115 protein-coding genes, 3 tRNA genes and 2 pseudogenes (1 of these 120 only partly in view) are annotated in these 111,837 nt (G+C 70.0%); 55 read left to right on the forward strand and 65 right to left on the reverse strand.

The features are described 5' to 3' along the window. Positions 1-263: 263 nt before the first annotated feature. From BM085_RS15205 to BM085_RS15225, 5 genes are all read left to right on the forward strand, one after another. Positions 264-1,103 (forward strand): helix-turn-helix domain-containing protein, encoded by an 840-nt coding sequence (locus BM085_RS15205; RefSeq protein WP_218158722.1) that lies wholly within the window; start codon positions 264-266, stop codon positions 1,101-1,103. Between the two features lie 97 nt (positions 1,104-1,200). Next, positions 1,201-1,608, forward strand: coding sequence for an ATP-binding protein (locus tag BM085_RS15210; protein WP_093887647.1), 408 nt, complete (start codon positions 1,201-1,203; stop codon positions 1,606-1,608). Between the two features lie 17 nt (positions 1,609-1,625). Further along, positions 1,626-1,874 carry a hypothetical protein gene (locus BM085_RS15215; protein WP_093887648.1) on the forward strand — a complete coding sequence of 83 codons (249 nt, stop codon included), beginning with the start codon at positions 1,626-1,628 and terminating at the stop codon, positions 1,872-1,874. A 146-nt stretch (positions 1,875-2,020) separates the two neighbouring features. Then, positions 2,021-2,860 (forward strand): sigma factor-like helix-turn-helix DNA-binding protein, encoded by an 840-nt coding sequence (locus tag BM085_RS15220; protein WP_093887649.1) that lies wholly within the window; start codon positions 2,021-2,023, stop codon positions 2,858-2,860. A gap of 5 nt (positions 2,861-2,865) precedes the next feature. Next, positions 2,866-3,684 carry a protein phosphatase 2C domain-containing protein gene (locus BM085_RS15225; protein ID WP_093887650.1) on the forward strand — a complete coding sequence of 273 codons (819 nt, stop codon included), beginning with the start codon at positions 2,866-2,868 and terminating at the stop codon, positions 3,682-3,684. Between the two features lie 3 nt (positions 3,685-3,687). On the opposite strand, the gene BM085_RS15230 is transcribed toward BM085_RS15225, so the two are convergent. After that, positions 3,688-4,389 (reverse strand): hypothetical protein, encoded by a 702-nt coding sequence (locus BM085_RS15230; protein ID WP_143120927.1) that lies wholly within the window; start codon positions 4,387-4,389, stop codon positions 3,688-3,690. A 293-nt stretch (positions 4,390-4,682) separates the two neighbouring features. On the opposite strand from BM085_RS15230, the gene BM085_RS45915 reads away from it, so the two are divergent. Further along, positions 4,683-4,949 (forward strand): hypothetical protein, encoded by a 267-nt coding sequence (locus BM085_RS45915; protein ID WP_245789336.1) that lies wholly within the window; start codon positions 4,683-4,685, stop codon positions 4,947-4,949. 123 nt (positions 4,950-5,072) lie between these two features. After that, on the forward strand, positions 5,073-5,435 hold the full coding sequence (locus BM085_RS15240) for a site-specific integrase (protein WP_281249847.1): 363 nt from the start codon (positions 5,073-5,075) through the stop codon (positions 5,433-5,435). Between the two features lie 71 nt (positions 5,436-5,506). Here the strand turns inward: BM085_RS15240 and BM085_RS15245 are convergent, their stop codons facing one another. The 3 genes from BM085_RS15245 to BM085_RS15255 all read right to left on the reverse strand — a co-directional run bounded on the left by BM085_RS15245 (position 5,507) and on the right by BM085_RS15255 (position 9,090). Next, positions 5,507-6,052 (reverse strand): hypothetical protein, encoded by a 546-nt coding sequence (locus tag BM085_RS15245; protein WP_093887652.1) that lies wholly within the window; start codon positions 6,050-6,052, stop codon positions 5,507-5,509. Between the two features lie 126 nt (positions 6,053-6,178). Continuing rightward, positions 6,179-6,267, reverse strand: a tRNA-Ser gene (locus BM085_RS15250). Positions 6,268-6,387: 120 nt separating this feature from the next. Beyond that, a complete protein-coding gene (locus BM085_RS15255) occupies positions 6,388-9,090 on the reverse strand; it encodes a nucleotide-binding protein (protein ID WP_245789337.1) in 2,703 nt (900 codons plus the stop codon). Between the two features lie 115 nt (positions 9,091-9,205). Between BM085_RS15255 and BM085_RS15260 the strand changes: the two genes are divergently transcribed. Both BM085_RS15260 and BM085_RS15265 read left to right on the forward strand, forming a co-directional pair. Further along, the gene (locus BM085_RS15260; protein WP_093887653.1) at positions 9,206-10,162 is read left to right on the forward strand and encodes an NAD(P)H-quinone oxidoreductase; all 957 of its coding nucleotides are present in this window, start codon (positions 9,206-9,208) and stop codon (positions 10,160-10,162) included. 5 nt (positions 10,163-10,167) lie between these two features. After that, positions 10,168-10,677, forward strand: a complete 510-nt coding sequence (locus BM085_RS15265; protein ID WP_086573149.1) for a bacterial proteasome activator family protein — start codon at positions 10,168-10,170, stop codon at positions 10,675-10,677. Here the strand turns inward: BM085_RS15265 and BM085_RS15270 are convergent. Beyond that, a complete protein-coding gene (locus tag BM085_RS15270) occupies positions 10,668-11,465 on the reverse strand; it encodes an HAD family hydrolase (RefSeq protein WP_093887654.1) in 798 nt (265 codons plus the stop codon). The genes BM085_RS15265 and BM085_RS15270 overlap by 10 nt on opposite strands. A 238-nt stretch (positions 11,466-11,703) precedes the next feature. Between BM085_RS15270 and BM085_RS15275 the strand changes: the two genes are divergently transcribed. Next, positions 11,704-11,907: a cold-shock protein gene (locus tag BM085_RS15275; RefSeq protein ID WP_012886943.1), complete on the forward strand. Its 204-nt coding sequence runs from the start codon at positions 11,704-11,706 to the stop codon at positions 11,905-11,907. Here BM085_RS15275 and BM085_RS46810 read toward each other — a convergent pair. Then, a pseudogene (locus tag BM085_RS46810) lies at positions 11,858-12,265 on the reverse strand (FAD-dependent monooxygenase); the annotation flags it as partial. The gene BM085_RS15275 and the pseudogene BM085_RS46810 sit on opposite strands and share 50 nt — an antisense overlap. Before the next feature lie 98 nt (positions 12,266-12,363). On the opposite strand from BM085_RS46810, the gene BM085_RS43015 reads away from it, so the two are divergent. Together BM085_RS43015 and BM085_RS43020 are read left to right on the forward strand one after the other, a co-directional pair. Continuing rightward, a complete protein-coding gene (locus tag BM085_RS43015) occupies positions 12,364-13,020 on the forward strand; it encodes a hypothetical protein (protein ID WP_143120928.1) in 657 nt (218 codons plus the stop codon). Between the two features lie 25 nt (positions 13,021-13,045). Continuing rightward, on the forward strand, positions 13,046-13,405 hold the full coding sequence (locus BM085_RS43020; RefSeq protein WP_143120929.1) for a hypothetical protein: 360 nt from the start codon (positions 13,046-13,048) through the stop codon (positions 13,403-13,405). A 50-nt stretch (positions 13,406-13,455) separates the two neighbouring features. On the opposite strand, the gene serS is transcribed toward BM085_RS43020, so the two are convergent. From serS to BM085_RS15305, 3 genes are all read right to left on the reverse strand, one after another. After that, the gene (serS, locus tag BM085_RS15295; RefSeq protein ID WP_093887658.1) at positions 13,456-14,718 is read right to left on the reverse strand and encodes a serine--tRNA ligase; all 1,263 of its coding nucleotides are present in this window, start codon (positions 14,716-14,718) and stop codon (positions 13,456-13,458) included. Positions 14,719-14,846: 128 nt separating this feature from the next. Further along, positions 14,847-15,767: a prephenate dehydratase gene (gene pheA, locus BM085_RS15300; RefSeq protein ID WP_093887659.1), complete on the reverse strand. Its 921-nt coding sequence runs from the start codon at positions 15,765-15,767 to the stop codon at positions 14,847-14,849. A gap of 213 nt (positions 15,768-15,980) precedes the next feature. Continuing rightward, positions 15,981-17,297: a glycosyltransferase 87 family protein gene (locus BM085_RS15305; RefSeq protein ID WP_093887660.1), complete on the reverse strand. Its 1,317-nt coding sequence runs from the start codon at positions 17,295-17,297 to the stop codon at positions 15,981-15,983. 67 nt (positions 17,298-17,364) lie between these two features. Between BM085_RS15305 and BM085_RS15310 the strand changes: the two genes are divergently transcribed. Continuing rightward, positions 17,365-19,572, forward strand: coding sequence for a hypothetical protein (locus BM085_RS15310; protein WP_093887661.1), 2,208 nt, complete (start codon positions 17,365-17,367; stop codon positions 19,570-19,572). Here the strand turns inward: BM085_RS15310 and mptB are convergent. The 3 genes from mptB to BM085_RS15330 all read right to left on the reverse strand — a co-directional run bounded on the left by mptB (position 19,454) and on the right by BM085_RS15330 (position 22,002). Further along, on the reverse strand, positions 19,454-20,863 hold the full coding sequence (gene mptB, locus BM085_RS43025) for a polyprenol phosphomannose-dependent alpha 1,6 mannosyltransferase MptB (protein ID WP_245789338.1): 1,410 nt from the start codon (positions 20,861-20,863) through the stop codon (positions 19,454-19,456). The two genes, BM085_RS15310 and mptB, sit on opposite strands and share 119 nt — an antisense overlap. Positions 20,864-20,971: 108 nt before the next feature. Further along, entirely contained in the window at positions 20,972-21,652 is a 681-nt protein-coding gene (locus BM085_RS15325; protein WP_093887664.1) for a glycosyltransferase family 2 protein, read from the reverse strand. After that, entirely contained in the window at positions 21,649-22,002 is a 354-nt protein-coding gene (locus BM085_RS15330; RefSeq protein WP_012886935.1) for an STAS domain-containing protein, read from the reverse strand. The genes BM085_RS15325 and BM085_RS15330 overlap by 4 nt, the downstream gene beginning before the upstream one ends. Before the next feature lie 284 nt (positions 22,003-22,286). On the opposite strand from BM085_RS15330, the gene BM085_RS15335 reads away from it, so the two are divergent. Further along, positions 22,287-22,856: a hypothetical protein gene (locus BM085_RS15335; protein WP_093887665.1), complete on the forward strand. Its 570-nt coding sequence runs from the start codon at positions 22,287-22,289 to the stop codon at positions 22,854-22,856. Positions 22,857-22,950: 94 nt separating this feature from the next. Here BM085_RS15335 and BM085_RS15340 read toward each other — a convergent pair whose 3' ends face one another. After that, complete coding sequence (locus tag BM085_RS15340) at positions 22,951-24,078, reverse strand: sensor histidine kinase (RefSeq protein ID WP_093887666.1); 1,128 nt, start codon at positions 24,076-24,078, stop codon at positions 22,951-22,953. Further along, complete coding sequence (locus tag BM085_RS15345; protein ID WP_093887667.1) at positions 24,075-24,770, reverse strand: response regulator transcription factor; 696 nt, start codon at positions 24,768-24,770, stop codon at positions 24,075-24,077. Before BM085_RS15345 ends, BM085_RS15340 begins: the two co-directional genes overlap by 4 nt. 134 nt (positions 24,771-24,904) lie before the next feature. Here BM085_RS15345 and BM085_RS44410 point away from each other — a divergent pair, with 134 nt between their 5' ends. Beyond that, on the forward strand, positions 24,905-25,072 hold the full coding sequence (locus BM085_RS44410; RefSeq protein ID WP_177245114.1) for a hypothetical protein: 168 nt from the start codon (positions 24,905-24,907) through the stop codon (positions 25,070-25,072). Positions 25,073-25,227: 155 nt separating this feature from the next. Here BM085_RS44410 and BM085_RS15350 read toward each other — a convergent pair whose 3' ends face one another. Together BM085_RS15350 and BM085_RS15355 are read right to left on the reverse strand one after the other, a co-directional pair. After that, on the reverse strand, positions 25,228-25,683 hold the full coding sequence (locus BM085_RS15350; protein ID WP_093887668.1) for an ATP-binding protein: 456 nt from the start codon (positions 25,681-25,683) through the stop codon (positions 25,228-25,230). Positions 25,684-25,839: 156 nt separating this feature from the next. Further along, positions 25,840-27,762 (reverse strand): PAS domain-containing sensor histidine kinase, encoded by a 1,923-nt coding sequence (locus BM085_RS15355; protein WP_093887669.1) that lies wholly within the window; start codon positions 27,760-27,762, stop codon positions 25,840-25,842. 74 nt (positions 27,763-27,836) lie between these two features. Here BM085_RS15355 and BM085_RS15360 point away from each other — a divergent pair, with 74 nt between their 5' ends. Then, a complete protein-coding gene (locus BM085_RS15360) occupies positions 27,837-28,421 on the forward strand; it encodes a methylated-DNA--[protein]-cysteine S-methyltransferase (RefSeq protein ID WP_086573780.1) in 585 nt (194 codons plus the stop codon). Between the two features lie 131 nt (positions 28,422-28,552). Here the strand turns inward: BM085_RS15360 and BM085_RS15365 are convergent, their stop codons facing one another. The 4 genes from BM085_RS15365 to BM085_RS15380 form a co-directional block, all read right to left on the reverse strand. Continuing rightward, positions 28,553-29,899 (reverse strand): purine-cytosine permease family protein, encoded by a 1,347-nt coding sequence (locus tag BM085_RS15365; RefSeq protein ID WP_093887670.1) that lies wholly within the window; start codon positions 29,897-29,899, stop codon positions 28,553-28,555. A gap of 175 nt (positions 29,900-30,074) precedes the next feature. Further along, positions 30,075-30,407 carry a rhodanese-like domain-containing protein gene (locus BM085_RS15370; RefSeq protein WP_093887671.1) on the reverse strand — a complete coding sequence of 111 codons (333 nt, stop codon included), beginning with the start codon at positions 30,405-30,407 and terminating at the stop codon, positions 30,075-30,077. A 102-nt stretch (positions 30,408-30,509) separates the two neighbouring features. Next, positions 30,510-31,115 (reverse strand): TenA family protein, encoded by a 606-nt coding sequence (locus tag BM085_RS15375; protein WP_093887672.1) that lies wholly within the window; start codon positions 31,113-31,115, stop codon positions 30,510-30,512. A gap of 15 nt (positions 31,116-31,130) precedes the next feature. After that, entirely contained in the window at positions 31,131-31,709 is a 579-nt protein-coding gene (locus tag BM085_RS15380; RefSeq protein WP_093887673.1) for a DM13 domain-containing protein, read from the reverse strand. 109 nt (positions 31,710-31,818) lie between these two features. Here BM085_RS15380 and BM085_RS15385 point away from each other — a divergent pair, with 109 nt between their 5' ends. Next, positions 31,819-32,478, forward strand: a complete 660-nt coding sequence (locus BM085_RS15385) for a GOLPH3/VPS74 family protein (RefSeq protein WP_093887674.1) — start codon at positions 31,819-31,821, stop codon at positions 32,476-32,478. 174 nt (positions 32,479-32,652) lie between these two features. Here BM085_RS15385 and BM085_RS15390 read toward each other — a convergent pair whose 3' ends face one another. Then, on the reverse strand, positions 32,653-33,624 hold the full coding sequence (locus tag BM085_RS15390) for an LCP family protein (protein WP_245789339.1): 972 nt from the start codon (positions 33,622-33,624) through the stop codon (positions 32,653-32,655). Positions 33,625-34,225: 601 nt separating this feature from the next. On the opposite strand from BM085_RS15390, the gene BM085_RS15395 reads away from it, so the two are divergent. Together BM085_RS15395 and BM085_RS15400 are read left to right on the forward strand one after the other, a co-directional pair. After that, a complete protein-coding gene (locus BM085_RS15395) occupies positions 34,226-35,671 on the forward strand; it encodes a hemolysin family protein (RefSeq protein ID WP_093887676.1) in 1,446 nt (481 codons plus the stop codon). Next, positions 35,668-36,702, forward strand: a complete 1,035-nt coding sequence (locus BM085_RS15400) for a hemolysin family protein (protein ID WP_093887677.1) — start codon at positions 35,668-35,670, stop codon at positions 36,700-36,702. The genes BM085_RS15395 and BM085_RS15400 overlap by 4 nt, the downstream gene beginning before the upstream one ends. A gap of 367 nt (positions 36,703-37,069) precedes the next feature. On the opposite strand, the gene BM085_RS15405 is transcribed toward BM085_RS15400, so the two are convergent. Further along, positions 37,070-37,152: transfer RNA gene (locus tag BM085_RS15405), tRNA-Leu, on the reverse strand. A gap of 156 nt (positions 37,153-37,308) precedes the next feature. Here BM085_RS15405 and BM085_RS15410 point away from each other — a divergent pair. From BM085_RS15410 to pknB, 7 genes are all read left to right on the forward strand, one after another. After that, positions 37,309-38,049, forward strand: coding sequence for an FHA domain-containing protein (locus BM085_RS15410; protein WP_086573803.1), 741 nt, complete (start codon positions 37,309-37,311; stop codon positions 38,047-38,049). Positions 38,050-38,066: 17 nt separating this feature from the next. Further along, a complete protein-coding gene (locus BM085_RS15415; RefSeq protein ID WP_093887678.1) occupies positions 38,067-38,540 on the forward strand; it encodes an FHA domain-containing protein FhaB/FipA in 474 nt (157 codons plus the stop codon). Next, a complete protein-coding gene (locus BM085_RS15420) occupies positions 38,537-39,862 on the forward strand; it encodes a Stp1/IreP family PP2C-type Ser/Thr phosphatase (RefSeq protein ID WP_093887679.1) in 1,326 nt (441 codons plus the stop codon). Before BM085_RS15415 ends, BM085_RS15420 begins: the two co-directional genes overlap by 4 nt. A 4-nt stretch (positions 39,863-39,866) precedes the next feature. Beyond that, the gene (locus tag BM085_RS15425) at positions 39,867-41,255 is read left to right on the forward strand and encodes an FtsW/RodA/SpoVE family cell cycle protein (RefSeq protein ID WP_093887680.1); all 1,389 of its coding nucleotides are present in this window, start codon (positions 39,867-39,869) and stop codon (positions 41,253-41,255) included. Next, the gene (locus tag BM085_RS15430; protein WP_093887681.1) at positions 41,252-42,709 is read left to right on the forward strand and encodes a peptidoglycan D,D-transpeptidase FtsI family protein; all 1,458 of its coding nucleotides are present in this window, start codon (positions 41,252-41,254) and stop codon (positions 42,707-42,709) included. Before BM085_RS15425 ends, BM085_RS15430 begins: the two co-directional genes overlap by 4 nt. Then, positions 42,706-44,145 carry a serine/threonine-protein kinase gene (locus tag BM085_RS15435; RefSeq protein ID WP_093887682.1) on the forward strand — a complete coding sequence of 480 codons (1,440 nt, stop codon included), beginning with the start codon at positions 42,706-42,708 and terminating at the stop codon, positions 44,143-44,145. The genes BM085_RS15430 and BM085_RS15435 overlap by 4 nt, the downstream gene beginning before the upstream one ends. A gap of 82 nt (positions 44,146-44,227) precedes the next feature. Further along, a complete protein-coding gene (gene pknB, locus BM085_RS15440; protein ID WP_093887683.1) occupies positions 44,228-46,087 on the forward strand; it encodes a Stk1 family PASTA domain-containing Ser/Thr kinase in 1,860 nt (619 codons plus the stop codon). Between the two features lie 343 nt (positions 46,088-46,430). Here pknB and BM085_RS15445 read toward each other — a convergent pair whose 3' ends face one another. The 3 genes from BM085_RS15445 to BM085_RS15455 are packed head-to-tail and all read right to left on the reverse strand — an operon-like array spanning position 46,431 to position 47,792. Further along, entirely contained in the window at positions 46,431-47,003 is a 573-nt protein-coding gene (locus BM085_RS15445) for an anthranilate synthase component II (RefSeq protein ID WP_093887684.1), read from the reverse strand. Continuing rightward, on the reverse strand, positions 47,003-47,158 hold the full coding sequence (locus tag BM085_RS44415; RefSeq protein ID WP_012886910.1) for a hypothetical protein: 156 nt from the start codon (positions 47,156-47,158) through the stop codon (positions 47,003-47,005). The genes BM085_RS15445 and BM085_RS44415 overlap by 1 nt, the downstream gene beginning before the upstream one ends. A gap of 10 nt (positions 47,159-47,168) precedes the next feature. Continuing rightward, on the reverse strand, positions 47,169-47,792 hold the full coding sequence (locus BM085_RS15455) for a class E sortase (RefSeq protein WP_093887685.1): 624 nt from the start codon (positions 47,790-47,792) through the stop codon (positions 47,169-47,171). A gap of 210 nt (positions 47,793-48,002) precedes the next feature. On the opposite strand from BM085_RS15455, the gene BM085_RS15460 reads away from it, so the two are divergent. Next, positions 48,003-48,248, forward strand: coding sequence for a cell division protein CrgA (locus BM085_RS15460; protein WP_093887686.1), 246 nt, complete (start codon positions 48,003-48,005; stop codon positions 48,246-48,248). 49 nt (positions 48,249-48,297) lie between these two features. Here the strand turns inward: BM085_RS15460 and BM085_RS15465 are convergent, their stop codons facing one another. Next, positions 48,298-49,095, reverse strand: a complete 798-nt coding sequence (locus BM085_RS15465) for a rhomboid family intramembrane serine protease (RefSeq protein WP_245789340.1) — start codon at positions 49,093-49,095, stop codon at positions 48,298-48,300. Between the two features lie 231 nt (positions 49,096-49,326). Next, positions 49,327-49,863 carry a peptidylprolyl isomerase gene (locus BM085_RS15470; RefSeq protein WP_012886907.1) on the reverse strand — a complete coding sequence of 179 codons (537 nt, stop codon included), beginning with the start codon at positions 49,861-49,863 and terminating at the stop codon, positions 49,327-49,329. Between the two features lie 286 nt (positions 49,864-50,149). Here BM085_RS15470 and BM085_RS15475 point away from each other — a divergent pair, with 286 nt between their 5' ends. Beyond that, positions 50,150-50,635, forward strand: coding sequence for a hypothetical protein (locus BM085_RS15475; RefSeq protein ID WP_143120931.1), 486 nt, complete (start codon positions 50,150-50,152; stop codon positions 50,633-50,635). 359 nt (positions 50,636-50,994) lie between these two features. Here BM085_RS15475 and BM085_RS44420 read toward each other — a convergent pair whose 3' ends face one another. Continuing rightward, on the reverse strand, positions 50,995-51,648 hold the full coding sequence (locus tag BM085_RS44420; protein ID WP_093887689.1) for a hypothetical protein: 654 nt from the start codon (positions 51,646-51,648) through the stop codon (positions 50,995-50,997). Positions 51,649-51,772: 124 nt separating this feature from the next. Between BM085_RS44420 and BM085_RS15485 the strand changes: the two genes are divergently transcribed. Both BM085_RS15485 and BM085_RS15490 read left to right on the forward strand, forming a co-directional pair. After that, positions 51,773-52,441 (forward strand): response regulator transcription factor, encoded by a 669-nt coding sequence (locus BM085_RS15485; RefSeq protein WP_093887867.1) that lies wholly within the window; start codon positions 51,773-51,775, stop codon positions 52,439-52,441. A 1-nt stretch (position 52,442) separates the two neighbouring features. Beyond that, the gene (locus BM085_RS15490; RefSeq protein ID WP_093887690.1) at positions 52,443-53,852 is read left to right on the forward strand and encodes a sensor histidine kinase; all 1,410 of its coding nucleotides are present in this window, start codon (positions 52,443-52,445) and stop codon (positions 53,850-53,852) included. A 130-nt stretch (positions 53,853-53,982) separates the two neighbouring features. Here the strand turns inward: BM085_RS15490 and BM085_RS15495 are convergent, their stop codons facing one another. The 5 genes from BM085_RS15495 to BM085_RS15510 all read right to left on the reverse strand — a co-directional run bounded on the left by BM085_RS15495 (position 53,983) and on the right by BM085_RS15510 (position 57,730). Next, positions 53,983-54,945 (reverse strand): GNAT family N-acetyltransferase, encoded by a 963-nt coding sequence (locus BM085_RS15495; RefSeq protein ID WP_143120934.1) that lies wholly within the window; start codon positions 54,943-54,945, stop codon positions 53,983-53,985. 100 nt (positions 54,946-55,045) lie between these two features. Then, the gene (locus BM085_RS44425) at positions 55,046-55,222 is read right to left on the reverse strand and encodes a hypothetical protein (protein ID WP_177245116.1); all 177 of its coding nucleotides are present in this window, start codon (positions 55,220-55,222) and stop codon (positions 55,046-55,048) included. 105 nt (positions 55,223-55,327) lie between these two features. Then, complete coding sequence (locus BM085_RS15500) at positions 55,328-56,548, reverse strand: hypothetical protein (protein ID WP_093887692.1); 1,221 nt, start codon at positions 56,546-56,548, stop codon at positions 55,328-55,330. Further along, a complete protein-coding gene (locus BM085_RS15505; RefSeq protein WP_093887868.1) occupies positions 56,545-57,057 on the reverse strand; it encodes a SigE family RNA polymerase sigma factor in 513 nt (170 codons plus the stop codon). The genes BM085_RS15500 and BM085_RS15505 overlap by 4 nt, the downstream gene beginning before the upstream one ends. 136 nt (positions 57,058-57,193) lie before the next feature. Then, positions 57,194-57,730, reverse strand: a complete 537-nt coding sequence (locus tag BM085_RS15510) for a DUF6609 family protein (RefSeq protein WP_093887693.1) — start codon at positions 57,728-57,730, stop codon at positions 57,194-57,196. 232 nt (positions 57,731-57,962) lie between these two features. On the opposite strand from BM085_RS15510, the gene BM085_RS15515 reads away from it, so the two are divergent. Both BM085_RS15515 and BM085_RS15520 read left to right on the forward strand, forming a co-directional pair. Beyond that, a complete protein-coding gene (locus BM085_RS15515; protein WP_031161738.1) occupies positions 57,963-58,310 on the forward strand; it encodes a VOC family protein in 348 nt (115 codons plus the stop codon). 139 nt (positions 58,311-58,449) lie between these two features. Then, positions 58,450-60,630 carry a sensor histidine kinase gene (locus BM085_RS15520; protein WP_218158723.1) on the forward strand — a complete coding sequence of 727 codons (2,181 nt, stop codon included), beginning with the start codon at positions 58,450-58,452 and terminating at the stop codon, positions 60,628-60,630. A gap of 160 nt (positions 60,631-60,790) precedes the next feature. Here BM085_RS15520 and BM085_RS15525 read toward each other — a convergent pair whose 3' ends face one another. Next, on the reverse strand, positions 60,791-61,399 hold the full coding sequence (locus tag BM085_RS15525) for a response regulator (RefSeq protein WP_093887870.1): 609 nt from the start codon (positions 61,397-61,399) through the stop codon (positions 60,791-60,793). Positions 61,400-61,496: 97 nt separating this feature from the next. Between BM085_RS15525 and BM085_RS15530 the strand changes: the two genes are divergently transcribed. Then, the gene (locus tag BM085_RS15530; RefSeq protein WP_177245117.1) at positions 61,497-62,228 is read left to right on the forward strand and encodes an ABC transporter ATP-binding protein; all 732 of its coding nucleotides are present in this window, start codon (positions 61,497-61,499) and stop codon (positions 62,226-62,228) included. Then, positions 62,228-64,651 (forward strand): FtsX-like permease family protein, encoded by a 2,424-nt coding sequence (locus BM085_RS15535; RefSeq protein WP_177245131.1) that lies wholly within the window; start codon positions 62,228-62,230, stop codon positions 64,649-64,651. Before BM085_RS15530 ends, BM085_RS15535 begins: the two co-directional genes overlap by 1 nt. Before the next feature lie 187 nt (positions 64,652-64,838). Here the strand turns inward: BM085_RS15535 and BM085_RS15540 are convergent, their stop codons facing one another. Both BM085_RS15540 and BM085_RS15545 read right to left on the reverse strand, forming a co-directional pair. Then, on the reverse strand, positions 64,839-65,786 hold the full coding sequence (locus tag BM085_RS15540) for a CU044_5270 family protein (protein ID WP_093887695.1): 948 nt from the start codon (positions 65,784-65,786) through the stop codon (positions 64,839-64,841). Continuing rightward, positions 65,783-66,406 carry an RNA polymerase sigma factor gene (locus tag BM085_RS15545; protein WP_093887696.1) on the reverse strand — a complete coding sequence of 208 codons (624 nt, stop codon included), beginning with the start codon at positions 66,404-66,406 and terminating at the stop codon, positions 65,783-65,785. Before BM085_RS15545 ends, BM085_RS15540 begins: the two co-directional genes overlap by 4 nt. A gap of 323 nt (positions 66,407-66,729) precedes the next feature. Between BM085_RS15545 and BM085_RS15550 the strand changes: the two genes are divergently transcribed. Beyond that, entirely contained in the window at positions 66,730-67,455 is a 726-nt protein-coding gene (locus tag BM085_RS15550; RefSeq protein WP_093887697.1) for a helix-turn-helix domain-containing protein, read from the forward strand. A gap of 84 nt (positions 67,456-67,539) precedes the next feature. Here BM085_RS15550 and BM085_RS15555 read toward each other — a convergent pair whose 3' ends face one another. From BM085_RS15555 to BM085_RS15570, 4 genes are all read right to left on the reverse strand, one after another. Next, on the reverse strand, positions 67,540-67,962 hold the full coding sequence (locus BM085_RS15555; protein ID WP_093887698.1) for a hypothetical protein: 423 nt from the start codon (positions 67,960-67,962) through the stop codon (positions 67,540-67,542). A gap of 291 nt (positions 67,963-68,253) precedes the next feature. After that, positions 68,254-69,105: a DUF72 domain-containing protein gene (locus BM085_RS15560; RefSeq protein ID WP_093887699.1), complete on the reverse strand. Its 852-nt coding sequence runs from the start codon at positions 69,103-69,105 to the stop codon at positions 68,254-68,256. A 139-nt stretch (positions 69,106-69,244) separates the two neighbouring features. Further along, entirely contained in the window at positions 69,245-69,892 is a 648-nt protein-coding gene (locus BM085_RS15565) for a response regulator (RefSeq protein WP_245789341.1), read from the reverse strand. Between the two features lie 290 nt (positions 69,893-70,182). Beyond that, the gene (locus BM085_RS15570) at positions 70,183-70,902 is read right to left on the reverse strand and encodes a DUF6461 domain-containing protein (protein WP_093887700.1); all 720 of its coding nucleotides are present in this window, start codon (positions 70,900-70,902) and stop codon (positions 70,183-70,185) included. A 167-nt stretch (positions 70,903-71,069) separates the two neighbouring features. Here BM085_RS15570 and BM085_RS44430 point away from each other — a divergent pair, with 167 nt between their 5' ends. Beyond that, on the forward strand, positions 71,070-71,210 hold the full coding sequence (locus tag BM085_RS44430; protein ID WP_177245118.1) for a hypothetical protein: 141 nt from the start codon (positions 71,070-71,072) through the stop codon (positions 71,208-71,210). Between the two features lie 4 nt (positions 71,211-71,214). Here the strand turns inward: BM085_RS44430 and BM085_RS15575 are convergent, their stop codons facing one another. Continuing rightward, positions 71,215-71,826 carry a DUF6461 domain-containing protein gene (locus BM085_RS15575; RefSeq protein WP_093887701.1) on the reverse strand — a complete coding sequence of 204 codons (612 nt, stop codon included), beginning with the start codon at positions 71,824-71,826 and terminating at the stop codon, positions 71,215-71,217. A 628-nt stretch (positions 71,827-72,454) separates the two neighbouring features. On the opposite strand from BM085_RS15575, the gene BM085_RS15580 reads away from it, so the two are divergent. Both BM085_RS15580 and BM085_RS43040 read left to right on the forward strand, forming a co-directional pair. Continuing rightward, positions 72,455-72,775: a hypothetical protein gene (locus BM085_RS15580; RefSeq protein ID WP_093887702.1), complete on the forward strand. Its 321-nt coding sequence runs from the start codon at positions 72,455-72,457 to the stop codon at positions 72,773-72,775. 538 nt (positions 72,776-73,313) lie between these two features. Further along, complete coding sequence (locus tag BM085_RS43040) at positions 73,314-73,817, forward strand: hypothetical protein (protein ID WP_143120935.1); 504 nt, start codon at positions 73,314-73,316, stop codon at positions 73,815-73,817. 231 nt (positions 73,818-74,048) lie between these two features. Here the strand turns inward: BM085_RS43040 and BM085_RS15590 are convergent, their stop codons facing one another. From BM085_RS15590 to BM085_RS15600, 4 genes are read right to left on the reverse strand one after another with little or no spacing between them, the layout of a single operon-like run. After that, complete coding sequence (locus BM085_RS15590; protein WP_093887704.1) at positions 74,049-74,915, reverse strand: ABC transporter permease; 867 nt, start codon at positions 74,913-74,915, stop codon at positions 74,049-74,051. After that, positions 74,912-75,574, reverse strand: a complete 663-nt coding sequence (locus BM085_RS43045; protein WP_143120936.1) for an ABC transporter ATP-binding protein — start codon at positions 75,572-75,574, stop codon at positions 74,912-74,914. Before BM085_RS43045 ends, BM085_RS15590 begins: the two co-directional genes overlap by 4 nt. Continuing rightward, positions 75,571-76,101 carry an efflux RND transporter periplasmic adaptor subunit gene (locus BM085_RS43050; protein ID WP_143120937.1) on the reverse strand — a complete coding sequence of 177 codons (531 nt, stop codon included), beginning with the start codon at positions 76,099-76,101 and terminating at the stop codon, positions 75,571-75,573. Before BM085_RS43050 ends, BM085_RS43045 begins: the two co-directional genes overlap by 4 nt. Before the next feature lie 24 nt (positions 76,102-76,125). Further along, the gene (locus BM085_RS15600) at positions 76,126-76,767 is read right to left on the reverse strand and encodes a peptidoglycan-binding domain-containing protein (RefSeq protein ID WP_093887705.1); all 642 of its coding nucleotides are present in this window, start codon (positions 76,765-76,767) and stop codon (positions 76,126-76,128) included. A 140-nt stretch (positions 76,768-76,907) separates the two neighbouring features. Here BM085_RS15600 and BM085_RS15605 point away from each other — a divergent pair, with 140 nt between their 5' ends. The 4 genes from BM085_RS15605 (at position 76,908) to BM085_RS15615 (ending at position 79,182) form a co-directional block, all read left to right on the forward strand. Further along, positions 76,908-77,564, forward strand: coding sequence for a response regulator transcription factor (locus BM085_RS15605; protein ID WP_093887706.1), 657 nt, complete (start codon positions 76,908-76,910; stop codon positions 77,562-77,564). After that, positions 77,561-78,739, forward strand: coding sequence for a sensor histidine kinase (locus BM085_RS15610; RefSeq protein ID WP_093887707.1), 1,179 nt, complete (start codon positions 77,561-77,563; stop codon positions 78,737-78,739). Before BM085_RS15605 ends, BM085_RS15610 begins: the two co-directional genes overlap by 4 nt. A gap of 110 nt (positions 78,740-78,849) precedes the next feature. Further along, on the forward strand, positions 78,850-78,990 hold the full coding sequence (locus BM085_RS44435; protein WP_177245119.1) for a hypothetical protein: 141 nt from the start codon (positions 78,850-78,852) through the stop codon (positions 78,988-78,990). Positions 78,991-79,002: 12 nt separating this feature from the next. Beyond that, the gene (locus BM085_RS15615; RefSeq protein ID WP_093887708.1) at positions 79,003-79,182 is read left to right on the forward strand and encodes a hypothetical protein; all 180 of its coding nucleotides are present in this window, start codon (positions 79,003-79,005) and stop codon (positions 79,180-79,182) included. On the opposite strand, the gene BM085_RS15620 is transcribed toward BM085_RS15615, so the two are convergent. The 3 genes from BM085_RS15620 to BM085_RS15630 are packed head-to-tail and all read right to left on the reverse strand — an operon-like array spanning position 79,163 to position 82,052. Continuing rightward, positions 79,163-79,804, reverse strand: coding sequence for a response regulator transcription factor (locus BM085_RS15620; RefSeq protein ID WP_093887709.1), 642 nt, complete (start codon positions 79,802-79,804; stop codon positions 79,163-79,165). The two genes, BM085_RS15615 and BM085_RS15620, sit on opposite strands and share 20 nt — an antisense overlap. Then, positions 79,801-81,066, reverse strand: a complete 1,266-nt coding sequence (locus BM085_RS15625) for a sensor histidine kinase (RefSeq protein WP_143120938.1) — start codon at positions 81,064-81,066, stop codon at positions 79,801-79,803. The genes BM085_RS15620 and BM085_RS15625 overlap by 4 nt, the downstream gene beginning before the upstream one ends. Before the next feature lie 8 nt (positions 81,067-81,074). Continuing rightward, the gene (locus tag BM085_RS15630; RefSeq protein WP_093887711.1) at positions 81,075-82,052 is read right to left on the reverse strand and encodes a hypothetical protein; all 978 of its coding nucleotides are present in this window, start codon (positions 82,050-82,052) and stop codon (positions 81,075-81,077) included. Between the two features lie 296 nt (positions 82,053-82,348). Here BM085_RS15630 and BM085_RS15635 point away from each other — a divergent pair. Both BM085_RS15635 and BM085_RS15645 read left to right on the forward strand, forming a co-directional pair. Beyond that, positions 82,349-82,654: pseudogene (locus tag BM085_RS15635) on the forward strand (transposase); the annotation flags it as partial. Between the two features lie 905 nt (positions 82,655-83,559). Beyond that, a complete protein-coding gene (locus BM085_RS15645; protein ID WP_245789342.1) occupies positions 83,560-84,081 on the forward strand; it encodes a DoxX family protein in 522 nt (173 codons plus the stop codon). Positions 84,082-84,287: 206 nt separating this feature from the next. Here BM085_RS15645 and BM085_RS15650 read toward each other — a convergent pair whose 3' ends face one another. The 7 genes from BM085_RS15650 to BM085_RS15680 all read right to left on the reverse strand — a co-directional run bounded on the left by BM085_RS15650 (position 84,288) and on the right by BM085_RS15680 (position 91,516). After that, positions 84,288-85,160, reverse strand: a complete 873-nt coding sequence (locus BM085_RS15650) for a D-alanyl-D-alanine carboxypeptidase family protein (protein WP_093887713.1) — start codon at positions 85,158-85,160, stop codon at positions 84,288-84,290. A gap of 70 nt (positions 85,161-85,230) precedes the next feature. Beyond that, entirely contained in the window at positions 85,231-86,475 is a 1,245-nt protein-coding gene (locus BM085_RS15655) for a sensor histidine kinase (protein ID WP_093887714.1), read from the reverse strand. Next, a complete protein-coding gene (cseB, locus tag BM085_RS15660) occupies positions 86,472-87,161 on the reverse strand; it encodes a two-component system response regulator CseB (protein ID WP_093887715.1) in 690 nt (229 codons plus the stop codon). The genes BM085_RS15655 and cseB overlap by 4 nt, the downstream gene beginning before the upstream one ends. 15 nt (positions 87,162-87,176) lie before the next feature. Continuing rightward, positions 87,177-88,352 carry an ABC transporter permease gene (locus BM085_RS15665; RefSeq protein WP_093887716.1) on the reverse strand — a complete coding sequence of 392 codons (1,176 nt, stop codon included), beginning with the start codon at positions 88,350-88,352 and terminating at the stop codon, positions 87,177-87,179. 2 nt (positions 88,353-88,354) lie between these two features. Then, complete coding sequence (locus tag BM085_RS15670) at positions 88,355-89,029, reverse strand: ABC transporter ATP-binding protein (protein WP_093887717.1); 675 nt, start codon at positions 89,027-89,029, stop codon at positions 88,355-88,357. Next, entirely contained in the window at positions 89,022-90,731 is a 1,710-nt protein-coding gene (locus BM085_RS15675; RefSeq protein ID WP_245789343.1) for a peptidoglycan-binding protein, read from the reverse strand. Before BM085_RS15675 ends, BM085_RS15670 begins: the two co-directional genes overlap by 8 nt. Then, on the reverse strand, positions 90,731-91,516 hold the full coding sequence (locus tag BM085_RS15680) for a hypothetical protein (protein WP_093887719.1): 786 nt from the start codon (positions 91,514-91,516) through the stop codon (positions 90,731-90,733). The genes BM085_RS15675 and BM085_RS15680 overlap by 1 nt, the downstream gene beginning before the upstream one ends. Positions 91,517-91,668: 152 nt before the next feature. On the opposite strand from BM085_RS15680, the gene BM085_RS15685 reads away from it, so the two are divergent. Further along, a complete protein-coding gene (locus BM085_RS15685; RefSeq protein WP_093887720.1) occupies positions 91,669-91,881 on the forward strand; it encodes a hypothetical protein in 213 nt (70 codons plus the stop codon). 272 nt (positions 91,882-92,153) lie between these two features. On the opposite strand, the gene BM085_RS15690 is transcribed toward BM085_RS15685, so the two are convergent. Beyond that, a tRNA-Ala gene (locus BM085_RS15690) sits at positions 92,154-92,226 on the reverse strand. A 269-nt stretch (positions 92,227-92,495) separates the two neighbouring features. On the opposite strand from BM085_RS15690, the gene BM085_RS43055 reads away from it, so the two are divergent. Further along, on the forward strand, positions 92,496-93,251 hold the full coding sequence (locus BM085_RS43055) for a thermonuclease family protein (protein WP_143120939.1): 756 nt from the start codon (positions 92,496-92,498) through the stop codon (positions 93,249-93,251). A 344-nt stretch (positions 93,252-93,595) separates the two neighbouring features. Here the strand turns inward: BM085_RS43055 and BM085_RS15705 are convergent, their stop codons facing one another. From BM085_RS15705 to BM085_RS15720, 5 genes are all read right to left on the reverse strand, one after another. Beyond that, positions 93,596-95,836, reverse strand: a complete 2,241-nt coding sequence (locus BM085_RS15705; protein ID WP_093887721.1) for a family 2 encapsulin nanocompartment cargo protein terpene cyclase — start codon at positions 95,834-95,836, stop codon at positions 93,596-93,598. 404 nt (positions 95,837-96,240) lie between these two features. After that, the gene (locus tag BM085_RS15710) at positions 96,241-96,981 is read right to left on the reverse strand and encodes an HAD-IA family hydrolase (RefSeq protein ID WP_093887722.1); all 741 of its coding nucleotides are present in this window, start codon (positions 96,979-96,981) and stop codon (positions 96,241-96,243) included. A 29-nt stretch (positions 96,982-97,010) separates the two neighbouring features. Beyond that, on the reverse strand, positions 97,011-97,130 hold the full coding sequence (locus BM085_RS45245; RefSeq protein WP_211264163.1) for a DLW-39 family protein: 120 nt from the start codon (positions 97,128-97,130) through the stop codon (positions 97,011-97,013). A 153-nt stretch (positions 97,131-97,283) separates the two neighbouring features. Then, positions 97,284-97,694, reverse strand: coding sequence for a VOC family protein (locus BM085_RS15715; RefSeq protein WP_093887723.1), 411 nt, complete (start codon positions 97,692-97,694; stop codon positions 97,284-97,286). Between the two features lie 150 nt (positions 97,695-97,844). After that, the gene (locus tag BM085_RS15720) at positions 97,845-98,129 is read right to left on the reverse strand and encodes a GNAT family N-acetyltransferase (protein WP_093887724.1); all 285 of its coding nucleotides are present in this window, start codon (positions 98,127-98,129) and stop codon (positions 97,845-97,847) included. A gap of 715 nt (positions 98,130-98,844) precedes the next feature. On the opposite strand from BM085_RS15720, the gene BM085_RS15725 reads away from it, so the two are divergent. From BM085_RS15725 to BM085_RS15735, 3 genes are all read left to right on the forward strand, one after another. Continuing rightward, positions 98,845-99,216 (forward strand): STAS domain-containing protein, encoded by a 372-nt coding sequence (locus tag BM085_RS15725; protein ID WP_093887725.1) that lies wholly within the window; start codon positions 98,845-98,847, stop codon positions 99,214-99,216. Between the two features lie 330 nt (positions 99,217-99,546). Next, positions 99,547-99,945: an ATP-binding protein gene (locus BM085_RS15730; RefSeq protein ID WP_093887726.1), complete on the forward strand. Its 399-nt coding sequence runs from the start codon at positions 99,547-99,549 to the stop codon at positions 99,943-99,945. Positions 99,946-100,051: 106 nt separating this feature from the next. Further along, positions 100,052-100,462: a GNAT family N-acetyltransferase gene (locus tag BM085_RS15735; RefSeq protein WP_093887727.1), complete on the forward strand. Its 411-nt coding sequence runs from the start codon at positions 100,052-100,054 to the stop codon at positions 100,460-100,462. Positions 100,463-100,503: 41 nt separating this feature from the next. On the opposite strand, the gene BM085_RS15740 is transcribed toward BM085_RS15735, so the two are convergent. Continuing rightward, entirely contained in the window at positions 100,504-100,977 is a 474-nt protein-coding gene (locus BM085_RS15740) for an NUDIX domain-containing protein (protein ID WP_093887728.1), read from the reverse strand. Between the two features lie 174 nt (positions 100,978-101,151). Here BM085_RS15740 and BM085_RS15745 point away from each other — a divergent pair, with 174 nt between their 5' ends. Then, entirely contained in the window at positions 101,152-102,243 is a 1,092-nt protein-coding gene (locus tag BM085_RS15745; RefSeq protein WP_093887729.1) for a polysaccharide deacetylase family protein, read from the forward strand. A 26-nt stretch (positions 102,244-102,269) separates the two neighbouring features. Here the strand turns inward: BM085_RS15745 and BM085_RS15750 are convergent, their stop codons facing one another. Then, positions 102,270-103,526, reverse strand: a complete 1,257-nt coding sequence (locus tag BM085_RS15750; protein ID WP_093887730.1) for an MFS transporter — start codon at positions 103,524-103,526, stop codon at positions 102,270-102,272. A 449-nt stretch (positions 103,527-103,975) separates the two neighbouring features. Between BM085_RS15750 and BM085_RS15755 the strand changes: the two genes are divergently transcribed. From BM085_RS15755 to BM085_RS15775, 5 genes are all read left to right on the forward strand, one after another. Then, positions 103,976-104,992, forward strand: a complete 1,017-nt coding sequence (locus BM085_RS15755) for an alpha/beta fold hydrolase (RefSeq protein ID WP_093887875.1) — start codon at positions 103,976-103,978, stop codon at positions 104,990-104,992. A gap of 132 nt (positions 104,993-105,124) precedes the next feature. Beyond that, positions 105,125-105,880 carry a class I SAM-dependent methyltransferase gene (locus tag BM085_RS15760; protein ID WP_093887731.1) on the forward strand — a complete coding sequence of 252 codons (756 nt, stop codon included), beginning with the start codon at positions 105,125-105,127 and terminating at the stop codon, positions 105,878-105,880. 185 nt (positions 105,881-106,065) lie between these two features. Further along, positions 106,066-106,551 (forward strand): DUF6153 family protein, encoded by a 486-nt coding sequence (locus BM085_RS15765; protein ID WP_093887732.1) that lies wholly within the window; start codon positions 106,066-106,068, stop codon positions 106,549-106,551. Positions 106,552-106,635: 84 nt separating this feature from the next. Continuing rightward, positions 106,636-107,262, forward strand: a complete 627-nt coding sequence (locus tag BM085_RS15770) for a DUF305 domain-containing protein (protein ID WP_093887733.1) — start codon at positions 106,636-106,638, stop codon at positions 107,260-107,262. Positions 107,263-107,480: 218 nt separating this feature from the next. After that, positions 107,481-108,005: a DUF4396 domain-containing protein gene (locus tag BM085_RS15775; RefSeq protein WP_093887734.1), complete on the forward strand. Its 525-nt coding sequence runs from the start codon at positions 107,481-107,483 to the stop codon at positions 108,003-108,005. Positions 108,006-108,013: 8 nt separating this feature from the next. On the opposite strand, the gene BM085_RS15780 is transcribed toward BM085_RS15775, so the two are convergent. Both BM085_RS15780 and BM085_RS15785 read right to left on the reverse strand, forming a co-directional pair. Beyond that, positions 108,014-110,845 carry a DUF5682 family protein gene (locus BM085_RS15780; protein WP_093887735.1) on the reverse strand — a complete coding sequence of 944 codons (2,832 nt, stop codon included), beginning with the start codon at positions 110,843-110,845 and terminating at the stop codon, positions 108,014-108,016. Next, positions 110,842-111,837 carry the 3' portion of an ATP-binding protein gene (locus tag BM085_RS15785; protein WP_031158397.1) on the reverse strand. The gene runs 120 nt beyond the window's last position, so the window shows 996 of its 1,116 coding nt (coding positions 121-1,116); the start codon falls outside the window, past its right edge; it ends in the stop codon at positions 110,842-110,844. Before BM085_RS15785 ends, BM085_RS15780 begins: the two co-directional genes overlap by 4 nt.

A 111,837-nucleotide genomic window follows, 5' to 3' on the forward strand; every position in this document is an offset into this window, starting at 1 on the left:
TGATCATATGCATGCCCAGGAAGCGGAGCGGCGGCGGGCCGGTGGTCGGCGAGAGCATCGGTTACGGCGGGCGTGTGGATCGGTGGACGGCCCGGGTCGCCGCCGGCCGGGACCGGCGCCCACGCCGCACGCCCGGACGGCGGGCGGCAGAGGGCCGGGTACGGCGGCGCGCCGCGCCGCCGCTTGATTACCCATAAGAACAATTCGGCAGTGATCTGGGATGGGCTGCGCTCGATGTGTGAGCGGCTGGTAGAACGCTGGGTGTGGAGGATCGACGGGATCGCCTGCGGGCGCTGGGTGAGTTGCTGCGGCGGCTGCGTAAGGACGCCGGGCTGACCGGTAAGGATCTGGCGCTGCGGGCTGGGGTGGCTCAGCCGACGATCTCTCGGATCGAGACCGGGCAGCTTCTTCCGGTACCGGAGACGGTTGATCGGCTCGTCGAAGCGCTGGACCTGGACGAGGCGGGCCGTGGGGAGTTGGACGCTCTGCTCGTACGCCTGCGCGATGAGGTCTCCCGCCTCAAGGGCGGGCTGGCCGGCCGGGAGGCGGCCAATGCGGCCCGGCTCCGTTCGGCTCGTCGGGTGGTGTCGTTTCAATCGGCAATGATCCCGGCGCTGTTGCAGACGGCAGAGTATGCCCGGCTCGCCTTGGCCTTCGGCAGGGATGTCGACGAGGACGATGCGGCCAAAGCTGCGGCGGTCCGGGTGGAGGCGCAGGCCGTCCTGTTCGAGTCGGGGCGTGAGTTCTCGTTCGTGCTGACGGAGGGGGCGGTCCGGACGTGGCCGGGGTCGCCGGCGTTGATGCGGGCGCAGCTTGATCGGCTGGTTCAGGTCTCGACGCTTTCGCATGTGGGACTCGGGGTGGTGCCGTGGTCGACAGAGACGCCGGGGTTCCCGTTGCACGGGTTCACGCTCTACGACGGGTCGGTGAGCGTGGTGGAGTGCCTGACCGGTGACCTCACGCTGAGCGAGCCGGGGGAGCTGGCCGCGCATGGGGAGACCTTCGAGGCGTTCGCGGCGGCTGCCATATATGGCGAGGGACTGCGGGATCTTCTGGGGCAGATCGGTGCCGACTATGAGGAGTTGGCCACCCGCCTGAGCTAAGTGACGTATTTATGCGTCGAATAGCTTGAGTGTCTTCTAAGGTCACTCATACGCTGATGGCATGCATGTATAGTCCCCTAGACATCGGAGTTCCCCCATGTCGCCGTCACGCATCTCCCGCACCTTCCTCGGCTCCCCTGCCTCGATCACCGAAGCCCGCCGGTTCATCACCGTGTTTCTCCGCAACTGGCCATGCGTGGAAGACGCCGAGCTCATTGTCAGCGAACTGGCCACGAACGCGGTCCGCCACTCCGACAGCGGCCGATTCGGGGGCCGCTTCACCGTCTCCATCGAGGCAGACAGAAGTCGGCTGTGGCTCAGCGTCCTGGACGAGGGCGGTCCCCGGTCCCCTCGGGTGCTCCCGCCTCTGGCAAGCGGAGAGAACGGGCGGGGATTGGTGCTGGTCAACGAACTGGCGGCGGCCTGGGGAATCACCGGCGACGACAGAGGCCGCATCGTCTGGGCCGTTCTGGAGGCGCTTCCCGAAGCGGCGACACGTCGGTGAGCTGCATAGCCCCTCACGTGGCACCGCTCCAGGCGACCCATGAACGGCTGACATGGCTGAAACCGCGCGACGACGACCGATACCGACTGGTCGGCTGGACCTGCGACTGCCGGGCGGTCGTCTACGAGCTACGCAGCTCGGGCGGGGCCTTCTTCGTCCACCGGATCGTCCAGGGCAGGCCACGCACCATCCCCGAGACCGGCCGGACCCGCGCGGCCGAAGCCCACAAGCTGTGGCTGGCCATACTGCTGGGCCAGGCGCGATGACGAGAGGCGTACCGCGACGACGCTCGGCGATCCGCGCAGTTCACCCGAAAACCGGCGAACCACTCACACCCATACCGTCAAGGGGGATAGACGACATTTCGTCTAGGGGTCTAGACTCGGTTGAGCACCACCGAGGGAGAACCACCGTGCCATCGAGTGACCTTGAGCGGATCGCCGCCATCGACAACCCGTACCTGTTGATCCGGGCCGCCACCGAACGGCTCAGCGCCGCGCAACAGGAGGTCACCGAGCTGTCCCGGATGCGGCGACGCGTCATCCAGGAGCTGCACGCCCAAGGCATCTCCTACGCGCAGATCGCCGAACAGGCCGGCCTGTCGCGCGGGCGCATCCACCAGATCAAGCACACCGGCCCCGCCCCCGAGGGCGCGTTCCTCGGCACCGGCACGATCACCCTGGCCACCCCGCTCAAGCGCGAGGCCAACAACGCCCGGCCCGTGGTCGCCATGGAAGACGTCACCGCCGCCAAGCGCCTGGAAGACCTGGCTCGCGGCTTCGACCTGGCGCTCAACCTCGAACACGTCCCGCTCGGCGGCGAGATCGACCTGAACCGGCCCAATCTCATCGTGATCTGCGGGCCGAAGCTGTCGCCGGTCATGGGCGCGCTGTATGAATCCGATCCGGTTCTGGAGTGGGTCAAGGACGGTGCGTGGACCCTGCGGGACCGCCGCACAGGGGACAGCTACCGCTCGGGCGAGGACTCCGACCCGGCGCGCCCGGTCGACTACGCCTACCTCGGGCGACTGGCCCGGCCGGACGGCAACGGCAACCTCCTGGTCTTCACCGGCATCCACCCCCAAGGCACCCTCGGCGTGGTCGATCTGCTCACCTCCGAGATCGCCACTCTGTGGGGGCAGGTCGGTGAAAACCGCTTCTCCACCGTGGTGGGGGTGGAATACGACCCGGCGACCGGGGAACCGGTCAGAGCGGAACTGGCCAGCCCGCTCTACCGGCACGAGGAGACCTGACCCCGATGCGCGTCACCTTCGCCACCGAAGCGGCCCCCGGCCGCCCGAATGAGGACTTCGTCGGCGCCACGCCGGACGCGATCGTCCTGCTCGACGGCGCCGGTACCCCGCCCGGCTCGGAATCCGGCTGCGTTCACGGTGTCGCCTGGTACGCACGCTCCCTCGGCTCGACCCTCCTGGCCGGCCTGGCCCAGGACGGCAAGCCACTGACCGAGATCCTGGCCGAGGGCATCAAGGCCGTGGCCTCCCTGCACGACTTCGTCTGCGACCTGACCCATCCCGGCTCGCCCTCGGCCACCGTGGTCATGCTCCGCCGTACGGCCGACGCCCTCGACTTCCTCGTCCTGGCCGACTCCGTCCTCATCCTCGACGTGATCGGCACGGCGGAGCCGATGGTCATCTGCGACGACCGGGAGGCCCAAGTCGGCGCGGCCCACCGGACAGCCATGGACGCGCTCGCCTCCGGCAGCCCCGGGCATGTCTCGGCCCATCGGGCGTACGTGGAGACCCTGCGCGATCACCGCAACCGCGACGGCGGGTTCTGGGTCGCCGCCGTCGACCCCCTCGCCGCCGAACAGGCCCTCATCGGAACGGTCCCCGCCGACCGCGTACGCGCCGCCGCGCTGCTCAGCGACGGAGCCTCCCGCCTCGTCGACCGCTTCGCCCTGGCCACCTGGCGGCAGGCCCTCGACCTGCTCGACGACTCCGGCCCGGAGGAACTGATCCACCGAGTTCGCGAGGCCGAGCACAGCGATCCGGACGGCTCCCGGTGGCCACGGGGCAAGGTGTTCGACGATGCCACGGCCGCCTATTGCCGCTTCTGACCCCTACTCCACCCACCACCAGCCGCCTCCGAGGTCACGGACCGGGCTGCCTATATCGCCGGCAGCGGTCTGAATGATCGTTTGAGAATCCGGCGGGCCCGATAGATGGGCGATCCCTACACCGGTTTCTGCGCGCCAAGCATCCTCGAACACAGGGAGGTAGAGCACATCTCCCTGTCGCCGGACCTGCCCGTCTATCGACAGATATTCCATCCACCAGGGAACGACGAGTGGCTCACGATTGTCATAGGCGGCGGCAAGTGCGGCGAACTCGTCTCGATGGAGCCAGAACTGACTGTCCACGTAGGCGGCTTTCCAGTCAGTCGTCCAGATGACAGCGCCAATGACCACCGCGATCACTAGTGCGGTGAAGGCTCGGGTGTAGGCCTTGAGCGAGAGATATGCCATCACCGCGGTGAAGGACCACAGAACGGCCCACAGCCAGAACACTGCCAGGACAAGTCCGTTGAGCCGCCAGATCATCCTGAACAGCGGTATCCACAGGTAGGAGGCGGCTGTCAGCAGGAGCCATCCGAGCGACGCCATGAAGAGCGTCGATCTGGACCATCGAGCGGTTTTCATCGCGGAAGACATGGGCGCAGCATCGTGGAGCAGCGAAGCCACCGCCAGGCTCTCCAGGAGAGTTTCACACCTTTTGCACGCTTTCTTCACAATATTTAGCGGCTTCCGTGAATCGTCGATCACGGAAAATTCCTGCCATGCGTTTACCCCCCTAGACGGTTGGGGCGGACTTCGACTATCTTCACCTGCATAGTCCCCTAGACATTTGCCTCTGCGGATCGGCCGTAGCTGTCTAGGGGGGCGGACGAAAGGTAGAACCCCTGGCCATCCCGATCGGCTTCGAGCAGGTCTTCCCGCACGGCTGCTACATCGTCGACGAGATCGAGCAGGTCAAGGACTTCGACGCCTCGACCAACGGCCGCACCGTTTACGCCAAGGACAAGACCACCGGCGAACCCGTGTGACAGGTCGCGGTCATGGACGCCGATCCCACCGTCAAGGCCGGACAGAAGACCGTCTCCGTCAAGATCCTGTCCCCCGTCCAGCCGATCCCCCCGGCGCCACTGCCGGGCCTGCCGTTCATCCCGGTCGAGTTCGACGCCACGACCGTCACCGCCTACGTCGGCCAGAACACCTTCCGCCTGGCCTGGTCCATCCGAGCACGGGCGATGCGCGCTCCCCGCACCGCTGCCGTTCCCGCTCCGGCCAAGAACACCGTCACCGCTGGAAAGGAAGCCGCCTGATGGCACGCCGTAGAACCCGCGGCGATCCGAGAGGTGGACCAACAGCGGGGCGGCTCACGACGATCGGGGCCTGAGCACCGGGCAGAGGACGAGTACCGTCCCGTTCCGGTTCCGCCTGAGCCGGTGGCCATCCTCCGGGAGCACATCCAAGAGTTCGGCGTCCATGAGGACGGCCGGCTGTTCCGTAGCTCGCGCGGTAGCGTGATCTCCATCGGGACCTACTGCGAGGCGTGGAAGGCGGCGCGGACCTTCACCCTGACTCCCGAACAGCAGGTCTCACCTCTGGCGGCCCGGCCGTACGACCTGCGGCACGCGGCGGTGTCCCTCTGGCTGAATGCCGGGGTGGCGGCTCCCGATGCGGCCGAGCGCGCGGGACACGGGATGGACGTGCTGCTCAAGGTCTACGCCAAGTGCATCGACGGCGGCGTGGCGATCGCCAACCGCGGAATTGAGGACGCACTGGCTGCGTGGCCATCCACATCATGAAGGGGCCTCGGGAACACCGGGGCCTCTTCGCTGTGGCCTCGACACGGCCCCAGGCGTCTGATTCCTCCGCGTCAGCCGGCCTCCGCGCCCCAGCCTTCCCTGAGTTTGGCCAGCAGCAGTCTCACATCGGAACGATGTCTTCCGCCCCCGGACGGATCATCAGCGACGCGGTGGAGCATGTCCTTGGCATCGCGGACATGCCTCGTGATTCCTTCGATGAGAACGACAGACCCGGTCGACGGGTCCTCGTAGGTCTCGAACCCCGGTTCGGGGTGGAAGCATCCCCACCAGTCCATCAGCGCGTTCAGTGCCTCCTGCCGGGCCGGTCCTGGTCGTTCCTCGATCGCCTTCAGAAGCACACTCGTCGCGAGAACGGCGGCCGGGTAAAGAGTCCCGGCGTGGTCGTTCGTGACCGCGTACCGGAGATCGGCCAGTGCGCGGGCGGCCTGCCGAGCGTCTGCAGACCGGGTCAGCGCCTTCACCGCCGCTCGGGCGGCCTCCGGGAGGTACCAGGTCGGTCCCGGTATCCGGTCCCAGTCCATATGCTCCACGGCTCTCCTCCCGATTCTCAGGGCAGGATTCTCGCGCATGACCTGGGAGAACGCCTCAAGATCCATCCCGCATATATCCCGCGAGCACCGGCTCAGGCCGCTCACAGTGGCGTACGGCTGCGCGGGCCGGAAACGGCCAACGGCGCCCTACCGAGGGGAAACCCCTGGTCAGACGCCGTTTCGCAAGGTGAGCGGAGAGCGTGGGATTCGAACCCACGAGGAGCCGCAAAGCCCCTAGCGGTTTTCAAGACCGCCGCCATCGTCCACTAGGCGAGCTCTCCTGGTGACACGCTTCGAAGAACGTGTCAGATTGCACCTTAGCCTCTCACCGCCCGAGGCGTGCACGGGACTCGGCAGGCGCCTGGTCTCCGCCTGGAGACGGGGCGCCTGCCGTACCGGATTCAGAGTTGTGTGGCGGCGAAGCCGTCACCCACCGAGGCCGCCAGGCGGAGGTAGGACTCGCGGGTGGTTGCCTGCAGCCTCTCCAGGTCGATCTCCGCGCCCTCTTCGAGATGGGGGTCGTAGGGGATGCGGATCACGGCACGGCACCGGGCCGCGAAGTGGGCCTCCAGGCGGTCGAGGTCCACGGTGGACTTCGAACGGGGACGGACGCTGCACAGCACCACCGTGGCGGAGCGGACCAGCTCCTCGTAGTGGTGGGCCTCCAGCCAGTCCAGGGTGGCCGAGGCGGCGCGGGCGCCGTCCACGGACGGGGAGCTGACCAGGACGAGTTGGTCGGCCAAGCCGAGGACGCCGGACATGGCCGAGTGGAGCAGGCCGGTGCCGCAGTCGGTGATACAGATCGAGTAGAAGTTCTCCAGGACCTGGGCCACCGACTGGTAGTCGGATGAGCTGAAGGCTTCCGACACCGACGGGTCGCGGTCGGAGGCGAGGATCTCCAGGCGGGACGGGGCCTGCGAGGTGAAGGCCCGGATGTCGACATAGCGCTTGATCTGCTGGCGCTCGTTGAGCAGGTCGCGGACGGTGGCGGAGGTTTCGAGTTCGAGCTTGTCCGACAGGGTGCCGCGGTCGGGGTTGGCGTCGACCGCGATGACCCGGTCACCGCGGACCTGGGCGAGGGTGGCGCCGAGGCCGACCGTGGTGGTGGTCTTTCCGACACCGCCCTTGAGGCTCAGCACGGCGACCCGATGGTGACCCGTGGCGACGGGTGTGCGGGCACGGGCGACCAGTTCGCGGCGGCGGCGGACCTCGGGGGACTCACCAGGCTTGATCAAACCTGCTGACGCCTTGTAGATCAGCTTCCGCCAGCCGCCGGCGGGCCCGTTGCGGCGGCCCCTGAGCAGCGATTCGGGATCGAGGCTGTCGGCCGACGGCCTGGGGACGCCCGGCACCTGCTGCCGGGAGGGAGCGCTGAAGGCGGGCGGGGGGACCGACTGGCGGCGGCGTGCCTGGTACGGCTCCCGCGCCGGCCCGGCCGTCTCCCTGCCCGATGCGGAAGGCGTGTCCCGATCCGAGCCGAAGGGCCTGTCCCGCTCGGGCGTGAAGGCCACCTCCCGCTCGGACGCGAAGGCCGTGTCCCGACCGGAGGCGAAGGGCCTGTCCTGGTCGGTGGTGAACGGCGTCTCCCGCTCGGACGCGAAGGCCGTGTCCCGACCGGACGCCGGAGGCGTGTCCCGGTCCGAGCCGAAGGGCTTGTCCCGATCGGGTGTGAAGGCGGTGCCACGGCCCGAGACCGGGGGCGTGTCCCGGCCGGGTGTGGAGGCCGTCTCCCCTTCGGGTGCGAAAGCCGTCTCCCTGGCCGACGGGGAAGGCGTGTCCCGGTCCGAGCCGAAGGGCCTGTCCCAGTCACGTGCGAAGCCCGAGAAGCCGGAGGAGTCCGAGCCGAACGTGCCGGGGGCCCGCTCCGGCGGCGTGGCCTGGTTCGGGCGGTCGGCGCCGAAGGACTCGGGCACCCGGAACGGCTCGGCGGCCTCGGGATCGGAGCGTTCCGGAGCCGGCCGGAGGAAATCGCCGCCGGTGAACGGCTCGGCCTTGAAGGCTGACCGATCGCGGTCCTGCTCGACATCGGCCTTGAAGGCCGGCCAGTCGCGGTCCTGCTCGACATCGGCCTTGAAGGCCGGCCAGTCGCGCTCCTGCTCGACATCAATCTTGAAGGCCGACCGGTCACGGTCCTGCTCGACGGCGGCAGAGGCGGACCGATCATCGTACGACTCGGCGTCCGAGGGGGAATCACCCTGTTCGGAGCCGGAAGCGGGCCGGTCCTCGTGCTGCTCCACACCGCCGGAGCGGGAATCGTCTCGATCGGCGCCGCCGGAACCGGACCGGTCGTCGCGCTGCTCGGCCCCGCCGGAGCCGGACCGGTCGTCGCGCTGCTCGGCGCCGCCGGAGCCGGACGCGTCAGGGTCAGAACCGGCGTCCGGCAGCGTGAACCGGTCACGGTCGGCACCGCCGAAGGCGAACGCGTCACGCCCGGCCCCGGCGTTCGGCAGCGTGAAACCGTCGCGGTCGGAGCCCGCGCCGCCGAAGGCGAACCCCTCGGGTTCCGGGGCCGGAGGCTTGAACGGTTCGAGGGTGGGACCGGCGGGCTCGGCGGTGCGGAACGTGAAGGACTCCGGCTCCTCCGCGCGGCGGGGCTGCTCGAACAGGCCGCGGGACGGCTCCTGCCGGGACTCGGTCTCGGCGTGCGGCGCGCGGATCTCGGGACCGGTGAACTCGCCCGTGGTGTGGCCGCCCTCGCCCTGCTCCTGGCGGGGCAGGGGCTTGAGAGGGGCCAGGAATCCGTCGTTGTCCTGGCTCGGGGGCGCCGTGACGGAGGGCAGGGTGAAGGCTCTCAGCGTGTCGCCCGCCTCCATCCAGTCGGCCGCGTCGGCTTCCTCGTCCGGCGGGTCCGTCATGGTCACGGGTGCGCCCGCGGGGTCGTACGCCGAGTCGACGGCCGTGCGGAACAGCGGCGACGAGGCCACGTCGGGCTCCGACGGCACCGAACTCCACGGGTCCTTCGGGTACGGCGAGATGGCGGCGTCGTCCACCGCGTCCATCGCGGTGCTCTTCACCGCGACGGGAGGCGCCTCCTCCTGCTCCTTGATAGCGTCGAGCCAGGCGAGCTGCTCCTCGAGAGACTCCTCACGATCGTGTCTCGCCACCGTGTTCCCCCTCGGGATGGGCATAAAAGGGCAGCAAACACATAGCAGGTTAACGCCCTGTGTTCTCGTCAACGCGGGCAACCACCAAGTTGAGCCCACCAGATACTTTGGTCACATGCACGCCATCGTGATCGATAAACCTGGTGGACCTGAAGTGCTGACCTGGCGGGAGGTCTCCGAACCCCGCCCCGGACCGGGCGACGTCCTCATCGACGTGGCCGCCTCGGCGGTCAACCGGGCCGACGTGATGCAGAGGCAGGGGCTGTACGACCCGCCTCCGGGCGCGCCGCCGTACCCGGGGCTGGAGTGCTCCGGCGTGGTCGCCGAGGTGGGCTCGGACGTCGAGGACTTCAAGCCGGGCGACCGGGTGTGCGCGCTGCTCGCCGGAGGCGGCTACGCGGAACGGGTCGCGGTGCCCTGGCAGCAGGTCATGCGCGTGCCCGAGCGCGTGGACCTGGTCGAGGCGGCCGCTCTGCCCGAGGTGGCGTGCACGGTCTGGTCCAACGTGTTCATGACCGCGCGCCTGAGGAAGGGCGAGACGCTTCTCGTTCACGGCGGCGCCAGCGGGATCGGCACGCTGGCCGTACAGCTCGCCAAGGCGTTCGGCTCGCACGTGGTCGTCACCGCCGGGTCCGCCGAGAAGATCGCCCGCTGTGTGGAGCTCGGCGCCGACGAGGGGATCAACTACCGCGAGGAGGACTTCGCGGAGAGGGTCCGGGCCGATGTGATCCTCGACATCGTCGGCGGGAGATACCTGCCCGGGAACGTGAAGGCCCTCAAGACCGGCGGCCGCCTGGTCGTGATCGGGATGCAGGGCGGCTCGAAGGGCGAGCTGGACCTGGGTGCGCTCCTCGTCAAACGGGCCTCCGTGCACGGCACCACGCTACGCTCGCGCCCGGTCGACGAGAAGGGGGTCATCGTGCGCGGTGTCGTCGAAAACGTCTGGCCCCTGGTCGAGGCGGGGGCGATCCGGCCGGTGATCCACGCCCGGGTGCCGATGAGCGACGCCGCCGAGGCTCACAAGATCCTGGAGTCCGGAGACCACGTCGGGAAAATCCTGCTAGTAAGTTGAGTGCTATGAACGCTGAGGAGAGCACTCCGCACATAGTGGTCATGGGCCCCCAGGGGGTCCAGACCGAGGAGGACGGCGAGGGACGGTCGATCACCGAGCTGGTCGAGCAGCCCGCCAAGGTGATGCGGATCGGCAGCATGATCCGCCAGCTCCTCGAAGAAGTCCGGGCGGCCCCGCTGGACGAGGCCAGCCGCAAGCGGCTCAAGGAGATCCACCAGAGCTCCATCAAGGAGCTCGAAGACGGTCTGGCGCCCGAGCTGGTCGACGAGCTGGAGCGCCTGTCGCTGCCGTTCACCGAGGACGACAACGGCACCCCGCCGAGCGAGGCGGAGCTCCGGGTCGCCCACGCGCAGCTGGTCGGCTGGCTTGAGGGCCTGTTCCACGGGATACAGACCACGCTCTTCGCCCAGCAGATGGCGGCCCGCGCCCAGCTGGAGAACATGCGCAAGGCGCTGCCCAGTGGCATCTCCCTTCCGCAGGAGGGCCACCAGGGCAGCTCGGGTCCCTACCTGTAGAGGTCCTCAAGGATTCTGGCGACCCCGTCGTCGTTGTTGGCCGCGGTCACGTGATCGACCGCGGCCAGCACCTCGGCGTGGGCGTTGGCGACCGCGTAGGAAGTGCCCGCCCACCGCAGCATCGGCAGGTCGTTGGGCATGTCTCCAAAGGCGATCACGTCGGCTGACGTGATCTCGTGTCCTTCGGCGAGCGCTGCCAGCGCCGAGGCCTTCGTCACCCCCTGGGCGCTCATCTCGATCAGGGCGCGGCCGCTGGAGTGGGTGGGCGTGACCAGGTCGCCGACCAGCTCGCAGACCGTCTCCTGAAGGGCGTCGGGGTCCATCCGGGGGTGCAGGGCCAGGAGTTTGGCACACGGCCGCGAGGTGAGCGTGGACGTCCCGACGCGGAGTCCGGCGACCGCCTTGCCATCCCAACGACCGAGACGGAAGTCCGATTCGTGGGCGAATCCACCTTCGTATTCCACTGAGAACGCCAGCTCCGGCACCTTTGCGCGGAGCCGTCTCACGACCTCTTCAAGCACATCTGCGGCGATGAGGTGTGATTTGACGATCTGCTCGGTGTGCAGGTCGTAGACAAGGGCGCCGTTGGCGCATATGGCCAGCCCTCTATGACGTACGGCTCCCGCGACCGCGTGCATCCACCGGGGCGGCCGTCCGGTCACGAAGACCAGCGTGGCCCCGGCTCTCTCCACACGGGCGAAAGCGGCGGCAGTACGGGGGGAGACGGTTCCGTCCGAGCGCAGAGCGGTGCCGTCGAGGTCGGTGGCGACGAGCCGGGGGCTTCCCATAACAGGTTCCAGTCTGCACTGTGATCCTCGGGGCGCCAGCCCCGGGGATCCGTCTACGAGGAATCTTCCTCATGGCGGGAACACGAGTGCGCCAGATAGTGTTAGATGTGATGGCGTTGTATTAGCTGAATCCCGTTGTGAAAACCAGTTTGACTGAACCACCCCGGGGCTTGCTGTACGACACATGGGGTTCACGAGGTGTGAATCCCAAAGTTTCAAATCCTGAGGGAGAGCTTTAATGGCTCAGGGAACCGTCAAGTGGTTCAACGCTGAAAAGGGCTTCGGCTTCATCGCACCGGACGGCGGTGCACCGGATGTGTTCGTGCACTTCTCCGAGATCCAGGGCAATGGCTACCGTAGCCTCGAAGACGGCCAGCGGGTCGAATTCGAGATCACGCAGGGCCAGAAGGGCCCGCAGGCCTCGCAGGTCCGCGCCGTCTGACGCATAGACCTCTGGTTAGCGAGGAAGGCGGGGTTCGCTTAACGCGAACCCCGCCTTCTTCGCTTTCCGGCAGACCGCCCCCGTCCCGATAAACCACCCCTTTCTCGACAGACAACCCCATTTCGGGCGTAGGCGGCGGTTCACGGTGGCTGGCCGGGTTGCGCGCCCGACGGAGGCGAAGGCGACGACCCGCTCCGCGACGGGGCGGCGGGCCGCACCGCATGCCTCCAGAGCGCCCTGAACGCCCCTCAGGACGGCGAGGGGCCTCGCCAGGGCTCCCCTGGCCAACATCCATTCCCTGACCGTCTACGGGGCTGTGGACGTGCGCCGCGTCGCCCGCCACTACCACCCGTCCCGCGCGATACTCGCGGGGTGACCGTCACCGGTCACGGCACAGCCTGATCACGGAATCCGTGCCGCCCGAACCATGCCCCACCACGATGCATCTATCGCGATATGAGGCATCCGTACGGCTCTGTTCTGGCCAGGATCGGCCACCCGCCCATCCCGGCCGGGCCCGCCCACCCGCCCGCCCTGGCCTGGCTCGGTCACCCCGTGACCGTGGTCGCCACCATCGTGCTGCTGATCAACGACCACGTGCTCAAGGCCCTGTGGCCCGGCCTGGTCACCGGCAAGCTGAGCGACGTCGCGGGCCTGCTCGTGGCCCCGCCCCTGCTCGCACTCGTCCGCGTGCCCGCCCTCGGCGCGACGATCGCCACGGGAACCGGCTTCGTCCTGGTCAAGACCACGGCGACGGGCGCGGCCCTCGCCTCCCAGGCCTGGACCCTGTTCGCGGGCCCCTCCCGGGTGCTGGCCGACCCGACCGACCTGGTCGCCCTGCCCGCGCTGGGCCTCGCATGGCTGGTCTCGCGCCGCTGCCGGGCCGATCACGCCGGACGGCCACGTGGTGGTGGCGGCCAACGGCAACGACGGCATCGCCGTACGGGACGCCCGGGGGGCCTGGCGGCGACTCGGCTTCTCGGACGAGGGTTTCTCCGCGGACACGGCGATCCCGCTCCGCTCGCCGGACATCGATCTGACGACGGAGTACCTCGTCGGCCTCTTCGCCGGCCTGCTCGCTCTCATGGCCGGCCTGTCCGCGGCACGCCGTAACAGACCACAGGTCAGCGCCCTGTCCGTGACCGCGTACGTCCTCGCGCTGATCGGGTTCGCGGTCAGCGTCTCCTACCGCTCCAGCCTCGTCGCCCCGCTGCTGATCCTGTTCGCTCTCGCCTGCGCCCTCACCGCGGTGGTCCTCACGGTGGCCGCGGCAGTCCGGGCGCGGGTATCCGTCCGGGCCGCGCTCACGCTGGCCGCCATCGTCGCCTGCACGTCGTCCTCGATCTGTTGGATCTTCTCCGGCTGGGTGTCGGGCACCCCTGACGACTACTCGACGGCGGTGCTTTCGGCCTGGCTCGCCGGCGGCGCCGGGGTGGCCGCGTCCGTCATGGTCGGCTGGACGGACGGGAGGAACGCCCCCGGCGGCCCCGCCGCGTGAAAGGCGCAGGCCCCCACCGGACTCCGGTGGGGGCCTGCGCCGCGGGGCGCCTACTTGACGGGTTCGAGGACGTCGAGCCCGACGTAGGGGCGCAGGGCCTTGGGGACCACGACGGAGCCGTCGGCCTGCTGGTGGTTCTCCAGGATGGCCACGATCCAGCGGGTGGTGGCCAGGGTGCCGTTCAGCGTGGCCGCGTGCTGGGGCTTGCCGTCCTTGTCGCGGTAGCGCACGGCCAGGCGGCGGGCCTGGAAGTCGGTGCAGTTGGAGGTCGAGGTGAGCTCGCGGTAGCGGCCCTGGGTGGGAACCCACGCCTCGCAGTCGAACTTCCGCGCCGCGCTCGTACCCAGGTCGCCCGCGGCGGTGTCGATGACGCGGTAGGGCACCTCGATCTTGGCGAGCATCTCCTTCTCCCAGGAGAGCAGGCGCTGGTGCTCCTCGCTCGCGTCCTCGGGGCGGCAGTAGGAGAACATCTCGATCTTGTCGAACTGGTGGACGCGGATGATGCCCCGGGTGTCCTTGCCGTAGGAGCCGGCCTCGCGGCGGAAGCACGAGGACCATCCGGCGTAACGGTGGGGCAGCGCGGCGCCGTCGAGGATCTCGTCGGCGTGGTAGGCCGCCATGGGCACCTCGCTGGTGCCGACCAGGAACAGGTCCTCATCGGCCAGGTGGTAGACCTCGCTCGCGTGGGCGCCGAGGAAGCCGGTGCCCTGCATCGTCTCGGGCTTGACCAGAACCGGCGGGATCATCGGGACGAAGCCCGCCTCGATCGCCTGCTGCATGGCCATGTTGAGCAGCCCGAGCTGGAGCCGGGCGCCGACGCCCTTGAGGAAGAAGAACCGCGAGCCGGAGACCTTCGCGCCGCGCTCCATGTCGATCGCGCCGAGCAGCTCGCCGAGCTCCAGGTGGTCCTTGGGCTCGAAGTCGAAGGTCGGCTTCTCGCCGATCTCCTCCAGCACCACGTAGTCGTCCTCGCCGCCCGCCGGAGCCCCCTCCTCAACGAGGTTGGGGATCGTGTAGAGCAGGGTGTCGAGCTCCCCGGCCAGCTTCTCGGCCTCGGCCTCGGCCGACTTGACCTGCGCCGCGAGATCCTTGGCCCGGTCGAGGAGGGCGGTCTTCTCCTCCCCGGAGGCGCGGGAGACCGACTTTCCGATGCTCTTCTGCTCGGCGCGCAGCGTCTCGAACCGGCTCAGCGCGCCGCGCCGGCGGCTGTCGAGGTCGAGCAGCGTTTCGACGACGGAGTCGTCCTCACCGCGGGCACGCTGCGACGCCCGTAGCCGGTCGGGATCCTCACGAAGGGTACGCAGGTCAATCACAGATCAAGGCTACCGATGCGAGGCTTGAGCTCGCGCCCATATTCCGCTCCGGCCGGAGTGCCCGCGGGCCGAGGACCTGTGACACGCCCGCCGGAGCCCCTGCCGCGCCACCGCGGGGACCCGCCCGATCAGACCTGGCCGGTGCGGATCCTGGAGAGCCAGCCCGTGGCCTCGGTGAAGTCGCCGTTGGCCGTACCGCGCTTGACCTGCGGCGACAGGCCGTCGGCGCGCGGGTAGCTGCCGAGGAAGCGCACGTCGGCGCAGATCCGGTGGAGACCGGAGACCGCCTCGCCGACCCTGGCGTCCGCCACGTGGCCCTCGAAGTCGAAGTGGAAGAAATAACGGCCGATCCCGTCGCCGGTGGGCCGCGACTCGATGCGGGTCAGGTTGACCCCGCGCACGGAGAACTCGGTGAGCATCTCCAGCAGCGCGCCCGGGTGGTCGTCGGTGAGGAAGGCGACCAGGGTGGTGCGGTCGGAGCCGGTGGGCTCGGGCAGCGGACCGGGGCGGGACACGCGGACGAAGCGGGTCACGGTGTCGGAGCGGTCGCCGATGCCGGTGGCCAGCTCGACCAGCCCGTAGTGCTCGCCGGCGATGCGCGCGGCAACGGCGGCGTCGTACGGCGAGCCGGGGAGGGCGACCTCCTGGGCGGCCGCCGCGGTCGACGGGGCCGCGACCACCACGGCGTCGGGCAGCTCGCGGGCGATGAAGGCGCGGCACTGGGTGATGGCCGCCGGATGGGTGAAGACCCGCTTGATGCGGCCGATCCGGGTGCCGGGCCGTGCCAGGAGCGAGAACTCGACGGGGAGCAGCAGCTCGGCGGTGATGAGCAGCGGCTCTCCCCAGGCGAACTCGTCCAGGGTCGTGGTGATGGCGCCTTCGAGCGAGTTCTCCAGGGGCACGACGGCGCCGTCGGCCTCACCCCGCCGGGCGGCGTCCAGCGCCGCGCTGACGTTCGCGCGCGGCAGGCGCTCGGCTTGCGGTGCCAGGATCCGCAGGGCCTCTTCGGTGAAGGTGCCCTCCGGTCCCAGATAGGCGAGTTTGGGCATGACACCAGGCTATCCGGCGCCCATCCGAAAGTGCGCGTAAAGTCGCGCACTCGCGCAGCTCACCTCCGCCCGCACACGGCTCACCTCAGCCCGCACACAGCTCACCTCAGCCCGCACGCGGCCCGCCCACGCTCGCACGCGGCCCGCCCGCACACCTCGACCCCTACGACGACCCTCATGGTAACAACCACGTCACCCAGAGTAATCACCAAGTCAGGGGAGTGTCCGGAAAACCTCTCGCCGCCTCGGCAGCCACACCCCGAGCAGCCAGACCAGCGCCAGCGCGCCCAGCCCGAACCCGTTCTGGACGATCTTGCCCAGCACCGGGCTGAGCACCGGGATCTCCGCCGCCTTGATCGTCACTCCCCACCAGGGGATCGGCACCACGTAGTAGAGCCAGACACCGGCCGCCACCCGGACCCGCACCGGGTCGCGCCCGTCGCCGGCCAGCGCGCCGAGGACCACGACCACCCAGGCCAGGTGGTGGATCCAGGCCACCGGCGACAGCAGCACGGCCATCAGGCCGACCAGCGCGACCCCGGTCACCGCGTGCCCGTCGAGCAGCGCCCTGCGCGCGTGGCGGAAGCCGTACCAGGCGACCACCGCGACCAGCGCCAGCCAGAGCAGGCTGGTCAGCCAGTCGGGCAGGTAGAGCCGGATGAGCATGCCGCGCATCGACTGGTTGGTGGTCGCCGCGTTGGCGCCGAGCCGTTCGGGGTCGAGCAGCGCGTGGAACCAGAACTCGGCGGCGTCGGCGGGTATCACCAGGAAGGGCAGCAGGGTGAGCAGCGCGGCGGTGAAGGCGGCCATGAAGAAGGTCCTGCGCTGCTCCTGCCGCGCGCCCGGGCCGAAGCCGGTGATGAGCAGGTAGATCAGGAACACGCCGGGGGTGAGCTTGACGGCGGTGGCCAGGCCGATCAGCATGCCGCGCGGCCACACGGGGCGCCGGGCCACGCAGTCGGCCAGGCAGAGCGCGACCAGCAGGATGTCCACCTGGCCGAAGCGGACCTGGTCCCTGATCGGCATCAGGTAGGTGCAGGCGATCATCAGGAGCGCGAAGGCCATCGGGAGGCCGGCACCGCCCGCCCGGCCCGGCGCGTCCCGGTCCCGCGCCGCCCTCCGGCCCGGCACCGCGCGGCCCAGCACCTCGCGGTACGGCACGGCGTGGCCCAGCAGGGCGCGGAAGCCGTACCCGACGCTGACCGCCAGCGTCACAAAGACGAGGGCCGTCCACGCCCACTGCGCCGCGGGCCACGACATCGCGGCCAGCGGGGTGGCCAGCAGCGCCGCGATCGGCGGGTAGGTGAACGGCAGCAGTTGCGGCGCGGGCGTCACGAACTCGTAGACCGGCCGCCCCTCCAGGATCGCCTGACCACCGGTACGGTACACATCCAGGTCGACCAGGCGCTGGTCGTCGACGTTGCCGAGCCACTGGATCACCAGCGGGGCCACCGCCACCACGATGAGCAGCAGTGCGAGCGGCCACCCCCACAGGGGCCGCTCCGTCGTGGTCGCCTCGCCAGTCGTCACGACCAGGCAGGTTACCGTGGGCCTGAAGGAAAGCGGCCGCCAGCAGGCACGGATACGGGGGAACCGGATGGGCTCAGCACACGAGGACAGGTCACGGCGGGCCCGCCACCGGGCGGTCTGCGTGCTCCTGGCCGCCGTGCTCCTGGCCCTCTCCTACGCCGGTACGGCCGCCGCCTCGGCCCGGTCGCTCCCCGCCAGGGTCGTGGTGGTCGGGGTGCCGGGGCTGCAGTGGAGCGACCTGGACCGGGGCCGGACGCCGAACCTGTGGAAGCTCGTCGAGGGGGGCGGGGCCGCGTCGCTGTCCACCCGGGCGGTGCCGCTGCCCGATCGGGGCGTCACCTGCGAGGTCGCGGGCTGGCTGACCGTCTCCGCCGGGCAGCGGGCGGGAGCTCCCGGGACGGACTGCGCGCCGCCCGCGCCGCCGCTTCCGGCGTCGGACGGCGGGGCGAGCGTGCCTGACTGGCCCGGGTTGGTGACCTACAACACCGAGGAGACCTCCTACAAGCCCGCGCTGGGGCTGCTCGGCCAGCTCGTGGCGGACGCCGGGGGGAAGGTGGCGGCGGCCGGGCCGGGGGCCGCACTCAGCGCCGCCGACAGGTCCGGAAAAGTCGGGAAATATGCGGCGACCATCGACGGGCTCGGCGACCTGGCGCCGTACCGGCTGGTCGTGGTGGAGGCCGCCGATCTCGCGCGGGCCGGGACGGGCCGCGACGGCGGCCCGTCCCCGGCGGGCGGGCAGGACAGGCAGACCGCGGTGGCGGGCGCCGACCGCCGGGTGGGCGCGGTCCTCGACCGGCTCCCGCCGGAGACCACGGTCCTGCTCGGCGGCCTGTCCGACACCTCGGCGGCCCCCCACCTGCACGTGGCCGTCGCCCAGGGCCCGTCCCCCGACGGGGGGCCGTACCCGCACGGCTACCTGACCACCACCTCCACCCGGCAGGACGGGCTGGTCACCAACACCGACCTGACCGCCACCGTGATCGCCCTGCTCGGCCTGGAGACCCCGAACGGCGTCGTGGGCCACGCCTGGCGGAGTGCCGGGCCGAGTGGGGAGCCGGCCGCCGCCATGGTGCGCGACCTCGCCGGCGAGGACCTCGCCAGCCAGGTGCTGCGCAAGGTGCGGGGGCCGTTCTTCACGGTGTTCGTGGCGGTGCAGATCCTGTTCTACCTGCTGGCGGCGGTCGCGATCCGGCGGGGCTGGGGCGGTTCCCGGGCGCTGACGGCCACCCGGGCCGTCGCGGTGGTCAGCGGCGCGATCGCGATCGCGACCTTCCTGGCCCAGCTCGTGCCCTGGTGGAGCCTGCCCGCCCCGATGGCCGCGGTGATCCTGACCATCACCGGCATCGCCTGCGCGATCGCCGGGATCGCCTTCGCCGGGCCGTGGCGGGCGCATGTGCTCGGCCCGCTGACCGTGGTCGCCGGGATCACCTCGCTGGCCCTGCTGGCCGACGTGATGACCGGCTCCAGGCTCCAGGTGAACGCGGTCACCGGCTACGAGCCCGTCACCGGCGGGCGCTTCTACGGCTTCAGCAACATCGCCTTCGCCGTCTACTCCGCCGGGACGATCCTGGCCCTGGCCGGGATCGCCCAGTGGCTGATCTCCCGGGGACGGCGCACGCTCGCGCTGGCGGTCTGCGCGGCCTACGGGCTGTTCGCGGTGTTCGCCGACGGCTGGCCGGCGTGGGGCGCCGACTTCGGCGGGGTTCCGGCGTTCCTGGTCGGGGTGGCCGTCTTCCTGATCCTGCTGTCCGGCAGCCGGGTCTCACCGGTCAAGCTCGGCCTGATCGGCCTGGCCGGCGTCCTGCTCATCGGGGTGATCGCGGTGGCCGACTGGCTCAAGCCCGCCACGCAACGCACCCACCTGGGCTCCTTCGTCCAGCAGGTGCTGGACGGCGAGGCCTGGACCGTCATCGGACGCAAGCTCGGCGCGATGGTCGGGGTCACGGTCGGCAACTGGTCGCTGACCCTGCTGTCGCTGGTCGCGCTGGCGTTCCTCTTCCTGGTGCTGGACCGGCCGTCCCGGTGGGGCGCCTCCGCCCTGGGCCGGGCCTACCTGCTCGCGCCCGCGCTGCGCGCCGGACTGATCGGCGCGCTGGCCTGCGCGCTGATCGGGTTCCTGATGAACGACTCGGGCATCGCGATCCCCGCGATGGCGCTCACGGTCGCGGTGCCGCTGACGCTGGCCGCCTGCGTGCGCGCGCTCCAGCTCTCGCCGCCCAGCACGCCAGAACGAGCGTCAGCGCCAGCAGGGACCACGGCACCACCCGCTCTCTGACGACGGTCCTCAGCCAGAGCAGGTCCTCGGGCCGCATGGCCTCCCTGGCCGGCAGATACCCCAGGGAGAGGATCACCACCCTGGCCACCATGAAGCTCTCCAGCGCGGGCCAGGAGACCATGGCCAGCAGCGCGAAGGCCAGCCCGTCGTACCAGGGCAGCGCGTACGGCGCGGCGAACAGCCAGGCGGCCACCATCACCGCGGCGATCACCGGAGCCGTGTCCCGGGGCGCCGCCCGCAGCATCAGCCAGGCCAGGACCGCCAGCAGGAGCAGTGAACCGGCCTGGATCCAGGCCGAGTACGCGCCGGGCCCGAACGCCTCCTGGAGCCCGGTCTTGACGAGGTGCCACGGCGTGCCGAACGAGACCTTCCTGCTGGCCGCGCCGACCTGGTCGAGGACGTGCGGCCCGGCGAGGCCGTAGATCACCAGCACGGTGGCCGTGGCGGTGCCCGCCACGACGGCGAGCCTGCCGGGCGAGCGGCGCAGCTCCCAGGCCGGGCCCAGCGCGACCAGCCCGGCGTTGAGCTTGACCCCGATCCCCACCCCGAGCAGCAGCCCGGACCCCGCGCCACCGGCCATGAACGCCGCGACCATGCAGGCGACGGCCAGGGTGTCCACGTGCATCCCGGCGGCCAGGTGGTAGACCATCAGCGGGTTGACCGCCCACAGGAGCGCCGCCCGCCGCTGCAGGTCCGCGTCGCCCCTGGTGAACCGGTGCAGCAGCAGCGCGGTCGCGATGAACGCCGCCGCGTTGAACGCCGCCATCACGAACACCGTCAGCCGCACCGAGTCACCCCCGGCGAAACTCGCCAGCGCCTGTACGGCGGTCGCCACCGGGCCGTAGACGCTCGTCACGCCGGTCCACTCCTCCACCGCGCCGGTGACGGGATCGCCGGGCAGCATGGCGGGGGTGACGGCGTAAGGATCCCGGCCGAGCGTGACCAGGCGGCCGTAGGCCGCGTAGTTGAGGTGGTCGGCCGAGCCCGACGGCGGCAGGAGGGCCGCCACCGCGGCGGCCACGCAGCCGGCCACCAGCAGCAGGCGCGGATCCGGCCCCCACCGGGACCGCAGGGCGACGGCGAGCCCGAGCCCGCCCAGCACGATCGCCGCCGCGGCCATGGCGATCACCAGATGGCCGTCGGGGCGCAGGTCCAGGGAGTAGGGCGGCTGCCAGGAGGGGCCGGGCAGCCGGGGCACCATGGCCGAGGGGCCCAGCAGCCCGATCAGGAGCGTCAGCGTGACCGACAGCCCGACGGCCGCGAACGCGACGGCGCCGAGCCCCCGCGGCACGCCGGATACGGGAACCCGCCTCTCATCGACAACCAACGGAACCCGAGTCACCCGCAAATTCCAGCACATCCGGCGCAGTGCCCGGCGCGGCGCGGCCGACAGGAGCGCCTACCGGCGGGCCAGCAGGGCCCGGGCGACGTCACGGAACTGCCTGGCCCGGTGGAGCTGGGCCTTCCAGTCGGTGCCGGTGGCCCGGTGGGACATCTCCACCTCGACCTCCCGCACGCGAAACCCCCTGCGGAGCAGGTCGATCGTGAGAGCGGTCTCCACGCCGAAGCCGTGGGCCAGGGGCCTGGCCGCCTCGAACGCGGCTCTGGTCAGACAGCGCTGGCCGTTGAGCGGCTGGGCGGGCGTCCATCCGGTGGCGCGTTCGATGCCCTCGCGTGCGAGCCTCACCACGAGCCCGTGACCGCCCAGCTTCACGCGGGTGACGAACACGGCGATGGTCATGTCCGCCTCACCTGCCATGACCGGTTTGATCAGGGGCGCGGCCGCGTGCGCGCTCTCGCCCAGGTCGGCGTCGAGGAACAGCAGATGCCGAGGCTCCTCGCCGTCGAACAGGCGCACGGCCTCGGCGCCGCTCTCCATGGCGGCGGCCTTGCCCCGGTTACGGCTGTGCCGCACGACACGGGCCCCGGCGGCCTTGGCCACCCGGCCCGTCTGGTCCGTCGATCCGTCGTCCACGACCATGACGAGATCCACACCGGAGAGCGCCAGGGCCGCGGCCACGGTGGCGCCTATCCGGTCGGCCTCATCCTTGGCGGGGATGATCACCGCTGTTCCGGTCATCCCTTGGGTTCGGCGGTCAGCAGCTTCCCGGGCACCGCCTCGTGCACGGTGAACACCGAGTCGAGACCGGTGACCTGGAGAATCTTGCGTACGGCGGGCCGCGGTGCCGCCAGCTCCAGGGTGCCGCCGCGCTCTTTCAGACGCTTGAGCGCGGACAGTAGCACGTTCATACCGGTGGAGTCACAGAACTCCACCCCGGACATGTCGATGACCACGTAGGTGGTCGGGCTCTCCTGGAGCAGCCGAGTGAACTCGGACTGCAGACCAGGAGCGGTATATAGGTCGATTTCGCCGACAATGGTCATGACGGTGTGCCCGGCATGAGATCGAGTTGAGACTTTTAGCTCCACAGCGGGCACACTAGCGGCGCGAAGGCCGCTGGTCACGTTCTCTCGCCCAACCCGAGTCGTCGGCCCTTTGTCCCCCGTTTCGCCCTCACGGAAACCGTGAGTGCGCGAAACTTGACACTGTGCAACACCGGCTCAGCCGGAAAGGGGGGAGACCCGGAATCTCCCGACCGTCCCTGCGCTACGTCAGTGGCGGCCGTTGAGTAGAAACGGGCTCGAACGCATCAATGAACACCGACCTTCCTGAGGATCCCCAACGGCAGCGACTCCGGGAGCACCTGGAGTCAATGATCACCCGCACCGAGAAGGCCACCTCGTGGCACGATGCGGCCAACTCCCTGCGCAGTCTGGTGAACCGTGAGGGCTACGTCCCGATCAGAACCCGCCTGGCGACCGAGGACCTCGACTTCCTCGAAGGAGCGCGCGAGGAGCTGCTCGGCTTCGCCGCACTCGGGGTCAGGCTTCTCGACCTGCACCAGCCCCGCGACGCGGGCGGCATCACCAGCGACGCGGCGCACCCGATCCTGCGCTGCCGCAGCTGCATGTGGCGGTGGCCGTGCCCGACCTTCCGCGCCATGTCCGAGTCCTTCGGCAGTCCCAGGACCCCCACCTCCTGCCAGCACGTCGAGCCCGATGACGGCGAGAACGACGAGGACGCCCAGGTGACCCTCGTCGTCCCCGGCCGCGCCGAGAGTCCCGGCCAGCCGGAGAGCCCCGGCCGCGCGAAGAAACCCGGCCGAGCCGGAAAGGGCGGCCGGGTCGAAGAAGCCGACCGGCCCGGAGAGGCCGGTCGGGCCGAGGAGGAGATCCGGGTGCTGACGACCCCCCGCAGGGCCGTGGGAGACATGACCGTCTGATCTCGTGCGGGCCTCCCTCCGGCCTGCGAGGAGAACACCCCTCCCGGGAGTCCCGCGGGTCCCGGGAGGGCGCCGCACGGCCGCGCCCCGCTCCTCAGCCGGACAGCGGGAGGCGGATCTCGAAGCGGCAGCCGGGCCCGGTGTTGACGACGTCGATGACCCCCTGGTGCGCCTCGACGATGCCGCGGGCGATCGCCAGGCCGAGCCCGGCCCCCGCACCGTCCGCGCTGGGAGTCCGGGCCGCCTCGCCGCGGAAGGCCACGTCGAACACGCGGGGCAGGTCGTCCGCCGGGATGCCGCCGCAGCAGTCGGCGACCTGCAGGCAGGCCAGGCCGTCCTCCACCAGCGCGCGCACCCGGACCGTGCCGTCGCCCGGGGTGTGCCTGATCGCGTTGACCACCAGGTTGCGCAGGGCCCGGGACAGCTCTCCGGCGTCGGCCTGGACCGGGACCGCCTGGTCGACCTGGCCCGCCAGCCGTACTCCCTTGGCCCGGGCCAGCGGCTCCACTCCGGCCAGAGCGTCGGCGACCAGGTCGCTGAGGCCGATCCGCTGCCGGGACAGGCGCAGCGCCCCCGCGTGGATCCTGGAGAGCTCGAACAGGTCGCCCACCATGCCCGACAGCCGTTCCACCTCCAGGCGGATCTGCGTGTGATAGCGGCGCACGGTCTCCGGGTCGGCGACCACGCCGTCCTCCAGGGCCTCGGCCATGGCCCGCATGCCGGCCAGCGGGGTGCGCAGGTCGTGGCTGACCCAGGCGACGAGCTCGCGGCGGGCGCTCTCCAGGGCGCGTTCGCGTTCGTGGCCCAGACGGAGGCGCTCATATGCCTCCTCCAGGGTCCTGGCGATGGTGTCGAGCTCGGCGGGGAGACCAGGGGGCGGGGTGAACTCGCCCGAGGACGGGACGGCGCGCACGGCCGCGACGAGCTTGCGGCTGGCCGCCACGACGCGGCGGGCGAGCACCGTCGCGACCCCCAGCCCGACCAGGCCACCGACCGCGACCACGCTGAGCACGATGTCCCTGGGCGTGCCCTCGATGATCATTTTCAGGGTGACGGCGACCACGCCCCCCACCGTGGCCAGGACGGTCACCACGGCGACCACCGCGAGCATCACCCCGATCGACCGCTCCCGCAGCAGCCGCATCGCGCCGAGCCCCGCCAGCGCGACCAGCAGGCCGAGCCCCGCCGTGACGGCGACGATGAGCAGGATCTCGGGGATCACGGCTGCGTCAGGGGTTCGTAGCGGTAGCCGACGCCCCAGACCGTGACGATGCGCCGGGGGGCGGTCGGGTCCGGCTCGATCTTCTCGCGGAGGCGGCGGACGTGGACGGTCACCGTGGAGGAGTCGCCGAAGGACCAGCCCCAGACCTGGTCGAGCAGGGCGGAGCGGCTGAAGGCCTGGCGGGGGTTGCGCATGAGATGGGCCAGGAGGTCGAACTCACGGGCGGTCAGCGTGATCCGGTCGTCGCCGAGCCGTACCTCGTGGGCGCCGACGTCGACCACGAGGGTGTCGTCCCTGAGCACGCCGGTTCCGGCGGGCACCGAGGCGCCGCGCGCCCGCCGCAGCACGGACTGGACGCGCAGGGCCAGCTCCCGGGGGCTGAACGGTTTGGTGACGTAGTCGTCGGCGCCGGTCTCCAGACCGACGACCCGGTCGATCTCCTCTCCCAGGGCGGTCAGCATGATCACCGGAACCGGCCAGCGCTCCCTGAGCTTCTTGCAGACCTGGAGCCCGTCCATCTTCGGCAGCATGAGGTCGAGCACCAGCAGGTCCGGCGGGTTGGACAGCGCGCGCCTGAGCGCTTCGGCGCCGTCTCCGACGCACTCGACCACGTGGCCGTCGCGTTCCAGGTAGCGGGCCACGACCTCGGCCACCGTCGGGTCGTCGTCGACCACCAGAATCCGCGCGCTCATGTTTCCCACGGTAGGCCCGGCGGTGGCCGATCCCTATGCGCGTCACCACTCCGTAAGCACTGGACCACTCCGTAAGCACTGGATCGTTATGGTTCCCCCTCCCGCCGGGCCGGTCCCGGACGTACGGTGGGATCATGAGTCGTACCGTCATGACAGTCCTGGGCGTCGTCCTCGCGCTCTACGTCGTGTTCGGGCTCGTGCTGCCCGCCCTGTTCGGACTGTTCAAGTTCCTGATCGTGCTGGCGCTGGTGGCCTTCGTGGTCGTCGCCGTGGTCACGGTCGCAGGCAAGTTCGCCAAGTGAGCGTGCCGCTCGCCCTCCAGACGCTGCCTGTCTGGAGGTTCGACGGCGGCGGGGCCGTGTCGGCGCCCGCGTAGAGCACCGCTGTATCGCGCGGCGCCCGCCATGAGGTGATCGGGACCTTGCCCCGCTTCACCGGGAGTGAAGCGGGACAGGACCTATCCGCATTCCCGCAGGGCGATTTCGGGGATGGAAACCTGACCGTTACCGTTACTCACAGTGCTGACAGTTGTCACCACAGCCCAGACAGTGGTGATCTCACCGTCGTGTCTGACCCCCCACTTCGCGGCCAGATACTCGACGATGCCGAGGCCCCTGCCCCCCAGAGAGGAGAGCGTGGGCCGACCGGCCCTTGGCTCGGTGGCGGCTCCTCCGTCACTCACCGCGACCTCGACATGTCCGTCAGTCCAGCGCCACGCCACCCTGATCTGACCGGACGGTAAAGGATGTGCGTGCCGGAGCGCGTTGCTCAGCAGCTCGCTCACCACGAGGACCGCATCATCTATCGCGGTCTCGTAGACCCCCCATTCCTGCAGGTCAGAGCAGAGGCGTTGGCGTGCGACAGCGACGCTGGACGGTGCATACGGCAACAACACGACGCTCGACGCACTCACCTCCCCGTATCCCTGTTCCCCCTGAGGAACACACCCCAGTACGACCGAAATGCCCCGTTAGATGGTCTTAGAAACCGAGCGCCAATTACAGCTTGTGCACATTCGACAATAGATCAGCTCATCCGTTACCGGGTCGTTACCGCAGCGGCGTGTCACTTAGGTAAGGGCGCCTGGCGTGTCGGCAATGCGCAGGGCCAGCCGCATGCGGGTGCCGCCCCCCGGGCGGGGGTGCGCCGACACCTCGGCTCCCTGGGCCTGGGCCAGGCTGCGCACGATGTAGAGACCGAGGCCGACCCCGCCGAACCGGCGGCGGTCGCCGCTGTCTCCCTGGACGAAGCGTTCGAAGACGCGCTCCCTGCTGGCCGGGTCGATGCCCACGCCCTCGTCGTCCACGACCACCACCACCCGCTCGCCGGCCGCCCAGGCCTCGACCCTGATGAGCCCGCCGTCCGGCGAATACTTGAACGCGTTCTCCAGGAGCTGGCCGAGCATGATGTCGGTGGCGAGCGCGTCGCCGGAGACCGAGGGCAGATCCTCGGGGATGCTCACCTCGACCCGGTGCAGGTCCGACAGGACCGGCAGGCCCAGCGTGGCGGCCCGGAGCAGCTCGCCGAGGTCGAACCCCTCGATCCTGAGGGTGAGCTCACCCGCCCCGGCGCGGGAGCCCAGCAGCAGGTGGTCCATGAGCTGGCCGAGGGAGCGCGCCCGCTCGGCGATGGTGTGCACGGCCGCGCGCCGCTCGGCGTCGGTCATGTTGTCCCAGCGCGAGTCGAGCGTGCCGGCGAAGCCGCGGACCACCGTGATCGGGGTGCGCAGCTCATGACTGGTGGTGGCGAGGAAGAGATCCTTGGCCTCCTCCAGCTCCTTGGCCCGGGTGATGTCGCGGAAGTCGACCACGATCTCGCCCGTCTCCACGATCTCGGCGCAGAGCACGTCCAGCCAGGCGCCCGAGGGCAGCTGAAGGGTGAGCTTGTCGCCCGGCTCGGGCAGCTGGAACGGCGGCGGCCCGCCGATCACCTCGGCCGCGTGGAAGCCCGTCAGCTCGGTGGCGGCCGGGTTCCACTGGATGACCCGGCCCGCGCCGTCGAGGACCGCGATGCCGTCGGCGCTGGCGTCGAACACGGCCCGCTCGTGGGCGCGCTGCCGTACGGCCTCCTGGTAGGCCATGGCGTTGGCGACGGCGATCCCGGCGTGCCCGGCGAGCAGTTCGAGCAGCTCCAGCTCCACATGGCCGGCCTTGCGCTTGGCGAACAGGGCGTACAGCGCGCCGTACGGCCGGCCGCCCACCGCGGCGACGCCCAGCGCGATGGTGTGCAGACCGGGGAGCTGCGACCAGATCAGCTCGTCCAGCCGGGCCTGGTCGCCGGTCTCCAGCATCACGGTCCTGCCGGTGCGCAGGAGCTTGCCGACCAGGCTCGTGCGGAGGTCCGCGGTGGAGTCGCGCAGCGAGTCGGGGAGCCGGTGGCTGGCCACGAGGCGGACCCGGTCGCCCTCGATGAGCACGAACCCGCCCGCGTCGGCCCCCGTCAGCTCGGCGAGGCTGGCCGCGATCCGGTCGAGCACGGCGGGCAGCTCCCGCTCCGCGTTGATGTCCGCGACCACGTCGGTGAGCCTGCGGACGAGCTGCGCCCGGCGGGCCACCCGGTCGTGGGCGGTCTCGTCGTCCTGGGCCAGGTGGTAGACGCTGACGTAGCCGAGCAGGACCCCCGCCTCGGAGCGCAGCGCGCTGGTGTCCACCCGGACGTCGATCAGGCTGCCGTCCCGGCGGAACCGCTTGGTCCGCAGCGAGACCTGGCCGCCGGTGCGGACCCGTTCCAGGACCGCGTTGTGCTCGGCCGTCAGCTCCTCGGGGACCAGCGGGGCCCGGCGGCCGAGCAGCTCCCCGGCGGGCCAGCCGAACAGCCGCTCGGCGGCGGGATTCCACGTCAGGACCGCCTGATCCCGGTCGAGGGCGACGATCGCGTTGGGCGCGCCGGCGATGACCGCACGGCCGATGCCGTCGTCACTGGCGGCCCTGTTGTCACCCACGCATCCATAGTGCCGCTTCAACCAGCCTGATCTTGGCACTTTCGTCCGCATGTGCTGACACTCGTTGGGGTGATCCGTCCGATACGCTGCGGTCACCACACACCTGGATACGAAAGGGTGGGGCCATGTCATCCGGTGACATCGACGCACTGCTACGGGTGACCTCGCCCGACTACATAGGGAAAACCCATCCCGACATCGCGTTCGGCACCTTGGACGGCCCGGTGGGGCGGCTCATCCTGGCGGTGACCAACCGCGGCGTCGTGGCGTGCAGCTACGAGGACGAGAACGTCGTCTTCGAGCGCGTCAGCCGGGAGATCGGATCGTTCATCGGGCCGGACCCACGGCGGCTCGACCCGGTCCGCAGGGAGCTGGACGCCTACTTCTCCGGGCGGCTGCGCGCCTTCACCATCACGGCGGACCTGCGGCTGGCGACCTCTTTCGCCAGGACCGTGCTGCAGATGATGATCGCCGTGCCGTACGGAACGGTGACCACCTACCGCGAGATCGCCGAGCGGATCGGCAGGCCGCGGGCGCTGCGCGCGGTCGGCAACGCGCTGGGGAGCAACCCCGTCTGCGTGGTCGTGCCCTGCCACCGGGTGGTCGAGAGCGAGGCCGTCCTCGGCGGTTACGCGGGGGGCGCGACCGCCAAGGAGCGACTGCTGCGTGTCGAGGGAGCCAACGGGAGCCGCTCGCCCGGGGGCTCGTAGGCCGCGTTCACGAGGACTCCGCACGCCCGCGGCCGGCCCGGCCGCGGCTCACCCGGCCGTGACCGACACGTCCGCGGCCGACCGGGCCGTGCCTCACCCTGCCGTGGCCGGTGCGGCCGTGGCGCGCCGGATCACCTGCGGCGGCGGAGCGCGCCGAGGCCGAGGGTGATCAGGCCCGCGACCAGGAACGCGCCGACCGCCGAGCTCATCCACGGCTGCGGGGTGAAGCCGACGGCCTGCCGGATTCCGTTCCAGATCGCCGCCCACCACGACACCGCCGAGGGCGCGGCGAGCAGCCACCAGGTGACGAAGCCGAGCACCCACGGGATCACCATGAGCCAGCGGGAGGGCGCGTTCTCGGAGGTGTCCCAGTCCCTGCCGCGGCCGAGCAGGAAGTAGTCGACCGCCAGCACGCCGAGCATCGGCACGAACACCGCGCCGATGATGCCGAGGAACGCCCCGTAGGAGTTGACGTCGACGACGAGGGCGACGCCGGTGGTCAGCACGCCGATGGCCACGGAGAAGATCCGGCGGTCCACCCGCGGCATCAGGTTCTGCAGCGACATCGCCGTGGAGTAGACGTTCGCGAACGACTGGTCGGTCTCGCGCAGCACCAGGATGCCGAAGAACAGCGCCCCGAGCGGGGCCGCCACGAACGGCGCGAACACGGCCGTCGGCTGGTCGGCCACCGCGCCGTGACCGGCGAGCGCGACCGCGTAGACGCCGACGGCCAGGCAGGCCACCTGGGCGATGGTGTAGCCGCCGACGACGCCGCCGAACGCCGCGCGGCTGGAGCGCGAGTGCCGCGCGTAGTCCGCCGCGACCGGCACCCACGACACCGACAGGGCGATGACGAAGTCCACGGCCGATGCGAAGGCGTCCCAGGAGCCACCGGTCTGGGCGGGGGTGTCGCGCAGGAAGACCACCGCGAACCAGGCGACCGAGATGACCACGCCGACCGTGACGAAGCGCCGCAGCAGCCTGATCGCGCCCAGCGGGTAGATGGTCAGCGCCGTCGTCAGGACTCCGGCCGCGATCGCCCAGACCGGATAGGGGACGGAGGCGCCGAAGATCGCCTGGGCGCCCATGGCGACGACCCACAGCTCGAACGCGCCCCAGCCGATCATCTGGATGATGTTGAGCACGGTCGGGACGGCGGAGAGCCGCGCGCCGAACAGCCCGCGCAGCAGCACCATCGCGGGCTGGCCGGTCTGCGCCCCGGGCACCGCGGCGAGACCGACCATCGCGGTGCCGATGAGGCTGCCGACGAGGGAGGCGACCAGCGCCGCGGTGAAGGTGAGCGGGTTGTCGTCGCCCAGCGGGTTGATCAGGAAAAGCGCGAAGGAGAAGCCGAGCAGGCTGACGCCCAGATTGGCCCAGAACGCGCTCTGGTCGAGCGCGCCGAGGGTCTTCGGCGGAGCCTGGTCGAGAGTGAGGGGGGCCTCGGCATGCTTGGCATCGATGACGTCAGACGTCATGAAACGCTCCCTACGCCGGCATTACCCGGACAGGTTCATGCGGTCGGCGGCGCGTCGGAAGGGGCATATGCCCCTTTGTCCGATTCCGCCCTCTCAGCCCGGTTCCGCCCGAGCTCCCGCGATAGATAATTCGCCCCGAATTATGTCATTTCTTCCCTTCTTCGCAAGGGCCGGGTCAGGCGACGAACGGATCCTGCCCGCTCTCGCTGACCATGGGCCGGCCGGCGACCTCCCAGGACTGCATGCCGCCGCCCACGTTGATCGCGTCCCAGCCGACGTGGCCGAGCCAGGCCGCGGCGTGGGCGGAACGGCTGCCGGCGCGGCAGACCACGTAGACCGGCGCGCCCTTGGGCACCTCGCCGGCCCGGGCCTGCAGCTCGCCGAGCGGGATGTGGACGGCCGTGGGCGCGTGCCCGGCCCGCCACTCGTCGTTCTCTCTCACATCAAGCAGGAACGCGCCATCCGGCACGTCCCGCACCTCGACCTCAGGAACACTCATGGCATCCATTCTTTCAAGTCCGTCACCAGATGGGGCGCAAAGCGGCTGGACCGCCCGCAACCTCATCAACATATGCGCGCAGGCGCTCGTGAGCGGACTCGACCGGCCAGGTCAGGGCACGTCCCAGAAGGCGAGCTCGTGGGCCATCCCCTCGGTGAACAGTGCCCTGGCCCTGCCGAGGTCCGGCACGGCCTCGTCGATCATCACGGCGATGCGCTCGGTCAGCTCGGCGAAGCCGGGATGCGCGTAGGTGTCGACCCAGGCACGGTAGCGCGGCTCGGCCGGAGGGTTCTCGGCGAGGACGCGGCCGAGGGTGGAGTAACCCCACATGCAGGGGTAGAGCGCGGCCAGGCCGTCGGCGTAGTCCGCAGCGGAGTCGAGCAGGAATGAGGTGTAGGCGGCGCAGGCCGGCCCCTTCCTCGCTCCGTCGAGGTCGGCGCCGAACTCGGCCGACAGGGACCGGTGCAGGTTCAGCTCCTCGTGGAAGGTGGCGTGGGCCAGGTCCACCAGGTCGCCCAGGTGCCCGTCCGGGGCCTGCCAGGCCAGCCGGGAGAACACCCGCACGTAGTCGAGGAGGAACAGGTAGTCCTGCTCCAGCCACGACCGGAACACCGGCTCCGGCAGATTCCCCTCGGCGATCCCCACCACCGTCGGGTGGGCGAGCTGCGCCTCGACGAGCGGACGGCCAATGGCATGGAGTTCTGCAGAAATGCTCATAAGCCGAGCATTGTCTCAGTTCAGGGCGGCCGCACCGAAGGAGACTCCGAAACGCCTGCACCAGATGGTGGCGGTCTTCAGGCTGTCCAGGTCGGCCCCGGCCGGGATGGCGTAGTTGGCGTTGCCCCTGTTGCCCTTGAGCTCGCCCAGTTCGAGGTGCTCGCCGTCGTCGAGGTTGAACCACCCGGCCCTGCCCTCCTTGACGGGCTGGTCGCTCAGCCAGACCCGGAGGTCGGGGCCGTCGGAGGTCGCCAGGCCCTCGATCCTGAGCACCCGGCTGCCGTCGGCCAGCTCCAGCACCCTGGCCCTGCCCTCGGTGCTGTGCTCGTGCGAGACGAACGTGCCCGCGGCCAGGGTCCTGGGACCCTCCGCGGCCTTCGCCCGCCCGTCCGGCGACCGGGTGGCCGTGGTCCGCCCGCCCGTCTCCGGGGTCGCCCCCGGGGTCGCCGCGGCGACCGGCACGGCCTCGTCCACCTCGACCGTGGTGAACACGCGCCAGGGCTGGAACAGGTACAGGGCGACGCCGAGCGCGACGGCGCCCAGCGTCATGACCGCCCAGGCGGCCGGGTGACGGAGCAGTCTCCTGATACGCATGATGTCCTCCGGGCCCTGTGATCGTCACGATGTCGCGGGCCTTGGGGCGAAGGTATCCCGGATACCCGCCACCAGCGCTTACGTAGTGCTTACGGCATAAAGTCGGGACATGACGACCATCATCGCCGAGGAAGTCCTCCTGCTCGCCTACAGCGAGGTGGAGGGCAGACAACTGATCGGCTCATCGGAACTCGACGCCGCGCTCGGCGGCGCCCTGCTGGCGGAGCTGGCCATCAACCGCCGGATCGACCTGGCCGACAAGAAGGTCACCGTCCTGGATCCCACGCCCCTCGGCGACGATGAACTGGACGCGACGCTGGCCCGGATCGCCGGGGAGCCGAAGGAGCGCAAGCCCGACTGGTGGGTCTACAAGCTCCACTCGGCCAAACTCCGCAAGCGCCTGCTCTCCCGTCTGGCCGAGCGGGGCGTGCTGAGCGAGGAGCCGCGCAAGATCCTCGGGATCTTCCCCAGCACCCGCTACCCGGAGCGTGACCCCCGCGTCGAGCAGGGCATCCGTGCGGGCGTCCAGAGCGTGCTGTCCGGGAGCACCCCCGACGAGCGGACGGCCGTGCTGATCGCCGTCCTGCACGCGGCCAAGATCGACCGTAAGGCGTTCCCCGGCGCGAGCAAGGAGCGCGTCAAGGAGATCACCGAGGGCGAGTGGGCCGGCGCGGCCGTCGCCAAGACCATCGCCGCCGTCAACTCCGCCGTCATGACCGCGGTGATCGCCGGATCCATCGCCGCGAGCACCGCCGGCACGAGCGGCTGAGACGCCGGCGTCCGGCGCCCCGCCGCCGACACGGCGGGGCCCGGCGGGCGTTCCGGCCGGGCCTCCGCCTGCCGGGGCACCGGCGGAGCGGCGAGGCCCCCCGCGCCCTCCGGCCGTGCCGCGACCCGCCGAGACGCCGCCGGGCGGAGGCTCCGGCGGCCTCCGGCCAGGCCGCTACTTGCCGAGGGCGTCCTTGGGGACCGGTTTGTCCTGGGCCAGGGCGTCGAACATGCGCAGGGCCTTGGCCGTGTCCCACTTGACGACCGCCTGCCCGCCGATGGTCGGCAGGGAGCCGACCGGGACGACCGTGGTCACCGGGTTGTCGCCCATCGCGAGGCCGAGGGAGAGCAGGTCGAAGGCACCGCTCTCCTCCCCGACGGCCACCGAGTCGGTGGCGCTCAACGCGAGGGGGACGGAGCGGAAGGGATTGATCAGGACTCCGGGGCTGGCCGCCTTCTTCACCACCGCGGAGAAGAACTGGCGCTGGCGCTGGGTCCGGTCGAAGTCGGGGATGGCGCCGGTGGCGCGGGTGCGGACGTAGCCGAGGGCCGTGCCACCGTCCATCGTCTGCAGGCCCTTCTTCAGGTCGATGCCCGCCTTGGGGTCCTTGATGGCCTGCTTGACGTTGATCTCGACCCCGCCGATGGCGTCCACGATGCCCACGAAGCCGCCGAAGCCGATCTCCATGTAGTGGTCGATCCGGAGCCCGGTGACCTTCTCCACGGTCTTGGCGAGGAGCTTGGGGCCGCCGTCCTGGTAGGCGTAGGCGGCGTTGAGCTTGCCGCTGCCGTGGCCGTCGATCGGCACGTAGGAGTCACGCGGGAGGCTGACCAGGGTCGGGCGGTCGCCGGTGTCGGGGATGTGCAGCAGCATCATCGTGTCGGTCCGGCGGCCGACGGAGCTGCCGGTGGCGAGTTTCCTGCGCTGGGCCTTGGTCAGGCCGGCGCGGCTGTCGGAGCCGACCAGCAGCCAGTTGGTGCCGGGGGTGTCCGCGGGACGGCCGTCGTAGTCGGTGAGCGCCTCGATCCGGTGCAGCCGCGAATTGATCACGAAGTATCCGCCGACGGCGAGCACCAGCAGCACGACGAGCAGGCCGATGAGGATCCGCACGATCAGCCTGCCCGGCCGCTTCGGGCGCCAGGTCATGCTCGGCATCCGGGTCCCGCCTTTCCCTCCGGAGGAGCCGCCGGAGGACCCATCGGGGGATCCGGCGGGAGGAGCGCTCTCACCGGGGAGCGGCCTGACCGGGCCGGAGCCCTCCCTGGCCTTGCCGTACACCCGTGAGGTCGGCCGAGGTCGCGTGTCGTCGGCCGGCGCCTGCCCGGCGGACCCCGCCGCCGACCGGCCCCGTCCCTGCGCCGGGTAGGCGGGCTGCCCCGCCGCCCGGGGCGGCGGGGGCTGGGGCGATCGCAACGCGCGTGTGCGATCGTCGTCTTCCGGCCAGTCACCCACGTCGTCTCCCCGCCACTTCTTGAACCCACGATGAGAACGTCATTATCGACGCTACGTCGTGGCCCCGTCGCGCGCCGACGCCGCGTCAAGGTTTCCCTATGTAAATGTACGCAGATGGGTACTTAGCAACCAACGAAGTGATCGTTGGCCGATCTGGAAACATCGACCCCCACATGGATCGTTACGGTAAGGGACGTCCCCTACGCGAAAGGATGATCGTGTCCACTCCGGACTCATGGAGTACCTGCCCGTGCGCATGCACGGGAACCGATGACTCAACCGGGAGAGCCGCCCGGTGAACACGGCTCTCGGCCTGCTGGCCGTACTGCTCCTCACTCTTGCCACCGGTTACTTCGTCGCCCAGGAGTTCGCCTTCGTCGCCGCCGACCGCGGCGTGCTGCGCGAACAGGCCGAAGCCGGTGACGCGGCGGCCAAGCGCGCACTGGAGGTGACGGGGCGCCTGTCGTTCATGCTGTCGGGCGCGCAGCTCGGCATCACCGTGACCGCGCTGCTCGTCGGCTTCATCGCCGAGCCCGCCATCGCCACGGTCATCCGTCCGGGCCTGGAGGCCGCCGGCGTGCCGGAGGCGGCGGTCCCGGGCATCGCGGTGGCGCTGGCCGTCGCGGTCGCCACCGTCGTCCAGATGGTGCTCGGCGAGCTCGCTCCCAAGAACCTGGGCATCGCCCGTCCCGAGCCGGTGGCCAAGTTCCTCTCCGGCTCGACCATCGTCTACCTCAAAATCGCCGGGCCCGTCATCCGGCTGTTCGACTCCGCCGCCACGGGCCTGCTGCGCCGGGTGGGCGTGGAGCCCGTGGAGGAGGTCGAGCACGGCGCCAGCCCCGAGGAGCTGTCGCGGATCATCTCCGAGTCGGCCACGGCCGGCGACCTTCCCCCGCGGCTCTCGGAGCTGCTGGAGCGGGCGCTGGAGTTCGGCGACCGCACCGCCGAGGACGTCATGGTGCCGCGCCCCCGTGTGGTGCTGCTCCGGGTCGAACGCCCGATCTCCGACCTGCTCGACGCCGTCCGCGAGCACGGCCACTCCCGGTACCCGGTGCTCCGCAAGGACAACGGCGAGGACGTGGTCGGCGTCACCGGCGTACGGGAGCTGCTCAGGTCCGGCCTGACCGAGGGCCCGCTGGAGAAGATCACCCGCCCCGCGCTGCTGGTCCCCGACTCGCTGCCGCTCCCGGTCGTGCTGGAGCGCATGCGCGCCGCCGGCGACGACCTGGCCTGCGTCATCGACGAGTACGGCGGGCTCGCCGGCGTGGTCACCGTCGAGGACCTCGCCGAGGAGCTCGTCGGCGAGCTGATCGACGAGAACGACCCCGAGCCCGCCGGAGTCGTCGCCAACGACGACGGCACCTGGAACCTGCCCGGCACGCTCCGGCTCGACGAGGTCGAGCGGGCGACCAAGCTGGAACTCCCCGAGAGCGACGGCTACGAGACCATCGCCGGCCTGGTGCTCGCCACCCTCGGCCGGATGGCCGAGCCCGGCGACCAGGTCACCGTCACGCTGACCCTTGAGACCGACCTGCTGGAGAACGACAGCGTCGACGAGACCGACGCGGTGCTCACCGTGCTGTCGGTGCACCGCAGGGTCCCCGAGTGGGTACGGCTGGCGCCGGCGGCCGCGGCGGGGGTCCCCGAGAAGAACGGCGAGCACGCGATGGCCGCGCCGCGGATGATCGGCCGCGGCGCCGACAGACCCATGATCGAGCGAAGCGCGGTGGACGGACGATGAGCACCACAGGAGCCCTGCTGCTCGGCGTGGCCCTGCTGATCGGCAACGCCTTCTTCGTCGCCGCCGAGTTCGCGGTCATCTCGGCCCGCAGGCACCGCCTGGAGGAGCTCGCGGGCAAGGGCGGCCGGTTGACCCGGGTCTCGGCCCGCGCCGCCGTGCGCGGCGGCAGGGAGCTCTCCCTGATGCTCGCCGGGGCCCAGCTCGGCATCACGCTGTGCTCGCTCGGGCTGGGCATGGTGACCGAGCCGGCCATCGAGCACCTGCTGGAGCCGGTCTTCGCGCTGGTCGGCCTGCCCGAGTCGCTGCAGGTCCCCATCTCGCTGGTGATCGCGCTGGCGCTGGTCACCTTCCTGCACATGGTGATCGGGGAGATGGCCCCCAAGTCGTGGGCGCTGACCCACCCGGAGACCGCGGCGATGAGCCTGGCGCTGCCGTTCCGCGGCTTCACCTGGCTGGTCCGGCCGGTGCTGTCCTCCCTCAACGGGCTGACCAACGCGCTGCTGAGGGTGTTCGGCGTGCACGCCAGGGACGAGCTGGCCACCACCAGGACCCCGGTCCAGCTCGCCATGCTGGTCGGCGAGTCCGGCCGGATGGGCCTGCTCGACCGGGACGAGCACGACCTGCTCACGCGGGCCCTGCGGGTCCACCAGCAGCCGGTCGAACGCCTGATGCTGCCCATCGGGGAGGCCACCTGCGTGCCCGGGGACGCCACCGAGGCCCAGGTGCGCCACGCGGCCGCCGACAGCGGGCACCTGCGCCTGCTGGTCAACTCCGGCAGGCCGACTGACGTCCTGGGCGTGCTGCACGTCAGAGACGTCCTGGTCCGGCCCGGCGCGAGCCCGGCGGAGCTGGCCCGGCCGGTGCCCCGGCTGGGGAAGAACACGACGATCCCCGAGGCGGTCTCCGTCCTCCAGGAGGCCCACGCCCACGTGGGCCTCGTCACGGACGGCGGCGGCGAGGTGGCCGGCATGGTGAGTCTCACCGACCTGCTCGGCGAGCTTCTGGACGTCCGGATCCTCGCCGCGCGCTAGCTGTAGTGCCCCGTGAGGTCAGGCACGCGGCCGGCGGGGCGAGCGGACGGGCCGGGGGAGAAACTTCCCCCGGCCCGATTTCTCTGTCAGCGTAATCGAATTCATGATCGACCGATTTCCTGCAAGTGCCCGGAAAGCGACCGGCAAGCGCGGGTGACTAGAACAGGGCGCGTGCCGTACCGGCTCAAAACCCGGAAGTCCCCTACGTAACGGCTGGGACTTCTCTACAAGGGAGCGAACGACTACGTTGATCGATGATCGAACCGAGCGGCACCAGACTCCACGGACGGCCCCGATGAACGCGCGGATTCCCCGGAAAACAAGAAAGCCCCGGTGCGCTGTCCGCGCGGCCGAGGCTCTGTTTGAGTGGGCGAGGAGGGATTTGAACCCTCACGTCCTTTCGGACACACGGACCTGAACCGTGCGCGTCTGCCGTTCCGCCACCCGCCCTTTTGGGTGCGGTGGAAACATTAGCACGGATCAGCCGGTACCCACGAACCCGGATACGATCCTCCTAGACGCGGAGCGGAACGGCTGGGTGCGAGAGAGCGAGGAACAAGCCCCAAGCGGCCGTGACCTAGGTAGACGGAGGAAGGGAGGTACCCGGTGGGAGTCCTTCAGCGCTTCGAGCGGAGGCTCGAAGGCTTGGTTGAGGGAGCCTTTGCGCGGGCGTTCAAATCTGACCTTCAGCCGGTCGAGGTGGCCAGCGCGGTTCAACGCGAGATGGACGAACGTGCGGCGATCGTCGCCCAAGGGCGCACGCTCGTGCCGAACGACTTCGTGGTCGAGCTGTCCACCACGGACAGCGAGCGACTGGAGGTCTACGCGGACAGCATCAGCCTTGAACTGGCCAACCTCGCCAGGGAGTACGCCAAGGAACAGGGTTACTCCTTCGTGGGACCGGTCCGGGTGCGTTTCGAGACGGCCGACGATCTGGCGGTCGGCCTGTTCCGGATCCGCTCCGGCGTGATCCGCGGCGCGACCGTCGAACAGGACGAGATCCGCCAGCCGGTGAGCGACGTGCCGGCCGCCAAGCCACACGCCTTCGGGGGCCGCCCCCGCCTACTGGTCTCGACCCAGGACGACCCGCAGGGACAGCGGTCCTACGACCTGACCACCCCGGTGACCCTGCTCGGCAGGGGCACCGACTGTGATCTACGGCTGGTCGACCCGGGTGTGTCCCGGCACCACGCCGAGCTGCGCGTGGAGGGTCCCCTGGTCGTGCTCGTCGACCTCGGCTCCACGAACGGCACCTTCGTCAACGGCCAGCCGGTCCGCCGGGTCGAGCTCCAGAACGGCACTCGTGTGACGCTGGGGCGGACGACTCTGGTTTTCCGGCGCGATTAAAGGTAAACAAACGGTCCATGTCCGAGCTCACGCTGCTGCTGATCCGGCTCGCGTTCCTCGCGCTGCTGTGGTTCTTCGTGATTGCCGCGGTCGGCGTGATCCGGACGGACTTGTTCGGATCACGCACGACCACCGCCGCCCCCGCGCGCAAGGCTCCCAAGCCGGTCAAGCCCGCGGCCAAACCCAAGAACAAGAAGGGGGAGCCACGGCAGATGGTCGTCATCGGTGGTCCCCTGGAAGGCACCACCATTACCCTCTCGGAGACGCCAATCACCATCGGCCGGGCGAACGACGCCACGCTGGTAGTCAGCGACGACTACGCTTCCAGTCGGCATGCCCGGCTCTTCCCCCAGGACGGTCAGTGGATCGTGGAAGATCTCGGTTCGACCAACGGCACATACCTCGACCGCTCTAAAGTCACCCGTCCGACCCCGGTGCCGCTCGGTGTTCCGATCCGCATCGGCAAGACCGTCATCGAATTGCGCAAATGACCATCGCACTCCGTTACGCCGCCCGCTCCGACGTCGGCCTCCTCCGCGAAGGTAACGAGGACTCGGCGTACGCCAGCGGTCGTCTGCTCGCCGTCGCCGACGGTATGGGCGGCCACGCACACGGTGAGGTGGCCAGCTCGGTCGCCATCGCCGCGATGTCCTCCCTCGACGAGGACCCGCAGGGGGGTGACCTGCTCAGCGCCATCGAGGCGGCGGTCAGAGACGCCAACCGCAGGCTCCACGAGATGGTGGGGCGGGACCCGAGCCTCAAGGGCATGGGCACCACCCTGACCGCCATGCTGTGGTCCGGCACGAGGGTCGCGCTGGTCCACGTCGGCGACTCCCGCGCCTACCTGCTGCGCGCCGGGGAGCTCTACCAGATCACGCACGACCACACCCTGGTCCAGTCGCTGGTGGACGACGGCCGCATCACCCTGGAGGAGGCCGCCACCCACCCGCAGCGGTCGATCCTGCTGCGCGCCCTCGACGGCAGCGGCGAGGTCGATCCCGACCTGTCGCTGCGCGAGGCCCAGGTCGGCGACCGCTACCTGCTCTGCTCCGACGGATTGTCCGGGGTGGTGAGCGCGGAGACGATGCACCACACGCTCTCCACGATCGAGGACCCCGAGACGGTGGTCCGCACGCTCATCGACCTGGCCAACCGCGGCGGCGGTCCCGACAACATCACCTGCGTGCTCGCCGACGTCCTGGAGGTGGACGAGGGGCTCGCCCTCCCCGTCGAGGCCGCCGTGGTGGGCGCCGCCGGGTCCACCCGGCCGCGGACCCAGCTGCCGGACACCCCGGCGGGCCACGCCGCGGGGATCACCATGCCCCAGCCCGTCATCACGGACGACGATCTCGATGAGCCGGTCGCCAGGGCCACAGGGCGGCCGGCCAGACGCCGTCGACTGTGGCCGCTCATGGCCTCGGTGGGAGGCGTCGTCCTGGTCGGCGGCGGCCTAGGGTGGTACTTCGGGAGCCAGTGGCTCGACGACCAGTACTTCGTAGGGGCGAAAGGGGATGAGATCGTGGTCTTCCAGGGCGTGAAGACCAACCTCGGCCCCATCGAGCTCTTCGACGTCGCCCGGAGCACCACCGAGTCGGTCACCGCCCTTGGCGCGTTCCAGCAGGGCCAGGTCCGCGACGGCATCCCCGTCACCAGCGTCGACGAGGGCCTGAAGAAGATCGAAGAGCTCAAGACGTCCGCGGCGAAGCCCGAGACGAAACCGACGGCGAAGCCTGAATCCAAGCCTGACGGGAAGGGCAAGCAGACCCCCCGGCCGAGCGGCACCGCATCCCCGGAACCCACAAGGTCGCAGTAGACACATGAGCACCCCAAGCGTCGAGCCCGTCCCCCTGCCCGCCAAACGACGGCTGGCCCAGTTGGCGATGCTCGCCTTCGCGGTCGTGATCGTGATGTTCGCGTACGCCAACGTGGGGCTGGCGATCGACAAGCAGATCCCCTCGGGCATGCTCACCTACGGCCTCAGCCTGGGCGGGTTCATGCTGGCCGCCTACCTCGTGCTCGCCAGGTTCGCCCCCTGGGCCGACCCGCTGATCCTGCCCCTGGTGACGCTGGTCAACGGCCTCGGCCTGGTGATGATCTACCGTCTCGAACAGGCCAAGCCCCCGGCGTACGGCGCCTCGCCCAACACCCAGCTCCTGTGGACGGCCGTCGGGGTCGTCCTGTTCAGCGTGACGCTGATCGTGCTGCGCGACCACCGCGCGCTGCAGCGGCTCACCTACACCGCCGGCGCCATCGGGCTCTTCCTGCTGATCTCGCCGCTGCTGCCGCTCATCGGCCACTCGGAGAACGGCGCGAGCATCTGGATCAAGATCCCCGGGGTGGGCCAGCTCCAGCCCGCCGAGTTCGCCAAGCTCGCCCTGATCGTCTTCTTCGCCGGCTACCTCGTCGCCAAGCGCGACGTGCTGGCGCTGGCCGGTCGGCGGCTGCTCTTCATCGACCTGCCCCGCGCCCGCGACCTCGGCCCGATCCTCATCGTCTGGGGCTTCAGCCTGGGCGTGCTGATCCTGCAGAAGGACCTCGGCTCCTCCCTGCTGATCTTCGGCACGTTCATCGCGATGCTCTACATCGCCACCCAGCGCACCTCGTGGGTCCTGATCGGCATCCTGCTCTTCGTCGGCGGCGCGATCCTCGCCGGGATGGTCTTCGACCACGTGTACGCCCGCTTCGAGGTCTACCTCAACCCGGAGGACCCGAAGCTCTTCGCGCGTGAGCTGGGCGGCAGCGAGCAGCTCATGCAGGGCCTGTTCGCCATGGCCGCCGGCGGGATCCTCGGCACCGGGCTCGGCCAGGGCCATCCCGAGAAGATCCCGCTGGCCATCTCCGACTTCATCTTCCCCGCCACCGGCGAGGAGCTGGGCCTGACCGGGCTGATGGCCCTGCTGATGGTCTACGCGCTGCTGGTGCAGCGCGGCCTGCGCACCTCGATCGCGGCCCGCGACCCGTTCTCCAAGCTGCTGGCCGGCGGCCTGTCGTTCATCCTGGCCTGGCAGGTCTTCATCATCGTCGGCGGCGTGACCAACCTGATCCCGCTGACCGGCCTGGTCACCCCGTTCATGTCCCAGGGCGGCTCGGCGCTGCTGGCTAACTGGATCCTTATCGCGCTGCTGGTACGCATGTCGGATGCGGCGAGGAAGCCGCCACCCCAAGCCATCCAGGACGAAGGAATGACGCAGGTGTTCCAGCGATGAACGGCCCCCTCAAGCGCGCCGCCCTGGCCTGTCTGCTCATGTTCGGTCTGCTCATGCTCAACGTGAACTACCTGCAGGCCGTGCGGGCGGACGACCTGCGCGCGGACTCGCGCAACATCCGCAACTTCTTCGACCGCTACGAGGTCGAGCGGGGCCGGATCACCGCCGGCGACAAGGTGCTCGCCGAGTCCGTCGACACCGGCAGCAACGACTTCCGCTTCGAGCGGCGCTACCCGGAGGGCAAGGTCTACGCGCCCATCACCGGGTTCTTCGCCCCGGAGAGCGAGCGCGACATGGAGCGGGCCAAGAACAGCCTGCTCAACGGCACCAGCGCCGACCTGCTGATCCGGCGCAGCATCGACCTGTTCACCGCCAAGCAGACCAAGGGCGCCAACGTCGACCTGACGATCAACCCCAAGGCGCAGGAGGCTGCCTACAAGACGCTCGGCGCCAGCGGCAAGAAGGGCGCGCTGGTCGCGATCGAGCCGAAGACCGGGGCGATCCTCGCCATGGTCTCGATCCCCAGCTACGACCCCAACCCGCTGTCCAAGGCGAACAAGGCCGAGGTCAACAAGGCCTACGCCAAACTGGCGGACGACAAGGACCAGCCGCTGCTGAACCGGGCGATCGAGCGCACCTACCCGCCGGGCTCGACCTTCAAGGTCGTCACCATGGCGGCCTACCTGGAGAGCGACGACACCCTCGGCCCGCAGAGCCAGGTGGACGCCCCGCAGCTGCTCGACCTGCCCAACACCACCGCCGACCTGCCCAACTCCGGCGGCGCGGCGTGCGGCTCCGGACGGGTGACGCTGTCGTTCGCGCTGGAGCGCTCGTGCAACACGCCGTTCGGCAAGATCGCCATGGACCTGGGCTACGACGCCATCAACGACCAGGCCCGCAAGTTCGGCATCGGCGGTGACCCGCTGGCCGTCCCGATGCCGGTCGCGGCCAGCGACTTCGGCCCCGAGGAGGACAAGGCCGCGCTCGCCCAGGCCTCGATCGGCCAGCGCAGCAACCAGATGACCCCGCTGCAGATGGCCATGATCGCCGCGGGCATCGCCAACAACGGCGTGGTCATGAAGCCGTACCTGGTGAACAAGATCGCGGACTCGGAGGGCGGCGAGATCGAGAGCGCCGACCCCGAAGAGTTCACCACCGCGATCAGCGAGGACACCGCGCGCAAGCTCCAGGAGATGATGATCAACGTCGTCAACAACGGCACCGCGAACGCCGCGCAGATCCCCGGGGTGACCGTCGCCGGCAAGACCGGCACCGCCGAGACCGCCGAGGGCCGGGACCCGCACGCGTGGTTCATCTCCTTCGCCCCGGCCGAGGACCCCAAGGTCGCTCTCGCGCTCATGGTCGAGTCCGGCAGCGCCGGGGACGACGCCTCCGGAGGGCACACCGCCGCTCCCATCGCCAAGAGCGTGATGGAAGCGGTGCTGGGTAGATGACCGCGTTGCTCGGGGGCCGATACCGTCCGCTGGGGCGGATCGCGACGGGCGGCATGGGCGAGGTCTGGCGGGCCAAGGACGAGCTGCTCGGCCGCGAGGTGGCGGTGAAGCTGCTGCGCCGGCACGTGGCGGCCGATCCGGCCTTCCGCGAGCGGTTCCGCAGGGAGGCGAGGATCGCGGCGAAGCTGGCCGACCCCGGCATCGCCCAGGTCTTCGACTACGGCGAGGCCGACGGCGTCGCCTACCTGGTGATGGAGCTCGTCCCCGGCGAGTCCCTGGCCGGCATCCTGGCGCGTGACGGCGCGCTGAGCGTCGAGATCACCCTCGACGTGGTCTACCAGACCGCCAAGGCCCTGCGGGCGGCGCACGGCGCCGGGATCATCCACCGGGACATCAAGCCGGGCAATCTCCTGGTCACCGGGGCCGGCGTGATCAAGATCACAGACTTCGGCATCGCCAGGGCGCTGGAGGCCTCGTCGATGACCCAGACGGGCACCGTGCTCGGCACCGCGCAGTACGTCAGCCCCGAGCAGGCCTCGGGAGACCCGCTGACCTTCGCGACCGACGTCTACTCCCTGGGCGTGGTCGCCTACGAGTGCCTGGCGGGGCGGCCGCCGTTCGTCGCCGAGACGCAGGTGGCGATCGCCCTCATGCATCTCGGCGAGACCCCGCCGCCGCTGCCCGGGAGCGTGCCCGCGGCGGTGCGCGAGCTGGTCATGGCCTGCCTGTCGAAGGACCCCGAGCGGCGCCCCGCCGGAGCCGGGGAGCTGGCCGGCCGGGCGTACGCGCTGCGCGAGTCGCTCGCCACCGCGGGCGCCGCCGACCTGGCCATGCTCACCGATCCCGCGGGGTGGCGGGTGGAGCCCGCGGGCGAATGGCCGCGGGAGGTCGCCCCCGCCCTGACGTCGGCTCCGGGCCCGGATTCCGGTCCGGCCACGGCTTCCGGCCCGGCCGTGGGATCCGCTCTGGGCTCCGGTCCCGCTCCGGTGCGGACGGCGCGGATCGCGCCGAGGCGCCGCGGCCTGCGCCGGACGACGGTGATCGTCGCGGTCGCCGCGGGGTGCGCCGCCGCCGTCGGACTGGGCACGCTGGTGGCCCACGACCTGACGGAGCGCAACGGCGAGAGCACGTCGGAGGAGCCGGTCGTGCCGCTGAGCCCGGTCACCAAGACCCCCACGGTCCGGCCGAGCAGAACCAAGCCGGTGACGACCAGACCGCCTGTCTCGCCGACGAAGCCACTCCGCCCTTCCCCCACGCCGTCGGCTACGGTAAGCACATCGGTCAAACCCAGCCCCCGGCCGACCACGTCGCCATCGCCCACCCCCACCCCGACTACTTCGACCCCGACGCCCACCGCCCCGACGGCGACACCGAGCCTCACACCGAGCACCACTCCCGGACCCGGCGACACAGAGCCTCCGAACGGGGAGACGTGATGCGGCAACGGGTCGATGATGGACACCGGTGGCTCAAGAGCTCACCGGCACCCAAGATGAACGGTAAGGGACAGTGCAGGAAATGACTCAGCCCCGACGCCTCGGCGATCGCTACGAGCTTGACGGCGTCGTCGGGCGTGGCGGCATGGCCGAGGTATATCGCGCCCGAGACATCCGGCTGGATCGGATCGTCGCCATCAAAACCCTCCGCGCGGACCTGGCGAGAGACCACATCTTCCAGGCCCGTTTCCGTCGTGAGGCGCAGTCCGCCGCGTCGCTGAACCACCCGTCCATCGTCGCGGTCTACGACACCGGCGAGGACGTGGCGGGCAGCGCGCCGGTGCCGTACATCGTGATGGAGTACGTCGACGGCCGCACGCTGCGCGACCTGCTCCGGGCCGACCGGCGGCTGCTGCCCGAACGGGCGGCCGAGCTGGTCGACGGGATCCTGCGGGCGCTGGACTACAGCCACCGCGGCGGCATCGTCCACCGGGACATCAAACCGGCGAACATCATGATCACCAACAACGGTGACGTGAAGGTCATGGACTTCGGCATCGCCCGCGCGATGGCCGACTCGGCCGCGACCATGACGCAGACCGCCCAGGTCATCGGCACCGCGCAGTATCTGTCGCCGGAGCAGGCCAGGGGCGAGCGGGTGGACGCCCGCAGCGACATCTACTCCACCGGCTGCGTGCTGTACGAACTGCTGACCGGGCAGCCGCCGTTCACCGGCGACTCCCCCGTCGCGATCGCCTACCAGCACGTGCGCGAGGACCCGATCCCGCCGTCGCAGATCGACCCGGAGATCCCCAAGTGGGCCGACGCCATCGTGCTCAAGGCGATGGCCAAGGACCCCGCGCACCGCTACCAGAGCGCCGGGGAGATGCGGGCCGACATCCAGCGGGCGATGTCCGGCATCCCGATGGACGCCCAGACGATGGCGCTGGCCAACAACTACGGCTCGGCCACCCGGACCATGCAGACCCCCGGCCCCGGCGGGCCGGCCACCCAGCGCACCACCGCCGTCCCGGCGTACGAGTACGGCACGGAGGAGGGCGGCGGGCGCGGCGAGCGGGGCCGCCGCCGGCAGCAGAGCAACGGCAACACCGCGGTCAAGACCGCCGCGTGGATCCTGGTCCCGCTCCTGGTCATCGGCGCCTTCATCGGCGTGGGATACATGTTCCTGAGCTCCCCCGGCGACTCCGACGCGGCGAACAAGGTCAAGATTCCGGCGCTGACCTCACGGACCGAGGCGGCGGCGTCCAAGGCGCTGACGGATCTCGGCCTGACCGTCAAAACGGTCGAGAAGTTCGACGAGGAGTCGGAGAAGGGCACGGTCATCGAGACCAGCCCGGCGGCCGGCACCGCGGTCGACAAGGGCTCCGAGGTCACGCTCACGGTCTCCAAGGGCGTGGAGAAGGCCGAGGTGCCCAACGTGGTCAACATGACCACGGACGAGGCCAAGGCCGCCCTTGAGGAGGCGGGCTTCGTGCCCAGCGTGCGGACCAAGGCCTCCAGCGGCCCGCAGGACAAGGTGCTGGAGACCAAACCCGAGGCGGGCAAGAAGGCCGACAAGGGCAGCACCGTCCTGGTCTACGTCCCCAAGGAGGCCGTGGAGGTCCCGGGCGTGGCCAGCCTCACGGTCAACGACGCCAAGCGGATGCTCAAGGAGGCGGGCTTCAAGTACAAGGTCGTCGAGCAGGAGAGCGACCTGCCGGAGGGCACCGTGCTCAGCCAGGCCCCGGAGGCCGGCGCCAAGCTCCAGCAGGGCACCACGATCACACTGGTCGTCTCCAGCGGGCAGGCGCCGCAGCCGACCGCCCCGCCGACGACCGAACCGACCCAGGAACCGCCGATCACCGAGGAACCGGAGCCCGACCCGACGGAGACCGAGGACCCGTTCTTCAACGAGGCGCCCAGCGACGACCTGGGCGGCTGATCCCCGGCTCCGACAGGACGACCCCCGCCGGTTGGCGGGGGTCGTCCTGTCTTCGGGGTCTTCGAGGGCGCAGGGGGGATTTTTGAGGGCTCTCCAGGGGGTTTGAGAGGAGTGCTCCAGATTCCGGCGTTTTCTCGTTTTCTCTGGGCTCTCAGGGCTCTCTCGGGCTCTGGGGTGCGCTCCGGGCTCTCACAGGGCTCTGGGGCCATCTGGGGGCTTTCCGGGCGCTGTAAAGCCGCCCGGCCCGGTAGCCGATCCGTCCGAGAACGGATAAGAGCCCTTCCGCCACTCGGGGGCGATGGCGGAAGGGCTCACTGGTTAGTCGTTCAAGACGGTTCCGGTGTTACACGATTCCCGCGAGCCAATTTCCGAGCAGCCGGTGGCCGTGTTCGGAGATCACCGATTCGGGGTGGAACTGCACGCCCTCGATGGGGGCGGTGCGGTGGCGCAGGCCCATGATCAGGCCGTCACCGGTGGTCGCGCTGACTTCGAGGATCTCCGGGACCGTCTCCGGCACGACCGCCAGCGAGTGGTAGCGCGTCATGGTCACCGGGGACGGCAGCCCGGCGAAGACGCCGCGGCCGTCGTGCGTGATCGCGCTGGTACGGCCGTGCATCAGCTCCGGTGCCCGCGCCACGGTGGCGCCGTGGGCGATCGCGATGGCCTGGTGGCCGAGGCAGACGCCGAGCAGCGGAAGGTCGCGGGCCTCGCAGTAACCGACGAGCGGGACGCTCACCCCGGCGGCTTCGGGGGTGCCGGGACCCGGGCTGACCAGGACCCCGTCGAAGCCGGCGGCGTCCTCGGCCACGACGTGGTCACGTGGGCGCACGTCGCAGGTGGCGCCGAGCTCACGGAGATACTGGACGATGGTGTGGACGAAGCTGTCGTGGTTGTCCACGACGAGAATGCGGGTCATCAGCCCACCGTGGTGTGATCGAGGGGGACACGGGGTTCGAGCCAGGGAAACACGACGTACCAGAGTACGGCCGCCGCCAGCCCTGCCAGCACCACCGCGATGAACACCTTGGTCGCGAGGCCGCCGGGGAGCAGCCGCCAGATCCAGCCGTACACGGGACTCTCCTCATCTGCGACGGTCCTCACTCCTGTCCAGCTCTCCGAAGACGATGAGCCGCTGTGCGGCGGAGTACTCCGGATGGCAGGTCGACAGGGTGATGAGGGCATCGGTGGGCTTGCTGCCGGGCTTGCCGGGGACCGGGGCGATCACTCCGACCTCGGTGGGCTCGACGACGCGCTTGCCGGTGACCCGGTAGGTGTAGCGGGCCTCCCGGGCGTCGACCACGATGTCGTCGCCCCGGCGGAGCTCGTCGAGCCGGCTGAAGGGCGCGGCGTAGGTGGTCCGATGCCCCGAAAGAACGAAATTTCCAACTTTTCCCGGCATGGCGGAGCCCGGGTAGTGGCCGGGTCCCATCCGCAGTTCCTCCGAGCCGACGCCCTCCACCACGGCGTAGCGGTAGTCGCGCCCGAACCGGGGGATCCTCAGCAGCGCCATCGCCCCGCCCAGCCGGATACGTGTGAGCTTCGCGGGCTCCTTGGCGGCGAACTCCTTGAGGAGCTGCTCGCGCAGCACGGTCTGCTGCCGGTCGGTGTAGGCGCCGGTCCCCCAGAGGAGGTATGCGCAGAAGAGCAGAATGATCACCCCGGCGGTGATGCTCAGCTCCCCGAAGGCCCTCAGCGCGGCTCTCATGGACTCAGGCTAGTGACGGCGGATCATCCCGGCCCGGCGCGGATCACGCGATTGATCCAAGGTTTGCGCTGTGATGATCCCTTCTGGGATCGCCATGTCCCGGGTGCGGAGACTATTCTTACTCGGGTCTTCGCCCACCAGCGATTACGCTAGCTGACATAACCTGCGCACGGTCCGGATCGCGCAGGGTCGACGCAGGAAGAGACCCCAGTGCCCAAGCCCAAGACTCGCAAGAAGGCGGTCTACACGCCGCCGCAGACGACCCAGCAGGTCAAGATGAGCCCGCGCTGGCTGGCGCCGGTCATGGTGGCATCCTGGATCATCGGCATCCTGTGGATCGCCATCTACTACGTGGCGCCCACCGCACCCTTCATCGGTGAACTGGCGAACTGGAACCTGCTGATCGGGTTCGTTTTCATCATCTTCGGTGTGGTGTTGTCCACTCGCTGGCGTTAGTTTTTTCCACAGAATTTATCCACACCCTGGGGAAGCATCAGGGTGTGGATCAGCTGATGATGCCGTACTGGAGCTGGAAGGCGTACGGCGGCAGCAGCGCGACCAGCGCGACGAGCACCACGAGCACCGCCGCGCAGCCTCCCCACTGGACCGCGTTACGGCTCTTCGGCGGGGCGTAGGCGAGGATCCCGGCGACGATCGCACCGGTGACCAGGCCGCCGAGATGCCCCTGCCAGCTGATGTTGGAGACCGTGAAGGTGAGCACCACGTTGATGCCGATCAGCCAGAGCACGCCGCGGGCGTCGTAGCCGAGCTTCTTGGAGACCACGAACATCGCGCCGAACATGCCGTAGATCGCGCCCGAGGCGCCCACCGCGGCGATGCCGAACAGGTAGATGGCGACGGATCCGCCGAGCGCGGAGAGCAGGTAGAGCACCAGGAAGCGCAGCGAGCCGAGACGTCGCTCCAGCTCGGGACCGATGGCGTAGAGCGCCCACATGTTGAACAGGATGTGGGTGAGCGCGAAGCCGCCCGCGCTCAGCGGCATGTGCAGGAAGGCTCCGGTGATCAGACGCCACCACTCGCCGAGGAAGGCGACGTGTCCAGAGCTCATCTGGAAGGCGCTCACCACGCTGGGGCTCAGGGTCTCCGCGGCGTAGGCCAGGATGTTGACGATCAGCAGCGCCCAGGTGACCCGGGGCGTGGTGACGGCCCGGCCGCCGAAGGTCGACTGCGCCTGCCGTACCGTCTTGTTTCCCTGGGCCACGCACTCGGGGCACTGGAAGCCGACGGAGGCGTCGCGCATGCAGTCGGGGCAGATGGGGCGCTCGCAACGCTGGCAGCGCACGTAGGTCTCACGGCCCGGATGCCGATAACACGTGGGAACGGCGGCGGTTTCAGGCTCGATGGGTGGTTGAGTGGTCATGGCGTGTCGCTGGCCCCTTCGACCGTGCTGTTATCCACAGACTGCCAGCCTATTCATGATCCCGAGCACCTGGACACATGAAACGGCGGCCTCCGTGTGGAGGCCGCCGTTTCGAGAGCGCTCAGCGCCGCACGCGGTCGGTTCCGAGAGCGGTCAGCCCTGCACGCGGTCGATGGTGACCGACTCCAGCACGACGGGCTCCTTGGGCCGGTCCCGGGCGTCGGTGTCGGTCTTGGCGATGGCGTCGACGACGTCCTGGCCTTCGATGACCTCGCCGAAGATGGAGTGCTTGCCGTTCAGGTGCGGCGTGGGCACCACCGTGATGAAGAACTGCGAGCCGTTGGTGCCCTTGCCGAACTGGATGCCGGCGTTGGCCATGGCGAGCAGGTAGGGACGGTTGAAGTAGAGGTCCGGGTGGATCTCGTCGTCGAACTTGTAGCCCGGACCGCCGGTGCCCTGACCGAGCGGGTCGCCGCCCTGGAGCATGAAGCCTTCGATGACCCGGTGGAAGACCGTTCCGTCGTAGAGCTTGTCGGTGGTCTTCGCGCCGGTCGTCGGGTTCACCCACTCGCGGGTGCCCTCGGCCAGCTCGACGAAGTTGCGCACGGTCTTGGGCGCGTGGTCCGGGAAGAGCTGGATCTTCACAGTGCCACGATTGGTCTTCAGGTTCGCGATCAACTTCTCAGCCACGATCGGATTGCCCCCTTCTGGTCTTGGCTAAAGCCTGTGCAACATGCTGCTCTTGTGATGTTTTGATGGTTGCGGCCGTAGCCGGTCCATCTAGCATCCTCCCACGACTGGTCATGATTGAGCCGCCTTCGAGCGGGCAGGGGTGGCAACGGGGCCCCGACGACCTGGGGAGGATAACGTGCCTCTTGCACAATTTGGAAAGCGTCACATCGAGATAGTGATACCGGAAACGCGCCTGGACCAGGTGAAGGCTCAGGTCGCGCGTGCCGCCGACCGGGTAGGCCCGATGGCCGCTCACGCCCGGGACGCGGCCACTCACGCCCGCGATGCCGCCACCCACGCCCGTGGGACGGCCAACGACAAGGTCTACGTGGCCAGGGGGTGGGCGGCACCGAGGCTGGACGCCGCCGCTCACTCGTTCGAGGAGCAACTCGCGCCGAAGATCAGTGCGATGCTGTCGCAGGCGGCGACCAAGATCGATCCGACACCGGCGGCCAAGTCCCGCAGGTGGCCGATGGTCCTGCTGTTCACCGGTCTCGCGGTCGGAGCCATCGGCTTCGCGATGTACCGCAAGAGCGCCGACCAGTGGACCGAGGCGATGAAGGACAGCACGGCCGACGCGTCCCGCTGGGTGGGAGAGAAGGCGCACTCCGCGACGGACAAGGCATCCGAGATGATGCACGGCGTCAAGTCGAAGGCCGAGTCCACCGCCGAAGAGACCGCCCACAAGGCTGACGCCCAAGCGGATCAGGCCGCCAAGAAAATGTCCTGATCTATAGCGGTATGAGATTCATCGGAGTACGGCCCGCACCCTCACGGTGCGGGCCGTACTTCCGTACTGACCGGCGGGCAGCGGCCTTGGGGTGCGAGGGAATCGGTCTGAACAGCCGGGGTCCGGGGGCAGACCCCGGCTTCCAGGATCATCCTCTGGGCCACCGATCGCCCGAGTAGCGACGGACCAGCGCCCATGTCACCAGATATACGGCGCCCAGGAAAAGCCCGCAGAGCCGCACGGATCCGCGCGGCCCCGGCCCGTGAGTGCCGCTGCGGCGTGAACTCACGGGCCGGGACCGCGTGTCCGAGCCCGCGCGAACCGTACCGGTCCCCGTCCGGTACGGCCCGCACCACGGGCTACTCGCCGGCCGCTCCGAGCTCCTGCGCCTTCTCGGCCTTCTGCGCGCAGGCGACGACCACGCCCTCGGCGAGCGGCGCTCCCGGCACGGCCTTGGCCATCTCGGCCTTCCCGGTCACCTGGACGCCGTGGGAGAGCACATCGAGGCGGCCCTCCTCCTCCAGCGGGGAGACCCTGACCGTGGTGGTCCCGGCGGCCTCGGTCTGCTTCGACGGGTCGAGCGGGGTGGCCGGGACGGTGGGCATGGCCGGGACCGAATCTGTGGTCTCGGTGGTCTCGGTGGCCTGCACCGGGCCGGGCACGGTGCCCTCGGGGGCCTCAGTGGCCTCGGTGACCTCGGTGACCTCGGTGGCCTCGGTGACCTCGGTGGCCTCGGTGGCCTGCACCGAAGTGAGGTGCCCGGTGACCTTCACCGGGGCGGACGCGGTGGTCTTCCGCCAGTGCTCGCCCTTGGCCTGAAGGTCCTTCAGTTCGGCGTCGGTGAGCCTGCGCACCGCGACGGCGCCCTGATCGTCGCCGGCCTCGCACACGATGGTGAAGGCCGCCTCCGGCGTGGTGGGGGCGGGGTTGTCGGAGGCGTTGGCGGCACCGGTCAGGGTGGCCATCAGGGCGCCTGCGGTGACCACGGCTGCGGCGAGAAAACGGATGCGCATTCTGTTCTCCTCGATCGATCGGATCTGACGGTCACACCGTCCCGCGCGCTGCCTGAACCCAGCCTGAACATCGCCGAAGCCGTCTTCAGGTTGGCTTTAGGTGGTTTACGGCACGCTGGGCGGCATGCGCGTGCTGCTGGTTGAGGACGAGAAGCGCCTGGCCGACCTGCTGAAGGGTGGGCTGGCCGGCGAGGGGTTCGCCGTGGACGTCGCCCATGACGGGCGCGACGGGCTGTGGATGGCGAGCGAGAACGTCTACGACGTGATCGTGCTCGACGTCATGCTGCCCCGGATGAACGGTTACACCGTCTGCGCCAGGCTCCGCGACGCGGAGAACTGGACGCCGATACTGATGCTCACCGCCAAGGACGGGGTGCACGACGAGGCCGAGGCCCTGGACACCGGCGCCGACGACTTCCTCTCCAAGCCGTTCTCCTACGTGGTGCTGCTGGCCCGGCTGCGCGCGCTGATCCGCCGGGGCGGCCGGGCCAGGCCTGTCTCCATCACGGTGGGCGACCTGACCGTCGACCCGGCCGGGCTCCGCTGCCGCCGGGGCGAGGTGGAGATCCCCCTCACCCCGAAGGAGTTCGCGGTCCTGCACGGCCTCGCGCGCAGGCCGGGCGAGGTGGTCTCCAAGAGCGAGCTGCTCGCCCAGGCGTGGGACTTCTCCTACGACGGCGACCCGAACATCGTCGAGGTCTACATCAGCGCGCTCCGCCGGAAGATCGACTCTCCGTTCGGCCGGTCGTCCCTGGTTACCGTGCGCGGTGCGGGATACCGGCTGGAGTCCTGAGGTGTCGCGCCTGTCGGTCAGGGTCCGGGCGACCCTCGCCGCCACCGCCATCGTCGCGGTCGCGCTGGGCGTCGCGGCGGTGGTGCTCGTCGGCGTGCTCAAGGGCAGCCTCGTGGACAGCGCCTCCGCCGAGGCGGCCCGGCGTGCCCACGGCACCGCCGTCATGATCACCACCAGTCCCGGGGTCACCGCCGGCAGGGTCTCCGAGCCGCTGGACCCCGATGTCCAGGTCATCGAGGGGGCCGACCTCTCCGAAGCGGAGTGGCAGGCGGTCCTGGCCCAGCCCGCCCAGGCCGTCCAGCCCGCCCAGTCGATCACCGCACACTCGACCACCGGCCGGGCGGCCAATGATCAGGCGCATCCCTGCGGGGAGACCGCCGACCCGGCGGACACCGTCTGGGTCACCGGTCGGGTGGACGCCGTACGCGCCGAGCGGTGGGCGCCCGCCGGCTCGTTCGCGGTGGCCACCATGCCCGTGTCCACCGTCGAGGGCATGGTGCTCGTTCAGGCCAGGGCCTCCCTGGAACCCGCCGGCGCCGCCCTGCAGACCCTGCAGGGGCTGCTGATCCCCGGCATTCCCGGGCTGCTCCTGCTGGTCGCGGCCCTGACCTGGCTGGCGGTCGGCCGCGCGCTCGCGCCGGTCTCGGCCATCCGCACCGAGATGGCCGACATCACCGCCAGCGATCTGCACCGCCGGGTGCCGGTGCCACGGTCCCGCGACGAGATCGCCCGTCTCGCCGAGACGATGAACCGCACGCTCGACCGCCTGGAACTCGCCGTCGACCGGCACAAGCGCTTCGTCGCCGACGCCGCCCACGAGCTGCGCAGCCCGCTGGCCATCCTGCGGACCCGCCTGGAGCTCGCCCCACCCGGACCGCTGGCGGCCGAGGCGCTGACGGACGTGGAGCGGATCCAGGCGCTCACCTCCGACCTGCTGCTGCTGGCCCGCCTGGACGCCGGCGAGCCGGCCTGTCACGGGGAGGTGGACCTCGGGCAGGTAGCCGCCGAGGAGGCGACCCGGTCCCGGCCCAGGCCGGAGATCCGCGTGGAGCTGGAGGTGGCCGCGGACGTGGTCGTCCGCGGCTCGGCCGAGGAGTTGCGCCGCCTGGTGGCCAATCTGGTGGACAACGCGGTACGGCACGCGGACTCGACGGTCACCGTGCGCCTGGCCCGGGACGGGGGCGGAGCCGTACTCGACGTGTGCGACGACGGGCCCGGCATCCCGGCCGAGCACCGTGAGGCGATCTTCGACCGGTTCACCCGGCTGGACGAGGCCCGGGGCCGGGACGCGGGCGGGTCGGGGCTCGGTCTCGCCATCGCCCGGGACATCGCGGTACGGCACGGCGGCGGCCTGAGTGTCGTCGGGGAAGGCCCGGGAGCGCGGCTGCGGGCCCGTCTTCCCTCGCCATGATCCGCGGACGGAGGTGTTCCACAGAGGCGGGTCGTCCGCGGGAGAATCCCGCACCGGGAATGAGGGGCTCCGGGAGCGCCCGTCTCAGCTGAACGGGAGCGCCCGTCTCAGCCGAGCGGGAGCGCCCGTCTCAGCTGAGCGGGAGGGCGTAGGTGGTCGTGCGGTGCTCGACCTCGAATCCGGCGCGGGTGTAGATCCCCAGCGCACCGGTCGGGTTGTCGGCGTCCACCCCCAGCCCGGCCCTCTGGTAGCCCTGGGCGCGGAACTCGGTGAGGGCGTGGGCGAGCAGCGCGCTCGCCACCCCCTTCCCCCGCCATTCGCGCAGGGTGCCGATGATCTGGATCCACGCCTCCCGGACTCCGGTGGCCTCGGTGTCGGCCTCGAAGTAGTGGGTGAGCAGCACCGCGACGTTCCCGCCCGCCCCGTCCTGGACGAGGAAGGAACCCTCGGGACGGAAGGCCTGCACGCCGACGATGGCGTTCTTCCAACTCTCCGGGGTGTGGAGGACACTGCCCCAGTGGTCGGTGAAGGACGCGTTGCGCACCTGCCGGGCGGCCTCGGCGAGGTCCTCGCCGTAGGGGACGATCTTCAACCCGCCCGGCAGGCCGACCGCGGGCGGTTCCGCGCCCAGGTCGCGGCTCATGCCGTAGAACCACCGGACCGGGGTCATCCCCGCCCCGGTGACCAGCGCCGCCGCGCCCGCGTTGCTGTCGAACGCGTGGACGTGGAGTTCGAGGGGCTGTCCGGGGAAGCGGCGTCCGTGCAGCACCGGTGTGGTGCGGACCGCCCAGTCGAGCAGATGCCTGCCGGGGCCGCGACGGCGGTAGTCCGGATGGACCGCGCCCCACAGGGTCATCTGATGGACCGGGTCGGCGGCCGGGCGGCAGGCGGTGACGCCGAAGGCCACCATCCTGTCCCCGTCCCACGCGGCCAGGGTGCCTTCGGCCAGGTCGAGCAGGGGGTTGTCGACGTCGTCCGCGAGGTCGTCGGCTCCGTAGTTCTCCCCGACCCGGTCGGCCCTCTCGACGTCGGCGAGCAGCTCCGCCCACGTGCCGGTGTCGTTCTTGGTCAGCGGGATCCAGTCGACCGTCATGACCTGGAGCATACGAACACGTGCGGCCGGACAGCGAGTGTTTTTCTCCGCACGGAGCGCCACACAGCGCACGGAGCGCACCAGGCGGCACGGAACAGGCTCAGAGCAGACGTACCGGGCAGCCCAGCTCCCGGCCGATCCGCTGGAGTCCCTCAGCGAAGCCGTCGCGCGTCTTCCCGCCGAAGCCGACGAAGAACCGGTTGGCCGCCGAGACGGACCGCGAGCACCAGCCGCTCCACCCGTTCGATCGGGGCCGCGACCACCCCGGCGGCCTCATACATCGGCGTCTTTCCCATCCGGCCCTCCTGGCAGATCCGAGCCGAGCCGGCCGCACGCGAGCCGTACAAGATCGAGAATCTCGTACGGCTCGCGTGCGGGCGGCTCAGCGGCGGGTGAAGACCGGCTCCCACGAGCCGGGTTTCTGGTTGTTCTCGCGGTATCCGGTGAGCGGCACGGCCTCGCCGCCGTTCACGTCCACCAGGAGCAGCCGGTTGCGGAACTCGCTCCCGACGCAGCTGTTGAACCCCTTGGACTCGCACGCCCAGGTGATCACGTGGCCGTCGTCCGCCCAGGCCACGAGCTGCTCGATCCATTGCCCGTCGATCGGCTTGACCGACAGGACCTCGCCGGTGCGCACGTCCTTCAGGGCCATGGCGGCATTCTTGTCCGGGGTCTGAGCCGGGATCCACCGGCCGTCGGGCGACACTCCGGCCGCCTCGTAGGTCTCGGCCGCCCCCGGCGGTCCGGGCCGCGGGTTGCCATCCAGGTCGTAGAACTTCTTGGTGCCGGGCGGCGTGCTGTTGTGCTCCCACACCAGCGTGCCGTCCGTGCTCCAGGAGAAGTCCTGGCGGCCGCCGAACCGGTTGTTCTCATCCGGCTCCAGCGCGTGGAACGCGGACTGCCCGCTGTCCAGGTCGACGACGGTGTAGCCGGTCCGGGACGTGGGCATCATCTTCTGGCTGTTGTTCACCGGGACGTAGGACTCGTCCGGGTTGCCGCCGTAGTTGGTCACCAGCAGCTTCTTCGCGTCGGGGGACCAGCGCACCGCCCCGGCCGGGCGCTCCAGGTCGATCCACCGGACCTCGCCGCCCCGGCCGGTGACCACCCCGACCCGGCGCGCCGGAACCTGCTCCAGCACCGCGACCGACTCCCCGCCCGGCGCGACGTCGAGCCACGCCCACGGGGTCTGCTCGTAGGTCTGCCCGCCCTTGTCGTAGAGGCTCCAGGCCCGCGTCAGCACCTGCCGGTCGTCGGAGATCTTCACCTGGTCCCAGACGTAGTAGGAGTAGACCGCCGTGCCTCCCGCGGCCACCAGGGTCCTGGGCGGCGCGGACTCCGGGTCTCCCACAGTCTCCGCGGACGGGCTCGGCTCGGTCAGGACGACGACGGCGGACCGGCTGTCATCCACCTGCCCCTTCTGGACGAGGGCCGGGACCGTGAGCGCACCGGCCACGACGGCCGCGGTCGCCCCCGCGACCACCGCGAACGCCTTGACCCCGGAACGCCGCCGCCTCCGGAGGACCCTCGACGCCAGGTCGGAGGGGACCCGCGCCTCGTCGGACCAGTCACGCAGGGTCCGCCGGACGAGCTCGTCGATGGTCATGCCTTCGCCTCCCCGAAGATCGTGTACGGCTCCCGCAACTCGGGCGCGAGTTCGCGCAGCCTGGCCAGGGAACGGTGGGCGGTGCTACGGACCGTGCCCACCGAGCAACCGAGGATGCCGGCCACCTCGGCCTCCGGCAGATCCTCGTAGTACCGCAGGACCAGCACGGCCCGCTGCCTGGCCGTCAGTTTGGCCAGCGCGCGGCGCATGTCGATCCGCAGATCGACGCCGTGCGCGCCGTCGGCCAGGGCCCGGCCGGGCGGCTCCGCGACGACGGTCTCCCGGCGCCGGCGCCACCAGGAGACCTGCTGGCGGTACATCGCCTGCCGGACGTATGCCTCGGGCGCCTCCACGCTCCGCCACCTGGCGACCGTCCTGGCCAGCGCCGTCTGCAGCAGGTCCTCCGCCGCGTGCTGGTCGCCACCGGTCAGCAGGTAGGCCAGGCGCATCAGCGCGGGGGACCGCGCCGAGACGAATTCGCGGAACCGTCGCTCCTCTGCGGCGTCCACGATCACCTCCACTGTGTGGTTACGTCCTACAGACGCGCCGGAGTGGACGCCACTATGCTCCGCGAGCCGTACGGAATCAGCCGGGACGCCGGCGCGGCCGGTCCTCTCGCCCGGTCACGCCCTCGCTCCGGCCGGCTCACGTGTAGGTGAGCGCCGGGTAGAGGAACAGCATCCAGGAGCCGATCCCGATCTTCAGAAGCGCGTCGAGGCCGCCGACCAGCCGGAGCGGCAGCTTCGGCGCCACCTTCAACCCGATCCAGGCGTTCAGCGACGTCACCACGCCGAGGACCGCGATCAGCGGCCCGTGCGCCATTCCCATGATGATGAAGTGCAGGCCGACCACGAAGAGGATGCTCAAGATCATGATCCGGTCGTCCCGGTCCTTGAACGTGGTGATCACGTAGTAGAGGAGGCCGGCCTCGACGACGAAGGAGAGGACCAGGGCGGCGATCTGCACCAGGGAGGGCGTGCCCAGGGACGGCTTCAACAGCGCGCTGAGGCCGCTCGCGGTGAATCCGGCGATGAACCCGCCGATGCCGAACGGTATCCACCGGCTGGGGAAGATCCATCCGAGCAGGAAACCGAGGCCGACGAAGATGAGGAAGAGCCCGCCGCCGCGGATCAGCGGGTAGGGGTGGGGCAGGACGGAGTCCAGCGCGAGCAGGGGGAGCATGACGCCCTTTCGGTCAACACGTTGGCGCAGACGAGATATGACTTAAAGCCTAAAGTCGAGATATATCGCGCTTTCGCCTGAAGTGCGAGCTGGACCATGCCGATCGTCCCCCTCGGCCCCTCCGGTCCGCTCGGGCCGGTGACAGGCGGCGGTGTCGGTGCCGCCGGGCAGACTGTGGCCGTGCCGAGCCGCCACAGTGTGAACGCGGCTCTTCGAGCGAGAGGAACCGTCCATGAGCATCCGCCGCGTGGTGCCCGACATCCATTCGGAGGACCTGGAGGAGAGCCGGGAGTTCTACGGCCTGCTGGGTCTCGTGGAGGTCATGAACCAGGGCTGGGTCATGACCCTGGCGTCGCCGTCCAACCCCACGGCACAGCTCACCCTCATGGGCGCGGACTCCACGGCGGCCGTCCAGCCTGACCTGAGCATCGAGGTGGACGACGTGGACGCGGTGTACGAGGCCGTGACCGCCCAGGGCGCGGAGATCGTCCACCCTCTGCAGGACGAGGCCTGGGGGGTGCGCCGCTTCTTCGTCATCGACCCCAACGGCCGGGTGGTCAACGTCGTGGGCCACAGGTGATCCGGTGTCCTGACAGACCCGTGCCCCGGTCCGGTTCACGCCCGCCGGGCCCGGTGATCGCTGACGCGCGGACGGCGCCGTCCGCGACCGGCCCCGCGGTAAGTGCGACAATCATGCCAGCGGTGGCTATGGAGGTGCGTTGTTCGGGAAGTCGGCGCGTCCGTCCGGGACCGATCTGGCGCCGAGCGTCGCACGCGGGACCGTCACGGCCGCCCTCGCGGGGTTCGCCTCCGTGTACGTCCTGGCGGTCAACAGCCGTCAGTCGGGGGCGCTCCAGCTCCTGGCGGCGGCGGCGGTCGCGGCCATGATCTTCGGAATCCAGCTCGTCTACGTGTATCCCGGCCTGAAGCGGCATCTGAGCGTGCGACTGCTCGGCCTCCAGGCGGCCCTCGCCTACCTGGCGGTGATCCCGCTGGGGACGTCGGTGGGCATGCTCGGCTTCCTCGCGGGTTCGCTGCTGCTGAGCTCGGCGTGGCCGGCGGCGGCGGTCGTCGTGGTGAGCGCCGTCCTCATCGAGGCCACCCGGTCGCCGGATCCGGCCGCGACGGTCAGCATCGCCATCGGCACCGCCCTGACCGGCCTGGTGATCTATGGCCTCGCCCAGCTCGCCGACCGGGTCGAGGACCTGTCCGCCGCCAGGCTCGCGCTCGCCATCGCCGCGGTGGCTGAGGAGCGGCTGCGTGTCGCCACCGAGCTGAACGAGAAGATCGGCGTCGGGCTGGACGCCATCAACCGCCTCGCGGTCGAGCCGCCGGGTGAGGTGATCGGCGAGGTGCTGGAGGTCGCCCGGCGCTCTCTCGCCGACGCGCGTGCCGCGGCGGTCGACTACCGCAGCATGTCGCTGTCCCCCGAGGTGGCTCGGGCGCGGGCGCTGCTGTCGACGGCCGGGATCGAGACGGAGGGACGGACCGGCCACACCGAGCCGCTCGGCCCGCCGGGCGCGCTGCTCGGTGCCGTGCTCAGGGAGACGGTCACCGAGATCATCGAACGGGGGCGGGCGCGGCGGTGCGTCGTCGAGACCGTCGAGGACAACGGTCTCGTACGGCTCCGCGTCGTCAGCGACGCGGCCCTGGACACCGACCGCCTCGACGGTCTGGCCGGCCCGCTCCGGGACGCGGGCGGCCACTTCACCGCCGGCTCCGGGCCCGGCGGCCGGTCCGTGATCGAGGCGGCCGTCCCGGCGAGCTCGAAACGGGCCGCGCCGCTGCCCGACTCGGCCTACAGTCTGTCGGTCACGGTCCTGCTGGTGGTGCTCGCCGGGTTCGCCGCCAAGATCCTGATCTACGTCCCGGTACAGGCGCTGGCGGGAGCCGTCGCCTGCCTGGCCGTACTGGGCGTCCTGCAGTTGCGCGGTACACGGGACCGGCCCCTGCTCTCCCTGTCCGTCCAGGCGGTCCTGAGCTTCCTGCCGATCCTCTGGTACGGGCGGGGGTGGCTGAACGTCCCGGGTTTCCTGGCGGGCTCCCTGCTGCTGGCCCTTCCCCCGTCGCTGTCCTGGCCGCTCGTCGTGCTCGCGATGGCGAGCGTCGCGAGCGCCGGCGTGCTGCTCTCGCTGGGGGTGACCGTGGTCGTCAATCTGACGATCAGCGTGCTCGTGACCGGGCTGGTGGTGTCCGGTCTGGCCCGGCTCACTCAGTCGATCAAGGAGCTCCAGGCCACCAGGGAGGAACCGGCGCGCGCCGCGATAGCCCAGGAACGGCTCCGGGTCGCCCGTGACCTGCACGATCTGCTCGGCCACAACCTCGCGGCCATCCTGCTGAAAAGCGAGCTGGTCCGCCGGCTGCTCGACCGGGATCCCGAGCGGGCGCGGACGGAGCTCGGCGACATCGTCGTGATCTCCGAGCGGGCGCGCGCCGACATGAGGGCCGTCTCCGGAGATCACCTGGAGCTGTCACTCGAGGAGGAGGCCGCCTCCGCCAGGGCGATGCTCACCACGGCCGGAATCGAGGTCACGGTCAACCTGGACCACGACCCGCTGCCGATGTTCAACGATCCCGCGGTCAACACGGTGCTGAGCGCCGTTCTCAGGGAGGCCGTCACCAACGTGCTGCGGCACAGCGGCGCCCGGCGGTGCCGGATCGAGACCGAGTACGCCCGGGGACTGCTCCAGCTCACCATCGCCAATGACGGGTTCTCCCGCGACGCCGTACGACCGCAGGCGGGAACCGGACTGGGCAACCTCACCACTCGCCTGGCCATCGTCGGAGGACGGCTCACCGCGGGCCCGGAGGAGGACGGCTGGTTCCGGCTGCGGGTCGTGCTGGATCCCGCCCGTCTCGTGTCGGGCCAGACGCGGGACGGGGTCATGATCCGCCAGTGATCGTGTCCCCGCTCCGGGGACACCGGCCGGACGCGACCCCGGAAGACGGATCCGGAGCGGACCGCCGGATCCAGCCCGCCTCACACGCGGACCGCCGGATCAGTCCGCCTCACATACGAACCGCCGGATCAGCCCGCCTCACGTGCGATCGGACGGACGGTCAGATCCAGCCCGCGTCGCCGGCGATGCGGACCGCGTCCGTTCTGCTTCTCGCGTTCAGCTTGCTCACGATCGCGGTGAGGTGGTTGCGCACCGTACCGGCCGACAGGAAGAGCCTGGCCGCGATCTCCGTGGCCTCGGCTCCCCCCGCGGTCAGCCGCAGCACGTCGGTCTCACGCGGGGTGAGCGGGTTGTCGCCCAGGTCCCAGGCGGTGACGGCGAGGTTGGGGTCGAGCACCCGCCTGCCCGCCGCGACGGCGCGGACCGCCGTGATCAGCTCGTCCACCGGCGCGGTCTTCAGCAGGAAACCGGTCACGTGCGCTCCCTGGGCGCGGCGCAGGTGACCGGGTCTGCCCTGTCCGGTCAGCACCAGCGTGCGGCACCCCGGGACCCGCCGGTGCAGCTCGGCGGCCGCGTCGAGGCCGTCGACGCCGCCGGGCATGTCGATGTCGAGCACGGCGACGTCCGGGCTGTGCTTGAGGGCGGCGGGCACGACGTCGTCACCGGAGCCGACCTCGGCGACGACCGAGAGGTCGGGTTCCAGCTCCAGGAGGGCGACCAGCGCGCCTCGCACCACCTGCTGGTCCTCGGCGATCAAGATCCGAATCACACCCATATGTCTATCAGGGTGGACCCATGACCATGTCATGCGTGGTTGATGATCGCATCTCTGGCCCGTGTGAGCCCAGGTCAGAAGACTTGTCCCCATGAACGATGTGGTGCGTCTGGACGCGGTGAGCAAGGTTTACGGCAGGGGACCGAACACGGTGTTCGCCCTGCGTGAGGTGTCGATCGGCATCCCCCACGGCAGCTTCACCGCCGTGATGGGCCCTTCGGGGTCGGGCAAGAGCACGTTCCTGCACTGCGCCGCCGGACTGGACCAGCCCTCCTCCGGCTCGGTACGGCTCGGCGGCACGGAGCTGGCGGGAATGAACGAGACGGAACTGACCGAACTGCGGCGTAAGCGGATCGGTTTCGTCTTCCAGGCGTTCAACCTGGTCTCGTCCCTCACCGTGACGGAGAACATCACCCTCCCGCTGAAACTGGCCGGAGTCCGGGTGGACCGGTCCTGGCTTGCGGAGATCATCGACCGGGTCGGACTGGCCGGCCGTACCGGGCACCGGCCCGGGGAGCTCTCCGGGGGGCAGCAGCAGCGGGTGGCGATCGCGCGGGCCCTGGTGACACGGCCCGAGGTGGTCTTCGGTGACGAGCCGACCGGCGCGCTGGACACGATGACCGCGCGGGACGTGCTCACCCTGCTCCGCGAAGTGGTCACCACCATGAGACAGACCGTGGTGATGGTCACCCACGACCCGGTCGCCGCCTCCTACGCCGACACCGTCCTGTTCCTCGCCGACGGCAACGTCGTCGACGCGATGGCCGCCCCCAGCGCGGAGAAGGTCGCCGACCGGATGACGCGACTCGGAGCGTGGGTGTGATGATCGGCTTCGCGCTCAACACGCTGCGGCACCGCAAGGCGGCCTTCGCCGGCGCCTTCCTCGCCCTGGTCTGCGCCGCCGCGCTGGTCTGCGCCTGCGGCATCCTGCTCGAAACCGGTCTGCGCGGCGCGGTCGAACCCGTCCGATACGCCGGGACCCCGGTCCTGGTCGCCGGAGACCAGAACGTCCGTGAGACGACCCGCGACGGCGACAAGGTCAAGAGCAAGGCCAAGCCGATCTCCGACCGAGCCTGGATCCCGTCGTCCCTGGCCGACAAACTGAGGACGGTCCCCGGCGTCCGGAAGGTCGTCACCGAGGTGACGTTCCCGGCGACCGTCGAGGGACGTCCGGTGTGGGGCCACGGCTGGGAGTCCGCGCCGCTCACCCCCTTCACCCTCCGCGAGGGACGGGCGCCCGCCGCCGGCGAGGTGGTGGCCGACGCGGCCGCCGGGCTGTCCGTGGGCTCCCGCGTGAACGTCCGGACCGCGACCGCCACCCGCGTCTACCGGGTGGCCGGTGTCACCGCCGAGGCGCTCGATCAGCGGACCTCGCTGTTCTTCTCCACCGAGGAGGCCGCCCGGCTGGCCGGACGGCCGGGCATGGTCAGCGTGATCGGCGTCTTCCCCGAGGTCGACGTCGCTCCCGCGCTCGCCGGCACCCCCGGTGTCGTCTACACCGGCGACGAGCGCGGCAGGATCGAGTTCCTGAACGCGGAGAAGGCCCGGACCAAGCTGGTCAGCCTGGGCGGCGCGCTCGGCGGCACCTCGCTGATCGTCGCGATCCTCGTCGTGGTCGGCACGTTCTCGCTCTCCATCCAGCAGCGCCAGCGCGAGCTCGCCCTGCTGCGCGCCGTGGCCGCCACCCCCAGGCAGATCCGCAGGCTGATCGGCGGCGAGGCACTGCTCGTCGGTCTGCCGGCGGGCCTTCTCGGCGCCGTGCTCGGCGTCGGGCTGGCGTTCTGGCTGCGGTCACAGTTCGTGGGGCTTGGCGTGATGCCGGCCAACCTGTCGCTGGTGGTGGGCTTCTTCCCGCCCGCCGCCGCGGTGCTCGCCGTCCTGGGGGCGGCGTGGACGGCGGCCCGGGTGTCGGGCCGCCGTACCGCGCGGATCAGGCCGGTGGAGGCGCTGGGCGAGGCCGCGGTACGCCCGCCGGGCATTCCGCCGGGCCGCACGATCGCCGGGCTGGCCTGCCTCGGCGGGGGCGTGGCGCTGACCCTGCTGCTGTCGACGCTGGAGATCGAGGCCGCCTCCAGCCCCGTCACGATGCTGACGGCACTGGTCTGGACGATCGCGGTGGCCCTGCTCGGCCCGATCATCGCCCGCGTCGCCACGGCGGTGCTCGGCCTGCCGCTGCGCGCCTTCCGCGTCAGCGGCCACCTCGCCGCCGCGAACCTGCGCACCGGCACCCACCGTTTCGCCTCCGTCGTCACCCCGCTCAGCCTGATGATCGCGATGACCTGCACCATCCTGTTCGTCCAGGACACCATGGGCCACGCGGTCGTCGAACAGTCACGCCAGGGCAACCACGCCGACTACGTGCTCGGCCCGCGCCTGCCCGGCGTCACGGCGGACGCCGTACGGAAGCTCGACGGCGTCGAAGTGGTCACCGAGGTCCTGCGCACGTCGGTCAGGGTCGGGCTGGAGAGGTACGGCGCGCAGGGCGTGACCACCGCGGGACTGGAGCGGACCATGGACCTCGGGGTGAGCGCGGGATCGCTCGGCAGGATGGGCGCCGACACCCTCGCGGTCAGCGAGACGGCCGCGAGAAGCCTCGGGGTCGAGGTCGCCGACGAGGTACGGCTGACGCTCGGCGACGGCACCCCCGTCACGCTCAAGGTCGCCGCGATCTACCGCCGGGGCCTCGGCTTCGGCGACCTCACCCTGCCCCACGCCCTGGTCGCCGCCCACGTGGACGACCCGCTCAACCAGACCGCGCTCGTCTCCGCCCCCTCGGTGAGACGGGACGCGCTCGCGGCGGTGCTCGGCGGTGTCGGCGTCCTGGATCGGGTCGAGGCGACGGCCGAACAGTCCAATGCCGGAGTCAACTACGTGGCCATGGGCCTGATCATCGCCTTCACCGCGATCGCGGTGGTCAACACCATCGCGATGGCGACCTCCGACCGGACCCGCGAGCTCGCCCTGCTCAGACTCGTCGGCACCACCCGCCGCCAGCTCATGCGGATGCTCCGCCTGGAGACCCTCGTCGCGGTGCTGGTCGCGGTCACCCTCGGCACGCTCATCGCCCTGGTGACGCTCAGCGCGTTCAGCACGGGCATGACCGGCTCCGCGCTGCCGTACGTGCCCGTGCTCACCTACCTGGAGATCATCGCCGCCGCGGCCGCCCTGGCTCTCCTCGCCACCGTTCTCCCGGCCCTCCTCGCCCTGCGGAGCAGGCCCGCCGAGGCCATCGGCACCCGCGAATGACCGTCCGGGGACCGGCGGCACGGGACCCGGGACCGCGACGGTCCCGGGTCTCCGGTCCTCAGTCCTCCCGGTCCTCCCGGGCCTCGATCCTCTCCGGCCTTCCCGGTTCTCCCTGCCGGAGCGTGCGGGCCCCCGCCCCGCACGCCCGTCATCCCCGGTCAGAGCCTCTGACCGGCGTCATCCCCGGTCAGGGCGTCTGGCCGGGCCCGTCGACGACGCCAGAGTCCAGCACGGACATGGCGAAGGTCCCGTCGCCGTCCACGACCTTCGTGCCGAGGTAGCGGTAGTCCCCGGGATCGAGGATGTAGTAGCCCTTGCTCTCCCCCACGGTGAGGACGACGCCGATGCCCTTGCGCCCGTCCCCGTCCGCGGTGTTCTCCTCGATCGTGACATTCGGGATCTTCGCCAGGGCCCGGTACATCGCCGCGGCCGTGTCCGCGGGGATCACGGGCCCGAACTTCATGTACCAGCCGATCGCCCCGAAGGCCCTGACGTCCCCCTCGGTCCCCGCCGGGCAGTCGGACCGGCAGATCGACAGCGGTGTCCGCTCCTCCTTGAGGTCGCGGAAGTGCGCCAGCAGCGCGTCCGGATCAGTGGGGAGGCTCTCCAGTTCCCGCTGGGTCCGGGCGGGGTCCGTCCGCGCGTTCGGCTCACCGCCGCCGATCCTCAGCTCGCCGCCCTCTGCACGGGTGGCCGACCCGCGCCCGTCCATCCGGCTCCAATGCTCGAACGCCGGCAGGTCACCCCCCATATGCTGGGACTCCTTGACGTAGAACCACTGGTCCGGGCGGATGTCGGCGGTCCTGGTCCGGGCGGCGACGAGCGCGGCGTTCTCAAGCACCACGACCGCGTCGGGCGGCCCGACCGCGGGCTGCCGGTTCCCCGGCTGCGCGGTCCCCCCCGGCTGGGGCACGGCCACCAGGTGGGGCACGACCACGGCGGCGGCGACGGCGAGAGCGCCGACCCCGCCGAGGGCGAGACCCCAGCGCAGGCGGGCCGCGGGCCGCGCCGGCCGCCGGCGGGACGCCGACGATCCCTCCCGGATCACAGTGAGCAGCCGATGCTCCTCGGCCCTCAGATCGGACTGGTGCGGAATCTCGTCGCGCAGGCTCTTGAGGAGTTCGTTCTCGTTCAACTGTCCGTTCCTTCGCTCGCGGAGGTTGGGTCGATGTCACCGAGCACCCGGCGCAGCCTGTTCCGAGCCCGGCTGATCCGCGAACGGACCGTCCCCACCGGAACGTCGAGTGCCTGTGCGGCCTGCTCGTAGGTGAGCTCCGCCCACGCCACCAGCAGCAGCGCGTCGCGGTGCCCCCGTGGGAGCCCCGCCAGCGCCGCGGCGAGCCGGCGCCGCGCTCCGTCCGCGGCCACCCGCCGATCGACCTGGTCGGTGAACGGCTCGACCACTGAATCCGCCCCCGTGCGGCTCAGTGCCCGATACAGGCTGATCTCGCGGCGGCGGTGCCGGCGCATGAGGTTGGTGGCGATGCCGTACAGCCACGGCCGCGCGTCGTCGTAGGACAGGTCGTACGACTCCAGGCTCTGGAAGGCCACCGTGAAGGTCTCGGCGACGATGTCCTCGGCGGGATCCTGGCCCAGCCGCCTGATGACGTACCGCTTGAGCGCCGGCGCGTGGCGGGTGAACAGCGTGGCGAACTGCTCGGGCTCACGCCGGGACCGTTCGATCACCACGGCGTCGCCGACCGCTTCCACGGCCGCCGGCCGGGGCGGTGCGGCCGTCCGGCTCTCGTGTCGCATCTCTTGCCTCTCGGGTCTCTGCCATGACACCCGTTATTGCCACCCGGAGGATCCGCGGTTCCCGGAAATCAAGCGATGGATACGGTCACCGGCCCGAACCGCGCGGTCCGGGCCCCGGCCTGCCCCACCCCACCGGCGCGAGACCGGAGCCCCGTCCGGCGCCGACCCATCGCCGCGCGGCCGGCCCCTCAGGCGTCGTTCCACTGGCTGTGGTTGGTGGGGAGCAGGACCCCCAGTCGCGTGTTCACCGGACGGATCGTGCTCCCGTCCGGGAATGACGACAATTCCCTCGACGGAATAGACAACCCCGGCAGACTGGGATCGTGGACTTCTCCCAGACCCTGCGCGCGACCCGGCAGCGCCGCCACCTCAGCCAGCTCGACCTCGCCCTGCGCGCGGGCACGACGCAGCGCCATCTCAGCTTCATGGAGAGCGGCCGCTCCCGGCCCGGCCGGACCATGGTGGTACGGCTGGGCGAGTCGATGGAACTACCGCTCAGGGAGCGCAACGATCTCCTGCTCTCGGCCGGTTACGCCCCCGTCTACCCGCAGACCCCGCTGGACGACCCGAGCCTGGAGCACGTGCGCACCGCGCTGGGGCACATCCTGGCCGGACACCTGCCCTACCCCGCGATCGTCGTGGACGCGGGGCACGACCTGGTGCTCGCCAACGACGCGTTCGGCCTGCTCACCGAGGGCGTCGCGGAGCACCTGCTGCGCCCGCCGGTCAACGTGCTGCGTCTCTCCCTGCATCCGGAGGGCCTGGCGCCGCGGATCGTCAACCTGGCGCAGTGGGCGCGGCACATCCTCGACCGCATCCCGCACGACGACCTGTACGACGAACTGTCCGGCTACGTGCCACACGCCGCGCCGGGGCCCGACCACGTGGGCTTCGCCGCCCCCATCCGGCTCCGCTCGACACTCGGCGAGCTGCGGCTGACGACCACGATCACGACGTTCGCGACCGCGCTCGACGTGACCGTGGCGGAGCTGAAGCTGGAGGCGTTCCTGCCCGCCGACACGGCCACGGCGGCGCTGCTGGCCGGGTGACGGCCCGGGGGATCGATCGTGGCTCGGCTCGGAGCGGAGCGGGTGGGATCCGCTCGGATCCGGGGGATCGATCGCGGCCGCCTGTCAGATTCCGGGGAACATGTAGTCGGTGATGATACGGCCGCTCTCGTCGAGGACGAGGACCTCCAGGCCGCCCCCGACCGCCTCACCGCCGCCTACGGGCACCATCTCCCAGTTGAACTTGACGACGCCGTGGAGGCGGACGGCGCCGTCCCGCGCCTGGAAGGTGAACTGCCCGGGGGCGACGAACCGCTCATAGCTGCGGGTCACCCGGACGTCGAGTTCGTCATAGCCGTGGGCTTGGAGAGTGGTGGAGTCAAAGCCCAGCCCCGCGGCGATCTCCCGGATCTCCTGGGGCGGCTGAAGGATGTGAGCGCCGCCCTCGACCCACAGTTCCTGGATGGCTCTGCGGCGCGACTCGACGTCCGGCTCGACCCAGAGGGCGATGTAGCGGGTGGCGAGGTCCTGGGCATGGATGTCGGTCACTGTTTCTCCTCAGCTGGTGTCCGTGTTCCTGCCAGATCCTGCGGGAAGGGGCCGTGGGCCGACAATTCCTCAGAGGGAATGGCCGGCTTTCACGCGGGGCCGACCAGCCGCCCCCCGCGGGCCGTCACCGGGTATCCGGCCTTCCCGGACGCGATCCCGGTGGTGGTGATCAGCGCGATCCTGAGCCGCGAACCCGGCCTGGCGGGTGTGCCCGACCAACTGCGTCCGCTACCGACCGCCTGCCCGGCCGGAGCGAGAAGTCCGCCCGCCGGCACACGACAGGGGCGGCGGTCAGAACAGGGTCAGCGGCTCGGTCGGCATGGGCTCAGGCAGCGGCTCGATCTCGGGCAGCCGGGTCCGCACCTCTTCGTGGAAACGACGGGCGAGCATCAGCGCGTCGGCGTTGTCGGGGGTGTGGACGAACACCGTCGGCGAGCGGCCCTCGCGCAGCCATTCGACGACCGTGGCGATCCATTGCCGCCAGCCCTCGATCGTACGCGTCGTGTCGTCCCGTCCGAGGTAGCGGATGATCGGACGGTCGGTGAGAGCGGCCGACCGGCGTGGCAGGCGCGGTTTCCTCATCCACGCCTCCCGTTCGGCGTCGCTGGTCGGAGGGCTCTGGAAGAGGGCGGTGGTGTCGAACGGGACCCACTCGGCGTCGACTCGGGCGAGAACCCCTTCGAGAAGCCGCTCGGATCGCGCGTCGTCGAAGAACGCGCGGTGGCGGACTTCGACGGCGTATCTGTGCGAGCGGGGCAGCCGGTGGAGAAAGCCCGCCAGGGCGCCGAGGTCGGTCGGCCCGAACGATCCCGGTAGTTGGATCCAGAGGGCGTGGGCGCGCGGTCCGAGTGGTTCGATCGCCTCCAGGAACGACCGGAGCTCCTCGTCGACGCCGGTGAGGCGACGCTCATGCGTGATCGACTTGGGCAGCTTGGCCACGAAGCGGAAGTCGGGGGTGGTCTGCCTCGCCCACGACTCCACCGTGCTCCTCGAGGGCGTCGCGTAGAACGTCGTGTTGCCCTCCACCGCGTCGCACCAGGTCGCGTAGGCCCGCAGGCGCTCGCCGGGAGGAAGCGGATGAGGCAGAAAGCGCCCCTGCCATTGCGCCTGTGTCCACATCGCGCATCCCACATGAAGCCGCATGGCTTCGACGCTATCCAAGGTCGGCGGTGGAAAGGACCGAGCGCGTCATGAGCGGAACACCCACTCGGCGGAGTGCTCGGTGAGCACCACGAGGCGGCATGGACGGGGTGCTCAGCGTGCCGGCCCGCTCAGCGCCCGTTCACAGGAGGCCGGCGTCGCGCACCTTCATGGCGACCTGGACACGGTTGTCGGTCCCCAGCTTGGCGAAGACCCGGGTGATGTTCGCCTTCACGGTCGCGACGCTCATGTGGAGACACTCGGCGATTTCGGCGTTCGAGCTGCCCCGGGCCACCTCGATCGCGACCTCGCGCTCGCGTTCGGTGAGCCTGGCCAGCTCCCGCTGCGCCTGCGGGCGTCGCGGTCCGCGTCCGCCGGTGGCCGCGGTGATCACCTGTCGTGTGACACTCGGCGACAGCACCGGCTCGCCCTTCGCCACGGTGCGGACCGCTTCGATCATCTTCGGTGGCGGCGTGTCCTTCAGCAGGAAACCGTCGGCACCGAGCCGCAGAGCCCGCAGCACCATGTCATCGGCGTCGAAGGTGGTGAGCACGAGGACGCGGGGCGGGTCTGGCTGGGCGAGCAGCAGCTCCGTGGTGATCAGCCCGTCCTGGTTGGGCATCCGGATGTCCATCAGCACGACATCGGGCCTGAGGGCACGGATCACTTCCATGGCCCGCCGGCCGTCCTCCGCCTCGCCGACAAGGTCCAGATCGGGCTCGCCACCGAGAATGAGGCGTAGCCCGGTCCGCACCATCGGGTCGTCATCCACGATCACCAGTCGAGTCACGGTGTGAAGCCTCCCACGGCAGCCGGGCGTCGAGGATGAAATGTCCGTCCCAGACGGCATGGCGGAGAGTGCCGCCGGCCGACTGACCGTGTCGACGATCTTTTGGATCGTCATTCCGATGACGGCCGGCGTAGTGCGCGTGACCCGCAAGGAGGTGAACCGACATGAGGCGCAGGCCTGTCCCGAGCTTGATCTCTGCTTCGACGGACACCTGGGGTTGAGAAGATCGCTTCCCGAGAAGAGGATGACCGCTTCCCGCCTGCACAACCCGGGCGCTGGCCGTTCAGGGGTCAGCGGATCGCGTCGGGCATGCGGACCGTCACGTAGGGATGCGGCTGCTCCAGCCACTCGCCGGTCAGCCTCGCCCCGGTGGTGCGGTCGATGACCGCGAGAAAGGCGGCCCTCCAGTCGTAGTCGGCGCGGGCATCGAGGTCGTCCTCATCCTCGTCCTCGTCGAGGTCCTCAGGCGGGGGCTCGGCGAAGAAGTCCGTCATCGCCTGCAGCTCGGGCCAGCGGGCCAGGCCGGCATGGTCTTCCTGCTGCCCGGGGAAAAGCGCGTCGATCGCCAGGACGTGCTCGCCTCCGGCCGCGAAGCTCAGCAGATTGCTGGCGTTGACGTTCCACCAGGCGCTGTAGACGCGCGCTCCCTCACTGAGCCGCCGGAGCACGGCGGGGCTTGCCCCGAGGTAGCCCCACTCGAAGAGAAGGGTGGTCGAGCCGCACTGGTCGACGAGCACGGGGTAGGCGTCGCGTTCGGGCGGCCCGATGGCGTCGAGCGGTGCCGGCTCGTGCAGCCGGTACGGCGTGTTGCCGGCGAGCCGGGCGGCGACGTGGTCCAGGGTGAGCGCTCGTCCGTCATCGGGGACCACTGCCGTCCAGCACATGCCCACGCCGAGCCACTGCGTGCTGCTTATCAGTCGCCGGTAGTGCTCGCGCAGGTCGGCGGTCGGCGGCTGTCCGGTGTTCAGGCCGGGCCCCTTCGCTCGTCGGGAACGGATTGCCGAGATCATCCCAGAGTCGCGGCGGAACCGGCCAGACCATCCGCGCCCAGAGCTCATGCACCCGGCGCGTAGCCTCCCTCCAAGCCGGCGCCCCCTTCGGGGGTGGTCTGCCCCGGGTCCTGCGGAGTCGCGTTTCTGGATTGTCATGCCACGATGGTCGTGTTCTCGAATGAGCTGTGGAGCTTCGCGGTGTCGGCGGTAGCGGGCTGATCAGCAGGATGCCGTTCCAGACGGGCTCTTCCGGTCTCGATGCCGATGACGGGGAGAGCCGTCGCGCCGACGGCCTGGCCGGCGACGCGCTCAATGCCTGGGCGTGAGATGTCAGGAGACGGGGCGGATGCGCGAGTGCCGCGCCTGGAACCAGTCAGTGGCGATGTCGGTTTCCGTGATCCGCCCGATCAACGCCAAGGCGGAGCTGATGCTCTCGTACTGTTCCACGCAATCGTCGAGGACGCCGCCATCGGTGATCTGGAAGCGCAGTCCGTCCATCAGGTGATCGAGCGCGTGCGGGTCGTCGCCGAACCGCTCCTCCGGCCAGGTGGGGCTGAAGGAGACGACCATGCGCCCATCACGGGCGTATTTGAAGTACTCCCTGCCTTGGATGTCCATGCTGAGGCTGAGGGCCTGACGGCCGTCCTCGGTGATGGACAGCAGGAACTCCTCGTCGGACCGCGCCGGCACGATCCCGATCCAGCCGTTGACCTCGGCCACCCAGTCGGAGCCGTCGTCGATGTTGTGGTCAAGAATCTCGCTCAGGTAGCACGGGGCACGGGTGGCAAGGTCCAGGTGGAAGGCCGGGGCGAGGGCATCGAGGTCCGCACCCGTGATCCACAGGGCGCTGAATCCCAGCGCCCACAGGTCCATCTCGGCATCGAGCCCCTCGGTGAAGATGGTCGAGACCAGAAGGTCGTGCAGATAGGTCCGTGGCTGCATGGCTGCCTCTCGACAGGGGGCGTTCCGCAAGACGCCCTCTCTGGATGGTGGGTTACGGGGGTCTTGCTCGATCTCCGAAGGCGTTGGAGGGCAGGTTCGTTACTCCGCCTTCGGGGGTTCCGCTGGTCGGCCGGACGCTGCGCCGGTGAGTTCGGCTGTCTCCGACGATCGGCATGCACTGGCATTGTTACGCATTGAACGCCAGTTGATGCAGCTCACCGGCAAGGGGCCCGTCTTCACCGAACCTCCGCAACACCAACTTCAACCGCCGCCTCTGGGCTCAGGCGCTCATGAATGCGGGCCTGCCAAAGATCCACTTTCACGACCTGCGGCACGGGCAACACCCTCGCCGCGAACACCGGAGCGCCGCACAAACAAGCCTCCACGGTTTCAGGGGATCGCCGGGCCCTGGGGTGACGCCAACTCGCCCATCATGGTGGCGGTCTCGGCGAATGCGCCGGCAGGCCACCGGCCATCCCCCATCCGCAGCAGCCTGGAAGAACTTGATCAACAAGACTTGACGATTTGCTCGTTGAAGCCTGACGAGCTCCGCACGATCATCCGCGCTCCAGGGGGAATCACCGAGAAGAGCATGATCAGGTAGGTTCACACAGACCAAGGAGGGCAAGTGCTTCAAGTTCAAAAGATTGCTTGCACTAACGCCGCGGGTTTCGTCATGTACTTCAACCCGGAGTACATCGACCCGAATACCGGCCAGTTCGCGGAAAGCCCCCCCGACTCTCCCAACTACCCGATCGACCAGACCAAGACGATTGATCTCAGCTCGAGCAATGTCCCGGTAGGCGCATCGGTGAGGCCGAAGGTTCACGCGGACGGGGGTGACAACAATTCTGGCGACACTCTCGTCCAGTACGCCCAGAACGGCCAGACTGCGACCTACGAGGTCCAAGGAACCACGTTGAACTACACCGTCAAGCTCATCGGCTGACAGGGCGGCTCGGGCGCGCCCGCGAGGGCGGACTCGCAGCCTGTGTTGGGTGGCTGCACTGTCGGCGAGGACCGCGTCAACGAGTTCGAACGGAACCTGCTGGGTCAACTCGCCAGCTGGCCGGGGACATGGACACCTTCGGCGGTTGTGATGGCATGGGTAACAATGATCGTGGCAGGCTGACGGCTCAACGCGACCTCTGGGAACGGGACGATCCTGGCGGATCGCCCTGGCCTACCAGAGGTCGTGCTGCCATCGCGAGAGTGTGAGGTTCGCACGAGGCAACGCGGACGGGAGACAAGGGGCACATCCCAGCCCTGCGGTGGTTGGTGATGTTGCCGTTGCTGTGCTTCGCTGCTGGGCCAGGGCTGAGGAACGAAGTCTCGGACCGGCGGTCGCTCCCGACCGCGTCCGTCAGCCAACCACAGTCAGGAAATCGTGAGAGTAGTACTCATGTGACGATGGGATCGAGGCATGGGGAAGGGGTCGATAGCGCGCGCTCTATACAAGACACTATCGCTCCTGGATCATTTAGCGTATGAACTGGGAGACGCTCAGCACAACTGTTCTACCCCTGCTCGGCGTGCTGCTGGGGACAGGTGGCACTCTCCTGGGCCAGCACCTGGCCACGCGTATTGACAGGAGGCGCCTGGAACACGACCAGCTTGTCGCTATGCGCACCGAGCGGAAAGCCGCGATCCTTTCTTTTCTCGATGCGGCCCAGCGGGTCGAGATGGTCCTGGATGAACGCACTGAATCTAAGAAGTCGCCAAGTGAAGCGGGCGAACAGGAAGGTATCCATCAATTGTGGCTGGCCAAGAAAAGCGTTGAACTCGTCTGTTCGCCCGAATTGGCGCAGAATGCGCATGACTACACGTACGCTCTGCATGTCAGTGTGAAAAGCCCCGATCTCGTCACCGATCCACGTGCGAAGCGGCAGGCTCGACATCTCGTGATGGAATCCGCGAGGCGAGATCTCGGAATTACTGGACGCCCTCTTCAGCGTGAACTTTCTCCGGTTTCGACGACCGGCGACGACTGAACCCATAGAAGATCCAGGAGCGCACCCATCGGGCTGTTGTATCCAGGTCAGGGGCGTCTTTCCGCACCCGTGAGTCCCTATGATTGCCTCCCGCTCACCCTTATGGCGACCATGCAAGCGGATGGGGCACGACAGGGCCGCGCTGATCTATCAGCACGCGACGCGAGACGCCGACCACAAGACCACAGCGCCTGCCGGGCAGGGGTGCCCCGGCAGGCGCTGGTCACGGTGTCAGCTTGCCGCCAGGGCCACGGTGGGGGCCAGACGGGAGGCCCTGATCGCCGGGTAGATCCCGGCGATCGCACCGACGGCCAGCGTGGCGGCAAGGGCGCTGGCCAGCACCCAGGTGGGCACCGTGGGCGGCCAGCCCCGCGACAGCGCGTACCCGGTAGTCACCAGGGTGCCGAGCGCGAGCCCTGCCACTCCGCCGAGCACCGACAGCAGCAGCGACTCCGTCAGGAACTGGATCCTGATCTGCCCCCGTGTGGCGCCGAGCGCCCGGCGCAGCCCGATCTCCTTGCGGCGCTCCAGCACCGAGATCACCATCGTGTTGGCCACGCCCACGCCGCCGACGAGCAGTGCGACCGCGCCGAGTCCGAGCAGCAGGTTGGTGAAGGTACCCGCGGCGGCGGCGCGGGCGACCAGCGCGTCCGACGGGCGGGAGACCGCGATCTCGTGCGGCCGCTCCGGGCTGACCGTCCGGGCAAGCATGCCCCTGACCTGCTCCACCGTCTCCTCGCTCGACCGCTCGTAGACGGTGGTGGGATGGCCGTCGAAGCCGAGCCGCTCCCGCGCCGCCGGGAACCCGATCAGCGCGGCCCGGTCGATCTCCGGCGCGAGCGGCAGCGAGGCGAGGATCCCGGTCACGGTGAACCACCGCTCGCCCACCCGCAGCAGGTTGGTGCCGAGCTGGTCGAGCTGACGCAGCAGCTGTTCCTGACCGGAGGCCGAAATACCGATCACCGAGATCATCGTCGCGATGCCGATGGCGATGCCGAGCGCGGACATCACCACGCGTGAGGTTCTGGCCCGCAGGCCCGCGGCGCCGACCCTGGCGACGTCGCGCGGCCGCAGGCGAGCGGGTACGAGCGAGTTCATGACTCCTCCCTGATGGTGCCGTCCTGGATGCGGACCCGTCTCGGGCACCACTGGGCGATGTCCATGTCGTGGGTGATCATGACGATGGTGGTGCCCGCAGTGTGGAGCTCACGCAGGATGGCGAGCACCTGTCGGCCCGAGGCGGAGTCGAGGTTGCCGGTGGGTTCGTCGGCCAGCAGCAGCGGCGGGTCGCCGACGACGGCTCGGGCGATGGCCACGCGCTGCTGCTCGCCGCCGGACAGCTGGTGCGGGCGGTGGCCCAGCCGGTGGCCGAGACCGACGCGTTCCAGCGCGGCCCGAGCGCGTTCGCGGCGTTCGGCCAGTGGGCGTCCCGCGTAGAGGAGGCCGTCGGCCACGTTGTCGACGATCGAGACCCCGGCGGCCAGGTGGAACTGCTGGAATACGAAGCCCAGGTGGAGCGCGCGCAGAGCGGACAGCTGGCGGTCGGTCAGCCTGCCGATGTCGTGCCCGGCGACGCGGATGGTGCCGGATGTGGGGCGGTCCAGGGTGCCGAGGAGGTTGAGCAGCGTCGACTTGCCCGACCCGGATGGGCCGATGATGGCCAGCAGCTCGCCCTTGGCGACCTTCAGGTTCACGCCGCGCAGCGCTTCAACGGTGCCATTGTGGCGTTCGCTGACGTTCTCGACCTCAATGATCATTCGGCAGGAACCCCGACCCTCATACCCGCTTCCAGCCCGGGGCCGGAGATCTCGACGCGGCCTCCGCCGTACACACCGGTCTTGATGGGCACGACGCGCCCGCCGATCTCCAGGCCGTAACCGCCGCCGGCGGTGGCCAGCAGCGCCTCGACGGGAACACTGAGGACGTTGCGCCTGCTGGTGCTCTCCAGCAGCACGGTGACGGGTGTCTGGTCGGCGATCCCGCTCCTGACCTTGGCGAGCCGGACGCCGACGTCGATGATGGCGATGCCCTCGCGTGGCTTGGCCACGTCGCCGACCATGACCACCTTCCCGGCCGTCGTGCCGCCGCCGGGCAGCTCCACCTTCACCTTGGCGCCCTTCCTGGCCATCGCTTGGTCGGCGACGTCCAGGTCGAGGTGGACGAGGCGGTCGGTGCCGGTCACGGTGAACACCTGGCGGCCGGGTGCGACGCTGTCGCCGACGGCCACGCCCGCCTTCGCGATCCTGACCTTCGACGGCAGGAACACGACCTGCTCGGCGTTCACGACTCCGGTCTGCGGGAGGCCGGCTCATTTCTGCCATGCCCGTACGGCACGCGCGGTGGCCCACGAGAACCGGTCGTCGACGGTGACGTCCTCGCCGTGGCCGAGCGCTCTCAGGGCCGTCTCCAGCTGGCGAACGTCGGGCCCGTCCTTGACGCCCTGGCGGAGCGGCCGGTAAAGCGGCAGCCTGCCGTACATCAGCACGACGGGCTTGCGGTCCACGCGGTAGAGCACCTGGCCCTGGCGCAGGGGCCGGCCAGAGGCGGCCACCGCCGTGACGGTCCCGGTTGTCTGGCCGCGCACGACCCGCTCCCCCGAAAAGATGATCTTTCCGGAGAGCGAGACCGTGTCGGTCAGGTCGCCGCGGACGATCTCCGCCGTGGCCTGCGGCGGCGAGGGGGCGGCGTCCACCTTCTTGGCCGTCCCTCCAGCCTCCTTCCATTTGGCGCAGGTCTGCTGTGCCTTGTCGAAAGCGACAGCGTCCTTGATCGGGTAGCCCTCGCTGCCGATGGTGTCCGGGTAGTCGCCGATGCCGTTGTCACGCATGCACCGGGCGAATTTCACCTCGGCGTCGGAGGCGGGGAGCGGCTGCTGGGCCTGGGGCGCGGCCTGCTGGCCGGAACACGCGGTGGCCAGGGCGAGCAGAAGCAAGGCGGTGAGCTTCTTCATGGATCTCCTGGATTCGGTCAGCAGTGAATGCGAATCGAGTAGACCCGGATCGTCTTAACAGGGCGGTTACGCAATCCTGTTATGTCGGTGTTATGCCTCACTTGGAAGGTTGAGCGCGCTCAGATGAAGGAGGGCCTCCCTTGCGCGTACTGATCGTCGAGGACGAACAGATGCTCGCGGACTCGATCGCCGAAGGGCTGCGTGCCGAGGCGCTCGCCGTGGACGTCGCCTACGACGGGGAGACCGCGCTCGAACAGCTCGGCGTCAACGACTACGACGTACTCGTCCTGGACCGTGACCTGCCCGGCGTGCACGGCGACGACGTCGCCAGGACCGTGGTCGGGTCGGAGCTCGCGGTGCGAGTGCTCATGCTCACCGCCGCCTCGGACGTGTCGTCCAGGGTCTCGGGGCTGTCGCTGGGCGCCGACGACTACCTCACCAAGCCGTTCGCCTTCGAGGAGTTGCTGGCCCGCATCCACGCACTGGGCCGGCGCGCGCACCGCGCCGATCCGCCGCAACTGGAGCGCTCAGGGATCCGGCTGGACCAGGCCCGCTGCGAGGTCCACCGTGACGGGCGCTACGTCGCGCTGGCCCGCAAGGAGTTCGCTCTGCTCGCCGAGCTGCTGAAGGCCGACGGCGCCGTCGTCTCCGCCGAGGAACTGCTGGAGAAGGCGTGGGACGAGAACGCCGACCCCTTCACCAACACCGTGCGGGTGACGATGATGCGCCTGCGCCGCAAACTGGGCGAACCGCAGATCATCGAGACCGTCCAGGGAGCGGGGTACCGGATTTCATGAAGCTGTCCGTCCGCCTGCGGCTCACGCTGCTCTACAGCGGCATCTTCTTCGTCGTCGGCCTGCTGCTGCTGGGCATCAGCTACATGATCGTCCGTGGCATCCTGGACGACACCCGCCTCAGGCTGCAGGCCGCTCCCGAGTTCGTGCCCAATCACGTCATCCTGGAGCCGAGCGGGAAGCTGGTGCTGGTCAACGTCTCCAGACGGGACATGCTCAACGCCCAGCAGAACTACGAGCAGGCGACGATGGCCCGCTTCCTCCTCCAGGCCGGGCTGGTCGTCACCCTGCTGGGAGTGCTCGCCACGACCGCGGGCTGGGTGCTGAGCGGGCGCGTCCTCAGGCCCCTCTACCAGGTCACCGACACCGCGCGGCGGGTCGCCAACGGCCACAACCTCAACGAGCGCATCGCCTACAGCGGCTCCCACCATGACGTGAAGGACCTGGCTGACACTTTCGACCTGATGCTCGCCCGCTTGGCCCACGCCTTCGACGTGCAGAAACGGTTCGTCGCCAACGCCTCCCACGAGCTGCGCACACCCCTGACGATCAACCGTACGCTGGTGGACGTGGCCCTGCGCAGGCCCGACGCCACCCCTGATACCCAGCGGCTCGGCGAATCACTACTGGTTGTCAACACCCGGCACGAGCGCCTCATCGACGGCCTGCTCACGCTGGCCGAGAGCGACAGGCCCGTCCTGGAACGCCATCAGTCCGTGGACCTGGCCGAGGTCGCCTCCTACGTCGTCGACCATGCCGGCGAGGAGTCCGACGCCAAGGCCATCGTCCTGCACCAGGCGCTGGCATCCGCGCCGGCCAAAGGTGACCCCATCCTGCTCGAACGGCTGGTACAGAACCTCGTGGAGAACGCCATCAGGCACAACGTCCAGGGCGGCGAGGTCTGGGTGACCACCAGGCTCAGCGACGGCGAAGCGGAGGTGTCCGTGGCCAACACCGGCCCGATCGTGCCCGCCTACGACCTGGAAGCGATCTTCGAGCCATTCCGCCGCCTGCGGACCGACCGGGTGCGCTCCGACCGCGGCACCGGGCTGGGCCTGTCCATCGTGCGCGCCACGGCCCAAGCTCACAAGGGCACGGTGGTGGCCGAACCGCGCGAGGAAGGCGGGCTGACGGTGACCGTGCGCCTGCCCTCATCGGCCTCGTCGCCCCTGTCGTGACGCTGTTGCCGACATAACCTGCGACGTACCGAGCGAACAGAGTCCCGACGACGGAAAACTCGCCTCCGCAGTTCCTCCCATGGGGATCCTTGTGGGATGGCTGAAAGTCGATGCCCATCGCCCGGAAAGCACCGCGGAACGTCAAGGAAGAGCGCAAGGAGCGAGCGAGCGCCTGGCTGGCCGCGTTCGTCATCGGTCTGCCCGCGCTGGGCCTGGTCGCGGTGATCGTCGCGTTGCGGGGGCGGTCGTAGGAGCTGTTCTCGGTGGCGTACCTGGCGCTGTTCATGCCGGCCTACCTCGCAGGCCTGATCCTGCTCGCCCCGCTGCGCCTCCGGCCGGACTGGCTGCGCGCGCTGGTGGCGGCCGTGGCCGTGTACGCGATCGCACCCCAGGGGCCTGGACGCGATGCGCGTGAGTCGGTGCCTAACGCTCGCCCGGAGTGACAACGCCGGATTCGTACGCCAGCACCACCGCCTGGACCCGGTCGCGCAGCCCGAGCTTCGTCAGGATGCGCCCCACGTGGGTCTTGACCGTGGTCTCCGACAAGAACAGCTCGCCCCCGATCTCGGCGTTGGACGCGCCTCCGGCCAGGCTGAGGAAGACTTCACGCTCACGCTCCGTGAGCACCTTGAGCACGGCGTCCGGGTCGGTGTCGGCCTTCGCGACGAGCCGCCCGACGAGCCGGCGGGTCGTGGCGGGCGCGATGATCGAGTCACCCCGGTGCACGTGCCGGATCGCAGCGATGATCTCCTCACCCGGCGCGTCCTTCAGCATGAACCCGCTCGCACCGGCGCGCAGCGCGGCCAGGGCGTGCTCGTCGAGATCGAACGTGGTCAACACCAGCACCTTCGGCGGGTCGTCCAGCCGCTGGATCTCCCTGGTGGCGATGACACCGTCCATTCGGGGCATACGGATGTCCATCACCACCACGTCGACGTGCCGCGACTCCAGCGCCAACAGGGCCGCCAGGCCGTCAGCGGCCTCGGCGACCACCTCCATGTCGGGCTGGGACCTGACGACCATGGTCAGGCCGTTGCGCAGCAGCTCCTGATCGTCGACGATCATGATCCGGATGATGGGAGACTCCTCGACTCATAAGGCAGGGTGGCCGACAGTTCGAAGCCGGCGCCGGAGCGTCTGCCGGCCTCCAGGGTGCCTCCCACCATGCTGAGACGTTCGCGCATCCCGGTCAGCCCGACGCCGGCCTCTCCGGCGGGCGGCCCGGCGCCGTCGTTCGTGATGGTGATGTGCAGTCTGTCCGCGCGCCAGGCCAGCGTCATGCCGGCGGCGGCCGTCGCCCCCGCGTGTTTGATCACGTTGGTCAGTCCCTCTTGGATAACACGATAGGCGGTCAGGTCGACGGCGGGGCGCAGCGGCCGGGCGTCCCCGACCTCCTGTACGGCGAGCCGTACGCCTGTGCCGCGCACCTGGTCGAGCAGGTCGGAGAGATCGCCGAGTCCCGGTTGCGGAGTGGTGCCGCCGTCGGCGCGTAGCACGCCCAGGAGCCCGCGCATGTCGCGCAGGGCCTCGCGCCCGACCCCGGCGATGGTGGCGAACACACCCGCCCCGGGCGAGCCGGGGTCGGACAGCCTACCGCCTTCCGCCTGGCTGACCATGACGGCGAGCGAGTGGGACACCACGTCGTGCATCTCGCGGCTGATGCGGTCGCGCTCCGCCCGCGCCGCCTCTTGCCGCTCCCGCGCACGGTCGGCCTCCGCGCGCTCGGCCTTCGCTCTGAGCTCGGACAGGAACAACACCCGGATCCGGCTGAGGCGGCCCAGCGACCATAGGCACGCCGCTGCGGCGACCAGGCCGACCGACAGCCCGATCCGCCACGCGACCAGCTCGTAGGAGCCCGACGAGCCGCCCCATGAGGCCGGATTCCACAGACGCGCCAGGATCAGAGCCACACCCGTCAGGGCGACGGCCAGACAGGCCAGGCTGGGCAGCAGGTCGAGCCGGCCGGAGACCGTGTAGAGCAGCAGCCCGAAGACCAGCGTGCTCGGCAGCAGCACCGCCGAATAGTAGGCGCCGCCCGGGTCATGCAGGGGCGGCAGTGCCACCAGCAGCAGCATCGCCGCGGCGGCCAGGCCGTACGCCACCAGCGGGCGCAGCCGACGCGGAACGACGCACCCGTGCAGCACAAGCAGGCCGAGACCCGCGAGCAGGCGGAGCGGCGGAGGACTGTCCGAGGCCCGGAGCAGGCTCAACGAGACCAGGCCGAGCGGCAGGAAGAGCAGGACCGCGAGCAGGGCATCGGTGCTCACCTGATGCCGGTCGAGAAACGAGTCCACCGCGGCGTCGGAAGATGACGGGGACTCTCGCACGCCCACCATTATGGTCGGCGTGCGTGAACGAGGTGCCGGCGGCGGAAGAGGTACGCCAGCGCGGCCACCGCCAGAGCCGCACCCCACAGCGGCCACAACATTTCCGGCAGCCAGGCCCCCAGTTCGTTGTCCGCCCCCGCAGGGCCGACCTGCTCGCCGGTGAGCTTCTTGCGGACGTACATCAGTCCGGCGGAAGTGATGGGGAGGGAGACGGCCAGAGCCGAGTAGGCCGGGAGCCTCGCCGGAATCGGACGCCCGCGCAGGAACGGCGCCCAGCGCGGCCAGATCTCGCCCCACGGCCGGACCAAGCCAACGGTCAGGACCGCACCGATGAGACCGAGCGTGCTGAGACCGGCGCCGATCGGGGTGATCTCGGCGATGTGGGCCAGGAACTGGTCGCTGATCCCGACAGGCACGCCCAGCAGCCAGCCGAAGCGGGTGACGGCGTAGACGACGGGGACGGCGACCGCGACGGCGGTCGCGTACTGCCCGACCCGTAGCGCGCCGGCGGCGCTACCGGGCCGCCCGGCCCCTGCGATCAGCGCGCGCGTCCCCAGGATCATCAGGCTGACGCCGGCCGCCATCAGGATGAGCAGGTTGACGCTCGGCCACGTGAGCATGGTCGCGATCATCGAGAACTCGGCCTGGCCGGCGAGCGCGGCAACCAGCATCACCGGCAGATACCCAGCGGTCATCATGATGCGCACGTCAGGCAGGAGCACCGCCAGGCCGACGCCGACCGCGATGGCCACGACGGCGGGGGCCCGGTTGAGCGCACCTCTGACGGCGAGCACGGCGACGACGCCGGCCACCAGCGCCGACACCGCGAGCACGGCCCCGCCGGCCGCCGCTGGAAGAGGGTCGAGCAGGGTGTTGCCCGAGCCCGCACGGCCGGCGTCGAAGGGATATGCGGGCCCTCCGACAGCCCAGAGCAGGCTGAGGGGCAGATAGCTCACCGCCCAGACGGCGATGATCAGGATCGGCACGATTGCGAGGCGGTTTCGTGGGGGAGAGGTGGTCACCCGGCCCAATTTGCCGCCGCGGAGGTGCCCCGCACATCGTCACCGGGTCTCGGCCGGCTCCTCCGGAGGTCGCGACGGCGTCGTCCTGGAGGATGACGCTCGACCGCCTGGTCGGCGAGAGCGGGGCGCCCCAAGCTGGAAGGGTTGCGTCCACGGACGTGGTGTATGAGTTTCCCGAGGTAGTAGGCGTGGCGTCGTGAAATGAGGACGGCCATCGCGTGATCCTTCGAGTGCGAAGATCAAGTTCGAAGGATCACGCGATGGCCGTACCCGACAGTGTGGACCCCACCGCGTGGCCGGCGGAGCAGATCGATCATGGCAATCCGGATCCGTTGCGATCCATGGTGAAGGCCATGGCCGAGACGCCTGTGTCGGCCGAGGCCGACGGCCTGTGCGGAGCCGAGTACGGCCGGCGTAGCGACGAGCGAACCAACTCCCGTAACGGCTACCGCACCCGCGACTGGGACACCCACGCAGGAACCGTGGAACTCGCCATTGCGAAACTGCGCTCGGTCTCCTACTTCCCCGACTGGCTGCTGGAGCGGCGCCGCCTTGACCGACGAGCGGCAGCGGGAGGTGGCCCGCAAGCTCGACGACCTCGCCCGTGGGGCCCTGGCGAAGGGATCGGGCACGCAACGGGCACGGAAGCGGAAGAAGGCCGAATGAAGATCGGAGCCCAGGTTACGACAGCATGCCTGACCTGGGTTTTTGTGCGTCCGAGAGGGAGTGGAGCCTAGGAGATTCGAACTCCTGACATCCTGCTTGCAAATCAGTCGGATCTTGGACCGTACAGGCGGTGAGCCGGGCGGCGGGCTCCTGGGAGTGACCGTGACTGACCGCTGTTGACCGCCCCTGATGGCCCGCTAATGGCCCGGCGACCTGGGAGAGGCCTGCGAGCCCGTCGCCCGCCACCGACGCGCGAGGAATCGACCGCCCGACCGCAACCCACGAAAGAGAAGCCGGACCAACCCGAAGAGAAATGCAACCTCGAACAACAGGGAACACATGAGCAGAACTTCGCTGAGCGACTCCCGATCACTCTCGTGTGCCCATTCGATGAGTACGGACGAGGCGACCATGCCCAACACGTACCCGAGCATCGTCAAAGCCTCGTTGTACCCGGTTCGCATGTGTTGATCTTAGGCCTGCCTCAATGCTCAAGGCTCTACCAAACGGGCCGGGGACCACACCACGAGCAGCTACATGAGTGCCTCCATAGGCCGTCGTTGTCTGACGTCTGCAAGTTAACGTCGAGATGAAGTCAGACCAGCACGAGGACGGGCGTGCCGGGGCGTGAGACACGGTCATGCGGTATCGCACTTCGGGCCGCTCCGGTATGCGGGTCGCCTCCTCTCGCTCGACGCGGCGGACGAAGGCGCGATCGACCGCGCGCAGGCCGAGGCGGCACCTCATTGGGTAGCGACACTATCCATTATTGGATAGTGTGACTATCGAAAGGTGGGTGAGTTTCATGACCGTGATCGTCCTTGTCCTGGCCACTCTGGGTTTCCGCCTGCTGGGGGCGCTGTCGGGGCCGGCCCGTTTCGCCACCTGGCGAGTGAGCACCGCGCATGGACTGGCCGTCATGCTGGTGATGACGGCCAGTGCGCACTTCGTACCGCCGGGTGTGAGCTTCATGCCGAACCACGCCGACATGCTGGCCATGGTCCCGCCGATCATCCCGTTCCCGGCATTCGTGGTTTACCTGACCGGCGTTCTGGAACTGGCGGGAGCAGCGGGGCTGGTCCTGCCGGGCACCCAGCGGGCGGCTGGTCTGTGCTTGGCGCTGCTGTTCGTGCTCATGCTCCCGGCTAACATCTACGCCGCCCTGGCCGACGTGCCCTTCGCAGGCGGTACGGCGGAGCCGCTGTGGCAGCGAGTCCCCGAGCAGATCCTCTACATCGGCGTGGCAATCTGGGCCGCAGGTCTCCCGGCGCGGCCTGCCGGCCGTACGGCTGTCACGTCGGCTGAGGGTTACCCGGCTGTACGGTGAAGAGATCAGACATGGACCACGAGCCCCGAAAACCCCATGCGGACGTACGCACCGCACCCGCCTGATCTTCCCGTCTGCCTCGTCCCACCCCGGAGGGGCAACAGCCCGGGGACGGATGATCAAGGCCGTCTTCGCGTGTACATCAGCCGGTAGACGTTCCTCGGCCATCGGAGGCCAACGATCACAGACGGCCTTGAAGGCGGCTCTTACCAGCGATTGAGCAGCCACTGCTCGACCGCCGCGCTCATCTTCCCGCCCACCTCCAGCGCCGCCACCTTGGCTGCGGCCGGGTTGGTGCCCGACGCCTGGCCGAGAATCACTCCGAGCACCAAGCGGCCCCGCACGTGGGAGGCCCACATCAGGTTGCCGCCCGCGGCGGTGCCGGAGCCGGTCTTGATGCCGATGACACCGTGCCTTCTCAGCAGCGTGTTGGTGTTGGACAGCCTTCTCGCGTCGCCGGGGACAGCGGTGTCCGCCTGCGCCACCACCTCGCGGAAGACCGGATCGCGCATCGCCTCCTTGGCCAGCTTGAGCTGGTCGGCCGCGATACTGACAGTGCTGTCCTCGTTGCCGCTGACGCCCGTGTACCTGGTGCTGGACATACCCAGACGGTGGGCGGTGGCGTTCATCCGCTCGACGAAGCGCTCCTGCGAACCGGCGTCCCAGCGGGCCAGGAGGCGGGCCACGTTGTTGCCCGACGGCACCAACATCAGCTCCAGCATGCGGCGCAGCCGTACCCGCTGGCCCTCCCTGACCGGGGCGGTGGACTCCCGCAGCGTATGAGACTCGTCGGCGGCTGTGCGGTCCACCTTGATCAGCGGGCCGTCGTCGCCGGGCCGGAGCGGGTGGCGGCGTAGGATCACGTAGGCGGTCATGACCTTCGTCACGCTGGCGATGGGCACCGGATTCGGCTCACCGCTGGCGCCCAGGCTGCCCACGCCCTCCACCTCGATCGCCGCCTGGCCCTCGGCCGGCCACGGCAGGAGTACGCCGGGCACGGTGGCCCCGGAGACGGGCGGCATGGTCGCGCAGCCGGACAGGGCGCTCGCCAGCAGGAGAAACACCAAGGAACATCGCATACCGAATACGCTGCGCCGCCCACGTGTCAATCCGGCCGTGACCGTGTTTCCGCACCGGCTTGGTCGTGTGTCAACCGTGCGTCAGCCCGGTGCTCCGACCAGCTGGTGAAGTGAGACGGAGGATGGCGACCGCGCCGCCGTCGGGGGCGTTGGCGAGGGTGAGGTCGGCACCGATGACCTCGGCCTGGCCGAAGGCGATGGCCAGGCCGAGGCCGTGCCCCTGGCCGCGTTCGGCCGCTCCGGTGCGGAACCGCTGCGGCCCGTGGGCCAGCAGCTCGTCCGGGAAGCCGGGGCCGTGATCGCGTACGACGACGGCCGTCCCTTCCACGGCGACCTCCACCGGAGGGCGTCCGTGCCGGTGGGCGTTGATGACGAGGTTGGCGATGATCCGGTCGAGACGGCGGGGGTCGGTCTCCGCGACCGGTGCGCCGGTCACCGTTACCGCCGCCTGGAGCCCGGTCCGCTGTACGGACTCCTCGACGACCTCACCGACCGGCACCGGCACGCGGTCGGCACGCTCGGCGCCCGCGTCGAGGCGGGAGATCTCCAGCAGACACTCCACCAGGGTCCGCAGCACCCGCACCCGGTCGCGTACCAGGTCGGTGACCTCGCCGTCCGGGAGCAGCTCGGCCGAGGTCATCAGGCCCATCATCGGGGTGCGCAGCTCGTGGGCGACGTCGGCGGTGAAGCGCTGCTCGCTGAGGAGGCGCCGCTGCAGGCCGGCGGCCATGGAGTTGAGCCCGGCGCCGATCTCGGCGATCTCGTCCCGGCCACCCGCATCGGTGCGGGCGGCCAGGTTGCCGTCGGCGATCTCGCGGGCGGTGCGGGCCATGCGCCGCAGCCGCCGGTTGGGGAGTTCGGCCGCCAGCACCGACAGCGGTACCACCCCGGCCAGGGCGAGCAGTGCGGCTTTGGCCATGTTGCGGTCCAGCGCGTACAGGCTGAGTAGCTCCGAACCCATCGAGATCTGTACGCTCACCGCCTGACGGCCGTCGCCGCCATACAGCTGGGCCGCCCACATCCAGGGCTCGTCCCGATGATCGAGCCCGTACCAGATCACCGTCCGGCCGGGCCGCAGCTGGGCGGCCAAAGCGTCAGGGAGCGCCGCGACGGTCACCACGTCGTCGGGCGTGCCGCCGGGCCGGTCAGCGGGGGCCAGTGACCTGTCGAGGGCTATCCGGGCTCGGGCCTCGCCGATGTCCAGGTCGCGCTGCCAGGTCGCCCGGTGAACCAGGAGCCCTACCATGGCGGCGACGACGGCGGAGGCGAGCGTGACGAGGACGGCGATCTTCCATCGCAGCGAAGCCGGATTCATGTGACGCTCAATTTGTACCCGAACCCGCGGACCGTCTCGATGCGCTCGGCGCCGACCTTCTTGCGCAGGCGCTGTACGCACAGGTCGACCACGCGGCTGTCGCCGTCCCATCCGTAGTCCCACACGGTGCGCAGCAGCGTCGCCCGTTCCAGCACGATGCCGGGATGGGCGGCGAACTCCAGCAGCAGCCGCAACTCGGTCGGGCTCAGCTCGATGCGTTGCCCCGCCCGCCGTACCTCCAGCGAACCGGTGTCGATGCTCAGCTCGCCGAAGGTGAGCACCGCACTCGCGGCGGCCTGCCCGGTCGTGGGCTGGGGCTGAGCGATGGTGGCCCGGCGCAGCAGCGAGCGGATCCTGGCCACCAGCACCGGCAGGTCGACTGGTTTGACCACATAATCGTCGGCGCCGCCCTCCAGCCCTGCGACGATATCCAGGCCGTCGCCGCGGGCCGACATCATGAGGATCGGCACCTGACTGGTTTCCCGGATCCTGCGGCACAAGCTGATGCCGTCCAGGCCGGGCAGCATCACATCCAGTAGCAGGAGGTCATGGCCGCCCGCCTGGGCCGCCTCCAGGCCGCTCAGCCCGTCAGCGGCGGTGGCCATTCGATAGCCGTAGCGTTCCAGGGCCAGGCTGACGGACGCGCGGATCACCGCGTCGTCCTCGACGAGCAGCAGGAATGTCATGAAAATGCACCATATCTACCGAAGTGCGTCGACTGGTTCCATGCGGGCGGCGCGCAGGGCCGGGTACAGGCCCGCGAGCAACCCGACGACGGCACCGGCGGCAGGTGCCATGACGGCCAGCCGCACGTCCAAAACCGGAGTCCACTGCTTGGCGGCGCAGACTGCGACGATCACGACGATCCCCACGGAAGCGCCGATGATGCCGCCGGTCAACCCGGTGAGGGTGGACTCCAGCAGGAACTGCGCGGCGACGTGGCGGCGGGCGGCGCCCAGGGCGCGGCGCAAGCCGATCTCAGCGATGCGCTCCATCACGGTCACCAGCGTGACGTTGGCGATGCCGACCGCACCGACGACCAGGGAGACCAGCCCGAGGATCAGGAAGAGTGCGTTGACATCGCCTTCCACCGCATCGCGTGCTCTGGTGGGGCTGGGCGGCGATATGACCTGGAGGAGGGCCTCGTTGCCGGGACTGAGTGCGGCCGGCGCCTGCTCGGCGATCAGTTCCGCGGCGCCGAGGCCGGTGTTGACCAGGACCCGGGTCACGATGCTCAGGCCGTAGCGCTTTCCGATGGCCGGCGGCAGCAGGACGGCGCTCGCGAGGCTCTTTTCGCGTTTCAGATCGCCGAGCACGCCGATGACGGTGTATGCCTGGGTGCCGATGAAGACGGCCGGGGCCCGTTCCAGCCGGGTGATGCCCAGCATCTTGGCCGCGTGCTGGCCCAGCACGACGACCTTGTCCCCGCGGGCGACGTGCCCGGCGTCGAAGTAGCGGCCCTCGACCATTCTGCCTTTGACCGCGGCGGGCAGGCTGGGGCTGCTGGCGACCACGGTGAGAGTCTGGTCGGTGATCCGGGTGGGGTCCACGATGTCGTTGGAGCGGACGCTGAGGTTGGCGCTCTGTTCCGACTCGGCGAGGGCAGCGGCGGAGACCACCCCGCGCAGCCGGGTCACCTGGCTGACGTCGGCCCAGTCGACCAGGGGGAACGGGTTCTCCGGGACTTCGACCGTGACGGAGGTGGCGGTCAGCTCGTCGAAACGGCCGACGATCTGGTTGCCCGCCGTCGCGGCGACGCCCAGGGTGACCACGAGCGTGGTGATGCCCAGCACGGTGCCCAACGTGGTCAGCGCCGAGCGCGCCGGGCGGGCCAGCAGGCCCGCCATGGCCTCGTTCAGCAGGTCGCGCGGGTGCACATCTACTCCTCCGCGAGGATGCCGTCGGTGATGCGCACCCGGCGCCCTGCCCGGTCGCTCACCTCGTTCTCATGGGTGATGACCACAATGGTCATGCCCTGGGCGCGCAGCTCGTCGAACAGGTCGAGCACGGCGTCGGTGTTCTTACTGTCGAGGTTGCCGGTGGGTTCGTCGCACAGCAGCAGCGACGGTTCACCCATCAGGGCGCGGGCGATGGCGGCGCGCTGCCGCTCTCCGCCGGACATCCTGCCTGGCAGGAAGTCCATCCGGTGCGACAGCCGTACCCGTTCCAGGGCCCGCATCGCGCGCTTCCGCCGACCCGTGCGCGGCCCGGCGCCGTAGACCTCGGCCAGCATGACGTTCTCCAGCACGCTGCGGTGCGGCAGCAGGTGGAAGGACTGGAAGACGAAGCCGATACGGCTGCCGCGCACCTTGGTCCGCGCGCCCTCCTTCAGCGTGGTGGTCTCGATGCCGTCGAGCCGGTAGCTGCCGCTGGTCGGCCGGTCGAGCAGGCCGAGCATGTTGAGGAGGGTGGACTTGCCGGACCCCGACGGGCCAACTATGGCTACATAGCCCGATTTTTCGACTCTTAGGTTGATGACGGAGAGCGCCCTGACGGGCGGATCGGTGGGGAACTCCTTGGTCAGGTCGTCGAGCAGGATGACCGGCTCAGGCACTGTTGATCACCACCAGGTCGCCCGGCTTGAGGTCGCCGGTCACCTCCACGGCTCCGTCGGCGGCCAGGCCGGTGCGCACCTCGACCTCCGTGGTCTGGTCGGGCGCGGTCTCCACCTGCACCCGGGCCTTGCCGTCTGCGGCGGTGACGACCGCCGCGGCGGGAACCACGAGCACCTCCTTGTCGGTGGCACCGATGGTCACACGGACGGTGACGGGAGCGTCGGCGAGCTTCTTGAGGCCCTTCATCGAGGCAGGAGTGATCATTACCGGCACGGCGCCTTTCGCGTCGCGTCCGCCGAGGGAGGTCACCGTGCCGGGGACGGTCCTGCCGGCCTCGGGTTCGATGGTCGCCTTCAGCCCCGTCTTCAGCCGCCCGGCCTCAGCCGCGTCCACCGAACCTGAGACCACGAAGGTGGAGCTGGTCACCGTGGCGATCGGCCTGTCCACCAGCTCGCCCGCCTTGACGGTCGCCCTGTGGAGGCGGGCCGGCAGCTTGGGCAGGAAGACGATCTCTCCCGGCGGGATGGTGGTGCCGTAGGTCCGGGAGAACTCGGCCAGCAGCGCCTGTGCCGCGGCCAGGTCACGCTGAGCGTTGGCCACCTTCAGCCTGACGGGCGAGAGCTGCCTGGCCTGCCTGAGCGTCTGCTCGGCGGTGACGACGGCCTCCCGCGCCGACCGGACGTTCTTCTCCAGCTCGGTCAGCCGCTTGTCCCGCGCGATCCCGGCCTCCTCCAGCACTCGCTTCAGCGCCGACCGGGCGGCGGCCAGATCCGCTCCGGCGTTGGCGACCCGGAGTTCGAGCAGGCGGGTGTCGGCAGGCGGCTCGATCGGGGCGCCGGCGCTGGGGCTGGGCGTGGAGGTGGGTGCGGGGGTAGGCGTCGCGCTAGCCTGGGCGAGCTCCCGCTCGGCGGTCAGCAGCCTCTCCTCAGCCGTCCGCACAGCGCTCTCCGCGGCCTCGACCTTGGCCTCGTCCTCGGTGGTGTGGTCCTGTGCCCGCGCGCTCCCCAGTGCCCGCCTGGCCTCCTTCAGATCCCGCCGGGCATTGGCGAGCCTGACGTTCAGCGGGAGCACATCCATGCCCTGATCAAGCGCCTTACGCTCGGTCACGAGCACCTCCTGCGCGGTCTGTACGGCCCTGCGCAGGTCATCGCTCCTCTGCCGCATCTCCAAGGTGGGTTGCTGTGCCTCATAGCCCCGCCTGGCGTAGAAGCGCGACACCGCGGCGATGGTCGCCTGGTCGAACACTCCGGTCACGGGCGTGCGGTAACCAAGTCTGCGCAGCGCCCTCTGCAACTGCTTGACATCGGCCCCCTTGGCGCCGGGGAGGAGGCTGCGGTGCATCGGCACCTTGCCGGAGAAGACGAACACCGGGCGCCCGTTCACCTCCATCACCACCGCGCCCTCCGCGATCATGCCCCGCCGGGGAGCACGAGTGGCCCGCTGAGCGGTTTCGCTGCCGCCCACCACCCCGGCCAACGACATCGGGTACGGCGAGCCGTACTCCAGGGTGCCGCTGACCACGACGGTGCTGACCAGTTTGCGCCGCTCGACCGGGGCGGTGACCAGCGATGGTCTGGGTGGCTTGCGCACCGCCGCCTCGTCGGCTGGGGAGCGCAGCTGAGTGCTCACTCCCCAGCCGGCCCCCGCGACCACCAAGACCACGGCCAGCACGAGCAGCAGCTTGCCGCGAGGGGTGCGCATCACCGCTCTTGGAATCCGTACTTCACCCGGGCCTCGTTGGTGAGCCGCTTTTGCAGGGGGATGAAGGCGGCGTAGAAGTCCTTGCCGCACTCCAGATCGGCCAACGCCGACGTGATCTCCTTGGCGAGGTACGGCCTGGCCGCCTCCGCCGTGACGGTGCCCGCTTTGCCGAGCCGATCGGCCTGCTCACCCCATACCTCCATGCCGCGGGCGCTCAGCGCGAGCGGCTTCGCGGAGGTCACCCGCTCGCCTTTGGACTTCAGGCACTCGGCGAACGGCGCGGCGAGCTCCAGGAGCTTGGGGTCGCTGTCGAGATCCTTGTCGATGTTCTCGATCTCCGTGCTCATCTGGTCCTGATAGTCGGCGACCGAGGTGACCTTCAGGCCGTTCACCTGCCGGAGGGCGGCGACCCGGCACTCGTTCATGGTCTTGAGGTAGGCGTCCCGCTTGGCGCCGGAGAGGCCGCCGATCGTCGCCTGGTTGGGGTCCGGCGCCCGCGTCTCCGGCGGCTTCGGATAGACGACGGCGGAGAAGACGCCGAAGCCATACTTACCGCGGGCCTCCTTCATCGCCGCGTAGTCAGCGGGGTCCGCATCGGCCTTCTTGGGCCGGCTGACCGAGGAGGTGTAGGGGAAACCCTTCTGCTTCATGCAGGTGGCGATGGCGTTCTCCCGCTCGCGGGCCTTGTCCACCGTGGCGCCGCCGCCGTCGGCTGCGGGGGTTGTGTTTCCCCCACAGCCGGTCAGCACCGCCAGGCCGAGCAGAGCACACACCAGCACACGCATCAAGGACTCCTTCACGGTGGAATCACGCCGCCCTCACGACGCCATGGCCACTCTGGAGGCCGCTTTCTTCCACTCCGTATTCACCGGGTATCCGTGCGCGCTCAGCCGTGTATCCGCCAGGTATCAACGCCACGGGTCGCCTGGTAGCGGCAGTGCTTGGCGGGATCTTCCTCGCCCAAGGTCACTACCTGTTCCTCTGGGCCCAAGCATGGAACCCGCATCGCGGCACCACTGCCGGAACCCCGTACAGCCAGGCGGCAGCCTTCGGCATACTGCTCATCAGCAAGAACCTCGCCTCCGCCGACCTCACGTCGGACGCCGGTAAGCGGACGGTGGTGATCATCGGGATCTGCGGGCGCACGTGAGGGACTTCACTCAGGACGGTGACAGGGGACTGGTCTTCGCGGGGCCGGATGACGGGCCGCCCAGGAACGCCGACTTCATCCGGTGCGTCTGGGATGGGCGCTTCAGGAGGTGGACTTTCCGAAGCCCCACTTTCATGACCTGCGGCACACGGCGACACCCTGGCCGCGAATGCCGGGGCGTCCATCCGGAAGCTGGCCGGGGCCGAATGAAAATCAAAGCCCAGGCTGCGGAGACCACGACCGACCTGGGCTTTTGTGTGTCCTGAGGAGGGTGGAGCCTAGGAGATTCGAACTCCTGACATCCTGCTTGCAAAGCAGGCGCTCTGCCAACTGAGCTAAGGCCCCGCGATTCAAGCCGTTGACCTGCGCACATGCTCCGCTTACGACTTGCTTCAGTCGTACACCGTAGCAACAAGACCCGCTTCTGCGCCACTTGGCCCCTGTGCCTGCCCTCTGGCGGCTCAGGTGCCGCACGGGCGGAGCGGGGTCGCCTGTTATCGTCCACCCATTATTGCCATTTAGTGCGTTTATTTTATGTCTATTGATTTCGCATTAAATCGGTCCAAATTCTGCTGGCTTGACGGCCCGCCCTCCTCAGGCATCAGGAGTTCCATGTGAGAAGAGGTATTACGACGATCACGTTGGCCGCCGTGGTCACATTCGCCACCGCGGGCTTCGCCCTTCCGGACGGCGTCGCACCGAACGTACCGGCGGGGGCGGTCCGGGCGAAGGTGAAGAAGATCATCGATGGTGACACCTTGGTCCTGCTCATCGGACGGAAGGAGTCGAAGGTCCGGGTGCTGGAGGTGAACGCGCCCGGCGGAAAGGAGTGCTGGGCGAAGGAGGCGACCGCGCGGGCGGCCAAGCTGCTGCCGGTGGGCTCCATGGCGTACACGCTGGCCGACAGGAAACCTCAGGACAGGAATGGCCTGAGCCTTCTCTATGTCTGGAATTCCGACGGCGTTTTCGTCAACCAAAACCTCATTCGGTATGGATATGCGAAATGGAAGTCCATGACACCGAATGACCGGTTCACCGAACGCCTGAGGAAGGTGGAGGAGAAAGCCGCCAGGGAACGTCTCCGGGTCTGGTCCGGAAAGTGCGGCGGCACGGCCACTCCGACGCCCGTCCCGACCTCGACCGGGACTCCGAACCCACCGAAGCCGAGCCCCACCGCAAAGCCGAGCCCCACCCCGAAGCCGAGCCCCACCCCGATGCCGAGTGATACGGCAAGCACCGGGAACGACCCGCGCTTCCGGACGTGCGGGGAGGCTAACGCCGCAGGTTACGGACCTTACCGGCGGGGCGTCGACCCCGAATACGCCTGGTACCAGGATCGTGACGGAGACGGCCTGGTCTGCGAGCGCTAGTCGCGCCCGACCAGGCATCGGGGTGTCCTCGCCCAGGCGGGTTGGTGACTCCGCGGAGCGACGAGGCGGAGCACCGCAAGACCACAGTGAGAAGCCGCAACATGCCGTGACGACCTGGCCTGCCCGCTCCATCCGTGGTCGTGGGCCGAGGGAAAGGGAAGGCCGCCGCCCGGGTCGAGGTACCGAGGCCCCACCGGCCTGTAGCCGGTGGGTGCCCGTGTCTGTTTCCCAGGCGGAGCCGAGAAGGATCACGGCCGGAACTCGGACTGCCCGGTCGGACCACCCCTGGTCACGCCCTGCCCGGCTCAGCATCACCCCTGGTCACGCCCTGCCCGGCCGGCCGTTCAGCCTCGGAACCTACCGGCCCCGACCCGCACCGCCGAGGTGCCCAGCCCCGTGGGCAGAAGCGAGAAGCCCGTCGGCGCTTCCGGAATGCGGCTGCGCCGGAGCTCGGCCTCGGTGTATCGCGCGCACTTGCGGTGCCATTCCAGGATGCCCGACATCCACTCCTTGAGGTCGTCGGCGTGGCGGGTGAGAATCCTGCGGGTCGGCTCGTCGAGGGCGAAATCGTCAAACAGCGCAGGCAGGCCGGTGGCGATGATGTGCTCGAACTGCTGCATCCGTGCTGTCATCAGGTCGGCCACCACGTCTCGGGCCTTCCACCTGTCCACTTCCAGGAAGTTCTCCACGACCAGGACGAGGTTGTGGACCTCGCCCTCGAACTCGATCTCCTTCTGGTAGGAGAACAGATCGTTGGTGAAACAGGCGTAGTCCTGCGCCGCGGTGTCCAGCTCCCGCATGACCCGTGTCTGGTAGATCTCCGCAGGCACCGTGTCCGAGTGCGCGAGCCGGGCCAGGCTCATCGTCATGTCCGACCCGAACGTCTTGCGGCGCATCTCGATGTAGTCGACCGGGTCGGGGACACGGTGCTGGGTCTGGTTGACCAGCTCCCACAACCAGCTCTCGGTCATGTCCTCGACCGCCTTGCGGAACTGCTGCCGGGCGGGCATGCTCATCGGCCCCGCGGTGCGCCGCCACAGGTCTTCCAGCCCCCGCTCGATCGTGTTCGTCGGCTCCGGGGTGGTCCCGGCGTCCAGCGGCATGAACGCCGACAGCCGGTCGTTGCAGAGCTTCGCCGCCACGAGGTCGCGGGGCACCCCGAACACCACGGGGAAGTAGTCGTCACCGTACGTTCCCCAGGCCAGCCAGTCCGAGGACAGGTTGAGCTGTTCGGGGCTCGCGTCCGCGTGGATCATCGCGGCGCAGTGGGCGAAGTCGAAGCCGATGAAGCGCCGCTCGTCCCACAGCCCGCCGGCTTCCACCCCGGGCATCGAGTCGAACATGCCCATCCGCCGCGCCCAGCCGACCGCGTGGCGTCGCGCGGCGTCCAGGTGGGGGCTGGTACGGATCGGGTAGGGCATGTAGAGATCCGGCGGCGGCAGATGCCCCACCGGCTGGAACGGCGTGTGGGACTGCTGCTGGGACCTGCGCCGCAGGCCCAGCCGTGCCGGGGAGGGCATCGGTACGGCGGCGGAGGTGCCCAGGCCGGTCGGGCCCCTCAGCACGCCGGCGGGCCCCGAGGCGGCGCCTTCGTTCATGTACCGGCTGGATCTCGCGTGCCACTCGTGTCCGCCGGACTGCCAGTCCTGCAGGCCCTTGACGTAGGCGGCGACCCCGATCTGCTCGTGCACGGGCACGGCGTTCTCGGCCAGCAAGGCCGGGACCTCGATCAGCGTCGTGTTCTCGAACTGCTGCAGCCGGGAGGTCAGCAGGTCGTTGACGAGCTCGGCGGCCTCCTGCGTCGGACAATCGAAGAATCGCTCGAAGACCAGCACCGCGTTGGAGTTCTCTCCCTCCTCCTGGACCTCGCGCTGGTAGGAGAACAGGTCGTTGCGCAGGTGCACCGCGTCCGAGAACGTGTCCGACAGGACCCGCATCGGTCGCGTGCCGGCGAGACCGTCGGGGATCTCCGCGCCGACGGCGTATTCGACGAGGTTGGCCGACCAGGGCGCTCCGCCGACCCTCCGCCGCATCTGCACGTATTCGATCGGGTTGGCGATCCGGCCGCGGTCGATGTTGTCCAGCTCCCACATCGACTCCACCATCAGGTTGTGCGTGCTGGTGATGAAGCGCTGCCGCCACCCGTGCGACATCGCCGGAACCGTACGCTCCCACAGGTCTTTCAGCCCCGCCTCGGCCGGGTTGGCCGGCTCCGGCGGCGTCTGCCCGTCCGCGGTCATGAACAGTTCGAGGCGGTCGAGGTGGGCCTTCGCCCCGAGAAGGTCGCGGGAGTACTTGAACTGCTCAAGGAAGTGGTCGTCGAAGAAGAACACCCAGACGTACCAGTCGGTGATCAGATCCAGGGTGGGGCCGTCGCAGTCCGGGTGGGTGTAGGCGCACATCAGCGCGTAGTCCATCCTGGCCAGCTCGGCGTCGTCCCACACGACGCCGCCGCCGGGCTTGGGTGCGTCGAGCATGCCCATCTGCCGGGCCCAGGCCGCGCTGTGCTCGCGGGAACGCTCCATATGAGGATTGATCCTGGCGGGATATGGCATGTAGAACTCGGGCAACGTGAAAGCCTGCATGAGCGCGCCTACTCTCTTGAGCCGACCGATGCGATTCACTCAGGGTAAAGACATTGCCACCAAGGGTAATTTATCGCAACGCCCGGCCGTGGGATATCCCCGCAGAGATCCGCTCGCCGCCGGGGCCGTGGAGACGCGCTCTTTCATCCGTCAGGAGAAAGGCCTCGAACGGCGGCATTCCTTCTCCCGGGTCCGTGGTTCACCGGCAGGGGCTCCGGTTCTTCTCCGCGGGCGCGCCGGATCGTCATGACAGCAGGCCGCGGCCGTAGGCGACGGCCACGGCCGGAGACAGCACCGTCTCCCCCAGCGCCGCCGCCCGCACGGCGCGGAAGACCTCCTCGCGCGGGGCGGTGTGGATCCGCGGGGCGGTGTGGATCCGCGCGGCGATGCCGTCGGCCGCCCGGTCAGAGGGCCGAGGCGCACACCGGCGTCTCCACCTGCGCGCTGCCGAGCACCAGGGCGGGGAAGTCGGCGACGGAGTCCAGGATGTGCGTGGCGCCGCCCTTGAGGAGGCGCTCCTTGCTGTGCACTCCGGTCAGGACACCGGCGACCACCGACGCGCCGGAACGACGGCCGCAGAGCATGTCGCTCTCGGAGTCACCGGCCACCGCGACCTGACGGACATCCTCGATGCCGAGACGCAGAACCGCGGCGAGGACCATGTCGGGCATGGGGCGGCCACGCCCGGCGTCTTCCGGGCAGAGCGCGAGATCGACCTTGTCCGACCAGCTCAGGGCAGCCAGCACCCGGTTGAGCGTGATCCGGCTGAAGCCGGTGATGAGACAGATCTTGACGTCGGCGGCGCGGAGCTTCTCCAGCACCTCGACGGTGCCGGGCAGCGGGGCCAGGCCCGCGCGCCCGATGGCGCCCTCGTAGGAGCGCTCGAAGGCCAGGTTGGCCGCCTGCGCCTGGGCCTCGTTGTCGGGGAAGATCCCCCGGAAGACCTCGATCGTCGGGCAGCCCCGGGACCGGTGCACGTGCACCATGGCGCGTGCGTACGCACCGGTCCCGGGCACGATGCCCTGCGTGGCGATCGCCTCGGCGAACGCCCGTTCGACCATGGCGATATCACCGATCGTGGTGCCTGCCAGATCCAGACAGGCAAGCCTGATGGGTGTTACTCCCCCATCTTGGGCAAGGACCATGAAAGCACCCAAATCGGTAGCCGCGTTGTTCAGTTTTCGCTGCCGGTGGCCTCAGTCCACAGATCCAGCTCGGCGCGGTCAGCCTGCACCTTGCGCCAGACCAGCAGTCCCCCAAGCGCGACCAGCGCCAGAACGAGCAGCTTCTTCACGGTGTGACCCCACTTCTTGACGGTCTCACCTGCCGGGGTGAGACAACGCCCGGTTCCAACGGTTCCCTGCAGCCTAGCAAGGGATCAGGCCATGATCTGGCTTGCACCGTAAGCCAACGTGGCAAATCTGCGCCAACCGGGTGATTTTAATCATCATGTCGTATGGCTCGCGCCCGACCGATCGCGATCCGCGACCAGTTCGACCTCGAAGCCGTCCTCGTTCTCAAGATAACCCGCGTATTGGTCGGTTCCGCCCGCATGCGGGTGCCGATCGGTGAACATCAAGGTCCATCCGTGCTCCGGAGCCGCCGCGACCAGCGCATCCACCCTCTCCGAGCCGATCACGCGGAACGCCAAATGATTCAGACCCGGTCGGCATCGATCATGAGAGGGAGCGGTCATGGCCGGCGACTGCTCGACGACGATGTACACGCCGTCCAGTGCCCAGCTCCGGCCGTCGCTCCATTCCTGGAAGCTCTGGTATCCCAGCTCCCCCAGCAACCATCCCCATGACCTCGTCGCGCGGCCGAGATCGGGCACCCACAGCTCGATGTGATGCAGCATGGCCCCAGATCCTGCCATCCGCCACGGCCTCCGCGTACGGCCCGGCCGGCACCAGCCCGGACAGCGCCGCCCCGGGCCGAGTGGCGCCGCTCGGCCGGACGGCGCCATCCGGCCGAGCGGCCCGGCCCGCCGAAGGGGGACCGGGAATGGTCAGCCGCCTTCGACGAGGTCGGCGTAGCCGGGGTGACGTTCGATCCAGGTCTTCACGAACGGGCAGCGCGGCACGATCTTCACCCCTTCGGCGCGGGCTCCGTCCAGCGCCGCGCGGACGAGCGCGCCCCCCACCCCGTTGCCCTCGAACTCCGCGTCGACCTCGGTGTGGGTGTAGACGATGACACCGTCGCGCCGGACGAACTCCAGCTGTCCGGCGTGCTTGCCGTCCACCTCCGCCTCGAAGAGATCACCACCGGGCGAGAGCTTGACATCGACCTGCATGCGGCCTCCTCCGTCTGGCCGCCGGACGGCGGCGCCTCGATCAGCGGAACTTCTGCCCCGTTCATTCCCGGGAAACGTCCGTGCCCGGAGCCGGGAGGCCCGTGGCGTGCACCTGCGGCCCGGTGGCCGGGCACGGATTCTCTCCCCGCGGATCGGGCGACGACGGTCTCGAACCGGGCCCGAGCTGGGCGGGACCAGGCAGGACGACGGCCGGCTGCCCGGCGGGCACTTCACAAAAAGGATCCGACGAGATTTTGAAGGACAAGTAAACTGGGAGTGATTACAGCGGCACTGATCCACCCGCCTTTCCCGAGGTGGTCAGTGCTTTCACCGAAGACTCGAGATCGCGGGTGAACAACGTCGGCGTCCAGCAGGTCACTTCAGCCTCCGAAGCACCGTGCCCGATCGCCGTACGGCTCCGCGGCATCGTGACCCTGCCTGCCGCCAGGGAGCCGGCCCGGATGCCGGCGCGGCCGGGCCGGCCGGTCCGGGCGCCGATCACCGCGGCACGGCAGGAGCCGCGCGAGCGGGCCGGGCACGTACGGCGACGCCTCCGGAAGCCGGTCGCCTCCTCGCGGAGCATGCCACCGCCTCAGGTGCCCTGCCGTACGACGGTCGCGATCGGGCAGGTGCTCACCGGGCCCGGTTCAGGTCTTTCCGATGACACCGCCATGTCGCCCCCTTCCACCCCTCGACCGTCTGCAGAGGTTTCCCCGTGAGCACTGCCGTCCATGTCACCGTCACATCCGACGACACCCTGGAGAACGTGTCCCTGCTCGCCCTGGCCGGCGAGCTCGACTACACCAACGCCGAGCGGCTCCAGCACGATCTCCAGGAATCCATCGGCGCCGAGTCGCGCGATCTCATCGTCGATCTGAAGGATCTGACGTTCTGCGACTCCACCGGGATCCAGGTGTTCCTGGCCGTCCGGAAGCTCGTCCACGGCCGTGGCCACAGCGTCGTCCTGGCCCAGTTGCATCCCCGCCTGGAAAGACTCTTCCACCTGACCGGGCTCACCCAGGCCTTCGGCATCCAGCCCACCGTCGGCGACGCCGTCGAGGCTCTGCAGGCACAACAGTCGTCATAGGGTCCCGTACGAGCGGGGTCCGCGTGCCGTCGCACGCGTGTCCCGGCCCGTAATCCCTGCTCGTCCGGCTCACGCGTCAGCCTCGCCCGGCTCACGCACCGCTCTCGTCCGGCCCGCACACCGGCCTTGTCCGGCTCGCACACCGGCCCGCGGCGGCCGGGTCCGCGGCGGGCGGTCGCCGGCGGATATCTCGTCTGCCCGCATGGTCGTAAGTTGGCAATGACCGGGCAGGTGTTTAGCATCATGTAACTCGTCAGCAACGCCCTGATTCTGGAGCGAGTCGGCTCACCTTCCGGTGACTGCCAGACAAGGCGACGTCAAGGGGGTGTCGTGACCGGCGACCACGGCCAGCACTGGCCGATCGACGACGATCTCACCGCTCTGCGGCAACGTCTCCTCAGCCATGCGGCTGACGCCGGTATGCGCGGTGAACGTCTGGACGATCTGCTTCTCGCGGTCAACGAGGCCGTCATCAACGTTCTGGAGCACGGCGGCGGCAAGGGCACGTTGAGCATCTGGCACAACGACACCTGCATCACCGTGGAAGTCATCGACAACATGGGCGACCTCGCCCCCCGGGACGTCCCTCCGGAACGCCCCACCGGCACGGTGCGGGGCTTCGGCCTGTGGCTGATGAGCCAGCTGTGCGACGAGTTCAGCATCCACCAGGCCGCCGGGGAGTCGCGCGTCCGCCTGCGGATGCTCCTGCACCCCAGTCCCGCCCTGTAGCCCCCGCTCCACGGTCCGATCCGATCCGACGGGGTCGATAAACGGATCGCCCATACCGGCCGCCCCTGGATATCCTGCCCACCCGCACGATCTCCAGAGGGAGCGCATGTCCATGATCCGCTACTCCGACACCGTCGACACGATCGAAGCCGACCGGCTTACGGGCTTCTTCGTGGGATGGCCGACTCCCGCGTCTCCCGAGCAGCACCTGGCGGTTCTGCGGGGGAGCTACCGCGCGGTCATCGCGATCGACGAGGAGACGGACCGCGTCGTCGGCTTCATCAACATGATCAGTGACGGCGTCCTCACCGCGTTCGTCCCCTGGCTGGAGGTCCTCCCCGAATACCAGGGGCAGGGGATCGGCAGTGAGCTGGTGCGGCGGATCCTCGCGGACACCGAGCACCTCTACTCCGTCGACCTCCTCTGCGACGCGTCGCTCCAGCCCTACTACGAGCGCTTCGGCATGCTCCGGCTCCCCGGCATGACCCTCCGGCACCGCTCCGCCCTCCAGGGCTGAGGCGACGGCCCCGGAGAACCGCCTGGCTCCGGGGCCGCGGCTCACCTGGGGACGGCCCTGCCGTACTCCAGATATGCCGGTCCGCCGAGCTCGCGGGCGGCGACCGCCGCCTTGACCCGCCGGGCCAGGCGCTCGTTCAGCAGGCCGTCCACGTCCTCGACGGGGTGGAAGCCGAAGCCGGTCAGCTCGCCGTCGGCGAACGTGATCCGCCTGAGCGCGTCCGCGCCGAGCACGCCACCGTCGAAGACGAAAAGGATCAGGTCGCCCACTCCCGGGTGAGGCGCCCAGTCCACCGCGAGCAGGCGGCCGATCGGCGGCTGGATGCCGAGCTCCTCACCGACCTCGCGGACACAGGCCTCGTAGGGGGTCTCTCCCGGCTCCACGCCCCCGCCGGGGATATCCCGATCCGTCTTGTAGGACGGATGGACGATCATGACGCGGCCGTCCTCGTCGAAGAAGAGCGCACCCGCGGCCGCCCGGGCACGGGCACGGGGCAGGCCTCCCTGCTCACTCATGATTTCGACTCTAGGCGAGCCCCGTCCGCCGGACCACGGGCAGATCGCCTACCGGGCCGGCGCCGCGATCCCGCACCGGCGGCGGGTCCGCGGCTCCTCTCGCCCAGGTACGAAGCCTTTGCCTGAGACGGAGATCAATCCGCAGGTCAGCGGGGGATGACGAGCATATCGTCTGTGCGCTGGGGGGATTCGATGGGCCTTCTTAGGGTGGGCAGGGTCGGTGTGGCGGTCGCGGCGGCGGGCGCCGTGCTCGTCGGGTGCATGCCGTGGCAGGGTGAGGAACCGCAGGACAAGAAGGACGCCGGCGTGGCGGCCGCCGCCAAGGCCTCCGCGGCCGCGGCCGGGCAGGCGGCCCTTCTCAAGACCAGGCTGGCGACCGCCGCGAAGGTCCACGCCAACGAGCTGGGGCAGATCCCTGTGCTCATGTACCACCGGGTGGTGGACAAGCCGGCGACCCAGGACGACCGCACCCCGCAGCAGTTCCGCACGGAGCTGGAGCGGCTGGCCAGGGAGGACTACGTCCCGATCACGGCGGCCGAATACGTCACCGGGCGCATCGACATCCCCGCGGGGCGGCACCCGGTCGTCCTCACCTTCGACGACTCGTCCCCCTCGCAGTTCGACCTGGACGGCATGGGCGCGCCCAAACCGCAGACCGCCGTCGCCATCCTCCAGGAGGTCGCCCAGCGTCACCCGGGATTCCGCCCGGTGGCCACGTTCTACGTGACGCGTGACATGTTCGGGAAGACGACCCCGGAAGAACAGGCCCAGATGCTGATGTGGCTCCGTGACAAGGGGTTCGACATCGGCAACCACACCCGCGACCACCAGAGCCTCCGCGGCAAGCCGGAGAAGCAGGTGAGCTCCGAGGTCGCCGCCGGCCACGAGCTCATCACCAAGCTGCTGAACACCAACCCCGTCACGCTGGCGCTGCCGTACGGCAACCAGCCGACCAAGAAGGAGTGGGGCCGCAAGGGCGCCGCCGGTGACGTCTCCTACGACTACGGCGGGGTGTTCCTCGCCGGATACACCCCCGCCTTGTCGCCGTTCAACAAGAAGTTCGACCCGGACGGCATCCCGCGCATCCGCTCGATGGACAAGACCGGCGACTGCGTGAAGTTCTGCTCCACCGCCTGGCTCGACTGGCTGAAGGCGAACGGCGACGAGCGCTACACCTCTGACGGCGACGCGAAGACGGTCGCCTTCCCGAAGTTCAAGACGCCGTTCGTGGTCAAGCGTTACACCGACCGCGTCCTCGCCTACTGACCCGCGTCCGGTGTCCCGCCTCGGCGTCAGTGGGACAGGACCCCGGTCTCCTCGGCGGGCGCCGGGGCGCGGAGGCCCCGCACCCCCGGGGAGAGCAGCGCGGCGAGGGAGGACAGCACGACGACCGCCGCGCACCCGAGCAGGGCGGGCCTCGGGCCGACCACGATCGCCAGCGGCCCCGCCACCAGCAGACCGACCGGGCCGAACATCAGGGATCCGAGGGCGTCGTAGGAGCTGACCCGCGACAGTGACTCGGCCGGGATCTCCCGCTGCATCGTGGTGTTCCACAGCACGCCGAAGATGTCGAAGCAGACCCCCATCACGACCGCCCCAAGGACGATCGTCCACAGCGGGGTCCCCAGACCGAGCAGCAGGTAGGGCAGCGCCGTGGGCACGGTGAGGATCGTGCCGACCAGAATGGGGCGGCGGGGGCGCAGCCGCAGCGCGACGAAGACTCCGCCGATCATGCCGACCGCCTCGCCGGCGAGGATCGCCGACCAGGCCGCCGCCCCGCCCAGGTGCTCCTTGGCCACCAGCGGCCCGAGCACGCCGTGCGCGGCCTGCACGGCCATCACCAGTACCGAGAACTGCGCGACCACCACCCACAGCCACTGCCTGGAGACGAACTCGCGCCAGCCGCCGCGCAGGTCGGCGAGGACCGAGTGGCTCCCGGCCGCGGAGCGTTCCGCCGGGGTGAGGCGGAGCGCCGCGATGAGCACGCCCGCCACGGCGAACATGGTGCCGCTGACGACGAGCGCCCAGCCGCCGCCGAGCAGGACGACCGTGGCCCCGCTCAGGATGAGCCCGGCGACGCGCGAGCTGTTGGCGCCCAGTCCCAGCAGGGCGTTGGCGGTCTGCAGCCGGTCGGCGGGGACGACGTCGGGGATGATGCCGGTCAGGGCGGGGAAGAGGATCGCCATCGCGACGCCGCTGATCGCCGCGGCCGTCACCAGGGCGGGGAGCGGGGTCCATCCGGTGAGCAGCATCGCGGCGAGGCAGAAGAACGCCGCCGCGTTGATCGCCTCACCGGCCATCATCACCCGGTGCCGGGGCAGCCGGTCGGCGATCACTCCGCCCACGAGCATGAACGCCACCATCGGCAGCGCCTCCGCGGCGAGGACCACCGACAGGGTCGTGGCCGTCGCCCCCGGCAGGGCGAGGATGCCGAAGGCGAGGGCCACGGGTGCGAACGAGCTGCCCAGCACCGAGACGGTCCGGGCGACGAGCAGCAAGGTGAAGCGCCGATCTCGAAGTATCTCGAGGTCGCGGCGGTAGCTGTGCACGTGCTGGCTCCTTCACGAAACGCTCAAAGAGCCTCCATCCTGCCGTTCTTCGGGCAGGATGTCGCTTCAATATGCGGGACCCGCGACAACCCGCGCCCGGAGACGCGCCGGCGGAGTTCCGTACCGCGGGGCGGCAGGGATTCCGTACCGCGGGGCGGCAGGGATTCCGTACCGCGGGGCGGCAGGGGTGAAGGCGGCGGAGACGGTGGAGAAGGGCGGGGCGGGCGCGGCCGGAAAGTCACGCGGTGAAAAACCCTCGGTCCGTTATCGAGAGCGCGAAAAGTCCCCCGGGCACGCGAAAAGGCCCACGACAAAGTGTCATACAGCCGTATTGACCTGCGAAAACGGGGCAATGAACGCTGCCCTCCGTTCAGTGCCGCGACTAAAATACCGACTCAGGAGCGCGAAGCATCGGACGATCGAGACCGGTGGTCGGCAAGGAGGCCTCCATGGACTACGACGTCTTCGACCTCGGTGATGTCCGGCTGCGGAGTGGCATCACATTGCCCGCCGCCGAACTGGCGTACAAGACCTACGGCGAGCTCAACGCCGGCAGGGACAACGCGATCGTCTACCCGACGTGGTACTCGGGTCAGCACTACGACAACGAATGGCTGATCGGCGAGGGCATGGCGCTCGATCCGTCGAAGTACTTCATCATCATCCCGAACATGCTCGGCAACGGGCTGTCGTCGTCTCCCAGCACCACCCCGCCGCCGCACGACCGGGCGCGTTTTCCGCACGTGACGATGTACGACAACGTCCAGGCGCAGCACCGCCTCGTCACCGAGCGGTTCGGGATCGAGCGTCTGGAGCTCGTCACGGGCTGGTCCATGGGAGCCGGGCAGACCTACCAGTGGGCGGTCAGCCATCCGGGCATGGTCCGGCGGATACTTCCCTTCTGCGGCGCGGCGAAGACCAGCCTGCACAACATCGTCTTCCTTGAGGGCGTCAAGGCCGCCCTCACGGCCGACGCGGCGTGGGACAACGGCTGGTACCGCGAGCAGCCGGGCGTCGGGCTGCGGGCGCTGGCCCGGGTCTACGCGGGCTGGGGCTTCTCCCAGCAGTTCTACCGGGAGAGGATCTACGAGCGCGAACCGCTCGGTTACGGCTCCCTCGAAGACTTCCTCGTCGGCTTCTGGGAGGGGTTGTTCATCAAGCGCGACGCGGACAACCTGCTCGCCATGCTGTGGACCTGGCAGAACGCCGATGTGGGCAGAACTCCGGGGTTCGGCGGCGTGGAGGAGGCACTCGCCGCGATCCGCGCGCCGGCGATCGTCATGCCCGCCGAGCAGGACCTCTACTTCCCGCCCGAGGACAGCGAGTGGGAGGTCGCCCACATGCCCAACGCGGAGCTGCGGGTCATCCCCGGCGCGTGGGGGCACTTCGCCGGCGGCGGTCTCAATCCGGTCGACACGACGTTCATCGACGACGCCCTCAAGGAACTGCTCGCGAAGGACGTGTAGCCGACGCCGTCCGTCAGGCCGCCGGTCCGGCCATCGCCCCGGCGGCCGTACCCGACCGCGCGGCCCGAGCCCGCCGCCACTGTGCGGTAAAACCCTTGGACAAGCCCCGAGGCCGGCTGGCAGTTTCGAAGGATGGCACGGACATTCGAGGACCTCGTCGCCGAGGCCGCATCCGTTTCCGTCGACGGCTGGGACTTCTCATGGCTCGACGGCCGGGCGACGGAGGAGCGCCCCTCGTGGGGATACGCGCGGCTCCTGGGTGAGCGGATGGCGCGGGCGTCGGCCGCGCTGGACGTCGAGACCGGCGGCGGGGAGGTGCTCGCGGGTGTGCCGCGGCTCGCCACCCGGACGGTCGCCACGGAGTCCTGGCCGCCGAACCTCGCGCTGGCGACCGCACGGCTGCGTCCGCGCGGGGTCGTGGTCGTCGCCACCGGCGACGAGCGGCGGCTCCCGTTCGGCGACGGCGTCTTCGACCTGGTGACCAGCCGCCACCCGGTGACCACCTGGTGGGAGGAGATCTCCCGCGTGCTCCAGCCGGGAGGGACGTACTTCTCCCAGCAGGTCGGCCCCCGGAGCGCCGTGAAGGTGACGGAGTTCTTCATGGGCCCCCAGCCGGCCGGCTCCGGACGCGATCCCGAGCTGGCCGGAGCGGCGGCCGAGGCGGCGGGACTTGAGGTGCGCGACCTCCGGCTGGAGTCGCTGCGCATGGTCTTCCACGACGTCGGCGCTGTGATCTACTACCTGCGGAAGGTGATCTGGATCGTCCCGGGGTTCACGGTCGACCGCTACCGCACCGAGCTCAGGGCCCTGCACGACCGGATCCAGGCCGACGGCCCCTTCCTCGCGCACGCGACGCGGTTTCTCATCGAAGCCCGCAAACCGGCCTGAAGGCCGCAGGAGACGGGGAACGGAAGGGGACGTCCACGGGGGGCCGGCGGGACATGCGCCGCCGAGGAGGCGACACGCTCGGCGTCACCTCCCCGGAGGGGCGCGGACGGCTGGAGTATTCTTACTACTGAAGATCGTAGAAGGTCGGGCCGGGGCGGTCCTGCCCCATGCGTACGGAGGCGAGGATGGACTGCCCGGCCCGCAGGCATCCGCTGCGGGTGCCTCGCCGGCTGTTGCTGCTCATCACGCTCGTCCTGGGCATCGCGGGAATGCACACGCTGGGACACGCGGACCACGGCAGGGACCGGCCCGGCGCGGCCGGGCACGGCGTGGCCGCGGAGCACGGCAAAATCCTGTCCGATACGACCGGGCGCGGCATGGCCGCGGCGCGCCGGGGCCCCGGGCCGGCCCTCGTGTCTCCACCGGCTCCGGAGTCCTGGGACGGGCGGCGGGTGTCGGACACCGACGGCGACCTGCCCCGTCTCGACCCGGCCTCGGTCTGCCTGGCCGTACTGACCGCGCTCCTCGTCCTGCTCCTCGGCGCGCTGTGGGCGCGGCGGCGGGCGCCGCGGGCCGGGACCGTCGCCCTCGCGTCGTCGCCGCCCGTCGCCCGGCCACCGCCCAGGAGAACGGCTCTGCGCCTGGCACGCCTTTCGGTTCTGCGTATATAGGCCGGCCACGTCGGCGGACGGTCCCCGAGACCTGCCCGCGGACGACCGGCACGCAGGTACCACGAACCGGAAAGAGACCAGTCAATGACGTTCACCAACCGATCCGCCGCCCGCAGGCTCGCACTCGCCGCCGCGGGGACCGGCATGCTCGTACTGCTCACGGCCTGCGGCGGGGATGGCCGGCTGTCGGCCGCGCCCACCGGCACGACCGGCGGCGCACAGGCCGCCGCCACGAGCCCGCAGCCGTCGGCCTCCTTCAACGACGCCGACGTCGCCTTCGCCCAGATGATGATCCCGCATCACGAGCAGGCGGTGGAGATGGCCGAGCTCGCCGAGTCGCGGGCCGGCGATCCCGAGGTCAAGGAGCTCGCGGCGAAGATCAAGGTCGCTCAGGACCCCGAGATCACCACCATGAACGGCTGGCTGTCGGCCTGGGGCAGGCCCGCCGGCCCCGAGGGGGGTCATGAGGGGCACGACATGCCCGGGATGATGACCGGAGAGGACATGGCCAAGCTCCGTGAGGCCAAGGGCGCGGAGTTCGACCGGATGTTCGCCAAGCTGATGATCGCCCACCACAAGGGGGCGATCGAGATGGCCAGGACCGAGCAGGCCCGGGGGAGCAACCCCGAGGCCAAGGCGCTGGCCAGGAACATCGAGACCACGCAGCAGGCCGAGGTGGAGCAGTTGCAGGGACTGCTCGACCGTCTCTGACGCACACCCTCTGACGCACGCTCTCTGACGGCGCTTCGCGTCAGGCCGGTGCTCGGGTGCGCATACACCCGGGCACCGGCGCCACTCCCTGGCCCGTCCGCCGGCGCGATCAGTCCTGCTACCGGAATAATCCGCCGTTGCCCATGTACCCCCATGGGGTATAAATTTGCACATATCGGGGACGGCGACAGGGCCGGCTGATGGGCAAGGAGATGGCGATGTCCGAATCGACGCAGCACACGGGCCACGTCGGCCACGGAGAGCACCACGGGCACGATCACCACGCGTCCATGGGCCACTCCCCGACGGTGACGTGGCGGATGGCCGCGTCGGCGACCCTGCACTGCCTCACCGGGTGCGCCATCGGCGAGGTGCTCGGCATGGTGATCGGCACGGCTCTGGGCTGGTCCAACACGGCGACCATCGTCCTGGCCGTCGTGCTGGCCTTCTTCTTCGGCTACGCCCTCACCATCGTGGGACTACGCAAGTCCGGCCTCAGCTGGCGCGAGCTCGTGAAGTTGGCGCTCGCCGCCGACACCGTGTCGATCATCGTCATGGAGATCATCGACAACGGCGTGATGATGGTGGTGCCCGGCGCCATGGACGCCGGGCTCACCTCGGGCCTGTTCTGGGGCGCTCTCGCGTTCGCCCTGCTGGTGGCCTTCCTCGTCACCACCCCGATCAACAAGTGGATCATCGGCAAGGGCAAGGGGCACGCGGTGGTCCACGCCTACCACCACTGAGAACCGCCTCATCGGCCGGAGGCGGACCTCCCGGCGAGCAGTCCCGCGACGGCGTCCGCGGCCTCGGGATACCGGACCAGCAGATCGGCCACCTCGCGGTGCTCGGGTCCGCCGACGAGGTGGCCGGTCGGCTGCCACCCCGCCTCGCACCCGAGCAGCGCGGCCACGGCGTCGCATGCCGCCGGGTGACCGGCCAGCAGATCGGCCACCGGCCCGGCCACCGCGGGTACCGGCCCGGCCACCGCCTTCGGCGTCTCCCGCGCCGACCACGGCGGCACCCACGTGTCGACGGAGGACAGGGCCGCCGGGAACGTGCGGCCCGCCTCGCGGACGAGCACGGGCACCAGCTCGTGCGCCTGGTCACGCAGGGTCGTGATCAACTTGGGGAGCCACGGGAGCAGGACGGCGTCGGGCAGCCGGGCGAAGGCCTTGGACATCACCTCGACCACGAAGGGCGCCAGCGCCGGAACCGGCTCCAGCGCCTGCACGAACCCGCTCAGGTACAGCGGGAACGCCGGGACGACGAGGGGGTTGCCCAGCAGCTCGTCACACCGCGACCGCAGCTCGGCCTGCGCGAGCATGCCGAGCCGGAACTGGGCGGCCCACAGCAGCGCCACCTTCGCCGGCGCCTCGGGGTGCGACTGCCGTACGGCGAGTTCGAGCTGGGCGCGGTCACAGCCCAGGGCCAGCGCGAGGCTCTCCATACTGGACAGGAACCCGAGCATGGCGGCCACCTGGCGGACGCCGGCCTCCTCGTCCACGAAAGCGGTCGGCAGCAGCGTGCAGTAGTGCGCGTACCCGGTGGTGACGAAGGCCTCGCACCAGGCCGGCAGCGCCGGCTCGGTGGCGCGGTAGTGGGCCAGCAACCGGCGGATCCGGCGCAGCACGTCGGGGGCGTCGTCCACGGTGCGCTCGGCGGCCAGCAGTTCCACGGCCCGCCCGCCGAGCTCGTCGGTGAACCGCCGGCTGCCCAGGTACAGGATGGCGTCCTCCACCGCCGCGAGAGCGACGGCGGCGGTGGCCTCAGGTGCCCACACGGTACGGCGCAGGCGCTGCTCCAGCACCTGCTCGACGGTGACTCCCTCGTAGCCCAGCTCGATGATCGATCGCTGGTGGCGGCCGATCGCCAGGTCCCAGCTCTCCTGGATCGGCCGCTCGCCGAGGCGACGCGCGCCCATGATGGGACGGACGGCGTCCTCGGGCAGCAGGTAGCGCAGCATCCACAGCAGGTGGGAGCAGGGCACCAGCTCCGGGTCCGCTTCGAGGTTCAGCAGCGCCCGCTGCTGGGTGCGCTTCTCCAGGTCGAGCCCGAGCGGCTTCAGCCGGTCGTAGACGTCCTGGGCCAGCGGCGGGAGCGCCCGGTAGCCGACCTCTCCGATCCGGTCACCGCCCAGCAGGATCTCGCACAGGCGGCGCACGTCCCGGCGGCCGGGCACCACGTCCTTCTCGATGCACGTGACCGCGGCGTCCTGGAAGTCGTAGGGCGTGGGACGGGCCCGGTTACGCAGGCCGGCGAGCAGGATGGACGTCTCGAACACGGCGATGGCGTCCGCCGTACTGGCCAGGTAGCCGTTGCGGCGGGCCAGCCGGACGATGTCGACGCACCAGCCCAGCAGCTCCGCCTCGTCGAGACCGTCCAGCGCGGGCGGGTTCGCCAGGAAACCGGACAGCCGGTCGGTGACCGGCCCCTGCGGGACGGGTGCCGCCGGCCGCGCGCGCCCGGAGCGCTTGCGGGCCCCCTTCTGGCCTTCGAGCTGGTACGGCGTGACGCCGTGGCGCGCCACGGCCTTGGTCCAGGTCGCCGCGGCGATCGACACCGAGCCGGAGGCCAGCGCGAACTGGGCCTCGATGGCGGAGTGGCTGGACGGGATGAGCCCGTACAGCCAGCGCGTGGCCGTCCGGGGGCTGATGTCGTAGGCCGGCGCCTCCGCCGCCAGGCCGAACTGCTCGACCCGGCTGGCCGCGTGGAACGCGCCGCACACGTACAGGCACTGCGACGGGTCGGCGTCCGACGCGGCCAGGTGCTCCCGCATCCGGGTCCACATGTAGCGCTCGCGGTCCTCGTCGCGGGCCAGCCGATCGCCCCCGTCGGGCCCCAGCCGCCGGAACAGGCTGCCGATCAGCACCATGACCTGGCGGTAGGTGTCGTAGTCCGCTCCGGCCAGGGGCTGCTCCACGTACTGGTCCCACCATTCGGACCAGTGCCGGACCTTGCCGTGGTGGAGCAGGTGCTCCTCAAGTTCGGCGAAGCGGGGCCGCAGGTCGCCGATCTCGACGCCGACGGCGTCGCCGTGCAGGGCCGCTTCCTCGCCGTGCCCGGCGGCGCCGTCGGCGTCATCGGCGGCGGCCGGCTCGGCCGACTCGGCCGGTTCGCGGGGCAGCCACTGGAAGACATGGTCCGCCGAGCGGTCCACCAGCACCAGCTCGACCCCCGGCGTGTCGAGGGCGTAGGCGATGGCCTGGTACTCGGCCGACGCCTCGGTGATGGGCGCCACGACGCTGAGCGGCCCCCAGTGCGGCGGGAAACCGTCGATCTCCGACGCGAACGCCTGCAACGCCACGGGCAGCCGGCAGTTGCGCAGCTCGTCCAGGAGCGGCCGCAGGTCCTCGCACAGCTCCAGGTAGATGACCTTGGGCTGCTTCTCCCGCAGGCGCCGCACCATGGCCAGCGCCGAGGCCGGTGAGTGGTGGCACACCGGGAAGATCTCAAGCTCCTCGCGCAGCGCCCGGTCGACGTCGTCGACCAGGCCCGACAGGATGCCGGGCAGGGCGCTCGGCGCGTCGGCGAAGGCGGTGGCGGCACCGAGGAGCTGCTCGCGCAGGGCGCCGAAAGGACTCATGACAGCGTGGAGATCGCCTGGCGGCCGCCTTCGAGGAAGTCCTTCCACTCCCCGCCTTCCTGCTTGCTGCGGGGCTCGACGACACCGTGCCAGTACTTGTTCAGGATGGCCAGGTCCTCAGGACTGCGACGGGCCAGTGAGCCCACCAGCGAGCCGGCGAGCGTCTCGGCCCGCAGCGTGCGGTCGCCGAAGAAGTGGCTGTGCAGGATGGCGTCCTCGATCACGCCGATCTGCTCCGCCGTGGACAGCGCCGACTCCAGCTTCTCGTCGTCGCTGGTGGCCGACGCCGCCGCGGCCCGCAGGTCGGCGAAGCTCTGCAGCAGGATGTCCAGCAGCGTGGGCGGCAGGTCCAGCTCGATCCGGTGCCGGCGCAGCAGTTCGGTGGTGCGGAACCGCACGATCTCCGCCTCGCTGCGCTTGTTCGTCACCACGGGGATCCGGATGAAGTTGAAGCGCCGCTTCAGGGCCGACGAGAGGTCGTTCACGCCCCGGTCCCTGCTGTTGGCCGTGGCGATGATCGAGAATCCGGGCTGGGCGAACACGATGTTGTCGTCGTCGAGTTCGGGGACGGACACGTACTTCTCGGAGAGGATGGAGATCAGGGCGTCCTGCACGTCGCTGGTCGAGCGGGTCAGCTCCTCGAAGCGGCCGATCACGCCCTGCTCCATCGCCGTCATGATCGGCGAGGGGATCATCGACTCCCGGGACTGTCCCTTGGCGATCACCATGGAGACGTTCCACGAGTACTTGATGTGGTCCTCGGTCGTGCCGGCCGTCCCCTGGACGACCAGGGTCGAGTTGCGGCAGACGGCGGCCGCGAGCAGCTCGGCGAGCCAGCTCTTGCCGGTGCCCGGATCCCCGATCAGCAGCAGACCGCGGTCCGACGCCAGGGTCACGATGGCGCGTTCGACGAAGCTGCGGTCACCGAACCACTTTTGGGAGATCTCCCGGTCGAGCCCGTCGGAGCGCTCGGACCCGAGCACGAACAGCCG

The organism is Streptosporangium canum (assembly GCF_900113865.1).
Taxonomy (GTDB): Bacteria; Actinomycetota; Actinomycetes; order Streptosporangiales; family Streptosporangiaceae; genus Streptosporangium; species Streptosporangium canum.

Excerpts from the sequence above, each read along its gene's own strand:
- BM085_RS15715 (WP_093887723.1), bottom strand. The coding sequence starts at position 97,694 with ATGCTGCATCACATCGAGCTGTGGGTGCCCGATCTCGGCCGCGCGACG.
- BM085_RS15650 (WP_093887713.1), bottom strand. The coding sequence starts at position 85,160 with ATGCGATGTTCCTTGGTGTTTCTCCTGCTGGCGAGCGCCCTGTCCGGC.
- BM085_RS15760 (WP_093887731.1), top strand. The coding sequence starts at position 105,125 with ATGGCACGGACATTCGAGGACCTCGTCGCCGAGGCCGCATCCGTTTCC.
- BM085_RS15530 (WP_177245117.1), top strand. The coding sequence starts at position 61,497 with ATGAACGATGTGGTGCGTCTGGACGCGGTGAGCAAGGTTTACGGCAGG.
- BM085_RS15380 (WP_093887673.1), bottom strand. The coding sequence starts at position 31,709 with ATGCGTATCAGGAGACTGCTCCGTCACCCGGCCGCCTGGGCGGTCATG.
- BM085_RS15645 (WP_245789342.1), top strand. The coding sequence starts at position 83,560 with ATGACCGTGATCGTCCTTGTCCTGGCCACTCTGGGTTTCCGCCTGCTG.
- BM085_RS44435 (WP_177245119.1), top strand. The coding sequence starts at position 78,850 with ATGCCCATCGCCCGGAAAGCACCGCGGAACGTCAAGGAAGAGCGCAAG.
- BM085_RS15500 (WP_093887692.1), bottom strand. The coding sequence starts at position 56,548 with ATGACCATCGACGAGCTCGTCCGGCGGACCCTGCGTGACTGGTCCGAC.
- BM085_RS15620 (WP_093887709.1), bottom strand. The coding sequence starts at position 79,804 with ATGATCGTCGACGATCAGGAGCTGCTGCGCAACGGCCTGACCATGGTC.
- BM085_RS15535 (WP_177245131.1), top strand. The coding sequence starts at position 62,228 with ATGATCGGCTTCGCGCTCAACACGCTGCGGCACCGCAAGGCGGCCTTC.
- BM085_RS45915 (WP_245789336.1), top strand. The coding sequence starts at position 4,683 with ATGGACGCCGATCCCACCGTCAAGGCCGGACAGAAGACCGTCTCCGTC.
- BM085_RS15780 (WP_093887735.1), bottom strand. The coding sequence starts at position 110,845 with ATGAGTCCTTTCGGCGCCCTGCGCGAGCAGCTCCTCGGTGCCGCCACC.
- BM085_RS15560 (WP_093887699.1), bottom strand. The coding sequence starts at position 69,105 with ATGCGGCTTCATGTGGGATGCGCGATGTGGACACAGGCGCAATGGCAG.
- BM085_RS15575 (WP_093887701.1), bottom strand. The coding sequence starts at position 71,826 with ATGCAGCCACGGACCTATCTGCACGACCTTCTGGTCTCGACCATCTTC.
- BM085_RS15325 (WP_093887664.1), bottom strand. The coding sequence starts at position 21,652 with ATGACCGGAACAGCGGTGATCATCCCCGCCAAGGATGAGGCCGACCGG.
- BM085_RS15710 (WP_093887722.1), bottom strand. The coding sequence starts at position 96,981 with ATGGTCCTTGCCCAAGATGGGGGAGTAACACCCATCAGGCTTGCCTGT.
- BM085_RS15375 (WP_093887672.1), bottom strand. The coding sequence starts at position 31,115 with ATGAGCATTTCTGCAGAACTCCATGCCATTGGCCGTCCGCTCGTCGAG.
- BM085_RS15265 (WP_086573149.1), top strand. The coding sequence starts at position 10,168 with ATGAACGCTGAGGAGAGCACTCCGCACATAGTGGTCATGGGCCCCCAG.
- BM085_RS15770 (WP_093887733.1), top strand. The coding sequence starts at position 106,636 with ATGACGTTCACCAACCGATCCGCCGCCCGCAGGCTCGCACTCGCCGCC.
- BM085_RS15420 (WP_093887679.1), top strand. The coding sequence starts at position 38,537 with ATGACCATCGCACTCCGTTACGCCGCCCGCTCCGACGTCGGCCTCCTC.
- BM085_RS15735 (WP_093887727.1), top strand. The coding sequence starts at position 100,052 with ATGTCCATGATCCGCTACTCCGACACCGTCGACACGATCGAAGCCGAC.
- BM085_RS15310 (WP_093887661.1), top strand. The coding sequence starts at position 17,365 with ATGGGCTCAGCACACGAGGACAGGTCACGGCGGGCCCGCCACCGGGCG.
- BM085_RS15335 (WP_093887665.1), top strand. The coding sequence starts at position 22,287 with ATGATCACCCGCACCGAGAAGGCCACCTCGTGGCACGATGCGGCCAAC.
- BM085_RS15260 (WP_093887653.1), top strand. The coding sequence starts at position 9,206 with ATGCACGCCATCGTGATCGATAAACCTGGTGGACCTGAAGTGCTGACC.
- BM085_RS15455 (WP_093887685.1), bottom strand. The coding sequence starts at position 47,792 with ATGAGAGCCGCGCTGAGGGCCTTCGGGGAGCTGAGCATCACCGCCGGG.
- cseB (WP_093887715.1), bottom strand. The coding sequence starts at position 87,161 with ATGACATTCCTGCTGCTCGTCGAGGACGACGCGGTGATCCGCGCGTCC.
- BM085_RS15680 (WP_093887719.1), bottom strand. The coding sequence starts at position 91,516 with ATGCGTGTGCTGGTGTGTGCTCTGCTCGGCCTGGCGGTGCTGACCGGC.
- BM085_RS15400 (WP_093887677.1), top strand. The coding sequence starts at position 35,668 with ATGAGCACCACAGGAGCCCTGCTGCTCGGCGTGGCCCTGCTGATCGGC.
- BM085_RS15365 (WP_093887670.1), bottom strand. The coding sequence starts at position 29,899 with ATGACGTCTGACGTCATCGATGCCAAGCATGCCGAGGCCCCCCTCACT.
- BM085_RS15570 (WP_093887700.1), bottom strand. The coding sequence starts at position 70,902 with ATGATCTCGGCAATCCGTTCCCGACGAGCGAAGGGGCCCGGCCTGAAC.
- BM085_RS15495 (WP_143120934.1), bottom strand. The coding sequence starts at position 54,945 with ATGACGGTCGACTGGATCCCGCTGACCAAGAACGACACCGGCACGTGG.
- pknB (WP_093887683.1), top strand. The coding sequence starts at position 44,228 with ATGACTCAGCCCCGACGCCTCGGCGATCGCTACGAGCTTGACGGCGTC.
- BM085_RS15415 (WP_093887678.1), top strand. The coding sequence starts at position 38,067 with ATGTCCGAGCTCACGCTGCTGCTGATCCGGCTCGCGTTCCTCGCGCTG.
- BM085_RS15590 (WP_093887704.1), bottom strand. The coding sequence starts at position 74,915 with ATGAACTCGCTCGTACCCGCTCGCCTGCGGCCGCGCGACGTCGCCAGG.
- BM085_RS15705 (WP_093887721.1), bottom strand. The coding sequence starts at position 95,836 with ATGCAGGCTTTCACGTTGCCCGAGTTCTACATGCCATATCCCGCCAGG.
- BM085_RS43040 (WP_143120935.1), top strand. The coding sequence starts at position 73,314 with ATGAACTGGGAGACGCTCAGCACAACTGTTCTACCCCTGCTCGGCGTG.
- BM085_RS15485 (WP_093887867.1), top strand. The coding sequence starts at position 51,773 with ATGCGCGTGCTGCTGGTTGAGGACGAGAAGCGCCTGGCCGACCTGCTG.
- BM085_RS15775 (WP_093887734.1), top strand. The coding sequence starts at position 107,481 with ATGTCCGAATCGACGCAGCACACGGGCCACGTCGGCCACGGAGAGCAC.
- BM085_RS15510 (WP_093887693.1), bottom strand. The coding sequence starts at position 57,730 with ATGCTCCCCCTGCTCGCGCTGGACTCCGTCCTGCCCCACCCCTACCCG.
- BM085_RS15245 (WP_093887652.1), bottom strand. The coding sequence starts at position 6,052 with ATGGATCTTGAGGCGTTCTCCCAGGTCATGCGCGAGAATCCTGCCCTG.
- BM085_RS15600 (WP_093887705.1), bottom strand. The coding sequence starts at position 76,767 with ATGAAGAAGCTCACCGCCTTGCTTCTGCTCGCCCTGGCCACCGCGTGT.
- BM085_RS15435 (WP_093887682.1), top strand. The coding sequence starts at position 42,706 with ATGACCGCGTTGCTCGGGGGCCGATACCGTCCGCTGGGGCGGATCGCG.
- BM085_RS15360 (WP_086573780.1), top strand. The coding sequence starts at position 27,837 with ATGTCATCCGGTGACATCGACGCACTGCTACGGGTGACCTCGCCCGAC.
- BM085_RS44420 (WP_093887689.1), bottom strand. The coding sequence starts at position 51,648 with ATGCGCATCCGTTTTCTCGCCGCAGCCGTGGTCACCGCAGGCGCCCTG.
- BM085_RS15425 (WP_093887680.1), top strand. The coding sequence starts at position 39,867 with ATGAGCACCCCAAGCGTCGAGCCCGTCCCCCTGCCCGCCAAACGACGG.
- BM085_RS15655 (WP_093887714.1), bottom strand. The coding sequence starts at position 86,475 with ATGAATCCGGCTTCGCTGCGATGGAAGATCGCCGTCCTCGTCACGCTC.
- BM085_RS15475 (WP_143120931.1), top strand. The coding sequence starts at position 50,150 with ATGGCCGCTCACGCCCGGGACGCGGCCACTCACGCCCGCGATGCCGCC.
- BM085_RS15345 (WP_093887667.1), bottom strand. The coding sequence starts at position 24,770 with ATGAGCGCGCGGATTCTGGTGGTCGACGACGACCCGACGGTGGCCGAG.
- BM085_RS15385 (WP_093887674.1), top strand. The coding sequence starts at position 31,819 with ATGACGACCATCATCGCCGAGGAAGTCCTCCTGCTCGCCTACAGCGAG.
- BM085_RS15225 (WP_093887650.1), top strand. The coding sequence starts at position 2,866 with ATGCGCGTCACCTTCGCCACCGAAGCGGCCCCCGGCCGCCCGAATGAG.
- BM085_RS44410 (WP_177245114.1), top strand. The coding sequence starts at position 24,905 with ATGAGTCGTACCGTCATGACAGTCCTGGGCGTCGTCCTCGCGCTCTAC.
- BM085_RS15210 (WP_093887647.1), top strand. The coding sequence starts at position 1,201 with ATGTCGCCGTCACGCATCTCCCGCACCTTCCTCGGCTCCCCTGCCTCG.
- BM085_RS15355 (WP_093887669.1), bottom strand. The coding sequence starts at position 27,762 with ATGCGGACGAAAGTGCCAAGATCAGGCTGGTTGAAGCGGCACTATGGA.
- BM085_RS15370 (WP_093887671.1), bottom strand. The coding sequence starts at position 30,407 with ATGGATGCCATGAGTGTTCCTGAGGTCGAGGTGCGGGACGTGCCGGAT.
- BM085_RS15515 (WP_031161738.1), top strand. The coding sequence starts at position 57,963 with ATGAGCATCCGCCGCGTGGTGCCCGACATCCATTCGGAGGACCTGGAG.
- BM085_RS15270 (WP_093887654.1), bottom strand. The coding sequence starts at position 11,465 with ATGGGAAGCCCCCGGCTCGTCGCCACCGACCTCGACGGCACCGCTCTG.
- BM085_RS15675 (WP_245789343.1), bottom strand. The coding sequence starts at position 90,731 with ATGCGCACCCCTCGCGGCAAGCTGCTGCTCGTGCTGGCCGTGGTCTTG.
- BM085_RS43015 (WP_143120928.1), top strand. The coding sequence starts at position 12,364 with ATGAGGCATCCGTACGGCTCTGTTCTGGCCAGGATCGGCCACCCGCCC.
- BM085_RS15390 (WP_245789339.1), bottom strand. The coding sequence starts at position 33,624 with ATGACCTGGCGCCCGAAGCGGCCGGGCAGGCTGATCGTGCGGATCCTC.
- BM085_RS15275 (WP_012886943.1), top strand. The coding sequence starts at position 11,704 with ATGGCTCAGGGAACCGTCAAGTGGTTCAACGCTGAAAAGGGCTTCGGC.
- BM085_RS15740 (WP_093887728.1), bottom strand. The coding sequence starts at position 100,977 with ATGAGTGAGCAGGGAGGCCTGCCCCGTGCCCGTGCCCGGGCGGCCGCG.
- BM085_RS43045 (WP_143120936.1), bottom strand. The coding sequence starts at position 75,574 with ATGATCATTGAGGTCGAGAACGTCAGCGAACGCCACAATGGCACCGTT.
- BM085_RS15765 (WP_093887732.1), top strand. The coding sequence starts at position 106,066 with ATGGACTGCCCGGCCCGCAGGCATCCGCTGCGGGTGCCTCGCCGGCTG.
- pheA (WP_093887659.1), bottom strand. The coding sequence starts at position 15,767 with ATGCCCAAACTCGCCTATCTGGGACCGGAGGGCACCTTCACCGAAGAG.
- BM085_RS15755 (WP_093887875.1), top strand. The coding sequence starts at position 103,976 with ATGGACTACGACGTCTTCGACCTCGGTGATGTCCGGCTGCGGAGTGGC.
- BM085_RS15545 (WP_093887696.1), bottom strand. The coding sequence starts at position 66,406 with ATGCGACACGAGAGCCGGACGGCCGCACCGCCCCGGCCGGCGGCCGTG.
- BM085_RS44425 (WP_177245116.1), bottom strand. The coding sequence starts at position 55,222 with ATGAGGCCGCCGGGGTGGTCGCGGCCCCGATCGAACGGGTGGAGCGGC.
- BM085_RS15430 (WP_093887681.1), top strand. The coding sequence starts at position 41,252 with ATGAACGGCCCCCTCAAGCGCGCCGCCCTGGCCTGTCTGCTCATGTTC.
- BM085_RS15720 (WP_093887724.1), bottom strand. The coding sequence starts at position 98,129 with ATGCAGGTCGATGTCAAGCTCTCGCCCGGTGGTGATCTCTTCGAGGCG.
- BM085_RS15610 (WP_093887707.1), top strand. The coding sequence starts at position 77,561 with ATGAAGCTGTCCGTCCGCCTGCGGCTCACGCTGCTCTACAGCGGCATC.
- BM085_RS15445 (WP_093887684.1), bottom strand. The coding sequence starts at position 47,003 with ATGACCCGCATTCTCGTCGTGGACAACCACGACAGCTTCGTCCACACC.